The sequence below is a fragment of the Burkholderia sp. HI2761 genome, from assembly GCF_002223355.1.
GTDB lineage: Bacteria > Pseudomonadota > Gammaproteobacteria > Burkholderiales > Burkholderiaceae > Burkholderia.
The window spans coordinates 57672-173014 of the sequence record NZ_NKFN01000006.1 but is presented as its reverse complement, the minus strand read 5'-3'; the positions used below and the strand labels follow the sequence as shown (position 1 = coordinate 173014).

Genomic DNA, 115343 nt, shown 5'->3' with positions numbered 1-115343 from the left:
GACGGCTGGCGCTGGGTCGTGCTGATCGGCGCGCATGGCGCGCTGTTCGTGTGGTGGATTCGCCGCGAACTGCCGGAAAGCCCGCGCTGGCTCGCGCAGCAGGGCCGGGTCGACGAAGCCGACCGCATCATGCGCGCGCTCGAGGCGAAGGTCGAAGCCGAATACGGCCGGCCGCTGCCGCCGCCGGCACCGGCCGAACCCGTCCCGCCGCGCGGCAGCTTCCGCGACATGTGGGTGCCGCCGTATCGCAGCCGCACGATCATGATGACGATCTTCAACGTATTCCAGACGGTCGGTTTCTACGGTTTCGCGAACTGGGTGCCGACGCTGCTGATCAAGCAGGGCATCACGATCACGTCGAGCCTGATGTATTCGAGCGTGATCGCGCTCGCGGCGCCGATCGGCCCGCTGATCGGCCTCGTGATCGCCGACCGCTTCGAGCGCAAGTCGGTGATTGTCGCGATGGCAGCGGCGATCGTCGTCTGCGGGCTGCTGTTCAGTCAGACGACGGTGGGCGCGTTCCTGATCGTGCTCGGCATCGGCCTCACGCTCGCGAGCAACATCATGTCGTACAGCTTCCACGCGTACCAGGCCGAGTTGTTCCCGACGTCGATCCGCGCGCGGGCCGTCGGCTTCGTCTATTCGTGGAGCCGCTTCTCGGCGATCTTCTCGTCGTTCGTGATCGCGGCCGTGCTGAAGGGCTTCGGCACCTTCGGCGTGTTCGCGTTCATCGCGGGCGCGATGGCGATCGTGATGGCCGCGATCGGGCTCATGGGGCCGCGCACGAAGGGCATCGCGCTCGAAACCATCTCGAAGTAGTGCGCAGGTGCGCACGCGTGTCGCACGGTTCGGTGCGGCATGCGTGCGATGCGGTGGAGATCCGGTTTCCGGTCGACGAGCGCTCCAAAAAAGCTTCGTCATGCAAATCAACTGGAGGCGCACGCGAACCGGATGAAACGCGCAACCCTTCGGACGCGTACCTGAAACATTCAACAGGCAAGCCTGCCACGCAACGAAGACACAAGCGGAAACGAGTTGAAACAAAGCGTGACGAAGCGCAATTTCGCCGTGGAATCGCGGTTTTCATCGCTGCCGATTCGCGGATGGACGAGTAAAATGGAGGGCCTGACGACTCATTAGCCGCCATCGGAGCGCCCGCGTTGCATCAGCGAACGACTCCACCGCGAAGAGGCGTCGGCGTCGGGCGCACGCGATGCGCCGGACGTGTCGATGGCTTGCGCGGAAGATGCGCCGCTCGCACCAGCACCACGCGGCGGCCGGATCGGCCGATGGCTTCGAACGTATGATTCTTGCCCACCTGGCGCGGCGTTTTGCGAAGCCGCGTTGCCGTAACCGCGCAGTCGCCGCATACGTGTGGCTCGCTGCCGCGGTGTCGATTTCCGTTCTCGCCGAACGGCCTGCCTTTGCCGCGTCCGACGCGCCAGCGTCTGTCGCGCAATCGTCATCGGTTGCGTCGCCTGCCTCGGCGGCCTCTCCTGCGCATCCTGCTTCGTCTGCGCATGCGACGTCGGGCGCATCGGCCGCAGCGCCGACATCGGCCGCGTCACGAACGAATCACGCGAATCATGCGGAACCCGCGAGCGCGGCATCGGGCGCATCGGCCGCTTCCGCCGCGTCGGCCACCGCGCCGGCATCGGCCGCATCCGGCACGCCCGCCAGCGAGGCCGAGCCGCCTCCGCCCACTCCGCCGCGCCGGCATCCGCCGCTGTCGGCCGAGGAGGCGCAGAACGCGACGACGCGCGCGCTCGACATGCGCAAGCGTTTCACGCAGGAAGTCACGCGGCGCCTGAACGTGCCGGCGAGCGAGCAGCGCGCGTATGGCGAGCGACTCCAGAAAGCGCTCGCCGATGCGGATCTCGGCGATCTCGCCGGCGAATACGTCGCGATGGTCGACCGCGCGCCGAACGTGCAGGCGCTGTTCATCTACTTCCGCGCGACGCCGGCCAATGCGTGGCTGATGATCGGCGCATCCCCGGTCGGCACCGGCCTGCCGGGCCAGTACGACCATTTCCTGACGCCGCTCGGCGTGTTCCATCACTCGCCCGACACGATGGACTTCCGCGCGGAAGGGACGACGAACGAGAACGGCATTCGCGGCTATGGCCGCCGCGACATGCGCATCTACGACTTCGGCTGGGTGGACGGCGAGCGCGGCTGGGGCAAGGGCGGCGTATCGCCGATGCGCTTCCAGATGCATGCGACCGACCCCGATCGCCTCGAACCGCTGCTCGGCATCCGGCACTCGAAAGGGTGCGTGCGGATACCGGCGTCGCTGAACACGTTCTTCGACCGGCACGGCCTGCTCGACGACGATTACCAGGCGCGTGTCGAGGACGGCAAGTCGCTGTGGGTGCTGCGTCGCGATCGCGACATCACGCCGATCGCGGGCCGCTATCTGGTCGTGATCGACAGTGCCCGCAAGACCCGCCCGGCCTGGTCGCCGATGCCGGGGCGCGGTGCGTGGGCGAAGCTGCCGAAGGGCGGCGATACGGCAGACTGACGGCCGAGGCGGCGAACGCGGCAGCGGCGGGGCGTGTCGCCCGCGCTTCGCTGCTCATGAAAACGAGAATAAATCCGTTTTATCGACGCATAAGAAAAGCAAACTTTTATTATCCGATCCGGGTTCGTATAGTCGAGTCCAGTTTCGCGGAACCCCGCCGCGCCTGGACCACCACCGACCACACGACCCGCATGAAAACTCTCTACAAGCTCGCTCCGCTCGCGATGCTCGGCGCCTTCGCGACCCATGCCGGCGCGCAAAGCAGCATCACGCTGTACGGTCTCATCTCGGCCGGCGTCGGGTTCGCGACCAACCAGGGCGGCAAGAACGCCTGGCAGGCGCTGTCCGGCACGAACCAGAATCCGCGCTGGGGGTTGAAGGGCAAGGAGGATCTCGGGCAGGGGCTGTCCGCGATCTTCCAGCTCGAGAACGGCTTCAACGTGATGACGGGCACGGCCGCGCAGAACGGCCGCGAGTTCGGGCGCATGGCCTACGTCGGCCTCGCCGACCGCACCTACGGCTCGCTGACGTTCGGTCGCCAGTACGACGCGATCCACGACTACATCGGGCCCGTGATCATCGCGAGCAACGGCGTGAACATCGGCGACAACGACAACGGCTACAACGACATCCGCGTGCAGAACTCGGTGAAGTACGTGAGCCCCGTCTACTACGGCCTGAAGTTTACCGCGCTGTACGGCTTCAGCAACGCGACGGGCTTCGCGAACAACAGCGCATACAGCTTCGGGCTCGGTTACGAGCGGGGCCCGCTGCGCTGGAGCGCGGTCTACGCGCAGTACAACCATCCGTACAGCGGCACGAACCAGGACGGCGCGATCGCGAACGACTATGCGTCGCCGCTGCTGATCTTCAGCAAGAGCGCGATGTCGCCGGCGGCGTACGCAAGCCGGCAGCGGATCGCGGGCACCGGCGGGTTCTACACGATCGGCCGCGCGCAGTTCGCGGCGATGTTTACCGACGTGCGCTACGATTACCTCGACAATTCGCATCTGCACCTGCAGAACATCGGCGTGAACGTCGTCTATACGATGACGCCGCAGCTCTTTCTCGGCGCGGCATATGCGTTCACGAACGGCAAGTACGACGTGATCGACAAGCGTCCGAAATGGCACCAGGTGAACCTGCAGGCCGATTACTTCCTGTCGAAACGCACCGACGTCGCGCTGACGGTGATTGCGCAGCAGGCGGCCGGCGACGCGGACCATGCGCAGATCTTCGCGTACGCGCGTTCGACCGGCACGCGCCAGATGATGGCGACGCTCGGCGTCCGGCACGTTTTCTGAGTCCCCGACCATGACCCATCCGATCGCATCCCGCCGCAGCTTCCTGAAACTGTCGGCCGCGCTGGCCGGCACCGCGCTGCTGCCCGAAACGGGCGCATTCGCCGCCGGCGACGCCGCGCGCCGCACGGTGATCATCGATACCGATCCGGGGCAGGACGACGCCATCGCGATCCTGTTCGCGCTGGGCGCGCAGGACCGGCTCGACGTCCGCGCGCTGACCGCCGTCGCGGGCAACGTGCCGCTCGATCTGACCGAACGCAATGCGCGGATCATCCGCGACTGGGCCGGCCGCACGAAGACGCTGCCCGTTTATGCAGGTTGCCCGCGCCCGCTCGTGCGTGACCTGGTGACGGCCGCGAACGTGCACGGCAAGACAGGGCTCGAAGGCGTCGAACTGCACGAGCCGCGCGCGCCGCTTGCTGCCGGCCATGCGGTGTCGTATCTCGTCGATACGCTGAGCCGAGCGGCGCCGAACAGCGTGACGCTGTGCGCGCTCGGCCCGCTGACGAACATCGCGACCGCGCTGGTCGAGGCACCGCAGATTCGCGGCGCGCTGCGCGAAATCGTGCTGATGGGCGGTGCGTTCTTCGAACGCGGCAACATCACGCCGGCCGCCGAGTTCAACATCTACGTCGATCCGCAGGCGGCCGATGCGGTGTTCGGCAGCGGCGTGCCGATCGTCGTGCTGCCGCGCGACGTCGCCGTGAAGGCGCCGATCACGCCGGCACGCGTGGCGCCGTTCCGCGCGCTCGGCAACCGCTGCGGCGCGATCGTCGCGGACATCATGACGGCCGAACTGGCATACAACAAGAAGCGGCGCGGCGTCGACGACGGGCCGATGTACGACCCGACCGCGGTCGGCTACCTCGTCGATCCGACGATGTTCGGCGGACGCAAGGTGAACGTCGTGGTCGAGACGACCGGGCAGTGGACGCTCGGCGAGACCGTCGTCGACTGGAATGGGCGCAGCGGCCGCGCGGCGAACGCGACGTGGATCAATGAGGTCGACGCGGACCGCTTCTACGCGGCGCTCGTCGAGCGCATCGCGAAGCTGCCCTGAACGCGGGCCGTCGCGCGGCGAACGGAATCATGAATCAGATGTGCTTCGCAATCCACTCGCGGCAGGCGCGCACGTGCGGGCCGCGATCGTCGCCGGCGAGCGAGATCAGCGAGATCGCGCGGGTGACGCGCGGTTTGTCGACGCGCAGCGCGACGAGTTCGGGATCGTGCAGATGCATCGTGTAGAGGCTCGGCAGTACGGCGGTCGCGAGGCCGTTGCGCGCGAGCGCGTAGAGCGGCTCGGTGTATTCCATCCGGTACGCGACGTTCAGGCGCAGCTTTCCGGCGCCGCCGGTGCGATGCAGCGATTCGCTGACGCTGCCGCGCACGAACACCGCGAGTTCGCGATCGACGAGCTTCGCCCACGTGACGCTCTTCGCGCGGGCGAGCGGATCGTCGTGCCGCACGACGATCACGATCTCGTCCTCGAAGAGTTGCTGGTAGCGCAGCGTGCCATCGTCGCCGTCGGGTTCGCGCACGCCGATGCCGAGATCGGCGACGCCGTCGCGCACCGCTTCGACGAGCGCGCTGTTCGGCAGGTCGGTGAGCGTAAAGCGCAGCGTCGGCTGCGTGTCGCGCAGCGTGTTGAGTGCGGGCAGCAGGCGGCCCGCTACCGACGGGATGAACGCGATGCGTACGGTCTGGATGCGTTCGCCGGTGAGCCGCGTCATGTCGTCGAAGGTGCCGCGCGCCTGGTTGAGCAGGCGTTCGGCGAGCGGCAGCACGGCTTCGCCTGCGGACGTCAGTGTGAGCCGGTGCGCGGAACGCGCGAACAGGCGACCGCCGAGCAGGAACTCGATCTGGCGGATCGATGCGGTGAGCGCGGGCTGCGTGAGCGACAGCGCCTGCGCGGCCTGTGTGAAGCTGCGTGCATGGGCGAGCACGACGAAGTGCTGGACCTGCCGCAGCGTGAGCGCGGGCAGCAGCGACGAGCGGTCGGACATCGGGCAATAACGGTCGGGATGCGGTACGCGGCAGTATAAGACCGCGCTGCGCGAACCGACACAGGACAATATTCGGAATCACGGGAGAACCACCATGTCAGCGACTGACACGATGCCGGCGCGTGCGCCGGCCAACTGGCTCGAACGCCGCTTCGCGCTCGCCGCGCGCGGCACGAGCGTGCGCACCGAAACGATCGCGGGCGTCACGTCGTTTCTCGCGGCGGCATACCTGCTCGTCGTGATCCCGTCGCTGCTCGCGACGGGCGGCATGGAGCGCGGCGCGGCGACGACCGCGACGATCATCGTGTTCGTGCTGTTCACCACGCTGATGGGGCTCTACGCGAACCTGCCGTTCCTCGTCGGCCCCGGTATCGGCGGCTCGGTGATCATCGGCGTGACGCTCGCGACGACCGAGCACGTCGGCTGGCAGACGGGCCTCGGCATCGCGTGCGTGTCGGGCGTGCTGTTCTTCCTGCTGACGATATTCGGAGCGCGCGGCGTCGTGGTGCGGCTGATTCCGGTGCAGATCAAGCTCGGGCTCGGCGCGTCGATCGGGTTGTTCGTCACGATGCTCGGGCTGCGCAATGCGGGAATGGTCGTCGCGAACGCGAAGACCAACGCGTTCGCGCTCGGCGACTTCTCGCGGCCGGGCGCGCTCGTCGCGCTGATCGGCCTTGCTGTCGCGATCGTGCTGCAGGCGCGCAAGGTGCCCGGCGCGATCCTGATCGCGATTCTCGTCGCGGCCGCGGCCGGCGTGCCGCTCGGCGTCACGCACCTGCCCGCGTCGTTCATGTCGCTGCCGCACGGCATCGCGCCGATCGCGTTCAAGCTCGATATCGGCAGCGCGTTGAGTCTGGCCGCCGCGCCGTACCTGTTCGCGTTCTTCGCGGCCGAATTCTTCTCCACGCTCGGCACTGCGCTCGCGGTCGGCGCGAAGGCAAACCTGCTCGACGAACAGGGCAACCTGCCGAACATCAACCGGCCGTTCCTCGTCGATTCGCTCGCCGCGACGCTCGGCCCCGTGTTCGGCATTCCCGCACTGACCGCGCTGATCGAGTCGGCGGCTGGTGTCGAGGCCGGTGGCCGCAGCGGGCTGTCGTCGCTGGCTGCTGCCGTGCTGTTCGCCGCGATGCTGCTGTTCGTGCCGGTCGCGCTCGCGATCCCGAAGGAGGCCACCGCGCCGGCGCTGATCCTGATCGGGTTGTCGATGTTCGCAACGATCCGCCATACGCATTTCGACGACTTCACCGACGCGCTGCCCGTGATGTCGATGGTGCTGCTCACGCTGATGTCGAACAGTTTCGGTACCGGCATTGCGGGCGGGCTGCTGTGCTACGTGCTCGTCAAGCTGCTGGCCGGCCGCTGGCGCGACCTGTCGTGGGGGCTCGTCGTGCTCGCGATTCCGCTCGGCTATTACTTCTGGACCGTCGTGAAGCCGCACTGAGAGACGGCTTTCGCGACGCATCGGCACTACCCACAAGAGACTGACATGAAGGGAACACCAGGCAATGTCCCGGCCGCGCGCACGGGCATCGACATCACGCCGGCCCATCGGGCCTTCTTCCACGCGCTGCCGAAGGTCGAGCTGCATTGCCATCTGCTCGGCGCGGTGCGGCACGACACGTTCGTCGCGCTCGCGGAACGCAGCGGCGCGCCGATCGAGCGTGCGGAGATCGATGCGTTCTATGCGCGCGGCGAGAAGCCGGTCGGCGTGCTGCACGTACTGCGCGCGCTCGACAAGTATCTGCTCACGCAGCCCGACGACCTGCGGCGGATCACGTACGAGTACCTGGAAGACGCGGCCGCGCACAACGTTCGGCATGCAGAATTTTTCTGGAACCCCACGGGTACGGTGCGCATCTCGGGCATCACGTATGCGGACGCACAGGCCGCGATCGTGACGGCGATCCGCGATGCCGCGCGCGACTTCGGGATCGGCGCACGCCTGATCCCGAGCATCGATCGTGAGCAGGACCCCGACGAAGCAGTGGCGATCGTCGAATGGATGAAGGCGAATCGTGCGGACGAGGTCGCGGGGCTCGGGATCGACTATCGCGAGAACGACCGGCCGCCGGAGTTGTTCTGGAAGGCTTACCGCAATGCGCGCGCGGCCGGCTTCCGCACGACCGCGCATGCGGGCGAGTTCGGGATGCCGTGGCGCAACGTCGAGACGGCCGTCGATCTGCTGCAGGTCGATCGCGTCGATCACGGCTATACGATCGTCGACAACCCCGAGCTGTGCGCGCGCTATGCGGAACGCGGGATCGTGTTCACCGTCGTGCCGACGAATTCGTACTACCTGCGGACGCTGCCGCCGGAGCAATGGGCGGAGCTGCATCCGATGCGCAAGATGCCGGGTCTCGGGCTGAAGATCCACCCGAATACCGACGATCCCACGCTGCACAAGGTCAATCCGAGCGAGGCGTGGGAGCTGATGTTCAGCCATTTCCGCTTCACGGTCGCGGAGCTGAAGCAGTTCATGCTGAACGGGATCGACGGCGCGTGGGCCGATGACGCGACGAAGGCTGCGTGGCGTGCGGCATGGGCGCCGGAGTTCGACGCGCTGGCAGGCACGCTCGCCACGGGCTGAACGCGATCGAGTGCTTCGCCGGTCGGCGCGTCGCCCGGCCGGCGATTCTTTCGGATGGGGAAGGTGGTCGCCCTCGAAATCGGACAGCGTGCCTGCGCGCCGTCATGGTTGAACGATGAGGGCGATGGTGAGCGACGCAGGCGGCAACCGCCGGCGTCTGGCGTGCTCCTATAATGAGCGCCGACACGATCACGGCAACAATAAAAACGAGGGCGACCCTTCCGATGGGCAATCGAGCATGGCTCTATCTCCAGGCCGGTGACGGCGACGACGCGCGAATGATCCCGTTCGCGGAATCCAATAACCACTTCCCGCTGCTGTGGCGCGTGCTGCTTGCCGACGGCGGCGCAGGCGACGCGATTACCGATCAGCGCGTGTTCGGCGACGCCGGCACGTCGAATCTCGTGAGCGACGCACGCGCCGCGCATGCGCGCGTCAGCCGGCTCGCATCGTTCGTCGCCGCGTATCCGCTGCCGGGCGACGATCCGGCGCTGGCGCGCCAGTTCGATGCGGTCGTGCGTCATCTCGGCGAATCGATCGATGCGCTCGGCGACGTGCATGGCGCGCCCAGGCTATCCGCGAACCTCGACGAACTGGCATGGCTCGACGACGGCGATCCGAGCGACTACATCGACGCGGAGCGCGATGCCTGCACGCGCCTGTGGTGGCGCGTCGCGAACTGCATGGACTTCCGTGACGTGCGCGGCGTGCGCGACGTGCTCGAGATCGACATGCCCGCCGACTGGCGCGACTGGGCGTGGGGCTTCGGGTTCGGCGGCCTGTCGCACTACTACTTCTGGCGCCAGGAACCGCCGCGCCGCGCGACCTATGAAGATCTGTTCGGCGGCTGCGAACTGCATGGCGACTATCTCGGCGACGGCACGTTCAGCTTTCGCGCGCGCAACGGGCAGTGGGGCGTACGGCGCGAAACCGACGATGCATGGAGCGTGATCGTGCTGCCCGAATGGGCGAACCTGTGGGCCAGCGGCGCGCGTAACGATCGGTTGTTGTGGGCCGCGCGCGACGGAAAGGTCGGCCTGTTGCTCGCCGACGGCGAGGGGGCGCGGATCGTGCGCGAACCGGCGTTCGACGCAGTATGGGATTTCAGCGGCGACGTCGCCTGCGTGCGCGTTGGCGAGCGGTTCGGGCTTGTGCGTACGGACGGTGCATGGGTGCTGGAACCGACGCTCGATGATTTCGGCGAGTTCGCCGGCGGCGTCGCGTCCGCGAGTCTGGACGGCCGCTGGGGCTTCGTCGACACGCATGGCGCGTGGGTGATTCCGCCGCGTTTCGACGACGCGCATGAATTCGTGAGCGGCGGCGTCGCGGCGGTAGCCGAAGGCGGGCGGTGGGGGCTGATCGGGCGCGACGGGCAATGGCGCGCGCAGCCGGAGTGGGCGGCGCTCGAATGGTCGTCCGAGTGCGCCGCGTTCGTCGCGCGGCGCAATGGTCACGTCGGTCTCGTCGATGCGAAAGGCCGGGTGATCGTCGAACCGCATTACGCGGAAGTGGCCCCGCTGACCGACGGCGACCACGCGGAAATGTTCGACGAACTCGGCGCGATCCGCCATATCGTGCGGCGCGACGACAGGCGTTGCGCGATCGTCGACGGGCAGGGCCGCGTGCTCACGCCGTTCGACTTCGTCGACATGGGCGCGCTGTCGTGGTTGCCCGACGACGAAGCGGTGCCTGGCGAGCTGTTCACGCGTTACGCGATCGGCGTCCTGCCGGGCGAGCCGGTGCAGCTGGCGATCTGCGATCTCGAGACGGGTGCGACGATCGCGCAGGGGCGCTACGACGATGTCGCCGGCCTGTTCTGGGGTGCCGATCACGGCTGGCTGGCCTGCGTGCAGCACGACGGCAACGACGTGCGCGCGACGGTGCTGCGCGCGGACGGCACCGTGCTCCATCCGGCGCATTACACGAGGATCGGCGACGACACGCTGTTCGACGACGATCGCGACGACGATGCCGCGCATGCGACGTCGATGCCGTGGTTCGTCCGCCGTGTCGAGATCGCGCAGCGCTGGAGCGTGGACGAACCGGTCGCCGCATTGCGCGACGACGGCGTGCCCGTATGGCTGTACGCGGACGGGCACGCGACGACGACGCCTCGGTAGCCCGGCGCGTCGCCGGCACGCTCAGCGAAAGAACCTCAGCCAGTCGAACAGCCCCGAATGCTGCGCGCGCCGCTTCGGCGCCGGCGCGCTGCGCGGCCGGAAGTCCGGCGAGAACTGCACGTGCGGATCGATCGCCCGCGCGCGCAGCGCCGCATCGTAGAACGACCCGACGATCGGCAGCGCGCTGTGCGCGCCCGCGCCCCAGTAGTCGCTGCGCAGCGTCACGCTGCCGTCGTCGAAGCCGACCCACGCGCCGGCCACCAGTTGCGGATGCATCAGGATGAACCAGCCGTCCGTGTTGTCCTGCGTCGTGCCGGTCTTCCCCGCGACGTCGATCCGAATTCCGTAGCGCGAGCGGATGTCGGCACCGGTGCCGTAATCGACGACGCCGCGCATCGCGTCGACAAGCGTCTGCGCCGCGGCCACCGGTAATGCACGCTCGGGCGGCGCACTGCCGAACGCGGCGAGCACCTTGCCGTCGCGATCCTCGATGCGCGTGATCATCTGCGGCGCGACGTACACGCCGCGGTTCGCGATCGTGCCGTACGCGGACACCATTTCCTTCAGCGTGACGGGGCTCGTGCCGAGCGCGAGCGACGGCACCGCATCGAGCGGGCTGTCGCGCACCCCCATCGCGCGGGCGAGCTGCGCGACCTTCGCGGGGCCTTCGTGCTGCATGACCTGCGCGGTGATACGGTTGCGCGACAGCGCGAGCCCGTCGCGCAGCGTCATCGGCTCGCCGGTCGGCGGTTCCGCATCGGTTGGCCGCCACACGGCGCGGCCGTCGATCGGGATTGCGACGGGGCGATCGACGAACGTATCGCCCGGCCGCATCCCGTCCGCGAACGCGGCGCCATAGACGAACGGCTTGAATGTCGAACCCGGCTGGCGTCGCGCTTGCGCGACGTGATCGAACGGCGCGCTGCCGAAATCGGGGCTGCCGACCCAGGCGCGAATCGCGCCGTTGCGCGGATCGATCGCGACGAAGCCGGCCTGTACCTGCGTCTTGCGCTCGCACAGCGCCCGCATGAAGTCGCGATTCGCGCCGAGCTGCTTCAGCGCCACCACATCGGCGAGCCCCGTGTCGCGCGCCTGGCGATACTCGGGCGTCTGGCGCATGAAGCTGCGGAACAGATCGTTGCGCAGCCCGCAGCCGGACGGCCCGCGCCATGCGCCGTCGGCGATCGCCTGCAGCCATTCGGTCTGTCGCGTCAGCGCCTGCGTGGCCATGTCCTGCAGCCGCGCATCGAGCGTCGTGCGCACGACGAGGCCGTCCGAGTAGAGATCGTAGTTGTTGCGGTCGGCCCACGCGATCAGCCACTTGCGCAGTTGCACCGCGAAATGCGGCGCGAGGCCCGGCTGCGCCGTCTGCCGTTCGAAGTCGACGCGCAGCGGCTGGTGCTGCAGTTTCGCGAGTTGCCGCGGCGACAGCATGCCCATCTGCGCCATCCGGCCGAGTACGATGTTGCGCCGCTGGACTGCCCGCTCCGGATTCAGCACCGGGTTGTAGTAGCTGTTGCCCTTCAACATCCCGACGAGCGTCGCGCTTTCCGCGATGTCGAGCTGGTCCGCCGACTTGCCGAAGTAGGTGCGCGCAGCCATTTCGACGCCGTAGGCGTTGTACAGGAACGGCACGGTATTCAGGTAGGTTTCGAGAATCTCGTCCTTGCTGTACACCGATTCGATCTTGAACGCGGTGATCAGCTCCTTCATCTTGCGCGTGAGCGTCGGCGCGCGGCCGACTTCGTCGGGATACAGGTTGCGTGCGAGCTGCTGCGTGATCGTCGAGCCGCCCTGGCGTTCGCCCGAGAACGTATGCAGCCCGGCCGCGAGCGTGCGGCGCCAGTCGATGCCGTGATGCGCGTAGAAGCGGTGATCCTCGGTCGCGATCAGCGCGTCGACCATGTGCGGCGAGATCTGCTTGAGCGGCACCCATTCGCGGTTCACGGGCCGGAATTCGGCGATCAGCTGGCCGTCGGCCGACAGCACGCGCGCGGGGCGGTCGATGCGCGCCTTGCGGATGTCGCCGATGCTCGGCGTGAACGGAACGAACGCGAGCAGGACCAGCAGGCCCAGCACGGGAATCGCGGCGAGCGTCAGCGCCACGCCGCGCCGGGTCGGATGGCGCAGGCGATGCAGCGCGCCGGCACACAGTGCGCGGACGCGCGTGCGGCACGCGGCGGCGAGCGGCGCGACACGGGCGCGGCAACGGAGCCACGCGTTTCGGAGAAACGGCACGAAGCGATTCAAGGCGGCAGGGACGCGGAAGGAAGACGCGCGATCCTAGCAAACGGAGCCCGCGCGCCGGCCGCCGAAACGGCCGTTTGCTTGCAGGATTTACAGACGATTACGTTTGTTGCCCGCCGACAACCTTTTATCGCGTACGGGGCCGCGATCCCGCAGACGAAACGACGTCCGCGAGCCGCTGCGCGGCCGCTTCCATCTGCGCGCGGCCGAACCCGCCGAAGCCGAGCACGAGCCCGGGGCGCGCCGTGCCGGGCGCGAACATCGGCGACACCGCACGCACTGCGACGCCGGCCTGGGCGGCGCGCGCGACCACGTCGAGATCGTCGATTCCTTGCGCGAGCCACAGCACGACGTGCATTCCCTGGTCGCCCGGCTGTACCCACGCGCGCTCGCGCGGCAGCCGCGCGCCGAGCGTGTCGATCAGCAGCGCGCGCTGTTCCGCGTAGACGCCGCGCACGCGGCGGATGTGGCGATCGAGATGGCCTTCGGCGATGAACGCGGCGAGCACGTGCTGGTCGGCGGTCGGCGCGTGGCGGTCCATCAGCACGCGCGCACCGCAGAACGCGGGCACGAGATCGTCGGGGGCGATCACGTAGCCGAGCCGCAGCGACGGAAACAGGATCTTGCTGAAGGTGCCGAGATAGATCACGCGGTCGGGCGCGAGGCCCTGGAGCGACGGGAACGGATAGCCTTCGTAGCGCAATTCGCTGTCGTAGTCGTCTTCGACGACCCATGCGCGGTGCGCGCGCGCCCAGGCGAGCAGCGCATTGCGCCGCGCCATGCTCAGCGGCATGCCGAGCGGGTACTGATGCGACGGCGTGACGAACGCGGCGCGCGCACCGGGCGCGAGACGGACGCCAGCGTCGACGTCGAGGCCGTCGGCGTCGACCGGTACGCGCACCATCGCGTCGCGCCGCCCGGTGCTTTCGAGCAGCGCGGTGATGCCGCGATAGGCCGGATTCTCGACCCACGCGCGGTCGTCGTCGCCGAGCAGCACCTGGCTCGCGAGATGCAGCCCCTGCTGCGTGCCGCTCGTGATCACGACCTGGCCGGCATCGCAGCGCACCGAGCGCGACCGGCGCACGTACTCGGCGATCGCTTCGCGCAGCGGCAGCGCGCCTTGCGGATCGGCATAGCCGGACGGCGCGCCGGCGCCGCGAGCGCGCAGGCGATTGCCGAGCCGGCGCCAGATGTCGTCGGGCGCGGTGAGGCCGACCGGCACCGAGATCGCGAACGGCATGGCCGGCAGCGGACTGAATTCGCGGGCGATCCGCGCGAAGGTGGCGGCCGGCTCGGGCAGGCCGTCGTGCGCCGGGCGCCCGCGTCGGGCCGGCGGTTCGGGTTCGGTGACGGGCGCCGGCTCCGCGAGCGCGTTCGCGACCCGCGTGCCCGCGCCGCCCCGCGATTCGAGAAAGCCTTCGGCGATGAGCTGCGCGTACGCATCGACGACGGTGCCGCGCGCCACCTGCAGCGACGCGGCCAGCAGCCGCGTGGAAGGCAGCGTGTCGCCGGGCCGGACGTCACCGCGGCGCACCGCGTCGCGCAGCGCCTGCGCGAGCTGGCGGCTCAGGTCGCCGGCCGCGCGGTCGAGCGCGCCGAGCGACGGGATTTCGACGATCCGGGCCGTTCTTGCCATGATTCTGGTCTGCTGAAATTGTTTCAAACCGGCTCTACAGCATAAACCAGTTTAGGGACACAATCGACGCATGACGGGCCTGCGCCCGCGCCATTTCCCAGCCCGCACGACCGTGGAGCCGACATGTACGTCCCCGCCGATTTCAACGAACCCAATCCCGACGCGCTGCGCGAGCTGATCGTGCAGCACCCGTTCGGCAGCCTGATCACGCATGGCAAGAGCGGGCTCGACGCGAACCACATTCCGTTCGAGCTGGTGCCCGACGACGGCGGGCTCGGCGAACTGCACGCGCACGTCGCGCGGGCGAATCCGCTCTGGCAGGACGTCGCGGACGGCGACGAGGTGCTCGTGATCTTTCGTGCCGGCGACGCGTACATTTCGCCGAACTGGTATCCGAGCAAGCACGTCGCGCACCGGCAGGTGCCGACGTGGAACTACCGGGTCGTGCATGCGCACGGCCGCATCGCGGTGCGCGACGACGAGAAGTTCGTGCGCGGCGTGGTCGCCCGGCTGACGCGCACGCACGAGGCGTCGCAGCCGGTGCCGTGGAAGATGGGCGACGCGCCGCAGGACTACATCGACACGATGCTGCAATCGATCGTCGGGCTGCAGGTCAAGATCACGCGGCTCGTCGGCAAGCGCAAGCTCGGACAGAACAAGGCCGAGGCCGATATCCGCGGCGCCGGCGAAGCGTTGGTCGCGGACGGCCATCTCGCGATCGGCGAGGCGATGCTCGCGGAGGCCGACGCGAAGCGCACGTGAGCGCATGAGGACCGCGGCGCGCGGGCGAGTATCGCGCCCGCGCCGCGCAGGTCACTGCGTGCGCGTCGAACCCTTCATCCCGTCCCCCGCCTGCGCGAGCGCCGCGCGAATCGCCGCCTCCGTCTTGTCGTACCCGCCCTCGCCATAACGCGTATAGACGATCTTGCCGTTCGCATCGATCAGGTACAGCGCGGGCCAGTACTGGTTGCCGTACGCGCGCCACGTGTCGTAGCGGTTGTCCTGCGCGACCGGATACCGGATGTCGAAGCGCTTGATCGCATCGGCGACGTTCTTCGCGTCGCGTTCGAACGGATATTCCGGCGTATGCACGCCGACCACGACGAGCCCCTGGTCGCGATACTTCCGATACCAGTCGTTCACGTACGGAATCGTATGAATGCAGTTGATGCACGAGTACGTCCAGAAATCGACGAGCACGACCTTGCCGCGCAACTGGTCGAGCGTCAGCGGCGCGCTGTTGTGCCAGCGGTCGATGCCGGTGAAACCGGGCGCCGCCATGCCGGCCGGCGACGTCTGCGCGCCCGCGTCGTCGCGGGTGCCCGCGAAGGCGGCGAGCCCGGCCGTGGCGGCGAGGGCGATGACGAGGGCGGCGGTCTTGAGTCGGGGCAGCATGGCGTTCTCCTGATCGTTGGGGGCCGCGGCGCACTGGCGGCGGCTGGACGGGTTTCGACAGGCCCCATTAGGCGGCGCCGACGTATCTGCGATGTGTCCGGCCGGCCGCGCGTATGCAATGTTGTGTGTCGTCATGGTGGCGCGATACATTGGGATACAAACGCGTGCCCGCCGTGCGGTATAAAAGCGGACATCGCCCGCCCGAACCCCGACACCGATACCGACACCTACAACGACTCATGGACAAGATCGACCACGTGCTGATCGTCGACGACGATCGCGCGATCCGCGAACTGATCGCGGACTACCTGGAGAAGAACGGCATGCGCGTGTCGCTGGCCGCGAACGGCCGCGAGATGCGCAACGCGCTGGATGACGGCGCGCCCGACCTGATCGTGCTCGACCTGATGCTGCCCGGCGAGGACGGCCTGACGCTGTGCCGCGACCTGCGCGCCGGCAAGTTCCGCACGGTGCCGGTGCTGATGCTCACCGCACGCGGCGAGGAAACCGACCGCATCATCGGCCTCGAGATGGGCGCCGACGATTACCTGGCCAAGCCGTTCGCGGTGCGCGAGCTGCTCGCGCGGATCCGCTCGGTGCTGCGCCGCGCGCGCATGCTGCCGCCCGGCATGCAGGTGACGGAAACGGCCGCGATACTCGCATTCGGCGAATGGCAGCTCGACACGACCGGACGCCACCTGCTCGACGCCGAAGGCACGCTGGTCGCGCTGAGCGGCGCCGAATACCGGCTGCTGCGCGTGTTCCTCGACAACCCGCAGCGCGTGCTGACGCGCGACCAGTTGCTCAATCTCACGCAAGGGCGCCAGTCCGACCCGTTCGACCGCTCGATCGACCTGCTCGTGAGCCGGCTGCGCCAGCGCCTGCGCGACGGCGCGCGCGAACCGCGCTACATCAAGACGCTGCGCAACGAGGGCTACGTGTTCTCGTCGGCCGTGACCTCCGTCGGCGGTACGCCATGAACGCGCGCATGCCGTGGCACTGGCCGCGCTCGCTGTTCGCACGGCTCGCGCTGATCCTGTGCGTGGGCCTCGCGCTCGCGCAGACGCTGTCGTTCTGGCTGACCGTGACCGAGCGAGACCAGGCGACCACGAACCTGATGATGGGCTACATCGAGCGCGAGGTCGCGAGTTCGGTCGCGCTGCTCGACCATCTGCCGCCGGCCGAGCGGGCCGCGTGGTTGCCGCGCCTCGCGCGGCGCAGCTATGCGTTCATCCTCGGGCCCGGCCAAACCGGCACGCCGCCGGAGGCGCGGCTGTCGGCGCGCGTCGAGCGCTCGATCTCGGACGGCATCGGCGGCGATTACCCGCTGACCGCGAATTCGATCCCCGGCGACAGCGAACATCTGCAGGTGCATCTGCGGCTGACCGACGGGTCGCCGCTGACGATCGACATCCATCCGATGTCGACGGTGCCGCTGTCGGGCTGGCTGCCGGCCGTGCTCGTGGTGCAGCTCGCGGTGCTGGCCGCGTGCTGCTGGCTCGCGGTGCGGCTCGCGACGCGGCCGCTCAACCAGCTCGCGCAGGCCGCCGATGCGCTCGGCCCCGATCTGAAAGGCGAGCGGCTGAGCGAAGAGGGGCCGTCGGAAGTCGCGCGCGCCGCGCGGGCATTCAACGCGATGCAGGACCGCATCGCGCAGTACATGGCCGAGCGCATGCAGATCCTCGCGTCGATCTCGCACGACCTGCAGACGCCGATCACGCGGATGCGGCTGCGCGTCGACGTGATGGACGACGACACGCAGGGCGCCAAGCTGCGCCAGGACCTGCTGGAGATGGAGCATCTGGTGAAGGAGGGCGTCGCGTACGCGCGGACGCTGCACGGCACCGAGGAGGCCGCACGCCGCATCGATCTCGACGCGCTGCTCGACAGCATCGTGTACGACTACACGGATGCGGGGCAGGACGTCGCGCTGCACAGCGGCGCGCCGCTCGCGCTCGTCACGCGGCCGAAGGCGCTGCGCCGCATCGTCGGCAACCTGGTCGACAACGCGCTGAAGTTCGCGGGCGCGGCCGAGATCGACGTGCAGGCGGCGCCGGACGGCGGCGCGGTGATCGCGGTGCTCGACCGCGGGCCCGGCATTCCGGACGATCAGCTCGACGTGGTGTTCGAGCCGTTCCGGCGCGTGGAGACGTCGCGCAATCGCGATACGGGCGGCACGGGGCTCGGCCTCGCGATCGCGCGGCAACTGGCGCTTGCGATGGGCGGTACACTCACGCTGAACAACCGGTCCGACGGCGGCGGGCTCGAAGCAAGGCTGACGCTGAGGAGCGCGGGGTGACGCGACGCGGCGCGCGAGCGTCGCGGTTTCAGGCGCGTACCGATGTGTGCGACCTGTGCGATGTGCGCGACGTCACACGCGTTGCAGATGCGCGTCAGCAGCAGCCGGTGCTCAGCGCGACGGCCCAGTCCTCGCGGCCGCGCGAGGCCGCGATCGCGGCGGCCGTGTGCCAGTCGTATTCGACCGCATGGAATTCGACGTTCCAGCCGGCCGCCGTGCGCGACACCATCGCGTAGCGCGCATGGGGCGAGCCGGTTTCGATCCGGTGCGGATGCGGCAGGTCGTCCGCGTACGCCTGCAGCCCGACGCTGCCCGGATTGACGATCAGCCGGCCGTCGTCGAGCTTCGCGGTACGCGGCACGTGCGTGTGGCCGCACAGGATCAGCGAGGCCGCCGTGTCGCCCGCGCGCTGCGCGACTTCGGCGGGCGTGGCCGCGCGGCAGCCGTCGGGTGTGACCGTTTCGAGGAAATAGACGAGATCGCTGGCCGGCGTGCCGTGCACCATCAGCACGTCGCCGTCGAGCATCAGGCGTTCGGGCAGCGCGGCGATCCAGTCGAGCTGGTCGGCGCGCAGCGTGTCGTGCGCCCAGCGATCGGACAGCCGCATCGCGTCGCGATCGTAGGTGAGCAACTGCCGTTCGTGATTGCCCTTGACGGTCGGCAGGCCGAGCGCGATCAGGCGGTCGGCCGTCTCGGCCGGATGGAGCGCGCCCGACACGATGTCGCCGAGATTGACGATCACGTCGGCGCCGCGGCGGCGGACGTCGTCGAGCACCGCGTCGAGCGCGGCGAGGTTGCCGTGGATGTCGGACAGCGCGGCGATTTTCATGGCGGAGTGTCGATGAGGGGAACGGCGATTGTCGCCAATTCGGCGCGGGCCGTCCAATCGCGTGGCGGCGTGGCGGCGTGGCGGCGTGGCGGCGTCGGCGCGCGAGGCCGCGGGCGGCGCGTCAGTCGGTCGCGAGCCGTGCGTACATCGCGAAATCGCCCGGCGTGCCGCGCACCATCTTGTAGGCGCGCAGCAGCCCTTCGTAGCGGTAGCCGCACTTCTGCAACACGCGCGCGGAGCCTGCGTTGCTGGTCAGCACCACGGCCTGCATGCGGATGAAGCCGCCGTGCGCGAACGTCCACGCGGTGACGGCTTCGCATACCGCGCTCGCGATGCCGCGCCCCCAGTGCGACGGCGCGAGGTCGTACGCGATCTCCGCCGAGCGGTTCACGGTGGACACCGTATGCAGCCCGACCGTCCCGGCGAGCGTAGCTGATGCGGTGTCGACGATCGCGAGACGCCGGACCGAATCCGGATCGGCCGATTCGATGTTGTCGAACAGCGGCAGCAGATCCTCGGGCGAGCGCAGGTTCCAGCTCGTGTGGCGGAAGACGTCAGGATTCGACAGATACGCGTACCACGCGTCGAGGTCCGCGCGTTCGAGCTGCCGGAGCGACAGGCCGGGGAAGCCGGAGCGGGGCGGGGCGGCGATTTTCATCGAACCGGGCGCCTACGCGGCATGGCGTCGGTACAGCGCCAGCGAACCGGCTAGCGCCAGCAGCATCGCGCCGCACGTGCGTTCGAGCCACAGCGCGCCCGAGCGCTTCAGCAGCCGCACCGCGCGTGCACCGAGCAGCGCGTAGCCGAACATCACCACGCCATCGAGCAGCGCGAACGTGACCGCGAGCGCGACGTATTGCGCCGCGAGCGGCGCCTGCGGATCGAGGAACTGCGGCAGGAACGCGGAGAAGAACAGATAGCCTTTCGGGTTCGTCACCGCGGTCAGGAAGCTTTTCGCGAAGATCGACGCGTGGCGTCCGGAGGCCGTGGCGCCCTGCGCGGCCGCGACGTCGAGCGATCCCTTCGACATCAGCAGCCGGATGCCGACATAGGCGAGGTACGCGGCGCCGAGCCATTTCACGACCGAGAACCAGAACGCCGACGCCATCAGCAGCGCGCCGAGGCCGAGCGCGACCGCGACGATCAGCACGAAGTCGGACAGCATCGCGCCCGCGAAACCGTAGGCCGCGCGGCGCACGCCGTAGCGCGAGCCGTTGGTCAGCGCGAGCAGCACGGTCGGGCCGGGTGTCGCGATGCCGACGAACGCGACGGCGGCGAAGATCAGCAGGGTCGTTTCATGCATGAAGAAGCTCCCGATGGAAGGCGTGCAGCCGATTATCGTCTGCGTCGCTGCTGACTGTACAGGCGCGCCAGCCGCGCCCCCGGTCGCGTATCCGACTATCTCAATTTCAGCAAAAAACTGTTGTCATTATTCCGCTTTGGAACGGAACCGGTTCCAACTACCATACCGGCCGCAGCGGGCATGCCCGCCGCATCGTCGCGCGCGAACGTCGCCGGCCTCGCACCGCCGGCGGATGTCGGCGCCCGCGCGTTACTCGCAACAGCCAGAACAACGGGTTCACCGCCCGGAGACATGAAACCATGAACAAGCAACTGATCGCAGCCCCGCTGCTGCTCTCGCTCGCGGGTATCGCCGCCGCGCAAAGCTCCGTCACGCTGTACGGCATCGTCGATGCGGGCGTGACCTATCGCAGCAACGAACGCGTCGGCGCCGCGGGCGCGTACACCGGGCATTCGAGCGTCGGGCTCACGACGGGCAACCTGTCCGGCAGCCGGTGGGGCATCAAGGGTTCCGAGGATCTCGGCGGCGGGATGCGCGCGCTGTTCGTCCTCGAGAACGGCTTCGACATCACCAACGGCACGTCGGGTCAGGGCGGCCGCCAGTTCGGCCGGCAGGCGTTCGTCGGCGTCGGCAGCGACCGCTACGGCACGATCACGCTCGGCCGTCAGTACACGTCGCTCGACGATTTCGTGAGCCCGGTCGGCCCGTCGTCGTTCATCGGCGGCTTCGGCGCGCACCCGGGCGACATCGACGATCTCGACCAGACCGCGCGCGTCGACAGCTCGATCAAGTACACGAGCGCGAACTACGCGGGCTTCACGTTCGGCGCGCTGTACGGCTTCGGCGGCCAGCCGGGCAGCATGAAGCAGCGCAACACGTGGAGCGTCGGCGCCGCGTACGCGGCCGGCCCGCTGCGCGTCGGCGTCGGCTACGAGCGCTCGGACAACAGCAAGACGGGCGCGACCGATCCGACGGCGGGCAAGTGGCAAGGCACCGACGACGGCCTGTTCAATTCGTCGATCAACGAAGGCTATGCGAGCGCGCAGTCGCAGCAGGTGATCGCGACGGGTGCGACGTACGACTTCGGCCCGGCCGTCGTTGGCGTGAACTACAGCAACGTGCAGTACCGCAGCGGCGCGCAGTCGCTGTTCAGCGGCCACGCGACGTTCAACGTCGCCGGCGTGTTCACGCGCTGGAACGTGCAGCCGCAGACGCAGCTGTTCGCCGGCTACAGCTACACGCGCGGCAGCGACGTCGACGGCATCGACAACCGCGCGCAGTATCACAACGTCACGCTCGGCGCCGTCTACGACCTGTCGAAGCGCACCAGCGTGTACCTGCTCGGCGCATACCAGCGTGCGTCCGGCACGACGCTCGACGCGCTCGGCCGGCCGGTGGCCGCGACCGCGTCGGTGTCGGACAAGGCGAACGGCCATTCGTCCGATTCGCGGTCGCAGGCGATCGTGAGCCTCGGGCTGCGCCAGAAGTTCTGACGCAGCGGTCGTTGCGCGTGCAACGGGGCTCGCGGCCGCCGCGGGCCTCGTTGTCTGCATGCTCCTTTACTGTCGCCTCCCTTTTCGACGAGACGACATGATCCGCTCGACGGCGGCCGCGCGAGGTTCCCGCATCCGTCGAAGTCGATGTCGCGGGCGTGGTGCGCGTCGTGCGGCGAAATCGTGTTCGGCACGAACCGGCTCGGCATGCGCGTCGTGCCGAACAGCCTGACTGCGCGTGCGCATGGCGGGCAATTGCCCGCCGACCTGCAGCCGACGATGGATCTGTTCTACCGGCAACGCATGATCGACGTCGTCGATGCGCGGCCGAAGTACGTCGGTGGCTGGGACGGCCCCACACTCGACCCGGCGAGCTGAACGATCGCCGCCGCGTGCCGGTACGGCCGGCGCGCGGTTTTCCGCCTCACTCTCCTTTTCCTCCCACTTTCCCTGCCGCGCGAAATCGCAAAAAAGCCGATCACGCCGGATAATATTTTTTCTCTTTCATTTAAATTTCGATTTGTAATAATTGGAACGATTTCCGGCGAATGAAAAGGCAATGCGGTCATATCAGAAAAAATGACGCATTTGCATTCGGTGACCCGGAAGAAAATGCCGGGAAACGCGCCGAGGCGGCACGGCTGGCAGGCCGTCGTGGCGAGGGGTTCGCGGATTTTTCGATCGTTGACGAAAAAGCGCCGGACGGCAAAAGGCGCGGAGTGAATAATTCGGGGTAACGGCGAACGCGCATTGCCGGAATCACCAATATTTCATGCGCCGCGATTTACAGTGTCGACCATTGTTCGTCTGGGAGCATTATTCATGTCAATGAAACAAATCCGCGCGGCGTTGCTGGGAATGTGCATGGCGATGCTGGTGCCGGCCAGCCACGCGCAGGCGCAATACTCGACCGACTGGCTCGCGAATACGTACGGCACGCTGGCCTCGCACGTCGGCAACGGCGCGCGCTCGATGTGGGTCGCGCCCGAAGGCGTGATCTACACGGCGTCGCGCTGGGACGAGAACGCGGGCGGCGTCGCGATCTACCAGAACGGCCAGCCGCTCGGCACGATCGGCATCCACGACGAATTCCAGGGCGGCGCGATCACCGGCAATTCGACGTCGCTGTTCGTCGCGCTCGGCTACAACCGCACGTTCGGCAGCGGCTCGGTGGGCCGCTACAACCGAAGCACGAACCAGCGCGACCTGCGCATTCCGGTCAGCACGTGGACCGGCATCCAGTATGCGGACGTGATCACGGGCCTCGCGACGGGCGGCAACCTGCTGTACGTGAGCGACTTCTACGGCAACCGCGTGCGCGTCTATACGACCGACGGCGTGTGGCAGCGTGACATCGGCGTCACGGGCCCCGGCGCGCTGGCGCTCGATGCGGCCGGCAACCTGTGGGTGGCGCGCAAGAGCGCGGGCGTCGTCGCGCAATTCAGCGCGACCGGCGCGGCGATGAACACGCTGCAGATGGCGGCCGGCGCGCGGCCGGCGTCGCTGTACTTCGATGCGTCGATGGGCCAGTTGATGGTGGGCGACGAAGGGCCCGACATGAACATCAAGGTGTACGGCGGGCTGCCTGGGCTACCGGTGCAGGTCGGCACGTTCGGCGTGCAGGGCGGCTATCTCGACACGACGACGGGCATCAAGGGGCAGGTCGGCGACAAGCGCTTCACGCGCGTCGCGGCGCTCGGCAAGGATGCCGCCGGCAACCTGTACGTGCTGAACAACGCATGGGGCGGCGGCTGGGATCTCGGCCGCAACGGCAGCACCGATCTGCATTCGTACAGCCCGATCGGCACGCTGCAATGGAAGCTGCAGGCGCTGAACTTCGAGGGAATCGCCGCGCCCGACCCCGCGACCGACGGCACGTTGTTCTTCAGCGGCAACAACGTCTATACGGGCACCGCGGGCGGCACGTTCGTCGCGAACACGGTCGACCCGTTCACATATCCGAAGGACCCGCGCCTCGACATGAACGACTATCAGCGCGGCCAGCACTTCGGCCAGCTCGTGACGGTCGGCGGCAACCGGATCCTGGTCGCGTCGGGCCAGAATCCGGGCAACTTCAATTTCTATTACTTCAACACGGCGAGCGGCTATATCGCGATTCCGGCCGGCTCGCTGCCCGGCAAGCCGTTCAACACGACGCTGCAGGTGACGGCCGGTTTCGACATCGACGGCAACGGCGACGTGTGGGCCGGACTGAACGGCTCCAACGTGATCACGCGTTACCCGATGACGGGCTTCGACGCGACCGGCAAGCCGTCGTGGGGCAAGCCGGTGACGACGGCCGTGCCGAGCAGCGTGGCGCCCGTGACGCGCATCATCTACCAGGCCGACAGCGACACGATGATCCTCGCGCAGGGCCTCGCGGGCAACTGGGACTGGACCGCGATGAACGGGCACATCGAGGTCTATCGCGGCTGGAAGAACGGCAACACGAGCACGCCGAACCCGGTGATCAACCTGACGAGCGCGAACCCGAAATCGATCGCGGCGGCCGGCCACTACCTGTTCGTCGGCTACGTGCACACGGTGCCGAACATCGACATATTCGATCTGAACACCGGCGCGCTCGTCACCACGCTGACGAACTCGAACACGGCGGCGATGGATGTCGGCAACGACGTCGACTCGATGTACGGCGTCCGTGCGTACCTGCGCTCGACCGGCGAATACGTGATCACGAAGGACAACTACAACGGGTCGAGCATTGTCGTGTATCGCTGGCGCCCGTGAGCGCGCCGGCCGCACCGGCCGCGCGTCATGGCGCGCCGAGCACGCGGCCGTTTACGCTGCACCCGTACATCGAGTCGGGCAGGAACCCGTGGCCCGACAGCTTCGCGCCGACCGGCGCGCCCTTTGCGAGCCAGTACGCATACGTTTCGAGCGTGGCGAGGGCGGCGTCGCGCGGCAAGCCGCCGCCCGGCGGCGTCAGTGCGCGGTGTGTTCGCGCAGGACTTCCGACGGCCGCGCATTGCGCACGAACACGCCGGCCAGCACCGCGCCCGCGAGTGCGATCGCACCGGCCAGCACGAACGCGGACGCGAACGAGCCGCTGCGTTCGACGATGAGGCCGGTGACGGCCGGCCCGATCACGCCCGACAGGCTGCCCATGCAATGCAGGAAGCCGCTGACGCCGCCGACGCGGGCCGGATGCACGACGTCCTGCACGATCGCCCAGTAGATCGCGCCCGTCACGTACAGGAAGAACAGCGACACGGACATCAGCGCGACCGCGCCTTGCGTCGACTGCACGGCGCCGGCCACCGCCACGCACGCGCCGGCGCCGAGCAGGCAGGTCACGAGCACGATCCGGCGCGACAGCAGCAGGTTGCCGGTGAGCCGATAGAGCGCATCCGAGATCGCGCCGCCGCACGCGAGGCCGACCGTGCCGACGAGCCAGGGCACGACGGTGGCGACGCTCATTTCCTTGATGTTCAGATGATGCGCGCGCACGAGGTAGCTCGGGAACCAGCTGAGGAAGAAGAACAGCACGTAGTTGTAGCTGAAGAACGCGGCGGCGGTCGCGAGGATGCGCGGCTGGCGCACGTAGTGCGACAGCGTATGCGCGGGCGTCGTCGTGCCGGCGCCCGCGGCTTCGTGGATCGGCGCGCCCGCGCCCGCTGCATCGTTGATCGGCGTCGCCGGACGGTCGGACGTCGACATCATCCAGACGACGACCCACGCGAGCCCGATCGCGCAGACGATCCAGAATGCCGGCCGCCAGCCGAACTGCGCGGCCAGCAGGCCGACGATCGGCCCGGCGATCGCGCCGCCGAGCGGCGAGCCCGCACTGAGCAGCCCCATCGCGGTCGCGGCGCCGTCGCGCGGCAGCCAGTTGTTGACCATCTTGTTCGCGGCCGAGCACAGCGGCCCTTCGGCCATGCCGAACAGCAGCCGCACGATCAGCAGGCTCACGAAGCCGACGGTGAGCGCGGTCATCCCGCAGAACACCGACCACAGTCCCACCGACAGCACGTACACGAGCTTCGGCCCGAGCCGGTCGGATGCGAGCCCGCCGATGAAATTGAACAGCGCGTAGCCGATGAAGAACGTGCTGAACACGAGGCCCATCTGCGCGGCGTCGATGCCGAGATCGGTCTGCACGATCGGGGCGACGATCGACAGCGCGACGCGGTCGAGGTAGTTGATGCCATACACCAGGAACAGCAGGAACACCGTGAACCACGCCTGCGACTTCTGCTTCATGTCCGTCTCCTTCGTGCCGGTGGGCCGGCCGTCATGTCTTGTCGATCGATCGCCGCGTCGGCACGGACCTCGGCGAGCAGGGGTATTGCGCGGTTCGCGCGGGTTGCGGCGAACCGGGTGGGCGGTCGTTCAGCGCGCGTGCAACGGCGCGAGCAAAGCGTCGGTGCCGTGCGCGCGCAGCGTCGCCAGATGCGTGCCGACGCGCGCGATCAACGCGTCCGGCCATGCCGCCGAACCGGCGAGCACGGCGCTGCCGAGTGCGGCCCGAACCGCGCCGGTTGCATCGCCGGCCGCCGACAGCGCCGCGCCGAGCGCGGCCGCGCCCGGATCGCTGATCGTCAGCGGCCGGCCCGCTTCGTCGTGCGCGGTGGCGAGGTAGTGCAGCCAGAGCGCCAGCGCGCGCTCCAGATACGGACGTTCGATGCCGGCCGCCGCGCTTTCGCCGAGCGCCGGCAGCCAGCGCAGCGGCACCTTCTGCGTGCCGTCCATCGCGATCTGTTCGGTGCGATGCGCGAGCGTCGGATTCCGGAAGCGCTGCACGAGCGTCGCGCAATAGCCGCGCGCGTCGTAACCGGACGGCACGTCGACGGTCGCGAGCAGGTCGCGCGTCATCACGCCGTCGACGAGCGCCGCGATCGCCGGATCGGCCATCGCATCGGACACGGTCGCGCGCCCGCGCAGTTGCCCCGCATACGCAATGGCCGAATGCGAGCCGTTCAACAGCCGCAGCTTCATCGTTTCGTACGGCCGCACGTCGGCGACGACGTGCGCGCCGGCGTCTTCCCAGCGCGGGCGCGGGCCGGCGAAACGATCCTCGATCACCCATTGCGAAAACGGCTCGCAGACGATCGCGGCCGCGTCGCGCGCGCCGAGATGCGCGTGCGCCCAGTCGAGCGATTCGGACGTCGCGGCCGGCACGATCCGGTCGACCATGCTGTTCGGGAACGCGACGTCGTCGCGGATGCGCCGCGCGAGCGCGCCGTCGATGCGTTCCGCGTAGTCGATCAGCAGCGCGCGCAGCGTGTCGCCGTTCGACGTCATGTTGTCGCAGCAGACGACGGTGAGCGGCGCGTTCGCCGGCCGCAAGCGCAGGCCGGCCGCGATCACGCCGAGCGCGGTGCGCGGCGCGTCGGGCGTCGCGAGATCCTGCCGGAGGGCGGGATCGTCGGCGTCGAGCCCGCCGCCGGGGCGTCGGCAATAGCCTTTCTCGGTCACGGTCAGGCTGACGATCGACACGGCCGGATCGGCGATCAGCGCCAGCAGCGCGGGCAGCGATTCGGGCGCGAACAGCGCACCGTGCACGGCGCCGACGATGCGCGTGCGCGCACCGCCCCCGTCGCGCTCGGTCACCGTGTACAGGTGATCCTGCGCGGCGAGCTGGTCGACGGTATGGCGCCGCCGCAGTTCGACGCCCACGATGCCCCAGCGGAGATCGCCCTGTTCGAGCACCGTTTCCGTATGGAGCGCCTGATGCGCGCGATGGAACGCGCCGAGGCCGAGATGGACGATCCCCGTGCGGACCGCCTGCCGGTCATAACCGGGGCGGCGCGTGCCGGGCGGCGCGGTGCGCAGGAAGTCGGGAGCAGGTGGCATGGCGATCGGCGACGGTTTGTACCATGGTAGATGACGAGATGCGTGCAGGTTATTTCGACTTTTACGCGGAAGTTATCGGTGTAAACGCTAGATCGCCTGGATATCACGCCTTCTGTACCATGGTAGATATCGATATCAAGTCGGATCAATCGGCAACCATGAGCGAAACGGCAGCACTGGAAGAAGAGGACGTCGTCGTCACGGCGTTGCAAGGGTTCTCGCTGGACGAGAGCCGGTCGTACACCGAGCAGGTGCACGCGCTGCTGCGCCACGCGATCGTGCGCGGCGCGCTGCCGCCGCGTACCGCGCTGTCGGAGGCCGTGATCTCCACGACGATCAAGGTCAGCCGCACGCCGGTGCGCGAAGCGTTCGCGCAGCTTGCCGACGAGCGGCTCGTGCAGATCTACCGGAAGGTCGGCACGCTGGTCGCGCCGATTCCGGTGTCGATCCTCGAGGAAGGGCGGTTCGCGCGCAGCACGCTCGAATGCGCGAACCACGTCGAACTCGCGCAGAAGATCATGCCGGAGCAGCTCGCGGAGCTGTCGCGGATCATCGACGCGCAGCGCGCGGCCGTGGCCGCGCGCGATGTCGAAGCGTTCTTCGATCTCGACGAGGCGATGCACGGCCGGATGTTCGCGTTCGCGGGCCGGCCGCACGTATGGGAAATGCTGCAGCCGATGAAGCGCCAGTTCGACCGCGTGCGCTGGCTGCTGCTCGATCGCGTCGAGGATCACGCGCGCCGCGCGCTGCAGGAGCACGAACAGATCCTCGCGCACATCGCGTCGCGCAACATGGCGCTCCTCGGCGCGGCGGTCGCGACGCACGTCGACCGGATCGGCTCGCATCTGCCGGAAGTGCGCAGCCGCGCGCCCCATTACTTTGTCGACTGAACCGCCCGCTGGAGGAGCGCAGTGAAAATCGAACGCTTGCAGACCATCGTCACGTGTCCGGGCCGGAACTTCGTGACGGTGAAGATCGTGACCGACGAAGGCATCTACGGCCTCGGCGACGCGACGCTCAACGGGCGCGAACTCGCGGTACGCGCGTATCTGGAAGACCACGTGTTCCCGTGCCTCGTCGGCCGCGACCCGCGCAACATCGAGGACATCTGGCAATACCTGTATCGCGGCGCGTACTGGCGGCGCGGGCCCGTGACGATGACGGCGATCGCCGCGATCGACATGGCGCTGTGGGACATCAAGGGCAAGCTCGCCGGCATGCCCGTCTACCAGCTGCTCGGCGGCAAGAGCCGCGACGGGCTGATGGTGTACGGCCACGCGAACGGGCGCGATCACGAGGAAGCGGTCGACGCGGTGCGCGCGCATATCGAGGAAGGTTTTCGCGCGATTCGCGTGCAGTCGGGCGTGCCGGGGCTCGACAAGGTGTACGGCGTCGGCAAGACGGCCGGCGCGTACGAGCCGGCCGAGAAGGGGCGGCCGCCCGAGGAGCCGTGGGACACCGCGCTGTATCTGCGCCACACGCCGGAACTGTTCCGCAAGGTGCGCGACGCGGTCGGCGACGCGCCGCACCTGCTGCACGACGCGCATCATCGGCTGACGCCGATCGAGGCCGCGCGGCTCGGCCGCGATCTCGAACCGCATCGGCTGTTCTGGCTCGAGGATGCGACGCCCGCGGAGAACCAGGACGCGTTCCGCCTGATTCGCCAGCACACGACGACGCCGCTCGCGGTCGGCGAGGTATTCAACTCGATCTGGGATTGCAAGGATTTGATCCGCGACCAGCTGATCGACTACATCCGCGCGACGATCGTGCATGCGGGCGGGATCACGCACGTGCGGCGCATTGCCGACTACGCGGCGATGTACCAGGTGCGCACGGGCTTTCACGGCGCGACCGACCTGTCGCCCGTCTGCATGGCGGCGGCGGTGAACTTCGGGCTGTGGGCGCCGAACTTCGGCATCCAGGAACTGATGCCGCACAGCCCGCTGACCGACGAAGTGTTTCCGCACAGCTACCGCTTCGAGGACGGCTATCTCGTGATGGACGACGTGCCGGGTCTCGGCGTCGACATCGACGAGGCGCTGGCCGCGAAATATCCGTACGAGCGCGCGTACCTGCCGGTCGCCCGGCTGCGCGACGGTTCGATGTGGAACTGGTGAGCGACGAAGATTCGAAGGAGAGAACCGAAATGTTGAGCGTCGTTGTCGATCGTCCGAACAGCATGAGCGTGCGCGAGGTGCCGCTGCCCGCGCCCGCCGCCGGCGAAGTGCGCGTGAAGGTCCGCTATGCGGGCATCTGCGGATCGGACCTGCATATCTTTCACGGCAAGAACCCGTTCGTGTCGTACCCGCGCATCATCGGCCACGAATTCGTCGGGACGATCGAGTCGTTGGGCGCGGGCGTCGACGCCGCGCGGCTCGGCGAGATCGTCGCGGTCGATCCGGTGATCAGCTGCGGGCATTGCCATGCGTGCACCATCGGCCGCCGCAACGTATGCCGGCACCTGACCGTGCTCGGCGTGCATCGCGACGGCGGCTTCAGCGAGTACACGTGCGTGCCGGCCGGCAACGCGTACCGGATTCCGGACGAGATTGCCGATACGTGTGCGGCGATCGTCGAGCCGTTCGCGGTGGCCGCGAACGCGACGTCACGCACCGGCGTATTGCCGGGCGATGTCGCGTTGATCTACGGCGCTGGCACCGTCGGCCTGACGATCCTGCAGGTGCTCAAGCGCGTGTACGGCATTCGCGCGTTCATCACCGACCGGCTCGACGCGCGGCTGCAGCTCGCGCGCAAGTGCGGCGCCGCGGAGGACGAGATCATCAACACGAGCGTCGAGTCGCTGCCCGATGCATTGGAGAAGCGCGGTGTCGACGGCGGCCCGACGCTGATCTTCGATGCGGTGTGCCATCCGTCGATTCTCGAGGAGGCCGTGAAGATCGCCGCGCCGGCCGGCCGGATCGGCGTGCTCGGCTTCTCGTCGGAGCCGTCCGCGATCGTGCAGGCCGAGCTGACGAAGAAGGAGCTGACGCTCGCCGCGTCGCGGCTCAACTGCGCGATGTTCCCGCAGGTGATCGACTGGATCGGTCGCGGCCTGATCCAGCCCGAGCACATCGTCACGCACAAGGTGAGCTTTCGCGACGTCGCGCAGGCGTTCGAGATGGCCGAGCGCAATCCCGCGGAAAGCTGCAAGATCCTGCTCGACTTCGCGGGCGGTTGATGCCGGTTCGTGTCGCCGGCCGGAGCAGGCCGGGCGTCAGAACGATACCGTCGTCGTCAGCGTGACGAGCCGCGGCTCGCCGACCGCGACGATCAGGTTGTTGTTGCTCGACGGATAGTAGGTCTTGTCGAGCAGGTTCTTCACGTTGAGCTGGAAGCGGGTCGGAAACTTGCCGATCGTCGTTTCGTACGCCGCGAACGCGTCGACGGTCACGTAGCCGGGCAGCGTGAAGCTATTCGCCGTGTCGCCGGAGCGGGCGCCGACGAGCCGCGCGCCGCCGCCGAAGCGCCAGCGCCCGGGCAGGTTCGCGATGGCCGTGTCGTATACCGCGAACAGGCTGCCCGTGTGGCGCGCGACGTTGACGAGCGGCGTGTTGCTGTCGCGATCGTTCGCGTTCGTATACGCGTAGCTGCCGATCACGCTCAGGTGGCGCGTGATTTGCCCGGCGACGTCCAGTTCGATTCCGCGCGAGCGCGCGGTACCGATCGTCGACGTGATCTCGCCGACCGTGACCGCGACGTTGCGCTTGTCGATCTGGTACACGACCAGCGTGCCCGTGATCGCGGGCTTCAGGCTGAACTTGAACCCGGCCTCGAGCACGCGGCCGTATTCCGGCGCAAGCGGCGCCGCGACGTTCGACGCGACGTTCGGCTTGAACGAGCGGCTCACGTTCGCGTACGCGGTCAGCGCCGGCGTGAGCGCATACGCGAGCCCGAACTGCGGCAGCCAGACGCTGCCGCGCGAGCGGTCGGCGAACACGAACGGCCGGCCCATCCCCGATTCCTGTTGCCAGTTTTCCCAGCGCAGCCCGCCTACCGCGGTGAGGCGCTCGGTGATCTTCACCGAGTCCTGCACGATCGTCGAATACGCATGCACGACCGAGCGCGAATCGCTCTGCTTCGTACTGGGTATGCCGCCGGGCGCGAGCAGGTCGTACACGGGATCGTAGAGATTGAAGCCCGTCGTCGCCTTGCCGCGGATCGTGTCGCCGCGGAAGCTGCGCTGCCGCTCGTATTCGCCGCCGACGTAGATCGCGTGGTGCATCCCCGCGAGCGTCACGTTGCCGAGCAGGCCGAGCGTCGCGATCTGGTCGGAATCGTTGCGTCCGAGGTTCGCATCGGACGAGCGCGTCAGTGCGCCGGTCCTGCTGTTGAACGCGGTGGCGCGCGTGATGAACTGATCGTAACGGTCGCGGCCCCAGCCGTAGGTCGCGCGCACGCGCCATGCATCGGAGAAGCGGTGCTCGATGCGCGTCCGCAGCGTTTCCTGGATGCCGGTGCTTTGCGACCACGCTTCCTCGTAGCGGCGATAGCGCAGCGCATCGTCGGGGCGACCGTTCACGAGCACGGTGCCGCGGTCGAACGGCGTCGTGTAGTCGACGTACTGATAGCTGACGTCGATCGACGTGTTCGCGTCGTGCCACGACAGCGCGGGCGCGATCAGCGCATTGCGTTCGCGGCCGAAGCTGCGCCAGTAGCGGCTCGTGTCGTATTCGCCGGTCAGCCGGAATGCGAGCGTGCCGCCCGCGACTTGCCCGGGCTTGCCGAGCGGCCCCGTGAGATCGAACTGCGCGTTGCTGCCGCCGTGGTTCGTGCGCGACGCGGAGACCGAGCCGCCGAACGTGTCTTCCGGTTTGCGCGTGACGAGGTTGATCACGCCGCCCGGATCCTGCATCCCGTACAGCAGCGAAGCGGGGCCCTTCAGCACTTCGACGCGATCGATCGTCGCGAGATAGCTGTGCAGCACCGGCGTACGCACGCCGTCGACCAGCACCGAGCCGTCGTTGTTCGATCCGAAGCCGCGCTTGATGAACGCGTCGCGCGTGCCGCCGAGCGTGTTCGTCTGCGTGACGCCGCTGATGTTGCCGAGCACGTCGTCGAGCGAGCGCGCCTGCTGGTCCTGCATCACGCTGCTGCTGACCACCGCGACCGATTGCGGGATCTCCTTCAGCGCTCGCTCGTCGCCGCCCGCGATGCTCGTCGTGCGCGGCTGATAGCCGATCGTCGGATCGATGGCAGCCGACGCGTTGACGCTGATCGCCGGGAGTTCGTGTTCGGCGGTCGCCGCAGCGGCGGTTGCGGGCGCAACGGGTTCAGCGCCGGCCGCCTGTGCGCCGCTCGCGGCGCACAGGGTGAGCAGGACCGGCAGGCGTGTGCGCCACGGACGCAAGGTCCGGGCACGGCGGGGCGTTCGACGGAATGGCATGAATCGATGCAGGAAGAGGAATGCTGAGGATCATGTTGCGGGCCGCGGCGTTGCGTTGGACCAGGACGCGCATGATATCCGTAATGAGAATCGTTTGCAATTGTAATGAGGCGGCCGAGCAGCGCTCGCCGCTCGATTGCCGGGCCATCGGCAGTCTGCTACCGTAGCGGCCAAAATCAGACGCAGTGAAATTCAACGAGAGAGCCGGGGCCGCACCATGCCATCTTCCTGTCACGTCGCGTTCAGCGCGACGCCATGCACCGCGCACGACCACGCGGGCGATGAAGTGATCGCAGCCGTGTACCGCCATTCGAACGATTGAAGCGACGCGAGCGCGTTCAACCGGCATCACGCCGGGCTTCGATGACTTCAACCACCACGCTGGACGGGAGGCCACCCTTGAAGAAGATTTCCGCGCCGTTCATGACGGCCGCGCTTGCGGCCTGCGCGCTGCTGTCGGGCGTTCACGAGGCCGCCTGTGCGGCTTCGAACGCCGAACCCGCGATCGACGTGCACTACGGCGCCGTGATCGAGGCCTATACGCAGGACATGGCCGCCGCGAAGACGAAATACGACGGCAAGCGCCTCACGTTCGTCGGTGCCGTGATCCGGATGGGCGGCGACCCGGGCGGAACGTATTTCGGTGCGCTGACGGCCGACGGCGAGCAGTTCGACACGCATTTCGACGCGGCCGGCTAGGCGTGGACGACCAAGGCGCCCTGAAGCAGAAATTCCCCGGCGGCGAGATCAAGCCGTTCGTCACGTCCGCGGCGTTCCGGTTCAGCTGTGTGAACGAAGGCTATATCGACGCGCCGGTGCTGCCGGGGTTGAAACTGTCGCATTGCCGGCTCGCCGATTGACTCGATCGATGCGCGGTGTCCGGCGTTCAGAACTTCTGCTGGATGCCGGCCATCGCGCCGAACTGGTTCATCCCGGTGCCGACCGTCCCGCCGGCGGCCACCGCGTTCGCGGCCAGTTTGCTGTTGAACATGTAGCCCACCGACGTATAGACGGTCGTCCGCTTCGACAGGAAGTAGTTCGCGCGGCCGACGAGCAGCGTGCCGTTCGCGCCTTCGCTGCGTTCGCGGCGTTGCAGGTAGCGCACGCCCTGCACGTCGAGCGCGAGATAGGGTGTCGCGTAGTACGTGCCGCCCGCGAACACGATGTCGGCCTGCAGGTGTTCGGCCGCCGCGAGGTTGCGGCGGATCCACCCGGCGCCGAGTTTCGCGGGGCCGATCTTCACGTAGCCGGCGACGATGTCGCGCGTGTCGGTGTACGCCGGATTGTTCAGCGGCGCGAGCGCACCGCCGCCGCCGCGCATCACGTCGTGCGACGCGGCGAGTCCGAAATTGCTCGCGTCGTACGCGATCATCGCCGTGTATTGGCGGCACGCGACGATGTCGCCGGCCACTTGCCCGGCACAGCCCGTCGCCGACGGCCCGGCTGGCCCGGCCGCGTCGCGGCCGAAACTGTAGGTGGCGCCGAGCGTCACGCCGCGAAACGTGCCCTTGTAGCCGATCGCGTTGTCGCTGCGTGCATTCGGCAGATAGGAGTCGAAATCCGCCATCGAATGAATCGACGGGCCGATCACGTCGGCATTGGTCAGCACGATCATCGACATGTTCATCTGGCGGCCGAGCGTCAGCGCGCCGAACGGGCCGTTCACGCCCACGTTCGCTTGCCGCCCGAACAGGCGGCCGCCGTAGTTCAGCGCGCCGGTGCCGGGCTGGAAGCCGTTTTCGAGCACGAAGAATGCCTGGTAGCCGCCGCCGAGATCCTCCGTGCCGCGCAGGCCCCAGCGTGACGGCACCTCGCCGGTGAGCGTCGGCATCCCGGTGAACGACCCGCCGTGCGCGGCGTTGTTGTAGTAGGACACGCCGGTATCGATGATCCCGTACAGTGTGACGCTGCTTTGCGCGCTGGCCGGGCCGGCCAGTGCCATCCCAATCCCCATCGCCGTCGCGAGTGCGACGCCCGGTTTCCTTTTCATGACTGTCTCCAAACAGTAGAAGTACTGATCGATTTTTTATGACCCGGACGTGCCCGGCGTGACGACGGAAGCGTGGTGAGGCTGAGAGCGTTGCGCGTTACGACAGCGCCGGATCGCGTTGCCCGTGCGATGCGGCGGCACGCGAGCCGGCCACGGCGACGGCGATCGCCGCCCCCGCCATCGGCAGAAGAAACGTGAAATAGAGGTGGGACACGGACCAGCCGTCGTCCAGCAGCGCGCCGACCGTCATCGGCGACAGGATCGCGCCGAGGCGGCCGATGCCGACCGCGAGGCCGATGCCGGTCGTGCGGATCTCGGCCGGATACGGCGTCGGCGACAGTGCGTACATGCCGGCCACGCACGCATTGATCACGGCGCCGAGGAACACGGCGACCGTCATCCCGATGCCCAGCGAGCCGGTGTTCGCGCCGAACACGACCATCAGCACGCCACCGAGCAGCAGTGTCGCGCCCAGCAGATTGCGCAGCCCGAAGCGAGTCGACAGCAGGCTGAAGAGCGACGCACCCGCGATGCCGCCGAGGTTGAGCAGCACGCCGCCGGTCACGCCCTGCGACGCCGACAGCCCGGCCTGGACCAGCAGCTTCGGCGTCCAGCTCACGACGAAATAGAAGCTGCCCATCACGAGAAAGAACGCGATCCACAGCGCGATCGTGCGGCGCGCGAGCGGTGCGCGCAGCACGGCCGTCCAGTTCGACGCGGGGCCAGCGGTTTCGACGGAGGCCGTCGCGGCCGGCAGCGCGGCGATCGGCGCGCGCTTCATTCTCGCGAGGATGCGGTTGATTTTCTGCAGCGCATGCTCCGGACGCCGCGCCAGCAGGAAGTCGAGCGACTCCGGCAGCAATGCGAGCACCATCGGGATTGACAGCAACGTCAGAATGCCGCCGAATGCGAACACGCTGCGCCATCCCCACGTCGACAGCAGGTAACCGGCGACGACGCCGCCGGCCGTCGCGCCGATCGCGTAACCGGCCGACTGCATGCCGATCGCGGCGCTGCGCCATTTGTTCGACGCGTATTCGCCGCTGATCACGGTGAGGCTGGCGAGCATGCCGCCGATGCCGAGCCCGGTGTAGGCACGTGCGAGCGCGAGCTGTAACGTGCCGTGCGTGGCCGCGCAGGCGAGCATCCCGGTCGAAATGACGGCGAGGCAGAGCAGGATGATGCGGCGGCGGCCGACTCGGTCGGCCAGCGGCGCGATCAGCACCGAGCCGATCCCCATGCCGGCCAGCCCGGCGCTCAGCAGCAGGCCGATTTCCTTGCCGCTCAGTTTCCATTCGGCCGCCAGATGCGGCGCGGCAAACGCGATGGCCAGCACGTCGAAGCCGTCGAGCATGTTCAGCACGACGCACGCGGTGACGGCCATCGTCTGGAACGCGCTCATCGGGGACGCGTCGATCGTATTGCGGATATTTGCGCTCACGTCAAAGATCCTTCATAAGAATAGTAGGTCTAATTGATTGGGGGAAATCGAAGCCGGGTGCAGCGGATGAGACGAAACCGAATACGATTGCGGAGGGCGACAGTCACCCGCGGTGCGGCCGCCGCGAATGGCCGGCGCCGTTCGCGCGCCGGCATGCGATGGTCAAGCGGGCTCCGGTTGCAGCAGCAGGCGTTCGATCACGCGCCGCGCGCGATTGGGGCCTGCATCGACGTGAATGTCGATCTGGCGGCCCCCCGGAAACCGCTGTTGGTTCCGGTATTGCGCCTCGATCACGGTCTTGTCCTCGTCGAACGTCGCCGCGGATTGCTCGATGACCGTTTGCGCGACGCGTTCGATGTCGTGTCGCGGATTGGTCGCGACGGTCCAGAAGTAGTGCGTCGTCGTTTCCGACTCGGGCGTGATGCCGTGGAAGCCGCGCATATGAAAGCCGCCGCGCGCCGGATCGAGCAGGTCGCCGGTGCCCGCGTCCATCGCGCCGGTCCAGATCCGGATGTGCGACACGTGGAATTCGATTTCCTGCCAGCGATCGACGCGGCCCGCGAACGGCCACGCGGCGGTGTACGTCGGCGGAGGGACGGAATCCGGCATCCGGCGGACCAGCGTCACCGTGTCGCCGTCGCTGCTGACGTGCGTGTCCGCGCCCATGTGCAGCCGCGCGTTGCCGCCGATCGTCTTCAGATGCACGTAGCCGAGGTGGCTCAGGTCCATCAGGTTGTCGTGAATCAGCTGATACGGCGCGTCGTAGTGGTAGTGGCCGCCGCCGAACCGATATTGCGGATCCGAGTGGAACGGGTAGCGCGGCGGCGCGCAGGTGGGTTGAGCGTGCGGGTCGGCGCCCATCCAGATCCAGACGATCGCGTCCTGTTCCTGCACCCGATACGATGCCACGCAGGCCTTCGCCGGAATCCGCTCCTGCCCGGGAATCTCCACACACGTGCCGCCGCGGTCGAACAGCAGGCCGTGATAGCCGCAGCGCAGGCCGCGCGCTTCGAGCGAGCCGCACGACAACGGCAGCGACTTGTGGCAGCAGCGGTCCTCCAGCGCACCGACTTCCCCGGAGGGCAGCCGGAACAGCACGACCGGCCGGCCGAGCAGCGTGCGGGCCACGGGCTGGTCCGTCAGTTCGGACGACAGCGCCGCGACCCACCATCGGTCGAGCGGAAATTTAGGAGTATTGATTGGCGGTCGGGCATGTTGCTCCATGGGGCGTCTCCAGTATTGTGATTGGCCGCCGCGTGTCGGGCGGTCCGTCTACCGATCTACAGGTCTACAGATCGAGTACCAGCAGCTCGGTTCGCGACCGCGAGCAGCACGGCATGAACTGGTCGCCGGCCGCCTTTTCGTCGTCGGTCAGATATGCGTCGCGATGATCGGGCTCGCCTTCGAGCACGCGGGTCATGCAGGTGCCGCACACGCCTTGCTCGCACGACGTCAGCACGTCGACGCCATTCGCCGCCAGCGCCGCGATGACGGTGCAGTCGGCCGGTACGTCGATCACCTTGCCGCTGCTCGCGATCCGCACCTGGAATGCGCGATCGGCGCCGGACGACACGACCGCGCCGCCGAAGAACTCGTAATGCAGTCGCGCTTCACTCCAGCCGCGCTCGCGTGCCGCGTTCAGCACTGCATCCATGAAGCCGCGCGGGCCGCACACGTACAGGTGCGTGCCGTCGGGCGCGCCGGCGAGCACGGAAGCCAGGTCGAAACGTTGCGTGGGGTCGCCGTCGTCGACGTGGAAGCGGGCGCGATCGCGAAACCCGGCCGCATTGATCCGCTCGATGAAGGCCATGCGATCGGCCGAGCGCGCGCAGTAGTGCATGTCGAACGGCGTGCCGGACGAGAACAGCCGTTCCGCCATGCTGAGAATCGGCGTGACACCGATTCCGCCGGCGAGCAACAGATGGTGCGGCGCACCGGATGCGAGCGGGAATTGATTGCGCGGCATGCCGATCCGCACGGTGTCGCCTTGCCGGACTTCGTCGTGAATCGCGCGCGATCCGCCGCGACCTTCGGCATCGCGCAGCACCGCGATCTGATAGCGATCGCGTTGCTCCGGGTGGTTGCACAGCGAATACTGGCGCACGAGCCCGCCCGGCAGATGCACGTCGATATGGGCGCCGGCGTCGAAGCGCGGCAATGGCGAGCCGTCGTCGCTGACCAGTTCGAAGCCGCAGATGTCGCGCGCTTCCTGCCATTTGCGGGCCACCCGGACCGTCAATGTCGCGTCGTTCATGACGCCTCCTTGACGGGCGCGACCGGAATCACGGGCCGCTGCGGGCTCGCCGCGTTTTCGGCGGCGAGCAGCCGGTCGATCACCTTGCGCGACAGCACGCCGCCGGCGTCGATGTTGAGCTTGAGGAGCTTGCGCTCGGGCCACTGTTCGAGATTGCGCTGCTGTCGCTCGAGCATCTCGAGATCTTCCGCGAAGATCTTGCCCTGGCCTTCGCGGATCTCGGCGGTCAGCGCGCGATCGTCGGGCCGGAAGTTGCGCGCCATCCCCCAGAAGTACCAGATCGACGTGTCCGTCTCGGGCGTGATGAAATCGACCACGATCGACGACGCCTTCTTGTCCGCAGGCGCGTCGTAGCCGCCGTGGCCCGCATGCGCGACGCCCACTTCGATCATCACGTGGCTCGGCGGCGTGAAGCGGCAGATCTGCCAGCGGTCGACCGGCTCGTCGTCGGCGAGCCCGTTGCCGCGCAGCGCCATCCGCCAGAACGACGGCGGCATCACGTTCTCCATGAAGCGGCTCGTGACGACTTCGTCGCCGTGGCTGGTCGTCTTCGGCGCCGCTTCGTCGATTTCCTTCTGGCCGATGCTCGTCGCATGCACGTAGGTCTCGTGCGTGAGGTCCATCAGGTTGTCGATCATCAGCCGGTAGTCGCAGCGAATGTGATACAGGCCGCCGCCGTGCGCCCAGGCCGGATCCTCGGCCCACGCCAGCGCGGGCAATTTGGCGGGATCGGCTTCGGACGCGTCTCCCGGCCAGACCCACACGAAGCCGTACCGCTCGACCGCCGGGAAGCTGCGAATCGGCGGGAAACCGCCGACGCGCTGGCCCGGCATGCCGGTCGCCTTGCCGTTGCAACCCATTTCCAGCCCGTGATAGCCGCACACGAGCACGCCGTCGCGCACGAATCCCAGCGACAGCGGCGCGCCGCGGTGCGGGCAGAAATCCTCGAGCGCGGCCACCTGGCCGTCCGCCGCGCGGTAAAACACCATCGACTCGTTGCAGATCTTGCGGCCCAGCGGCTTGCCGTCGATTTCATCGGGCGTGCAGGCCACATACCAAGCGTTCTTGAGAAACACGTTCGTCGTCTCCTTCAGGGCGGTGCCGCCGTTACGCGGCAATTCGTCATTCCGTGTACTGAATGAGATTCAGTGTACTCATCGAGATTGGCGGGAGCAAGGCGAGCGGTATACTGGTTTTCCCGGGAACTGGCGCGAGACGGCGCCATGCCGTCGGCGTGCGCAACGGCGCGCGCCGCCTATGTCATCGACTCATTCATGGAAAAAACGAATCCCGCCGGCCTGCCGGCTTTTCCGCTCGATCTGTACGACGAACCCGGGCACCTGATCCGGCGCGCACACCAGATCGCGGTTGCGATGTTCTACGAGAAGCTGGGCCGGGACGTGACGCCCGTGCAGTACGCGGTGCTGCGGATGCTGTACGAGTGTCCGGGGCTCGATCAGGTGACGCTCGCGCAGCGGGTGGCGCTCGACACGTCGACCACTGCCGATCTCGCGGTCCGGCTCGAAGCGAAGGGATTGATCGTCCGCGAAGTGCTGCCGCGGCGTCAGCGGCGCCTGCTGTTGACGCCGGCCGGCGCCGAACTGCTCACGCATCTGATTCCGTCGGTGCAGGAGCTGCGCGCCGGCCTGTTCGACGGGATGGGCGACGACGATTCGCAGGAACTGATGCGCCTGTTGCGCAAGTTCGTCCATTTGAACAACGAGCAGAGCCGCGCGCCGCTGCGCGTCAGCGAGGATTCATAGCAGCGCCCACCTCTGAGCGACGGTGCGGAAGCGGCGGTGGGGCGGCCGCCGCGCTGCCCGGCGGCGTCACGCGCGTGACGCTTCGCCTTCCAGCCGTCGCACGGCTTCGGCCACTTCGTTCCTGAAGCGCACGAGCGCCGCCTGTTCCGGCGCCGGCGGCTGCACGGCGGCCCACAGCATGTCGATCAACTGCGTGGCCGTCGTTTCCGTATCGAGCTTGCGGTGCCCGAGGATCGCATCCCACAGCACGTGCTCGATCGGCCCGAACACCATCGAGCGCAGCAGGCTCAGCGGCAGATCCGCGCGAACCTGCCCGGCCGCCTGGCCGCGCGCGAGCACGTCCATCAGCGGCGCCGTGTAGCGGCGCTGCAGCGCGGTGAGCTCGTCGCTCAGCGCATGCTGCTTCGCGCGGCCTTCCGACAGCACCAGCGCGCACAATCCCGTACCGTTCACGAGCATCAGCCGCAGGTGCGTGCGAACGATGAACGCGAACTGCTGCTGCACCGACGCGTCCCGCGGCATTCCGTGTTCGAACGCGGCGATGATTTCGTCGTACCAGTCGGCGATCACGCGCGCGCACAGCTCGCGCTTGCCACGGAAATAGCTGAACACCGTCGCCTCCGACACGCCCACGCGCTGCGCGATCTCCGCGGCCGTCGCATGCTCGTAACCTTTTTCGGCGAACACTTCACGGCCGGCGCGCAGAATGTCCTGCACGCGCTGCTGGGATTTGCGCCCGGCGGGTGCGCGCGGCGTGTCGGCGCGGTCGGCTTTGGCGGTGGCGGTCATGGTGTCGGCGGAAGCGGCTGTCATGCTCGCATCATATCTGAGTATCACTCAGAAAACTATTGACGCCGAACCCGTGGAGACGCGAAACTGTGCAAAATTTCCGCTTTATGGGTCAATGAATGGACGTAGTCATTCGATTTGAGTAAAGCTCAGAAATCGGTGAGTGCGACACACTTTCTGGAGACGGAGGAGACATGATCAACCTGCCCGGCGTGCAATTCATGCTCGGTGAAGACATCGAGATGCTGCGCGACGCCGTCGCGACGTTTGCGGCGAAGGAAATCACGCCGCGCGCGGCGGAGGTCGACCGCACCGACCAGTTCCCGATGGATCTGTGGAAAAAGTTCGGCGATCTCGGCGTGCTCGGCATGACCGTCTCCGAGGAATACGGCGGCGCGAACATGGGCTACACCGCGCACATGGTCGCGATGGAAGAGATCTCGCGCGCGTCGGCGTCGATCGGCCTGTCGTACGGCGCGCACTCGAACCTGTGCGTGAACCAGATCCACCGCAACGGCACCGATGCGCAAAAGCAGAAGTATCTGCCGAAGCTCGTGTCGGGCGAACACATCGGCGCGCTCGCGATGAGCGAGCCGAACGCCGGGTCCGACGTCGTCAGCATGAAGCTGCGCGCGGACAAGCGCGGCGACCGCTACGTGCTCAACGGCACGAAGATGTGGATCACCAACGGCCCCGATTGCGACACGCTCGTCGTCTACGCGAAGACGGACGTCGAAGCGAATGCGCGCGGCATCACCGCCTTCATCGTCGAGAAGGGGATGAAGGGCTTCTCGGTCGCGCAGAAGCTCGACAAGCTCGGCATGCGCGGGTCGCACACGGGCGAGCTGGTGTTCCAGGACGTCGAAGTGCCGGAAGAGAACATCCTCGGCCAACTGAACGGCGGCGTGAAGGTACTGATGAGCGGCCTCGACTACGAGCGCGCGGTGTTATCGGGCGGCCCGACGGGCATCATGGCCGCGTGTCTCGACGCGGTGGTGCCGTATATCCACGACCGCAAGCAGTTCGGCCAGTCGATCGGCGAATTCCAGCTGATCCAGGGCAAGGTCGCCGACATGTACACCACGTTCCAGGCGTGCCGCGCGTACCTGTACGCAGTGGGCCGCCATCTCGACTCGGCGGGCAGCGACCATATCCGCCAGGTGCGCAAGGACTGCGCGGGCGTGATTCTCTACACGGCCGAGAAGGCGACGTGGATGGCCGGCGAGGCGATCCAGATCCTCGGCGGCAACGGCTACATCAACGAATACCCGGTCGGCCGCCTGTGGCGCGATGCGAAGCTGTACGAGATCGGCGCCGGCACGAGCGAGATCCGCCGGATGCTGATCGGCCGCGAGCTGTTCGCGGAAACGATGTAACGCCCACGTCACGCGAACGGAGCCTTGTCGATGCCGATCATCGAATCGAAACTGAACCCGCGTTCGGAAGACTTCCGCGCGAATGCCGCGGCGCTCGAGGCGGTCGTCGCCGACCTGCGCGCGAAGATCGAACAGCTCGCGCAGGGCGGCGGCCAGGCCGCGCGCGACAAGCACCTGTCGCGCGGCAAGCTGCTGCCGCGCGATCGCATCGCGCAACTGCTCGATCCGGGCGCGCCGTTCCTCGAGTTCTCGCAGCTCGCGGCGAACGGCATGTACAACGACGACGCGCCGGGCGCGGGCGTCATCACCGGGATCGGCCGTATCGCCGGTCGCGAATGCGTGATCGTGTGCAACGACGCGACGGTCAAGGGCGGCACCTACTATCCGATCACCGTGAAGAAGCACGTGCGCGCGCAGGAAATCGCCGCGGAAAACCGGCTGCCGTGCGTGTACCTCGTCGATTCGGGTGGCGCGAACCTGCCGAATCAGGACGACGTGTTTCCCGATCGCGATCACTTCGGCCGCATCTTCTTCAACCAGGCGACGATGTCGGCGGCGGGGATCGCGCAGATCGCCGTCGTGATGGGCTCGTGCACGGCCGGCGGCGCGTACGTGCCGGCGATGAGCGACGAGTCGATCATCGTGAAGGACCAGGGCACGATTTTCCTCGGCGGGCCGCCGCTCGTGAAGGCCGCGACCGGCGAGGAAGTGAGCGCGGAGGATCTTGGCGGCGGCGACGTGCACACGCGCCTGTCTGGCGTGGCCGACCATCTCGCGCAGAACGATGCGCATGCGCTGTCGATCGCGCGCAACATCGTCGGCCATCTCGCGCCGAAGATCGCGCCGCCGGTCGCGCTGCGCGAGCCGAAGCCGCCGCGCTACGACGCGAAGAGCCTGTACGGCGTGATTCCGGTCGATACGCGCAAGCCGTTCGACGTGCGCGAAGTGATCGCGCGCATCGTCGACGATTCGGCGTTCGACGAATTCAAGGCGCGCTTCGGCACGACGCTCGTCACCGGGTTCGCGCACATCTGGGGCCATCCGGTCGGGATCGTCGCGAACAACGGCATCCTGTTCTCCGAATCGGCCGTGAAGGGCGCGCACTTCATCGAGTTGTGCTGCCAGCGCAAGATTCCGCTCGTGTTCCTGCAGAACATCACCGGCTTCATGGTCGGGCGCAAGTACGAGAACGAAGGCATCGCGCGGCATGGCGCGAAGATGGTGACGGCCGTGTCGAATGCGAAGGTGCCGAAATTCACGGTGATCATCGGCGGCTCGTTCGGCGCGGGCAACTACGGGATGTGCGGCCGCGCGTTCGGCCCGCGCTTCCTGTGGATGTGGCCGAACGCCCGCATCTCGGTGATGGGCGGCGAGCAGGCCGCGTCGGTGCTCGCGACCGTGCGTCGCGACGGCATCGAGGCGAAGGGCGGTTCGTGGTCGGCCGAGGAGGAGGACGCGTTCAAGCAGCCGATCCGCGACCAGTACGAGCGCCAGGGCCATCCATATTACGCGAGCGCGCGACTGTGGGACGACGGCGTGATCGATCCCGCGCAGACGCGCGACGTGCTCGGGCTCGGTCTTGCCGCGTCGATGAACGCGCCGATCGACGACACGCGCTTCGGCGTGTTCCGCATGTAACGCCCGGGAGGACAGACCGATGCGATACGAAACGATCAAGGTAAGCGAAGCCGGCCGCGTGGCGACCGTCACGCTCGCGCGTCCCGACGTGCGCAATGCGTTCAACGAGACGGCGATCGCCGAGCTGACCACCGCGTTCGAATGGCTCGACGCGCACCGGGACGTGCGCGCGATCGTGCTCGCCGCGGAAGGCGCGGCATTCTGCGCGGGCGCGGACCTGAACTGGATGAAGAAGATGGCCGGTTACTCGGCCGACGAGAACCGCGCCGATGCGCGCAAGCTCGCGCGGATGCTCGAAGCGATTCATCGCTGCGGCAAGCCGGTGATCGCGCGCGTGCATGGCGACGCGTATGCGGGCGGCGTGGGCCTCGTCGCTGCGGCCGACATTGCGATCGCCGCCGACGGCGTGAAGTTCTGCCTGTCGGAAGCGCGGCTCGGGCTGATTCCCGCGACGATCGCACCGTACGTCATCCGTGCGATGGGCGAGCGCGCGGCGCGCCGCTACTTCACGACGGCCGAGGTGTTCGACAGCACGCGTGCCGCGTCGCTCGGCTTCATTCACGATGCGGTGCCGGCCGACGCGCTCGACGAAACGGTCGCGAAGCTGGCCGCGACGCTCGTCGCGAACGGCCCCGACGCAGTGAAGGCATGCAAGCGACTCGTCGCCGACGTGGCCGGCCGCGCGCTCGACGCGACGCTGATCGAGCAGACCGCCGACTGGATCGCGAAGACCCGCGCCGGCGCGGAAGCGCGGGAAGGGATCGCGTCCTTCCTCGACAAGCGCACGCCGTCGTGGCGTGAATGATCGCGTGACCCCAACCCACCGGACGACATCGAAGCCATGTTCGACAAGATTCTGATCGCCAACCGCGGCGAAATCGCCTGCCGCGTCGCCGCGACGTGCAAACGCCTCGGGATCGCGAGCGTCGCCGTCTATTCCGACGCGGATGCGAACGCGAAACACGTGGCCGCATGCGACGAGGCCGTGCACATCGGCGGCTCGGCCGCGGCAGACAGTTACCTGCGCATCGAGCGCATCATCGAAGCCGCGCGCGCCACCGGCGCGCAGGCGATTCACCCCGGCTACGGATTTCTGTCGGAGAACGAAGATTTCGCGCATGCATGCGAAGCGGCCGGCATCGTGTTCATCGGGCCGCCGGTCGACGCCATCGCGGCGATGGGGTCGAAGGCGGCCGCGAAGGCGCTGATGCACGCGGCCGCCGTGCCGCTCGTGCCCGGCTATCACGGCGACGATCAGGATGCGGCCAACCTGCATCGCGAAGCCGATGCGATCGGCTATCCGGTGCTGCTGAAGGCGAGCGCGGGCGGTGGCGGCAAGGGGATGCGCGTGGTCGAGCGCTCCGACGATTTCCGGGCGGCGCTCGCGTCGTGCCAGCGCGAAGCCGCGAGCAGCTTCGGCAACGATCGCGTGCTGATCGAGAAATACCTGACGCGTCCGCGCCACGTCGAGGTGCAGGTGTTCGGCGACACGCACGGCAATACCGTGTACCTGTTCGACCGCGACTGCTCGGTGCAGCGCCGTCACCAGAAGGTGCTCGAGGAAGCGCCGGCGCCGGGGCTGCACGACGACGTGCGCCAGGCGATGGGCGAAGCGGCCGTCGCGGCCGCGCGCGCGGTCGGCTATGTCGGCGCGGGCACCGTCGAATTCATCATGACGGGCGAAGCGTTCTACTTCATGGAGATGAACACGCGCCTGCAGGTCGAGCATCCGGTCACCGAGATGATCACGGGGCTCGATCTCGTCGAATGGCAACTGCGCGTCGCGGCGGGCGAGCCGCTGCCGCTGAAGCAGGAGGCGTTGCGCGTACAGGGCCATGCGCTCGAGGCACGCCTTTACGCGGAGAATCCCGCGCGCGGCTTCCTGCCGTCGACGGGCACGCTGAAGCACCTGCGGCTGCCTGCCGGCGTCGAGTTCGACATCGGTGCTTCGGTGCGCATCGACAGCGGCGTGCGCGAAGGCGATGCGATCACGCCGTTCTACGATCCGATGATCGCGAAGCTGATCGTGCACGGCGCGGATCGCGCGGAAGCGCTGGGCCTGATGCTGCGTGCGCTGCGCGCGTGCGAAGTGGTCGGCCTGCATACGAACGCCGCGTTCCTGCAGCGGATCGTCGCGTGCGAGCCGTTCGCGACGGCCGATCTCGATACGGGCCTGATCGAGCGCAATCACGATGCGCTGTTCGCGCCGCAACAGCCGCCGCGCGCCACGCTCGCGCTTGCATGCGCGGCGCTGCTTGCGCGCGAACGCGGTGCGGTACAGCACGCATCGCCATGGGAGGCGCTGCCGGACTGGCGACTGAACGGTGGCTATCGCCGCACGCTCGAATGGCACGCGGCCGATCGCGAAGCGGACGTGACGGTCGCATACGAGGACGACGGCGCCGGCACGCGCATCGCGATCGGCGACGCGGCCGCGCAACCGTTCGCGTGGACGCGCGGCGCCACGCCGCTCGATTTCGAGGTGACGCTCGGCGGCGTGCGCGGCAGCGGCCGCGTATATGCGGACGGCGACACGTTCCATGTGTTCACGCAGGGTGCGGCCGAGACGTTCGAATGGCGCAACATGCTCGCGCATGCCGGCGATGCGGAGCAGGGCGGCGGCCGCTTGACCGCGCCGATGCCCGGCAAGGTGATCGCGGTGCTGGTCGAGCCGGGCCAGAAGGTCGAAGCCGGCACGCCGCTGATCGTGATGGAAGCGATGAAGATGGAACACACGATCGGCGCGCCGCGCGCGGGCATCGTCGCGGAAGTACTGTACGGCGTCGGCGACCAGGTCGTGGACGGTGCGCAGTTGCTGACGATGGCGGAAGGCTGAGCGAGCCTGGCTATCGTACGCGGGCCGGTTGCTGTGGCGACCGGCTCGCAAGAAAGCGCTTCGTCGTTCGCCGTCGTCGCGACGGCGCAGCTTCGGTATCGAGGACGCACGAAGCAGTACGCTTGAATCACGCAAATCTTTCGAACGACTTACGACTTTCGCCGTTTCCGCCACATCCCCGCGTGCCGCGCGCTGCGTGCACCTCGATCTTCCCGCCGCTCGACACCGTCGTGTAACAAGTCGAACATAGCATCTCGGCTTCGATATGACCGGCGCGGCGTTCGCGTCCGCGTCACGTCGTCATCCTCACGGAGAACCGTTATGCGAACGTCGGCCCTACGGCCTTTCGCGGCCGCCGGTCTGATCGCGCTGACCGCCCTGCTCGGCGCCTGCAACGACGACCTGACCGCACCCGCCGCGCCCGTCGCGCAGCAGAAGGCCGCGTGCGGCGGCGCCGTGGTCGCCACCGCGCAGATGCGCTGCCCGCCGGGGTTCACCGCGCCTGCTTCGTCGCCCGCTTCCTGATATCGGCCGTTTCCACCAGAAAACCCATCAAGAGCAACCAGCATGGCCATCCATTCGCGACGCGATTTTCTGAAGTTCTCGGCCGGCCTCGCCGGCGCGACCGCCGCCACCGCACTGCTTCCGGAATCGATCCGCAAGGCGCTGGCGATCGAGCCGAACACCGTGACGGGCACGATCCAGGATGTGCAGCACATCGTCGTGTTCATGCAGGAGAACCGCTCGTTCGATCACTACCTCGGTCATCTGAGCGGCGTGCGCGGCTACAACGACCGTTTCCCGGTCACGCTGCCGAACGGCAAGCCGGTGTGGTTCCAGCCGCGCCAGGAGGACAAGTCGAGCGTGATCGCACCGTTCCGCTACGACACGACCAATCCGGGCGTCAACGCGCAATGTGTCGGCGGCCTGCCGCACACGTGGGCGACGACGCACGGCGCGATCGACAACGGCCGCGCGGACCAATGGGCCGTGCAGAAGTCGAACATGACGATGGGCTATCACGTTCGCGACGACATCCCGTTCCACTACGCGCTCGCGGATGCGTTCACGGTGTGCGACAACTACTTCTGCTCGATCCCGGGCAACACGCACCCGAACCGCATGTACCTGATGACGGGCATGGTCGATCCGCTCGGCACGGGCGGCGGCCCGTTGCTCGACAACACCGACTACATCGACAACCAGTTCGACAAGGTGCAGCTGCCGCCCTTCAACTGGACGACCTACCCGGAACGGCTCGAAAAAGCCGGCATCTCGTGGCAGATCTATCAGCAGGGCACCGGGTTCGACAACTTCACCGGCAACTACGGCACCAACATGCTGGCGTGCTTCAACAACTTCGTGAATGCGCCGGCCGGTTCGTCGCTGCAGACGCGCGGGATGAGCACGCGTCCGATCACGCAGTTGAAGGCCGACGTGCAGGCGAATGCGCTGCCGCAGGTGTCGTGGCTGCTGCCGCCCGCCGCGTATTCCGAGCATCCGAAGTTCACGCCGCTGTATGGCGCGTACTACCTGTCGACGATCCTCGATGCGCTGACGTCCAATCCGGACGTGTGGAGCAAGACGGTCCTGCTGATCATGTACGACGAGAACGACGGCTTCTTCGACCATGTCGTGCCGCCGTCGGCGCCGACGCTGCCGGGCTCGGGCATGAGCACCGTCGACGTGTCGCTCGAGCGGCACAACGTCGTGACCTCGACGCAAGCCGGCACGTATACGGCCGACAACCTGCCGTACGGCCTCGGCCCGCGCGTGCCGATGTTCGTCGTGTCGCCGTGGTCGAAGGGCGGCTTCGTGTGCTCGCAGGTGTTCGATCACACGTCGGTGCTGCAATTCATCGAGAAGCGCTTCGGCGTGACGGAGACCAACATCTCGCCGTGGCGCCGCGCGATCTGCGGCGACCTGACGTCGGCGCTCGACTTCTCGAAATCGGATACGACGCTGCCGAGCCTGCCGAGCACGCAGGCGTATGTCGCGCAGGCCGACCTGCAATGCTCGCGCGCGTCGTCGCAGACCGCGCCGGCCAGTACCGCGCAGCAGGTCGTGACCGCGCAGGAACCGGGCACGCGGCCGGCGCGCGCGCTGCCGTACGAATTGCACGTCACCGGCCAGTTGCAGGCGCAAGGCTACGCGCTGACGTTCGCGAATACCGGTACGCAGGGCGCGCACTTCTGGGTCTATACGGGAGACCCCACCGCGATGCCACGCCGCTATACGGTCGAAGCGGGCAAGCAGCTGACCGATACGTGGGCGCTCGATGCGAACGGCAACTACCTGGTGAGCGTGTGGGGGCCGAACGGCTATTTCCGGCGCTTCGCGGGGTCGGCGGCTGCGGATGCCGCTGCCAAGCCCGAAATCACGCCGTGCTACGACACCGCGAATGGCGATGTGTACGTGACGATCGCCAATGCAGGCACCGGCCCGCTGACGATCACCGCGACCGATGTCGCATACGGCGGCGCGGCGCGCACGCTGACGGTTCCGGCCGGCCAGCGGATCGAAGCGCACTGGGACCTGTCGTGCAGCAGCCACTGGTACGACCTGCAGTTCGCGGTGGCGGGCAATGCCGGCTGGACGCGCCGCATCGCGGGGCACGTCGAGACCGGCAAGCCGAGCCTGACCGATCCCGCGGCCGTCGCGCCGACGATCGCGGCGATCTGACGACGGCCATCGATGCGACGACGCGCCGGCCGGTCGAATCCGGCCGGCGCGTCGTGTTTGCCAATCGATGACGATGCGGCGCCGTCAGGGCAACAGCCCGTCGTCGTGCGCCATCATCAGCGCACGCATCGCCGACCACATGCCGTAGTAATGCACGATGTAGCTGTCCGCACGGCGAAACAGCCAGGGCGTGTTGAGGCCGACGAGATCGGCCACGCCTTCGGGTTGCAACTGTCCGTCGCGCTCCATCGCGCGAATGAAATGCAACTGGTCGCCATCGCTCGCATAGACGCTCGAGCGGTCGTGCAGCGCGGCGATCGTCGTCATCAGGTCGCGCAGCATCGCGTCATTGCGTTCGGTGCGGCGGAACGCCATCACGCCCGAATTGAACGCCCACTGGCCGAGGTCCTGCGCGAGCAGGCAGTCGCGCCCTTCGAGCAGCGGTTCCAGCGGTTGCTGCCGGTTCGCGATCAGCACGTCGGCATCGAGCCACACGACCCATTCGTGGTGCTGCAGGTAGGCGTGCAGCACCCACGGCTTGAACCAGTTGCCCGTCGCGTTCAGCCCGATCTCGGCGGGAATGTCGCGATGCACGTAGAGCGTGTAGCCGTGCGCGTCGCAGTAGCGCCGGAAATTCCGTTCGGCGATGCGCGCATAGCTGCCGATGTTCGGCGTGTACAGCATCATCAACGCGATCGGGCGGCCGGGGTTGTACGTGCTGCGCTCGGCGGCTTCGTCAGGCGCCGCGGCGTCGTGATCGAACGCGAACATCGGTCGCCCGGCGGCGCGGCAGCGATTGACGTGCGCGACGAGCGTGTCGCGAAAGCGCGGCGTCGCGCCTTTCCGTTCGGGATCGTGCGGCGTGTCGTCGATGCTGATCGCGAACGTCGGTTCGCGGCTCCACATCGGATCGAGGTCGGGGCCGCACGGCATGACCGCGTACAGCCCGTCGATCGGCGTCATGTAGCGATGCGTATCGAGATCCGCGAACAGCGCGGCTTCCGACGTCAGCCTCGGTTCGCTGCCGAGCTTGCAGCGCTGCACGAGCCGCATCGCGATCGCGCGCACGTCCGGTGTATTGCGCCAGATCTGCACGTCGACTTGCGGCAGCGGCGATGCGAATGCGTCGACGAACAGCATGTCGCGTCCGGCCATCAGGCGATCGAGCGCGACGGGTTCGATGATCGCCGCGTCTTCGCTGAGCAGCAGCACGAGTTCGTCGGGTTGCGCGCCGCGCAGCACGTGAAGCAGCGACTCGTAGCGATGCAGCGGCCGCAGCGGCAGCGCTTGCGGCATGCCGGATGCATCGACGATCTCGTGACGATAGCCATGCGCCTGCGCGTACCGGCGGTGGTTATCGAGGCTTGCGGGCGCGTGCTGGCTGAAATGACTGAGGACGATCATCGCGCGCTCCGAACGCTGGGAAGCGCGCACACGATCCGCGCGGCGTTCTTCGGCTCGGCACTCCATCCGGATACGCTTGCCTGCGAGCGCCGCCGCGGTGCGTCATGGATGGGCTGGAAGCCTTGCGCGGCATCGTGTTCCATTCTGTATGCCCTGGTTTTGATCGTGGTGCGGCGAGGCGGCGTGCTGCTTGCTCGAGTGCTCCGGGACAACCGGGCTGCCTGCCGCCGGCCGGCACGAGTATCGCATAACGATCGGGCGGATCGGCACGGCCGAAGTGGGCGCTGACCATCCCTGACAGTGTGCGGCGGGCTGTCTTCGCTAAAATGCCGGGTTGCCGCCGCTTGACGCGGGCGGCGCTCCGCGCGCTACACTGCGCCATGCCATTTCCGTTCAACTTTCCATCCCGCCGACGATGACGTCTCCTGTCCTGACCGGCCTGCGCATCGGTATCACGATCGGATTGCGTGCCCCCGACGAAAGCCTGTGGATCAACGGCATCAAGCAGAACGCGCTGTTCCTCGCGAAGCTGCTGATGGCGTCGCCGCACGGCTACCGCGTGACGCTGGTCAACACGACCGACGTGCCGCTCACCGACGCGCTGCCGTGGGATCGCAACGTCTATGCCACGCGCGCGTTCGCGGACATGAAGGACGCGCTCGACGTGGTGATCGAACTGGGCGGGCAGATCGACGGCGAGCAGACGGCCTACCTGAAAGCACGCGGCGTGAAGCTGGTCAGCTATTGCTGCGGCGTCGAGTACATCAACGCGATGGAGTCGATGCTGTTCGGCCGTCGGCTGTGGGATTCGCTGTTCATCAACCGCGGCTACGACGAGGTATGGGCGATTCCGCAGATCGCGCCGTCGTCGCTGCCATTCCTGCAGTCGCTGCGCCGCTGCCCGGGGCGCGTCGTGCCGTTCGTGTGGGATCCGATGTTCCTGACCGAACGCGCGCAGTCGCTGCCCGAGCGCGGCGAATACCGGCCGCGCAGCGAGCCCGGCAAGCGGCTCACGGTGATGGAGCCGAACCACAACGTCGTGAAGTTCTGCGTGTATCCGATGCTGATCATCGACGAAGCGTATCGCCGCGATCCCGACGCGATCTGCTTCGCGCACGTGACGAACGCCGATCGCCTCGCGCACGACAGCCCCGAGTTCGTGATGCTGATGAACTACCTGGAGATCGTGCGCGCGGGCAAGGCGAGCTTCGTCGGGCGCTTCGATACGCCGCTGTTCCTGGCCGACCTGACCGATATCGTCGTGTCGCACCAATGGTCGAACCCGCTGAACTATTTCTATTTCGACGTGTGCTGGCAGGGTTATCCGCTCGTGCACAACGCGAGTCTCGCGCCCGATCTCGGCTACTACTATCCGGACAACGACGTGCAGCAGGGCGCCGATGCGCTGCTTCGCGCGCTGCATACGCACGACGACGACTGGCAAGCGTATACGCGGCGCCAGCGCGAGATCCTCGGACGTTACACGTCGGCGAATCCGGCGCTCGTCGCCGAATACGACGCGCTGCTCGCGAACCTGATCGGCGCGCCGGCCGCCTGAGACCGAGTTTCCGCGGCGCACGGTCGTTGCGCCGCCCCCGCCGTCGGGTTTGTCCCGCCCTAATGTCTGACGAAATAATGCCGTTAAAAAAAGAAACCGCCGAACCGGATGGGTTCGACGGTTTTCGAAGGCACGAAATTGACGGCTCCGAGGGAAGTCCGTCGAAAACAAATTTATAGGTTAACAAGTCGGAAAGATTGTTAAATATGTTTCAATCGATAATCTTCATATAATTTAAGTTGGTATTATTGATTCAACGTGGATTGATTCCGTTTCGAAATTTAATAATATCGTTTGAAACGTGAAAATTGAATGCTGCGGTGATCGAATGACGCGCGGCGGCAGGTTGTGCGTGGGAAGCGGCATGTGCGGAGATCGAAGTTTCGACCGACATATCGGGCATGGGCGGCACTTTGCGGCACGCTATTTATCTGAGCAATTGGCGTTGTCCCGATTCGCGCGTCGAGCAAATCCGGGAAAATACAATCCGGATAAAACCGGTTAGATAAAAAAGATAAACGAGCCGAATTTTGGATTCTGGTAATTCTCGTTGTGTAACCTGTCGCACTGTCGGTATCGTGCACGCATGGTGTATTTCGAGTAACCGTATATCGTAAAAATATCGAATTTGACGGCGCCGAAGCGAACAGTACGCTCCCCGGAAAAAATCGACATACAGGATGGGCCGGGTGGGCGGCGGAGCGCGTCGAGGTTGGCTCGTTCCGCCTATGTGTTGAGGTCGAGCCGTGATCGGCGGCTCGCCGTTAGCCGGAGCGCCGGATGAATGCGGTCGAAGCTCGCCAGGAGGCGAATCGGAAAGCGAATCGCGACGAAATCGATCTCGTGTTCGGAGCACCCGACGATCATCCCGACCTTGCGTCGGTACGCAGTTTCGTCGAAAGCCGGCTCGGATTCGCGCACGAGCCCGTGTGCCGCGCCGACCTGTCGGGCGGCGTGCTGTACGAGGAATGCCTCGCGCGGCTGCGGTGGGGCGAGCGCGATGCGCTGCCGCCGCTCGCCTTCCTGCCGCGCCTCGAAGCGCTCGGGCTGATGCGCTGGTTCGACCGGCTGGTGGTCGGCCGGACGATCGATGCGCTGCGCGCCGATCCGGGCGCCGTGTACGGCTGCAACGTCGCGGCGGCGAGTGCGGTCGTGGACGACGCGTGGCTCGCGATTTTCAGGCGGCTCGAGCGCGAGCCGTCGGTGGCGGCGCGGCTGGTGGTCGAGATCACGGAGACGGGGCCGCTGAACCCGGTCGCCGGCCGGTCGTTCGTGTACCGCTTCCGGCGGGCCGGGTGCCGGATCGCGATCGACGATTTCGGCGTCGGTTTCAGTGCATTGAACAATCTGGTGGTCGGCAATCCCGACATCGTGAAGCTCGACCGCTCGATCCTGTCGCTGATCAAACGCAACGCGATCGGGCGCTACCAGTTCCGCCGGCTGATCGCGTTTGCGCATGAAAGTGCGCGGCACGTCGTCGTCGAAGGCGTGGAAAGCGAGACCGACCGACAGATCATCATGGATGCCGGCGTCACCTGGGCGCAGGGCATCCGGTTTTCATGGCGATCGCCGGCCGCCGCTTGATCGCGGGAACGGGCAGGGCGGCGCGCGGGGTGCGCGTCGGGAGCGGGACGCATCGCAAAGGGGCGTGGGCATGGCGGGAACGAAAGCCGGAGGCGAAACGGGCACGCAGGCGGCCGATGCGCGCGACCTGGTCGCGATCGCCGAACTGATCGACATGCTGGGGCAACTCGGCGCCGAATCGAGCGATGCGCCGATCGATCTTGCGTCCTACCTGGACGGCCTCGCGATCGTTGCGCGCCGCATTCAGCGGATGAGCCCGCTCGACGCGGGCGACCGCGAGCTGGCGGCCCGGCACTATTACGCGGGCGTCATCGCCGGCGCCTGCGGCGACGAATCGGCGATCGCGCGCGGCGTATCCGACAGCCTCGTCAGGCAATCGGGCGGTGCAGACCGGTCGGCAGCCCGTTGTTTCGCGGTGCTCGCGCGCATGGGGCGGCGGCATGGCCGCGCGTTCGCCGCGCAATGCGGCGATCGGGTACTGGCGTAACGCAACCGGCGCGCGTGCGGGCCGTGTGCCGCGGCCCGGATCAGCGCGGGGGCCCGCCACGTGCCGTGTCGGTCATGACCAACGGGTGGCGGATCGAATCGAGCACGACGAAATGGCGGAACGCACGGGCGCGTGCGAAGAACATCAGCCGAGCGGGCGGCCGGCGAACAGGTGCTGGATCTGCGTGGAATAGGCGCGGACGTTGTGCTCGGCGAGCGTGTCGACCTGATGCAGGCAGCGGCGGGCGGCGGCCGCGTAGTCGTCCAGCCGTGCGTCGTGCGTCTGCGCGGCGGTCGCGATCGCGGCCGCCGCATCGAAGATCTCGAAGTCCGGATAGTAGTAGCCGACGTCGCGCAGGAACGGCGAGTTGTGCACGAGCGGGTAGTTGCCGTACAGCGCGTCGTACAGCAGGTAGTTCAGGCCGTTTTCCCAGTGGTGCGACACGACGATGTCGGTGTGATGCGCGGCCCATGCGACGAACGGCGCGCGCACGTCGGCGGTGGCCTTGCCGTCGCGCACCATTTCGAGCCCGAGCGCGAGATGCTTGAAGGCGACGTTTTCCTTCTTGTCGAACGTGTTGGTCATGTACACGTGCTCGACCAGCTCAGGATGTTCGACGTAGCACGCATTCGCGGCGAGCATCGGTACGATCGCGCTCTTCACGACGTTCAGGTTCGGCTCGAAGAACGCGATGCGCTTGGCCGGGCCGTGATTGCGATAGCCGAAGCGTGCCTTCAGTTCAGGATCGGCGTCGAGGCTGCGTTCGATGAAATACGGCGACCAGATATGCGGCAGCTCGATCACCGGCGCGTGGTACACGGCCCGGAAATATGCGGCGCACGTATGCATGTGCTGCGGATTGGTCCAGATCTCGTCGAACTGCACGCGGTGCGGGTTCGGACGCCAGTCGTTCTTCTCGAAGTTGATCGTCTCGACCGCGATCACGTAGTCGTTGCCGAAGCGGTACGACACGCACTTGCCGCCGCGCTGGCGCACGACGTCCGTGTGCGACGGGTCGACGAACGCATTCATCTCGATCAGCAGGTCGGTCTGGTGAACGACGGCCGACAGCGGCCGCAGCGCGTCGCCGAACGCGTCCATCATCAGCGCCTGCGGATACTCGGTGACGCCGTCGTCGTGCGCGAGCCAGACCTCGCCGATCAACGGCGATTGCTTCAGCAGCATGTACAGGTACACGCAGTGCTGGTTCGCGCCGTTGTACCAGATCGACTGCGTCGCGTCGCGCTGCACGTTCATCGTTATCGCGACATTGAGTTTCATCGGATCGGCTCCGTGAGCGGGCGCGGGCGCCGCTTATTGCGTGAAGTTTTGCGACCGGCGCGGCACATAGCCCGTCAGGTGCCAGCGGCCGTCGTCATCGAGGCGAAAGCTCAGCTTTTCGTAAACGGTCGCACCGCTCGCGAGCGTCGTCGTGTAGTCGACGTTCGCGTACAGGCCGTCGGGCATCGACGATGCGTTGCTGTAGTGGATCCGCGTGATCTGCGCCCAGCCGCGATGGCTGACCGTGCCGACCGACTGGCGTGCCTGCTGCATCTGCGCCGCGAACTGGTCCTGCTTGATGCGCGTCTTCACGAACGGTGCGGCGTCGGTCCATACCGCGCCGTACTGGCCGGCGTCGAGCTGCTTGAACACCGCATCGGAGTCGCGGAGCAGCGTGTCGGCCGATTCGCCGGCGGATTGCGCGTGCGCGCCGATCGCGATCGATGCGGCGGCGCAGCCGATCAGCCATTTTGCGCGAGTGAGGGGCGTGCGTGCGTTCATCGTCTGGGTCCGGAAAGGGCGGCGCGTCACGCGTCGCGATAGAGGGCGGCGATCGCGTCCGTATAGGCCGCGACGTTCTCGGGATTGTAGATGCTGACCGAGTCGAGCAGGTGCTTCGATTGCTCGCGGTATGCGTCGAGATTCGCGTCGTGTTCGGCGAACGCCTGCAACAGCGCGCGGCCGCCCGCCTGGCAGTCGAAGTCCGGATAGAAATACCCGGCCTTGCCGAGGAACGGCGAGTTGTGGATCAGCGGATAGTCGCCGTACAGCAGCTCGTAGTACAGGTAGTTCTGCGCGTTTTCCCACGTGTGCGACACCACCGCATCGCCGTACGCGGCCATGAACTCGTACACCGCATAGCGGCTTTCGAACGTCGTGATGCCGTGCTCGACGATGTCGAGACTCTTCGCGAAGTGGATGAACGTCGTGTGATCCTTCAGGTGAATCGTGTTGCACACGCGCACGAATTCGAGGAATGCCGGGTTCGCGCGGTAAGCCTCCTCCGTGATCAGCATCGGAATGACGCTGGTCTTCACCATGCAGATGTTCGGCTCGAACATCGTCACGCGCCAGCGCGGCTTGCCGGGCTGATAGCCGAACGTCAGACCGGCGCCGAGCGTCGCGCGCGCCTTGTCGAACAGCATCGGGTGCCAGATGTGCGGGACGATCGTGACAGGCGCGCGCAGGCCCGTCTGGTAGTAGTGCAGGCACGAGCGCTCGAACTCGGGGATCGTCCACACCGCGTCGTACGGCGCGCCCGAGAACAGGAAGCCCGACGGCTTGTCGAACATCGCGCGTTCGATATCGATCACGTAGTCGTTGCCGACCCGCATCGTGACCACCTTGCCGCCGCGCTCGCGGAACGCACGCAGGTAGTCCGCGCCGAACTGCGCGCTCATTTCGATCAGCACGTCGCAGCGCTCGAGCGCTTCGTCCATCGACAGCAGCGGCACGTTCCACTCGCCGAGCATCATCTGAGGATCGGCGACGTGTTCGCCGCCGTTCACCATCACGGCTTCGGCGACGAGCGGCGACTGGCGCAGCAACAGAATGAGCAGCAGGCAGTTCTGAAAAATGCCGTTTTCCCACAGCGACTGGCCGGCGCCGCGCACGAACAGCGACACGCCGACGACGAGACGCTTGCCCTCGCCGGGCGCTTGACGGGCCTTGGAGTCCGACATGCGTAGTCTCCGGTTCAGGCGACCAGACGCGAGACGAACGCGTCGAGGTTCGCGGGGTTGTCGATCGAGACCGACTGCAGCAGCCGGGCCGCCTTCGCGCGGTAGTCGTCGAGGCGTTCGTCGTGATGCAGCCACGCTTCGAGCAGCGCGCGGCCGCCGGCGGCCGAGTCGAAGTCCGGGTAGTAATAACCGGCATCGCCGAGCAGCGTCGAGTTGTGGATCAGCGGATAGTCGCCATACAGCACGTCGTAATACAGATAGTTCTGCCCGTTTTCCCAGTGATGCGACACGACCGCATCCGCGTGACGCGCCATGAAGCCCGGCAGGTCGATGCGCGGTTCGAACGTCGCCTTGTGCTGGCGAACGAGATCGAGGCTGTTGGCGAAGTGCACGAAGGTCGGATGTTCCTTCATGTGCATCGAGTTGACGACGAACATGTGCTGCACCGCGTCGGGCCGCGCGCGATAGAACTCGTCGCACGCGAGCATCGGGTAATGGCAGGACTTCGCGACCGAGATGTTCGGCTCGAGCATCGCGAGCTTCCACGGCCGTTGGCCGGGCCGATAGCCGAACGTCGCGCCTTCGTCGGCGAGCGCGGCCACGCGGCGCTCGAGGAAGTACGGCGACCAGATATGCGGCATCAGATGGACGGGCGCGCGCAGGATCGTCTGCAGCATCGGCGCGGCGGTCTTGTCGTATTGCGGCAGCAGCCACGCTTCGTCGAACGGTGCGCCGTTGAACACGTGCCCCGACGGTTTCCCGAAGATCGGCGTTTCGCACAGGCCGGCATACATGTGCCCGCAGAAGAACGCGGCGATCTTCTTGCCGAGCGCCTTCATGTGCCTGAGCCATTCGACCGGCAACTGCGCGCCCATTTCGATCACGACGTCGAGTTCGTGCGTGACGTCGGCGGGTTTCACGAGCGGGATGTCGAGGCCGTCGAGTTCGAGGCCGGCCGGCAGCGCGTTGGCGTCGCCACCGTTCAGGAAATAGACGGGGCCGACGCGATCCGAGCGCTTGAGCATCATCGCGAGGAACGCGATGTTCTGGTGAATGCCGTTCTCCCAGATCGCCTGGCCGTCGCGCGCAAACAGCGAGATGCCGACCGCCGGCCGTTGCTTGCGGGTGCCGCTCGCGGCGGCTTCATTGATGTCCGTCACCGGTTGTTTCCTCTGCGGCGTCGTGCGTCCGGGCATCGCGTCGAGCGTCTGGCCGGCAGCGGCGCCGTGGATCGTCATGGTTGGATTCGCGCCGGTGCGCCGCTGTGCGCGAATCGGGCGACGGGATTCGCGCGGGCGGCAGCCGGATTCCGGCGTGTCGCCGGGCACGCCCGGCACGGCGCGCGTCGGGCAGGCTGCCCCGGCAACTGTTTGCCGGCGATTGTGGCATGGAAACCGCCGGTTTTGGCAGAGCGTGACGAACTTTGACATAGCCGCCGGCCAACGGGAGCGGGCGCCGGCGAAGCGGCGCCCGATCGGCCGCCGGCATGCCGGCGCGGCGCGGCGGCCCGCCGGATCGCGCGGCCGCAGGGGCGGCCGCGGGCGGCTCAGTGCTGCAGCCGGATTTCGACGCGGCGGTTGCTGGCGCGACCTTCCGGCGTTGCATTCGACGCGACCGGATCGGCCTTGCCGCGGCCCGAGACCGTCATCGAGTCGGTCTTCAGCCCGTGCGCCTTCAGATAGGCGGCGACCGATTCGGCGCGGCGCTTCGACAGCGCGAGATTGTAGTCGTCGCTGCCCACCGAATCGGTGAAGCCGGTGACCGACACTTGCGAGTACGTGCGGTCCGCGCGCTCGCTCAGCAGCCGGTCCAGCGATTCGCGCGCGGTCGGTGCGAGCGTCGCGTGGTCGGTGGCGAACAGCGCGTCGCCCGACAGGTTCACGCGTTCGACCACGGCGGCGGCCGGTTCGGCGGCCGAGGCCGCTTCGGCCGGCGCGGCGCCGCACTGGAAGACCAGCGTGGCCGGATCGGATTTGTCGCGCAGCGCGCGGGCCGAATCCACGGCGCGCACGGGCTCGTCGCCGCAGACCTTGCGGGCAGCCCTCATGCAGGTCTGCGGGCCCGACAGCAGGCCGTGGCAGTCCACCTGGAACGTGCGCACGCCGTCGCGCGGTTGCAGTTCGGAGGCGCTGAAGGTCGGGCCGGATGCGGTCGAGCACGCGGCGAGGGCCGTTGCGGAAAGCGCGAGCGCAAGAGCGAGTTTGTTCACGGTGACGTCCTTAAAGCTTGGGTTGACCGAGGCCCGCCACGCGGCGCGCAGCGGGCTCGTCCTGCCGTCGGAGCCGCGGGCCGTCCGGCGGCGAGCCGAACGGCCGGGCGGCGCGACGCGTTACTTCCACTGATACAGCATGCCGGCGCCGATCACCTTCTGACCGCCGCTGAAACCGCCGTTGATCGACGCCTTCAGGTTCTCCGTGATGCGCGCCTGCATGTTGACCGCCATCGCCTTCTGACCGAGGAAGGTCGACGTGCCCACGCCCATCCCGAAGTTGGCGTCGCGATCGAGCTGCGGGATCGACGCCATCGCGCCGACGGCCGCGATACCCTGCTTCGCCATCTGGTCGGTCTGCTGCAGTTGCGAACCCAACGAGTTGATCTGCGCCTGCTGGCCCGACAGTGCCGTCGACAGCGTCGTCTGCACCTGCGTCAACTGGTTCACGTTCACCGCGTCGGTGCCTTGCGTACCCGGCGCGACGTTCGTGATCTGGCGCTGCTGCGTGTCGCTGCCGACCGACACCACGTTCGAGCGACCGCCGTCGTTCGAAGCCGCACCGATCGCCACCGAGTTCGAGCCGGCGGTGACGACCGGGGCGTCGGTGCCCTTGCCGTTCATGTCGGCCGCGATGCCGTTGTTGTTGGCCGCACGCGTCGTGTTGTTGTTGAGCGTCGTCGACAGCTGGTTCAACTGGTTGTTGATGTTCGTCACGCCGGTCGACAGCGACGCCACATTGCTGTTCGTCGTGCTCAGGCCGGTGGACAGCGAACCGATGCCCGTCGAGGTCGACGTCGACAGCGAGGTGACGTTGCTGTTCGTCGTGCTGAGGCCCGTCGACAGCGAATTGATCGCGGTCGAGGTCGACGTGGACAGCGACGCCACGTTGCTGTTGGTCGTGCTCAGGCCGGTCGACAGCGAATTGATGCCGGTGGACAGCGATGCGACGTTCGATGCGGTGGACGTCGACAGCGTGTTGATCGCGTTGTTCGTCGCGTTCAGCTGGCTGCCGTTGATCGCGTCCGTGCTCGTGGCCGAGATCCGGCCCGCGGCGACGTTCGTGATCTGGCGTTCCTGGCCCGGTGCGCCGACGCTCATCACGCCGACCGGCGCGCTGCCCGCGAACGGGTACGTGACGCCGCCGATCGTGGCGCTCGAGGTGCCCACCGCCGCGGCCGTGATCGAGTTCGCGCCGAGTGCGATCGAGTTGGCCACGTTCGCTTGCGCGTTCGTGCCGAAGGCGAGCGCGTCGGCGGCCGTGGCCTTGGCGGCCGAGCCGTACGCCTGTGCGCCGGTGGCGCTGGCCGTGGCCTGGCTGCCCAGCGCGATCGTGTTGTCCGCGGTGGCCTGGTTCGAGCTGCCGAGGGCGAGCGCGCTTGCGCCGGTTGCCGTGTTCTGGTTGCCGAGGGACACCGTGCCGTCGCCGCTCGCCGTGTTGTTCGCACCCATCGCCACTGCGCCGGTACCCGTCGCAACGTTCGGATCGCCGATCGCGACTGCGCCGTCGCCGGACGCGGTGTTGCCGGAGCCGATCGACACCGCCTTGCCGCCCGTGGCCGACGCGTTCTGACCGATCGCGACCGCGCCTGCCGTCTGCGCGTTCGAGCCGTCGCCGACCGCCACGCTGCTCGCGCCTGCCGCGCTGGCGTTCACGCCGGCGGCGAGGGCGTTGGTGCCGGTGGCGCCGTCGTTGGCGTAGTTGGCTTGCTGCACGCCGTTGTCGTTGACGCTGTAGTAGTGCGTCTTCGCGGCGTTGATCGCGGTCGAGGTGGACGTGGACAGCGACGACACCGAGCTGTTCGTGCTGCTCAGGCCGGTGGACAGCGAGCCGATGCCGGTCGAGGTCGACGTGGACAGCGACAGGATCGTGCTGTCCGTGCTGCTCAGGCCGGTGGACAGCGAGTTGATGCCGGTCGAGGTCGAGGTCGACAGGGAGGTGATGGAACTGTTGGCCGACGAGAGGCCGGTCGACGTGGAGGTCGACAGTGACGACACCGAGCTGTTGGTCGAGCTCAGGCCGGTGGACAGCGACGTGATCGAGCTATTCGCCGACGAGAGGCCCGTCGAAGTCGACGTCGACAACGACGTGATCGAGCTGTTGGCCGTGGACAGACCTGTCGAAGTCGAAGTCGACAGCGACGTGATGGAGCTGTTAGCCGACGACAGACCCGTCGAAGTCGAGGTGGACAACGACGTGATCGAGCTGTTGGCCGACGACAGACCCGTCGAAGTCGAGGTCGACAGCGACGTGATCGAGCTGTTGGCCGTGGACAGACCTGTCGAAGTCGAGGTGGACAACGACGTGATCGAGCTGTTGGCCGTGGACAGACCTGTCGAAGTCGAGGTCGACAGCGAAGTGATTGAGCTGTTAGCCGAGGAAAGACCCGTCGAAGTCGAAGTCGACAGCGAAGTAATCGAGCTATTGGCCGTGGACAGACCGGTCGAAGTCGACGTCGACAGCGACGTGATGGAGCTGTTAGCCGACGACAGACCCGTCGAAGTCGAGGTCGACAGCGACGTGATCGAGCTGTTGGCCGTGGACAGACCCGTCGAGGTCGAAGTCGACAGCGACGTGATGGAGCTGTTGGCCGTAGACAGACCCGTCGACGTGGAGGTCGAAAGCGACGTGACGGAGCTGTTTGCCGAGCTCAGACCGGTAGACAGCGAGCCGATGCCGGTCGAGGTCGACGTGGACAGCGAGGTGATCGAGCTGTTTGCCGACGAGAGGCCAGTCGAAGTCGAGGTCGACAACGAAGTGATCGAGCTGTTGGCCGTGGACAGACCCGTCGAAGTCGAAGTCGAAAGCGACGTGACGGAGCTGTTTGCGGAGCTCAGGCCGGTGGACAGCGAGCCGATGCCGGTCGAGGTCGACGTGGACAGCGACGTGATCGAGCTATTCGCCGACGAGAGGCCAGTCGAAGTCGAGGTCGACAACGAGGTGATCGAGCTGTTGGCCGTGGACAGACCCGTCGACGTGGAGGTCGACAGTGACGACACCGAGCTGTTGGTCGAGCTCAGTCCGGTGGACAGCGAGTTAATGCCGGTCGAGGTCGACGTGGACAGCGAAGTGATCGAGCTATTCGCCGACGAGAGGCCAGTCGAAGTCGACGTCGACAACGACGTGATCGAGCTGTTAGCCGTGGACAGACCCGTCGAAGTCGAGGTCGACAGCGATGTAATCGAGCTGTTAGCCGACGACAAGCCGGTTGAGGTGGAGGTCGACAGCGACGTTACCGAGCTATCGGTCGAGCTGAGGCCGGTCGACAGCGAATTGATACCCGTCGAGGTCGAAGTCGACAGCGAAGTGATCGAGCTGTTAGCCGACGACAGGCCCGTCGAAGTCGAGGTGGACAGCGACGTGATGGAGCTGTTGGCCGACGAAAGACCCGTCGAGGTCGAAGTCGACAACGAGGTGATCGAGCTGTTGGCCGTGGACAGACCCGTCGAAGTCGAGGTCGACAGCGATGTAATCGAGCTGTTAGCCGACGACAAGCCGGTTGAGGTGGAGGTCGACAGCGACGTTACCGAGCTATCGGTCGAGCTGAGGCCGGTCGACAGCGAATTGATACCCGTCGAGGTCGAAGTCGACAGCGAAGTGATCGAGCTGTTAGCCGACGACAGGCCCGTCGAAGTCGAGGTGGACAGCGACGTGATGGAGCTGTTGGTCGACGAAAGACCCGTCGAGGTCGAAGTCGACAACGAGGTGATCGAGCTGTTGGCCGTGGACAGACCCGTCGAAGTCGACGTGGACAGCGAGGTGATCGAGCTGTTGGCCGACGACAAACCGGTCGAAGTCGAAGTCGACAGCGACGAAATGGCGCTGGTCGCAGTACCGACTTGTTGAGCGACCGAATACAGCTGGCTGCCGTTGATCGCGTCGGTACTGGTCGAGGTCACTTGACCTGCGGCGACGTTGGTGACTTGTCGTTCCTTGCCGATATCACCCACGCTGGCGACGCCGACCGGATTGGCACCAGCGAATCCGCTGAACGTCACGCCGCCGACGGTCGCGCTGCTCGTAGGGGTTGCCGCGGCGGTCTTCGAGTTGGCGCCGAGCGCGACGGAGTTGTCCGTGCTGACGGTAGCGCCGAGGCCGATGGCGACGGAGTTGATCGTGCTGGCGACAGCGCCGGAGCCAATGGCGACAGCATCGGCGCCCGTTGCGGTGCTGTCGGGGCCAGTCGAATTCGCGTGGAAGTACTTGATGCCCTGGCTGTTGATGTTGTTGATCGCCGAGCCCACGTTGTTGGCGGTCGACGTCGTGCCGTTCGCGTTGTACGTGGTGTACGACGGGGCCGAGACCTTGCCCGTCGTCGGGTCGTACGTCGAACCGCCGCCAAGTGCCGAGGCGGTGCTGCTACCGAGGTTGTCCGTCTTCGTCGAGACCGTGCTCAGGCCCGTGGACAACGAATTGATGCCGGTCGAAGTCGACGTGGACAGCGACGTAATCGAGCTGTTTGCCGACGAGAGACCCGTCGACGTGGAAGTCGAAAGCGATGTAACCGAGCTGTTTGCCGAGCTGAGGCCGGTGGACAGCGAATTGATGCCGGTCGAAGTCGACGTGGACAGCGACGTAATCGAGCTGTTTGCCGACGAGAGACCCGTCGACGTGGAAGTTGAAAGCGACGTGACGGAGCTGTTAGCCGAGCTCAGGCCGGTGGACAACGAGTTGATGCCGGTCGAGGTCGACGTGGACAGCGACGAGATCGAGCTGTTGGCCGACGAGAGACCCGTCGACGTGGAAGTCGAAAGCGACGTAACCGAGCTGTTTGTCGAGCTGAGGCCGGTGGACAGCGAGTTGATGCCGGTCGAGGTCGACGTGGACAGGGACGTGATCGAGCTGTTGGCCGAAGAGAGACCCGTCGACGTGGAAGTCGAAAGCGATGTGACGGAGCTGTTAGCCGAGCTCAGGCCCGTGGACAACGAATTGATGCCGGTCGAAGTCGATGTGGACAGCGACGTGATCGAGCTATTGGCCGACGAAAGGCCCGTCGACGTGGAGGTCGAAAGCGACGTGACGGAACTGTTAGCCGAGCTCAGGCCGGTGGACAGCGAGTTGATGCCGGTCGAGGTCGACGTGGACAGCGACGTGACCGAGCTATTGGCCGACGAAAGACCCGTCGACGTGGAGGTCGAAAGCGACGTGACGGAACTATTTGCCGAGCTGAGGCCGGTGGACAGTGAATTGATGCCGGTCGAAGTCGACGTGGACAGCGACGTAAGCGAGCTATTGGCAGACGAAAGACCCGTCGACGTGGAGGTCGAAAGCGACGTGACGGAACTATTTGCCGAGCTGAGACCAGTGGACAACGAGTTGATGCCAGTCGAGGTCGACGTGGACAGCGACGTGATCGAGCTGTTAGCCGACGAGAGACCCGTCGACGTGGAAGTCGAAAGCGACGTAACCGAGCTGTTAGCCGAGCTGAGACCGGTGGACAACGAATTGATGCCAGTCGAAGTCGAAGTCGACAGCGACGTGATCGAGCTGTTAGCCGACGAGAGACCCGTCGACGTGGAAGTCGAAAGCGACGTAACCGAGCTGTTAGCCGAGCTGAGACCGGTGGACAACGAATTGATGCCGGTCGAGGTCGACGTGGACAGCGACGAAATCGAGCTATTAGCCGACGAAAGACCCGTCGACGTGGCAGTCGACAAGCTGACGATGTTCGACGTCGTGGTGCTGGCCACTGCGTAAAGCTGGCTACCGTTGATTGCGTCCGTGCTGGTTGCACTGATCAAGCCGGCCGCCACATTTTGGATGCGACGCTCGGAACCCGCGGCGCCCACGCTCACAACACCAGCGGCCGAATTCGCGCCGGCATAGGTACCGAATGTCTGACTTCCGATCGTCGTGCTGCTGACCGCACCGGTGCCGCCCGTCGCCGTATTCGCGGTACCGGTCGTGGCCGCACCAGAGCCGAGCGCGACCGAGCCCGTCACGTTCGCGTTGGCGCCAGCCCCGAATGCCAGTGCGTTCGTCGCACCGGATACCGCGGTATCGCCGATCGCGATGCCCCCGGCCGCCGTAGTCGTACTGCTATTGCCCAGTGCAACCGAGCCCTGGCCGATCGCACTGTTGCTGTTGCCGATAGCCACGGCACCGTTCGCGGCTGTCGTCCCCGCCGCATTGCCTGCAGCGACGTTATTTGCACCCATCGTCACGGCACCCGTGCCGTTCGCAATGTTCGGGTCGCCGATCGCCACCGCGCCGTTACCGCTCACGGTCTGTTGGCTGCCGATCGCAACGGCACCGGTCCCGGACTTGACGGTCGAACGGTAACCAATCGCCGTTGAACCCAAACCGGCCGTCGACGAAACGCTCGAGGTGTCGCCGATTGCAACCGACGAATTCGCCCCTGCCGTTGAAGTACTTCCCAGTGCCACGGCGGCGGAACCCGCGGCGGTCGACTGATTGCCGGCAGCCAGCGCAGCGAAATTCGACGCGACGGTTCCGATACCGAGCGCCGTTGCGTTCGTTCCGGTTGCATTGGCGCCGAGGCCAAATGCCGATGCTTGTCCGGCCGACGCGACAGATGACGCACCAACGGCAGTTGCATTAGCGGCCGTCGCGGCCGCCCTGTTGCCGAGCGCGACCCCGTTCCCACCCGACGCAACGGCCGTCACACCGATGGCGGTATCCTGCTGACCGCTTGCCGTGGCCTGGTTGCCGATAGCCGTCGCATCCGTGTTCGACGCAACCGCACCAAAACCGGACGCGTAACTTGTGGATCCGGTGGCGCTTGCGTTGAAGCCAAGTGCCGTGCCGTCGAGTCCGGATGCCTTGGCGCCCCCACCCAGTGCAACTGCATTGCCACCCGTCGCAGAGGCTGCAGCCCCAATTGCAACGTTATTCGTGATCGAAGTGCTCCCCGCGACACCCGCAACCGCGCCGTCACCTTGCGCGATGCCGTACGCGCCATTGGCGGTCGCACCGCGGCCGAGTGCGATACCCGACGTGGCGGTCGATGCGACGGACGATTGACCGCCGATCGCGATGCCGTCCGACGCGGCGGACTGCGCGCCCTTCGTTGCGTTGCTGCCGATGGCGACTGCGCCCGCGCCCGATGCGATGGTCGAGTTTGCTTGCGACAGCGGCGTCGTTCCGTTGCCGCCCGCGCCGCCGATCGCGACGGAGTTCAGCGCATTTGCAGTCGAGCCGAAGCCGAGTGCGGTCGCTCCGGCACCGCTGGCCGTAGTTTCGAGGCCGGCCGCGACGCCCCAGAGGCCGGCCGACGACTGCATGCCGGTGGCGACGGCGCCGTTGCCGGTCGCCTGCGCGAACGAGCCATATACCGTGACGCCCGTCCAGCCGTTGCCGTTGGAGTTACAGCCGGCGACGACCGAGTACGTTCCGGAGCCGTCGCCGGCCTGGTTTTGCGTGCCGCCCGGGTTGACGCGGCCGACCGCGCCGCTGCTTCCCGTCAAGCAGGTTTGCTGTGTGTTGAGCGTATTGGCTTCGGCCAACCCGGGCAGGCTGATCGCCAGAGCCGCTACGGCGGCGACCACCACGGCCGATTTGTTCGGCTTGCCCCGTGCCGAATCGTGTTCCGATGCCGCGACCCAGGCGCCAAGCGCTTCGTTCCAGATCGAGCGGTATGTGCGGTTCATGTCCTGCTACCTCCAAATGTGCACGCCACACACCGGTCTCTTTTGTTAGAGGATTACTCCGTGCGCTCGCGCGAATCTCAAAATTGATGGGCGGAGTTTATTGGAGGTGGATTTTAGAGATTGACAAACAGTGATAAATGAAGCGTTTTTAAAGTTAAAGAATGGTTAATGCATCGCGTTTTGATGCATTGAGTGCGAATGAATTTGAAAGATTCTGGAATGTGCAATGTATGGTCGGAAACTTCCCCCTGAGTCTGAAAAATATTCATATAAATCAATGACTTGAGAGGTGATTGTGCGGCAGGTCACACACTTTGTCATCCAAAAAGTAAGACAAATGAAATAGCAAACGTTTGCGTGGCATGAAAGCCTTTCATGTTTGTAATGCAAGCTGGCATGCTGAGAGATAATGTCTGATGTCTTTAATTAACTTGTTAATATTTTTGTTTTGGCTGCGCTTGTATTTGTATTTATTAATTATCTGATAATTAAATTTATCTGATATTGAGTACATTGGATTGTGCTGATTTGCGCATATCGGTCGGCGCAAGGCGCCCGTGTGGCGGGCGTTCCGGGCTGCCCGGCCCCTGAAAGTTGTAAAAAAATGCTACAGAGGGCGAGAATGAAACAATCCGCGTCAATTTATCGGATTTGTCCTATTGACGATGGTGTGGATATCGGCGTTAAGGCGGAATCGCTGCGCATGCCGGAAGCCGAGCTGACGCGCTTGCGGCGGGTATTTCGCGTGATGTCGACAGGGCGTCAAAGACCGCGGGTCGGCGCCGCAACAGGGCCTGAAATGTTAGATCCATGGCGCGGCGATTTGACGCTCACGCGGTCTGCGCGTCGGCGTGTCGAGGAAAAATAGGGGGGGATTGAATGTGTCGGATACGCGACATTCGGTCCAGGAACATGGACGAAACCGGCGCTTGCCGCATGACCGGCGGCGAGCGCCCGACTTTACTTCTTCAGAAACCGCAGCGCGAACCGCGCCATCCGCGGCACGAACATCGGACGGAGCAGGCGCTTGTCGTAACCGGCCATCCGCCGGTCGTTCTCCACGAGACACAGCTCGATCAGCTCGCGCGGGTTCAGTGCATCGCCGATATCGGCGGTGCCCGTGGCCGGAAAATTCGCGTCACGCGCGGCGCCATCGGCATCGATGCCGCGCGCGATGTTCATGCGGTCGCGGATCAGTTGCACCCACACGGCCGCCACGCGTGCGAAGAACCACGGCCGGCGCCACCACGGCATCGTGCGCCAGTACCATGCGTACCAGTTCACGAAGAACAGGATGTGGCGGCCTTCTTCCTGGATCACCGGCTCGAAGGTCTCGACCAGTTCGGGCGGGAAATAGCCGGAGCGCTGCGCGGAGCGGAACAGGCCGAACGCGAAAAAGCTGTCGATGCATTCGCTGAAGCCCGTCATCATCCACGACCATTCGGGATCGGTCGGCGCGGGGTAGGCCGGCTCGGGCGCGAGCCGGATGCCGTATGCCTCGACGAGCTTCGACAGCACGACCTTGTGGCGGGCTTCCTCGCCGCCGTCCATCTCGAGCGCGCGGCGCAGCAGCGGATCGTCGACCGTCGCGGCGTAAGTCGCCACGCGGATCGACGCGCGGCCTTCGGTTTGCACCGCGATGTCCCAGATCGGCAGCGACGTGAGCCGCCTGAGTTCGGCCGGCTGGAGCGGCGGCCAGTCGATCACGGCCGGCTTGTACGGGTTGTGTGTGTCGAGCAGCATCCGACAGAACATCTGCTTGTGCGCATCGGAACCGATTCGGACCGGACCTTGCCTCTCGAAGGTCCAGTTGCGCATCGCGTGATCTGCGGCTGCATGTTCTTCCTGCAGCGTGTCGGTCATGACTATTGTTATGCGATTACGGATCGAAAGATTTTTGCACAGCTTCCGTAATCGCGTATTTTCGACGGGCCATGTGCACGCCGCCCGCGCGTGTCACGCGTTCGTGTCGACCCAGAGGCGGCCCCAGCGCGACGCGTAGGCGAGGGCGTGCTCTTCCTCGAAGAAGAAATCGATCGCGTCGAATGACACGGAGCGCGGCGACGGCCCGCCGCTCGCGCGTTCGATCGTCAGGTTGGCGGCGAACAGCCCGTTCGGCAACCGGGCGGCAGCGGGAGCGACTTCGTAGCCCTTGTAGCGGATCGTACGGTTCATGGCGTGCGCGGAAAAAGTGCGGACTTTCAGCGTACGAAAACCGGCCGGCCGCGTGAACCAATCTTTCGGCCAATGCAAATTACGCGGCGGGCTGAATCGTTATCGGGGTGGTGCGCGGGAACGGTGCTTGGGCAGGAGCGACGAGGCGTCCGGCACATCGCGACGCGTGGGAAGACGCGCCGCGCAACCCCGGCGACGCTCGTCGACCGAAGGCGCGCGGCGGAATGCGGAGGTTACTGGTTGGCGACTTTCAGCACGGGTGCGAGCGCGTCGACCGATGCCGCATGCGAGGCCGCACGATGCGACGCGAACGCGAGCGCGAATTCGGCGGCTTGCGCGCCGACCGTCTCGAGTTGCGCGACGACCTTCGGATCCGAGCAGCTGTCGGCGCTTTCGAAGCGCGTTTCCAGCGTGTTGACGGTTGCGCCGAACGGCGTCGGCCAGCCGCGCAGCGCATGGACGATCGAGCGCAGCGACGTCAGTACGGTGCCGGCCGCCTGCCAGCCGTACGCGGTGACGATCAAGCCGACCGCGCGGCCGTCGAGATACGGGCGGTCGTCCGCACGCAGCTCCTCGAGCGTGTCGAGCGCGTTCTTCACGAGACCGGACACGCCGCCGTGATAGCCGGGCGTGGCGATGATGATCGCGTCGGCCTGGCGCACGGCGTCGATCAGCTCGCGCTGCGCGTCGGTCAGCGTTTTGTGTTCGGGTGCGTAGTGCGGCAGCGTATGCAGGAACGGGCCGTCGAACAGGCGCGTGCGCGCGCCGGCGGCTTGCGCGCCGCGCAGTGCGAACGACAGCGCGCGTTCGGTGGACGACGCGGCTCGGGTGGTCCCGCCGATGCCGACGACGAACGGGCGGCGGTGTTGATCGAATGCAGTCAAGGGGCGCTCCTCGGAATGGCTGGCCCGGCTAAGCACAGGCTTAAAACCAGATGGTAACGACCCCGTCGCCACTCTGAAAACGACTTTTCGTTCTATCGATATGCCGCGCCGCCACGGCAATCGTGTGCGCAGCCCCGCAGATCGATAGCAGAAATGCTTGGTTGGGACGGTGCGCCACGGTCGATAAGATGGGCTCGTCTCCTCCATGATGTCTCTACTGACATGGGTTGGCCCCGCCGCGCGGATGCTGGCGGGGCTTTTTTTCGTCCTCGGCCGGAAAATGGGGGGCGATACGCGATGGCGCGGCCCGTTACTCGAACACCGGCCGGAAGAAGCTGCGCTCGTAGCTGACGATGCACCGCGTTTCCTCCGCGTAGCGGAACGCGGCCTGACAGGCCGGATCGTCCTTCGGGCGTTCGCGGTAGCGCTCGTATTCGGCGAGGCTCGGGAACGAGAACATCGCGAGCGCGATGTTGCTCGCGCCTTCGGACGGCAGGAAGTAGCCGTGATGCGTGCCGCCGAACTGCTCGACGAGCGGAATCCACATCTTGCCGTAGGTTTCGAATTCGACGAGTTTGTACGGATCGACGACGTAGCGAAGGAAGCAGGTGATCATGGGCGCTCGCGGTGGGGTAACGGAGCGGCGAGTCTGGGGCGCGGGGCGGCACGTGTCAACGGCGTGCGCGCCGGGTAGGCGCATCACCACGCGGCTTCGTTGCACGCGGCATCGGAAAGCACGGTATTCGTTCCCTTCGCCTGCCGCGTTACCCCGGGATTACCCGTCGCGGCTGCGCGTCTCGCCGCCGCCTTTCGCGAGGCGCCATGCGATCGCGCCGAGCACGCCGACCGCAACCACCAGCGCGCCCCAAAGCACGTAGCGGCGCCCGCTATCCAAATTGGCAGTTGCCGTCGGCGAGACCGCCGATACCGGCAGCGCCGCGCCGACGCGGGCGGGCCGCACTTCGGGCGCCATGCCGACCAGCAGTGCGTCGCGGCTCACGGCCGACGATACGAGCGACGCGTCGCCGACGCCGAGCGTAAACGGCGGCGTGCCGCGCGCGACGAAGGTCAGCGCGGCCGGATGCCAGCCGAGCGCGACGGCCGGCTGGCCGCCGCCGAGCCCGCCGTTGCGCATGTCGACGACGATTCGCCACGCGCGATCCGTATTCGCGATGAACTCGAGCGGCGGATTGCGCTGCTCGCCGCCCTTGCCCTGCAGTCGGAACAGCACGGCGGCCGCGACGTCGCGCCACGGCGCCTGCGCATCGGCGCGGCTTTGCAGCGTCGCGCGCGCGACGGTGTTCGGCTGCGGCAGGTCGATGCGCACGCGGTCGACCGGATACGCGCCGTCGGTGTCGAACAGATACTCGCCCGGCGCGGCGCCGGCACGTATCCGCACGGCGTCGCGCCACTGGCGCGGCACCGACGCCGTGTCGGTGCCGCGTGCGTCGCGCGAATGCGTCTCGACGTCGATCGACGCGATCGCCGGCGCGTCGTCGAGCCAGTCCAGCCGAAGGTAGCGCGGCGCCGCGCCGTCGAGCGCAATGCGCTCCTGCACCAGCATGTCGTTGCCGCGGCCCACTTTCAGCAACTGCGTGCTGCCGAGCGGCCGCCAGCTGCGCAGATCGTCGCTCGCCTCGACGGACACGCGTCCCTGGTAGCTGTCGTCGTCCACGTGTACGAGCAGCGCGTCGATGCTGCCGTCGGCATGCGACAGGTCGATGAGGTCCGCGCGGCGCCGGGTGCGCGAAGGCGTCGCGACGGCCGCGCGCAGCGCGCCGTCGGGGCCGACCGTCACGCCGAGCGACGCGTTGCCGTTCTCGGCGCGCGCGAGCGGCAGCGGGAACCAGTGCACCGGCGTGCGGGACGGCGGCACGGCGGGTGCGGCCGCGGCGGGCGTGTCGAGCGAGTACGGCACCGGCTCGCCCGCGCCGTTGAAGACGCGCACGTCGCCGAGATCGTCGCGCCGGCTCGCCGCATACACGGGCTGCGGCACGGTGAGCTGGTAATACGCGGCACTGCCGTCGAGATCGAGCGCGAAGCGCTGCGTGATGCGTCCGGCGTTCGGTGCGCCGTCGGCTGCCGCGAACGACGCGAGCAGGCTCAGCCCGAGCAGGGCGGCGAGTCGTTTCATGGCTGGCCGTCCTGTTGGGCGGCGGCCTTCGGCGGCAGCGGCGAGAAATAGCCGATCAACAGCAGCAGTACACCGATGCCGATGAACGACACGATGCGCTCGATGCCGGTGACGTGCGACAGGTCGAACAGGAACAGCTTGACGACCGTGAGCGCGAGCAGCGCGGCGCCGACGAACCACAGCGGTCGCAGCCCGCGGCGCGTGGCCCAGATCGTGATTGCGAGCGCGCAGACCGTCCAGTACACGGACACCGACGCCTGCACGAGCGTCGATTCGGCCATCGCGCCGAACTCGTACGGCACGCCGGCCCAGTGATGCAGCGTGCGCAGCAGGATCGCGTTCAGCCACAGGAATACGGTCGCGCCGGCCGCGCCCAGCAGTTCGACGCGATACTTGTCGAATGACCAGCCGAGCTTGCGCGCGCGCACGAACCACGACGCGGCGAGCGCATAGACGACCGCGAGCACGAGATCGAGCGGATTGAACAGCGGCACGCGCGCCCAGCTTCCGCCGTCCTGCGTGAAGTTCGCGTAGAAGGTCCACGCCCACATCACGACGATCAGCGGCAGCGACGCGAACGCGCAGAGGCGGGCGATGCCGTCGCGGCGCGTCAGCCACATCCCGGCGAACGCGAACAGGCTCCAGCCGACCATGAACACCTGCTGAATACCGAACGACGACAGCACGGTGTCGATGTCGTAGCCCAGGTGGAAGCGGTGATGCAGCGTGCGCAGCATCAGCGCGTTGAACCACAGGAACACGGTCGCGATCGCCGTATAGTCGACGGCGCGCGGATGCCATGTGATGCCGAGCGTTTTGAGGCGACGCAGCCACGCGGCGAAGGCGACGAAGACGAGACCCTGCGCGACGTCGAGCGGATTGAGCAGCGGCAACCAGAAGAGCGGCGCTGCGTCGCCGTCGCTCACCGTGCTGGCGATGCTCCATAGCCACAGCAGCGCGGCGAGCGGCGCGGCTCCCCATACCTGATAGGCGCGCGGGAACGCCGCGACGGGCCAGCGCAGCCGCGAGCCGGGGCCCGACACGAGCAGGAGCAGCGCGCCGAATCCGTACGCCCATGCGCTCCAGCTCCATGCGCCTTCCGGGACGAACGCGCGCAGGCGCCAGAAACCTTCGAGCGACAGCAGCCCGCACAGGGTCCAGAACGTCAGCGTATGCAGCGGCGCGAGCATGCGCGCTGCAACGGAGGGCGCCGCGCCGCTCGCGTCGGCGGCGTCGGTCGTGCCGCGCGACTGGCGCCACAGCAGCGCAAGTGCCGCGCCGATGGCCACGGGCCACGCGAACGCGCCCATGCCCGACAGCGGCGCTTCGTGCGCATCGAACGCGCGCAGCGCGAGCAGCGCCAGCACCGGCGTGAGCGCTAGCGCGGGCCATTCGGCGAGTGGCCACGCGAGCCGGCGGCGCGCGACGTGCGCGAGCCATGCGGTGCCGGCCGCGAACAGCGCGGTCGTATCGACGACGAAGCGGTCGGCGTGCAGGTCGACGTGACGGCTCGCATGGATGAGGATCTCGTGCAGCCCGCCGCTGACCCACCACAGCAGCCCCCACGCGGCGGCCGCGACACCGATCTCGGGCATCCAGGCGTGCCATGCGCGCGCTTCGCCGCGCCCGTGCAGCCACCAGCCGGTGAACAGGCCGGCGAGCGCGATCAGCAGCATCGCGATATACGGGCTGTTGAGCACCGGCAGCGCAGCCGTGTCGGCCGGGCCGAGCAGGCTCGTGAAGAACGCGCTGGCCGCGGCGACCTGCATCAGCAGCCCGAAGCCGAACGGCAGCAGGCGCTTCTGGCGCACGCCGAGCCACACGACGGCTGCGCCTTCGATGGCCCACGCGGCGCTGGTCGTCGGCCCCGAGAACGCGAGCGGCACCGCGAGCGTCGCGAAGATGACCGCGAGCGCGAGCATCGATTCGAACAGCAGCCCGAGGCGGTCGCGGCGCCGCGCGAGCCATGCGGCGACCGCGACGTAGAACGCCGACAGCGCGACCGCGCTCCACGCGAGCCCGAACGGCAGGTCTTTCACGAGCGACGCCTGCAGCGCGGTCGCGACGATCGGTGTGCCGAACACGAGCGTGCCGTCCACGTAGTGTCGCAGCGCGAGTTCGCGTTTCACCGCATACAGCAGCGCGATGCCGACATACATCAGGAAGAACAGGACGAGGAACGGCTCGGTGCTCGCGAACAGGACGGGGCGATAGGCCGTCACGCCCCACGCGGAGCCGATCGTGAACGTGAACACGAAACCGAGCAGATTCAGCGGGCGCCAGGCCTTGAACCACGCGATCGCGAAGATGCCCGCGTTCAGTAGTGCGTAGTAGCTGAACAGCGCGACGTGGTTGCCCTGGCCGGTCGACAGCAGGATCGGTGCGAGGAAGCCGCCCGCGCTGCCCATGAACGCGAGCGGCAGCGCGTTCTGCCGCACCGCGAGGAACGCGCTCAGCGCGCAGACCGCGACCATCAGCGGGAACGCGGCGCCGACGGGCAGCAACGCATAAAGCTTGGTCGCGGCGAAGATCGTCAGGTACAGGATGCCGACGCCGCCGCCTTGCAGCACGAGGCCGTATGCGGCGCGGCGCGCGCGCACGCGCCAGCCGATCGCGAGCAGCGCGGCCGCGGCGAGCGCCGTGCCCGCGAGACGGAATTCGATCGGCAGCATGTCGTTGTCGGCCGCGTACTTGAGCAGGAACGCGACGCCGAAGAACAGCACGATGATCCCGACGCGCACGACCGTATTGCCGCCGAGCAGCCAGTCGCGCGCGGCGCCGAAGGCGCGTTCGGCGATGCCGGGTTCGCGCGGCGCGAGCGGTTCGGGCGGGGTGGTGGGGGCGATGACGGTGGTGTCGGCGTGAGCGGACGCAGGCGCGGCGCGTGCCGCGGTTGCCGGTGCTAGCGGTGTAGTGGGCGCCGGGGTCGAAGGGGGTGCCGGCGGGCCCGCGCGTGCGGCGACCGGTTGTTGCGCGGGTGGTGTCGGGAAGTGTGTCGGCAGCGGCGCGGAGGCGGCGTCGTCCGAAGTCGTTGGCGCGCTGCCGCCGGATGTCGCCGCGCCGGCCTTCGCGCCCGCCAGTTGAGCGCGCAGCGCGTGGAGTTCGCGCGTGAGCGTGTCGACGGTTGCTTCGAGGCGCGCGACGCGATCGGCGAGCGGTAACGGGGCAGGAGGCGGCGCGGAGACGGCAAATGCGTCGGGCACGGCGCGCTGGTTCTGCAGCTTGCGTTGCCGCAGCGCGTGCCCGACGCAGAACCCGACGGCGGCCCCGAGCAGCGAGCCGCTCCCGGCCGAGAAATCCCCGATCAAGGCGGCGATGCCGCCCACGACGAAACCGATTACGGCGAATGCCCAGTTCAACGCCTTGCTCCCTCTCACTATCGTTATCGTCCTTCGATCGGGATCGCACCGGATCGAGGCTGTTTCAGCACGGCCGGCAGGCGAACCGGCATGTGCGCGCCGTGCGGTTGGGCCCTCGTGCGAAAGGCCCGCGGCAACGTCGCGATCGGCGTGTTTGCGGGGAATGTATCACAGCGCGTCTGCTCCGATTTTCGGGTTTGGCGCAGTATCGCGGGGTGCGCCTTTCGGTGTCGTCATACGGCTTTTTGTACGGTCATGCTTTTTACTGGCGAATGCGGTGTGCGCTTTCGTCTGAGCAGATCCGCGCCGGAACGGACGTCAACTTGTCGGAAAGCGACGCGTGCCCGATGCGGCCTGGCGCAAAATCCCATGTGTCGTTTGCCGCGCTGCTGCGCACAAGTCCGGCGGGCGATGCCCGTCGTTGCAGGCCGTGCGCGTATTGCGCCGCCGCAATCGGCGGCGCGGCCCGCCGGACGGGGCTGGCGGCCGTGTCGTATTTGCGCAAGCGTTTGTCGTAATTCGTCGGCAGGTCGGGGTTTTTTCTGGCAACTATGTAGGCACGCTATGACAAGCGCGAGTCCCCGCTACACGAGGAGAAGGTTTCGATGGATGCCCCCAAGGTTGTGGTCGAAGGTCTGTGCAAGGTGTTTGGAAGTAATCCGCAGCAGGCGCTCGACATGCTCGCCGCCGGCGCGACGAAGGACGATGTGCTCAAGCGCACCGGTCAGGTCGTCGGCGTGCACAACGTCTCCTTCGATGTGCAGGAAGGCGAAATTTTCGTGCTGATGGGCCTGTCCGGTTCCGGCAAGTCCACGCTGATCCGCCTCGTGAACCGGCTGGTCGATCCGAGCGCCGGAAAGGTGCTGGTCGACGGGCTCGACGTCGCGTCGGCGCGCCGCTCGGCGCTGACCGCGCTGCGCCGCAAGGACATGAGCATGGTGTTCCAGTCGTTCGCGCTGATGCCGCATCGCACCGTGGTGTCGAATGCCGCATTCGGGCTGGAAGTCGGGGGCATGGGCAAGAAGGAGCGAGAGCGCCGGGCGATGGAAGTGCTCGAGCAGGTCGGCCTCGCACCGTTTTCGCACAAGCTGCCGTCCGAGCTGTCGGGCGGCATGCAGCAGCGCGTCGGCCTTGCCCGCGCGCTGGCCGTGAACCCGTCGCTGATGATCATGGACGAGGCGTTCTCCGCGCTCGATCCGCTCAAGCGTCGCGAAATGCAGGACGTGCTGCTGCAACTGCAGAAGGACCAGCGCCGCACGATCATGTTCGTGTCGCACGATCTGGAGGAAGCGCTGCGCATCGGCAACCGCATCGCGATCATGGAAGGCGGCCGCCTCGTGCAGGTCGGCACGCCGCAGGACATCATCGCGAACCCGGCCGACGATTACGTGCGTGCGTTCTTCGACGGCATCGATACCAGCCGCTACCTCACCGCCGGCGACCTGATGCAGACGGGCGCCGTGCCGACCATGTCGAAGTGCGATGCCGCGAACGTCGCCGCGTCGCTGAACGGCAGCGCCGAATACGCGTTCGTGCTCGACGCGCAACGCAAGATCCGCGGCTTCGTCACGCGCGATGCGATCGGTCAGGACACGCCGTCCGTGCGGCCGGTCGAAAGCATCCGGCGCGATGCGTCGCTCGAACACGTCGTCGCGCGCGTGGTCGCGAGCCCGAATGCACTGCCCGTCGTCGACGACGACGGCTGCTACTGCGGCTCGGTCGATCGTGCGCTCATCCTGAAGGCCATCACGCGTTCGCGAGGCTCCCATGTCTGAAATGATTCCGCTCGGTACCTGGGTCGACCAGGGCGTTCACTACCTGCTCGACCACGACGCGAAGACGTTCGACACGATCGGTCAAGCGATCGAGGGGCTCGCGGCATTCGTCGAGCATGGCCTGCAAGCGATCCCGATGTGGATGATGATGGCGATCTTCATCGGCGTCGGGCTGTGGCGGGTGGGCTGGCGCTTCGCGCTGTTCACCACCGCGTCGCTGCTGCTGATCTTCGCGACCGGCTTCTGGGACCAGACGGTCATCACGCTCGGCCTCACGCTGTCGTCGACGATCATCAGCCTCGTGCTCGGCATCCCGCTCGGCATCTGGGCCGCGAAGAGCAAATGGGTCGCCGCGATCGTGCGCCCGATCCTCGACCTGATGCAGACGATGCCCGCCTTCGTCTACCTGATTCCGGCCGCGATGCTGTTCGGTCTCGGCCGCGTGCCGGGGATCCTGTCGACGGTGATCTTCGCGATGCCGCCCGCGGTGCGTCTCACGAGCCTCGGCATCCGCCACGTGAACCGCGAGATCGTCGAAGCCGGCCAGGCGTTCGGCTGCACGCCGTGGCAACTGCTGTACAAGGTGCAGTTCCCGAACGCGCTGCCGTCGATCATGCAGGGCGTGAACCAGACGATCATGATGGCGCTGTCGATGGTGATCATCGCGTCGATGGTCGGCGCGGGCGGCCTCGGCAACGACGTGCTCGCGAGTATCCAGCGCCTCGACATCGGCCTCGGTTTCGAAAGCGGTCTGTCGGTCGTGCTGCTCGCGATCATTCTCGACCGCATCACCGAGAGCTTCGGCCGCGCGCCGGGCACCGTGAAGGCGCCGCTGTTCTCGGGCCTCAAGCAGCTCTTTCGCGTGAAGGCCGAGCCCGCGCAGGCCTGATCTTCGGCGGCCAGGAATACCCTGGCCGCGACCCTGAATCGAGATAACGGCTCCCGCGGCTTGCGCCGCGGGGCTGGCTCCCTGCAACCTCCTCGCCAGGAGACCGATGTGACGTCCGCCGTCGCTGTCGCGCCCGCCGCCTGCGTTTCACCGGTTTCGTCCCTCGCCCATTTCGGCTTCCTGACGCTGCCGAACTTCTCGATGATCGCGTTCTCGAGCGCGGTCGAAGTGCTTCGGATGGCGAACTATGTCGGGCGGGCGGAGCACTACCAGTGGTCGATCTACTCGCTCGACGGCGCGCCCGCGCATGCCAGCAACGGCATCGCGGTGCGGCCCACGCAGGCGCTCGACTACGAGAACCTGCCCGACGTGATGATCGTGTGCGGCGGCATCCGCATCCGCGACACGGTCGACGAGGGCGCGCGCGATACGCTCGCGGCGCTCGCCGCACGCGGGCTGCCGCTCGGCGGCATCTGCACGGGCGCCTACGCGCTGATGGCGAGCGGGTTGCTCGACGGCTATCGTTGCACCGTGCACTGGGAGAACCTGTCCGCCCTGCATGCCGAATTTCCGCAGGTCGGTTTCGCCGACGAATTGTTCGTCGTCGATCGCGACCGGCTGACCTGCACCGGCGGCACCGCGCCGCTCGACCTGATGCTGAACCTCGTCGGCATGCGGTTCGGCCAGCAACTGGCCGCGCAGGTATCCGAGCAGTTCATTCTGGAGCGCATCCGCAGTTCGACCGATACGCAGCCGATTCCGGTCGATGCGCGGGTCGGTTTCTCGCGTGCGGAGCTGATCGAGGTCGTGCGGCTGATGGAGGCGAACATCGAGGAGCCGCTGTCGCTCGAGGAGCTCGCGCGGCTCGTGCGACTGTCGCAGCGGCATCTGCAGCGCATGTTCAAGGTGTACCTGAACGTATCGCCGACTCACTATTACCTGACGTTGCGCCTGAAACGCGCCCGCGATCTGCTGCGTACGACCGACGCATCGATCGCACGCGTGACGACGGTCTGCGGCTTTCACTCGCCGTGTCATTTCAGCAAGGCATACCGCGCGCAGTTCGGCCATGCGCCGAGCTACGAGCGCCGGTTGCCGGGGCGCTGAACGGGCCGAACAATCGGTACGCGACGTCGCCGGGATCGCGGCGCGCGGCTTCAATAAACGATCCCGCATTCAAGCAAACGACATCACTTTGAGGAGAAGAAAGATGAAGCGCCTATTGATCGCAGCGGTGTGCGGGATCGGGATAACCGCGCCGATGTCGGCCGTTTATGCGGCCGATCCGCCCGTTTGCAAGAACGTGCGCTTCGCCGATGTCGGCTGGTCCGACATCGCGGCGACCACGGGCCTCGCGTCGACGATGCTGCAGGGGCTCGGCTACAACCCGACGAAGACGATCGCCTCGGTGCCGATCACGTTCGCGGGGATCAAGAGCAAGCAGATCGACGTGTTCCTCGGCTACTGGTCGCCGACGATGGACCCGATCATTCAGCCGTTCACGAAGGCCGGCACGATCAAGGTGCTCGCGACGCCCAACCTGACCGGCGCGAAATACACGCTTGCGGTGCCCGACTACGTGTACCAGGGCGGCCTGAAGTCGTTCGCGGACATCCAGAAATACGCCGACAAGCTCAACGGCAAGATCTACGGGATCGAGCCGGGCAACGACGGCAACGCGCTGATCAAGAAGATGATCGACGGCAACCAGTTCGGTCTCGGCAAGTTCAAGCTGGTCGAATCGAGCGAGGCCGGGATGCTGGTCGAGGTGAACCGCGCGGCGCGCGACAAGCAGTGGATCGTGTTCCTCGGTTGGGAACCGCATCCGATGAACGTGCAGATGAAGATCGACTACCTGACCGGCGGCGACGACGTGTTCGGGCCGAACTACGGCGAAGCGAAGGTGCTGACGGCGACGCCGCCCGACTACGCGCAGCGTTGCCCGAACGTCGCGAAGTTCGTGTCGAACCTGCAGTTCACGACGTCGATCGAGAACCACGTGATGATGCCGATCATGAACAAGCAGGATCCGAACAAGGCCGCCGCCGATTGGCTGAAGGCGAATCCGCAATCGCTCGACAAGTGGCTGGCCGGCGTGACGACGATCGACGGCAAGCCGGGCCTGCCGGCGGTGAAGGCATACCTCGGCGTGCATTGAGCGTGACGCGTCGCGCTTTGCGGCCGGGGCCCGAAGCCTGACGTGAACGTCGAGCCGGCGCAAGCAGGGAGACCTGCTTGCGCCGGCTTTTTGCTGTGTGCATCGCCCTCGCGCCGACGGGCGGCGGGCGATGCGCTAGACTGCTCGATCCCCGATCGAGGAGCCGGCAATGACCCGCAACCCGCTTGATGCATCCGGCCGGCTACGCGTAGCCGGCACGCGGCCGAACGGCGCGACCGCTTCGGTCGACGCAGGCGGCAACCGGACGGTCCGGTACTTCGGCCATTCATTCGCATGAAGCGCATCGGGCAAGTCGTGCTCGCCGCCGATCTCGCGGGCACGGCGGTGTTCGCGATCGAAGGCGCCAATGCGGCGATCGGCGCCGGACTCGATCTGTTCGGAGTGATGGTGCTGTCGCTCGTCGTCGCGCTCGGCGGCGGCGTGATTCGCGACCTGTTGATCGGCGCCCGCCCGCCGAGCGCCGTGAGCGACTGGCGTTATCCGGCGCTCGCGTTCGCCGCCGGGTTGTTCGCGTTCGTGTTTCATGCACGGGTCGCGTCGTTCTCGCCGGCGCTGCTGACGACGCTCGATGCGGCTGGCCTCGCGCTGTTCGCAGTGGCGGGCGCGGTGAAGGCGCTCGAATTCCGCGTCCACCCGTTCATTGCGACGCTGATGGGCGCCGTGACCGGCTGCGGGGGCGGCGTCGTGCGCGATCTGCTGCTCGCGCGGATACCGGTCGTGCTGGTCACGGATATCTATGCGAGCGCGGCGCTGCTCGGCGCGGTCGTCGTCGTGTTGTGCCGGCGACTCGGTTGCCCTCCCGTCGTCGCGGCCGTGCTCGGCGGCGTCGCGTGCTTTGCGCTGCGGATGGCGGCGGTGCGCTTCGGCTGGCAGTTGCCGAAAATCGCCGCGGGGGCGTAAGCGCCCGACTCACGACCCCTTCGTCGCCGCCGGCACGTCGAACACGCGATCGAACGCCCACTGGAACACGAACGCGTAGCAGAAGAAGAACGCGAACAGTCCGATATCGACGATGAACGCGTCGAACCACGAGATGTCGAGCCACCATGACACGACCGGCACGAGGATGAAGATCAGCCCGCCTTCGAATCCGGTGGCGTGCAGAATCCGCCGCCCGAGCGTACGCGCCGGTTGTCGGCGCGATGCTTCCCAGCGCTCGAACAGCGCGTTGAAGATCATGTTCCACAGCATCGCGATCGCCGACATCGTCGCCGACAGCGCGCCCGAATAGACGAGATCCTGCTTGAAGAGCGCCGCGATCACGGGCGAAATGCAGGAAATGGCGATCGCTTCGTAGAGCACCGCCTGCGTGATCCTGCGCGGTAGGCCTTGCACGGGGTTCCTCCGGTTCGACTGCAACCGTCGCGGCGCCACGCCGCGACGTCCCGCAAGACTAGCCGCGTTGCGCGCCCGCTTCAATTCACCTAATCTCATCCCGATTGAATCCAATTCAACCCGGCCGCATCCGGCCCGCGAGGCTTCGTGTTCTCGAAACTCCCCCTGACCGCATTGCGTGTATTCGAATCATCGGCACGGCTCGGCACGTTCAAGGCCGCCGCGGACGAGCTCGCCGTGACGCCGGCTGCCGTGTCGCACCAGATCAAGTCGCTGGAGAGCCGTGTCGGCGTGTTGCTGTTCGAGCGCGGCGCGGGCGGCGTGCGGCTGACCGAAGAAGGCGAGCAGCTGTTTCGCGCGAGTCACGATGCGTTGCTGGCATTGAGCCGCGGGCTCGACGCCGTGCGTCCGGATGCGGCCGACGCGCGCCCGCTCGTGCTGACCACCACGCCGGCCTTTGCGGCGATGTGGCTGATTCCCCGTCTCGGTGCGTTTCGCCGCGTCGATCCGCACCTGCACATCAAGGTCGAAACGGGGAACGCGCTCGTCGATCTCGAACGCGATGCAAGGATCGATCTCGCGATTCGCGCGACGTCGCGCAAGTTTCCGGCGCTGCACGAGATTGCGTTGATCGACGAGTATTTCGGCGCGTATGCGGCCGCCGGCTTCGACGCGCATCGCACCGACGCGCCGCTCGACCTGATCGAGACCGTGTGGGATACACCGCTGCCCGTGTCGGTCGACTGGGCGTCGTGGTGTCGTGCGGCGGGCCGGCAAGCGTGGCTCGAACGCGCGGTGTTTCGCCATTACGACGACGAGCATTACGCATTGCAGGCCGTGCTGCACGGCCAGGGGATCGCGCTGCTCAGTTCGGTGCTGGCCGCCGAGCATGTCGAGCGCGGTGCGTTGATGCCGATCGAGCCCGCGGTGCGGCTCGACGGCGCGCGCTTCGTCGCGCTGTGCCGGCCGGGGCGGGAGCGCGAGCCGCAGGTCAGGCGGTTTCTCGACTGGCTCGAAGCGGAAATCGCGCGGACGCGCGATGCGGTGGCGCGGATGGCGCCCGACGATTCTCGCGCCGCTACCCGAACCTGACGCAATACACCGGCGGCAAATGCGCCGATACCTGTCGCCAGTTGTTGCCGCCATCGACTGACGTCCATAACCCGCCCGTCGTCGACGCCATCGCGAGGCGCGTGCCGGAATCGTCGACCGCGAGCCCATGCCGGTACACGAGGTCGTACGCGGGCGCGGGCGGCAACCCGTTCGACAGGCTCTCGAAACTGCGGCCGCCGTCGCGCGTGCGCGTGACGACGAACCGGCCGTTCACCGGAATCCGGCACGCGTCCTTCACGGCCGGCACGAACCACGCGGTATCCGGTTCGTGCGGATGCACGGCCACCGCGAAACCGAAGCTCGACGGCTGCGCTTCGATGCGGCGCCAGTGTTCGCCGCCGTCGGTCGAGCGGAAGATCGCGCAGTGATGCTGCGTCCACAGCACGTCCGGATCGGCCGCGCACTGCACGACGCGGTGCGGATCCTGCATGTTCGGCTCGCCGCGCCGCTCGGGCGGCATGTAGTCGGCTTCCATGCCTTGCGCGGTCACGCGCCACGTCGCGCCGCGGTCGAATGTCTGCCAGACGCCGCCGCACGAGATGCCGACGGCGACGTGTCGGCTGTCGCGCGGATCGACCATCACCGAATGGATGCCCGGCGCGTCGTACCCGCCGCCGCCCCATTCGGCGCGTTCGGGGCGATCCCACAGCGCGCGGTTGAGTACCCACGATTCGCCGCGGTCGTCGGAGCGGAACAGGCCGCCGGGAATCGTGCCGGCCCACAGTACGCCGGGTTCGTCCGCGCCGCCGGCTTCGAGCGACCAGATTTGCTGAAGGGTCCACGGCGGCTGCGGCGACCCGGGCGGTTCGTCGTCGGTGTCGCTGCCGCCCGTGTGCGTGTCGGCACGGGCGGGCGACGCGTCGGCGTCGGCGGGCTGGGGCGGATAAACCGGGGCCGCACATTCCTCCCAGTCGGCGGCGCCTGCGCGCAGCCGATGCAGCTTCACGCCGAAATGGCCGAGATTGAGCGCGGCATACAGCGTGCCGTCGCGCGGGTCGGCGAGCACCATGCTGACGGGCTCGCCGATGAAATGCGGTTCGCCGAGCGTCCAGCCGTCCTTACCGTCGGGTTGCAGGACGAACAGGCCCTTGCGGGTGGCGACGAGCAGTCGATCGTTCATTGTGCGATGTCTCCGGATGGTCCGCCTTGGGGCGACGGCGCTTGGTATGGGGGGATGCGCCTGTGCATCGGTCCCTTTATCCGCCTGTCAGCGCCTGCACGACATATACGCGGCTGGCGTCGCCGAGCGCATCGGACAGGCGCTGCCGGTCGCGGATCGGCTGGCCGTCGATGAACACCGACAGGTGCTTTCGCAGCGCGCCCTGATCGTCGACGATGTAACCGCGCAGCCGCGGTTGCTCGCTGAAAATGGTGTCGAATGCTTCGCCGACCGTGTGCGCGTCGATGTCGCGCTCGGGCGTTTCGACATGCCGCTGGATCGATGCGGCGAAGAAGAGGTGCGCCATGGCGGTAGCTGGCAGGAGCCGCACGAAGGGATGGCTTGTAGTTTAGGCGATCCAGCGGGTGCCGAAAGGCGGAACGGAGCGCCGTGCGCGGCGCGGCGGCTAGACCGGAATCGAGCGCCCCCTGATCCGGATCCCGAGCCGCACGACGCCGATCACCGCGTTCGACAGCCACATGAGCCAGCGCGGCATCCCGCGCCGGCGGATATCGAGCAGCAGCACGATCCGAACGGCGTCGCTGTCGTTCCATACCTCGTGCGTGAACGTGTCGTCCCACAGCAGGAAGCGGCCTTCGTCGAGCCGGTATTCGTGGCCGTCGACCTTCAGCACGGCGGCCGGCGTGCCGTCCGCGCGCTTCGGCATCGACAGCACGAGATAACCGCGCAGGATGCCGCGAAACGGCCCGCGATGCGGCGGGATGTGCTTGCCGGGCGCGAGGAACGACAGCGACGCGGACAGCACGTCCGGCGACGCCGCGACGAGCGACGCGACGGTCGGGCAGCGCGACAGGTTGCGCGCGAACGGCTGGCCGTACGCCTGCATGATGAACATGCGCCAGTCGCGCGCGTCGTTGGCCGAGATGTCGTACTGCTCGCGCATGATTTCGTGAAAGCGCGGGATGCGCGGCATGTCGCGTGCTACGTCGAGCGCCTCCGCGCGGATCGCGGGCCACGCGCGCACGAAACGCTCGGCATCCGGGAATGCGGCCGTGTCGAGCACCGCGCCGCTGTCGATATGGCGGTCGTACAGCGTGCGCAGCAGGGCGGCTGCGTGGTCGTAAGCGGCGGACATGGTCGATCGATGGGCGGTCCGGATGAAGTGGTGGTCAGTCTGCCCGAAGCGCGACGGGCGCTGCGTTACGTCAGGTTACGCCGGCTGACGAACGAATGACAGGCCGGGAATAAACCCGCCCCCTCCGTCGTCATACGGGTGTAGCACGTCGTCTCGTTGACTTCTGAAGGAGTGGAACATGAACAAGCACTGGCTGGTGGCCGCCACGGTGGCGGCGATGTCTTTCGCGGGTGTCGCGACGCAAGCGTCCGCACAGGCGCTCACGCGCGCGCAGGTCCGGCAGGAACTGATCGACGCTGAAAACGACGGGCTGCGCTTCGTGACCGATACGTCGTATCCGGACGTGAGCCCGCTGTTCCAGCACGAGGCCGAGCGGATGCCGCAGCGCCAGGCCAGCACGGCGGTCGGCAGCGATCCGGCCATGTCGTCCGAAGCGGGCAAGCCGGCGGCGATGTCGCCGCGTCGAGGCGCCGCCGCATGCGTCGGCCCCGCAAGCTTCTGCGCCATCTATTTCGGAAGCTGATCCACCTGCCTGCATCCGCAGGTCACGCCTATACCGTGGTTGATCGATACGTCACATTGAAGGAGTTCATGATGAAAACATATATCGCACTACTGATGATAACCGGAGCGATCGCCGGTCAGGCGGCATTCGCGCAATCGGCCGCGCCGCTGACGCGCGCGCAAGTTCGCGAGGAGTTGATGCGTCTGGAAGCGGCCGGATACGACCCGGCGAAGGGCGACGAAGGCGAGTATCCGGCGGATATCCAGGCGGCGGAAGCGAAGCTTGCCGAGCAGGATCGCTCGCGCATGGCGGCGTCGGCCGCGCACGCACCGGATGCCGGCATGCCGGCGCAAACCAGCAACTAGGTGCCGACATGGTCGTGTGTCACGGCTGGCCGCCGTGTTCGCGGGACGGCAAATCGCATGCGCTTCGCGCCGCACCACGTGCCCGAAGGGCGCCGGCCGCGATGCCGGTCGTTGCACGCCGCTTCGCGCGGCGTCGCGATCAACTGGTCAACCGGTTCCGATGAGCGGCCCGATCGATCACCACGGCATCATGCGCTGCACGACCTGGTCGCGCAGCACGAAGCGGTGCATCAGCGCGGCTGCCACGTGCACGCAGATGCCGGCGAACAGTACCCACGCGAGAATGCCGTGCACGTCGCCCATCGCGTGACCGAATCCGGAGCCGGCTGCCGACAGCGCCGGCAACGGAACGATGCCGACGAGCGTCACGGCCCACGCGCGTGACGACGCGTTGATCCAGCCGAGCAGCGGCACCGCGATCAGCAACAGGTAGAGCGCGCCGTGCGTGATGCCGGACAGCGCGCGCATCGCGGGCGACAGATCGCTGGCGGGCGGGCGATGCGTCGCACGCCACAGCACGCGGCACGCCATCGCCGCGAGCAGCGCCGTGCCGACGATCAGGTGCGCGGCGATCAGGCCGACCGGCTGCGTGTCGCGATGCACGTCGGGCATCGTCCAGCCGATCGCATATTGCGCGACGACCAGCGCCACGATCAGCCAGTGAAGAGAACGGGCAACGGCGTCATAACGGGCGGGTGCGGACATGAAGACTCCTGACGGGCCACGGGGATGGCATGGTGCGGGCGGATTCTACGGCCGAATCCTTAACGAAACGTTAAGCGCGCGGCTCCGCTCGCCCCGCATCCGTCGACGGCAGCGTGATCGCCACGCCGAGGCCGTGGCCGCCGATGCCGGATTCGAACCGGACGGTGCCGCCGAAGTATTGCGCGATGCGGATCACGATCGACAGTCCGAGCCCGCTGCCGGGCGACGGCGTGCCGCTGCCGCGATAGAACCGGTCGCCGAGCCGTTCGCGCTCGCCGGGCGCGACGCCCGGCCCGTCGTCGCGCACGACGATGCATTGCCGCGAGCCGTCGTCGCGTACGCCGAGCTCGATGCGTCCGCCGGGGCGACCGTACTTGATCGCATTGTCGACGAGATTGTCGAGCAGGATGCCGATCAGGATCGGATCGGCGTCGATCGTCCGCGCGGACAGGTCGCCGCGTACGATGTCGATGGCCTTGTCCGCGGCTTTCGACAGATGGCGGTCGATAGCGGCATCGACGAGTTCGCGCACGACGAGCACACGCGCCGGAATGCGTTCGTACTCGTCGAGCCGCGCGAGCAGCAGCAGTTGTTCGGCGAGCCGCGCACTGCGGTCGACGCCCTGCACGACGCGCTGCATCGCCAGATGCTTGTGCGCGGGATCGTCGGTCGCGATGGCCACCTGGGCCTGCACCTTGATCGCGGCGAGCGGCGTCTTCAGTTCGTGCGCGGCGTCGGACGTGAACGCGCGCTCCCGGACGATCGATTGCCGCAGCCTCGCGAGCAGGCGATCGATCGAGTCGACGAGCGTGCGTACTTCATCCGGCACGGTCGCGATGCCGAGCGGTTCGAGCGATCGTGCATCGCGCGCGCCGATCAGCGTCGACAGCGTCTTCAGCGGTGCGAGACTGCGTCCGATCATTACCCACAGCAGCAGCGCCAGCACCGGCAGCGCGATGACCAGCGGCTGGACGATGCCGCGCGCGATACCGGTCGCCAGATCGCTGTGCGTATTCGACATCTCCATCACGCGCACCCGGCGCCCCGACTCGGGCGCGCGCAGCGTGTGCGTGCGCCATTGCACGTCGCGGATGACGATCGTTTCCGGTACGTCGGTCGAGCCGCGCGGGTCGGGCAAACCGGTAGCGTCGGCCGGGAGGCTCGACGCGACGACGTTGCCTTGCGCGTCGCGCACCTCGAACAGCACGTCGCGCGGCAGGCGATCGCCGTCGGCATCGGGGCCGGATTTCGCATCGCCGCGGGCCAGTTCGACGCGGGCGTCCGGTGGGAAGCGCGCGAGACGGTCGAGGTCGGCCGCCGACAGATCGACGAGCAGCGACGCATATTCGACGAGGCGCGCGTCTTCCCATTCGCCGATCTCGCGCGTCGCGTGCCGGAAGCTGCCGAACACGGCGACGAGCCAGACGACGGTCACGCAGCCGATCGCCATCAGCGACACGCGGCGTCGTATCGAGCCGGCGATCACGGAAGCTCGACCACGTAGCCGATACCGCGGACGGTACGGATCAGTTCCGCGCCGAGCTTCTTGCGCAGGTTCGACACATGGACCTCGATCGCATTGCTTTCGATGCCCTCCTGCCAGCCGTACAGGCCGTCCTCGAGACGTGCGCGCGACTGCGGCATGCCCGGGTGCGTGACGAGCTGAACGAGGATCGCCCACTCGCGCGACGTGAGCGCGATGCGCGCCGCATTGCGCGTCACGGTATGCGTGGTGAGGTCGATCGTGATGTCGCGCCATACGATCTCGTCGCCGGCACGGCCCTGCGAGCGCCGCACGAGTGCGCGGCAGCGGGCGAGCACTTCGGACAGTTCGAACGGTTTCGCGAGATAGTCGTCCGCGCCGTCGTCGAGGCCGCGGACACGGTCCGCCACGGTGCCGCGTGCGGTCAGCACCAGCACGGGGACCGTATCGCTGGCGTCGCGCAGCGCGCGCAGCAGTTCCGTGCCCGATTTGCCGGGCAGCCCGAGATCGAGCACGACGAGTGCGAAGCGCGTCGTCGCGAGCGCGGTCGCGGCCGCATGTCCGTCGCGCAACCAGTCGACGTGATAGCCGGCCTGGCTCAGGCTGATCTCGAGGCCGCTGCCGATCAGGTCGTCGTCTTCAACAAGGAGGAGTCGCATGGTCGATTCGGGGTGCGGGCGTCTGCGATTGTACGAGCGTGACCGTGCGCACCGTGAAACGGATTGTAATTGCGCTGCCGCAAATGTCGGACGATTCTGAAGAACGCTTAAGGTTTGGCGCCGGCAATCCCGCTACCATCGGCCACGACGTTTCCCGGGTGGTGTCCCGCTTCCCCCGATCCCGAACCGCTCCGGCGTGTCCGGCGCGAGCCGCCCGCGCCCGAGCGTCAATCCGCGACCCGTTCGTCCGATGTCCGTTCGATGCGCGTCGCCCGTACGGGAGGTTCAATCCTGATGGCATCCTCGACGATCGGGCAATGGCGCGCCCACCTGCTGATCGCCGCACTGGCCGGCATGTTCATTCAATGCTTCGTGCTGGTTTCGTTGCTTGCATGGCGCGTACCCGAAGCATTTTTTACCACGATGACGTTCCGCATCTGGACCGTCGTTGCGCTCGCCACCGCAATCCTGACGGCCCGTAAGCTTGCCGACGCGGCGTTCAAGGCCGCGATGGCGTGCGATTACGTGCGTGTGACCGGAATCGATCGCCGCACGGTAGTCGTGTCATCCGATTGCGCGTACCGTCGGCTGGTCGTCCTTCATATCCGGCTCAACGGGAACCGGTACGGCGGCGTGCACGGGTGAGCCCGCGTGTGCGCCGCCGTTCCTTGCAATTGCGGTCGTACGGGTCATCACCGGGGGAAAGCATGGTTTTTCTGCATGTGCTGCACGCGCTGGCCGGCGCAATGTCGGTCGTCTGCGGGCTCGGCGTGGCGCTGGGCATCGCGTACACGCTCACGGCTGGCGTGCTGGTCGGCCGGTTCTTTTCCCGGGCGATGGCGCAGCCACGCACGTATCCGGGCGTCACCGTCGCGCAGCCGCTGCACGGCGACGAATGGGATCTCGTACAGCATCTTGAAAGCTACTTCGTGCAGGATTATCCGGGCCCGGTGCAGCACCTGTTCGGCGTGCACGATGCGGGCGACGCGGCGCTCGCGGCCGTCGAGACGCTGCGCGCGCGATATCCGGACGCGAACGTCAAGGTCGTCGCCGATGCGCGGCTGTACGGGCCGAACCGCAAGATCGCCAATCTCGTGAACATGCTCGAACACGCGGAGTATTCGGTGCTCTGTCTCGCCGACAGCGACGTGCTGGTCGAGCGCGATTATCTGCGCGCCGTGGTCGGTGCGCTACAGCAGCCGGATGTCGGCATCGTGACGAGCGTGTATCGCGGCGTCGCATCGCCGGGATTCTGGCCCGGCGTCGCCGCGGCGATGACGAACTACCATTTTCTGCCGGGCGTGATCACCGGGCTCTTCATCGGGCGCGCGCGGCCCTGCTTCGGCCAGACGATCGCCATCACGCGCGCGACGCTCGAACGCATCGGCGGGCTGGTGCGTTTCGCGCATCACCTGGCGGAAGATCACGCACTGGGCGAAGCGGTGCGGCAAGCGGGCGCGCAGGTCGTCATTCCGTCGCTCGTCGTCGGGCATGCGTGTGTCGAAGAGACGTTCGCGCGGTTGTACGCACACGAATTGCGCTGGAGCTGCACGATCCGCGCGGCGGACCGGCCCGGTCATCTCGGCTCGGTACTGATGCATCCGGTGCCGCTGGCGCTGCTGGCGGTGCTGTTCTCCGGCGGCACGGCCGCGGCGTGCGCGCTCGCGGTCGCGGCGCTGGCGTCGCGCGCATGGTTGATGCTGAGAACGAGCCGCGCGACCGGCGCGAGCCTGCGCGGCGCATTCTGGCTGCCGCTCGTCGATCTCCTGCAGTTCGCGGTTTTCGTATCGAGCTTCTTCTCGTCGCATGTCGTATGGCGCGGCACGCGCTTTCGCGTCGACCGGCAAGGCCTGCTGTCGCCGGCGGGGGAGTCATGACGACGGAGCCGAACCGCGACGCGGCGGCGGGCCCGGTCGCCATGCGCGGCGACGCACGGCTTCGCCATGTGGGGCGCGCGGTCGCGCTCGGCGGGCTGGCGCTCGCGGTGTGGCTGGTCTGGCGCGAGCATCCGCAAGACATCCTGCATCGCCTGCGGAGCGCCGGGGCCGGGCTGCTGGTCGCCGCGCTCGCGCACATCCTGCCGATGCTCGCGAACGCGTGGGACTGGCGGATGCTGATCCGCGGCCCGCGTCGGCCTTCGTTGCTGGCGATGCTGAAACTCGTGTGGATCCGCGAATCGATCAACGGGTTGCTGCCGGTCGCGCGCATCGGCGGCGAGATCGTGTCGTTCGGGTTGCTGCGGCAGGCGGGCGTGCGTCCGGCGACCGCCGTGGCCAGCCTCGTCGCCGACATGCAGCTCACGCTGATCAGCCAGTTGTTCTTCGCGCTGGTCGCGATCGGCTATGTGCTCGAACGCGTGTCGTCCGATGCCGCGCGGGTGGCGGCCGATCTCGCGATCGGCATGGCCGCGCTGGTGCCGGTGCTGCTGCTGTTCGCGCTGGTGCAGCATGCGCGGCCGTTCGAACGCGCGATGCGTGTGCTCAACCGCGTCACGAGCGGCAAGGTGGTGGCGCTGGTCGGCGAATCGGCACGCACCGACCAGTCGATCCGGATGATCTGGAGAAAGACGGGCGTCGTCGTGCGCTATCTGGGGATCTGGCAGACGCTGCAGTTCGCGGGCTATGCGCTGGAAATCTGGCTGGCGCTGTACTTCCTCGGCGCCGAGCCGAGCTTCGCACAGGCACTGGCGATCGAGGCGCTGATCCAGCTCGTGAGCAGCATCGCGTTCCTGATGCCGGGCGGCCTGGGGGTGCAGGAGGGCGGGTTCGTGCTGATCGGCGGGCTGCTCGGGTTCGACCCGCCGACCTGTCTCGCGCTGGCCGGCGCGCGCCGCGTGCGCGACCTGCTGTTCTATCTGCCGGGGCTGCTCGCATGGCAGTGGGCGGCGGGTTCGGCGAACCGGCCGGGTGGAGCGAAACGTGCGCCGTTGCCGGCCCGGGAATCCGCCGGGCCGCGCTGACGCGGCCCGACGCGACGCGGCGGGATTCAGTGCCGCTCGTCGGCGATATGGCAGCGGATCACGTCCGCGAACGACGTGTCGCCCGTCAGCCCGAGCGCTTCCGCGCGCGACGTATCCCAGCGGCCCGGCCAGCTGCCGACGATCTTCTCGACGCGCTCGTCGGGCGCATGGCGGATCAGCTTGACGACTTCGTCGCCCGCGACTTCGCGCAGCGCCGCGATCATCTCGTCGACCGACACCGACAGCCCCGGCAGGTTGATCACGCGCTTGTTGCCGAGCTTCGCACCGTCGATCTCGCAACCGGCGACGAGCGCGTCGATCGCGCCGCGTGGCGACAGCAGCCACAGCCGCGTCGAGCCGGGCACCGGGCACACGCTTTCCTCGCCGTTCAGCGGCTCGCGGATGATGCCGCTCGCGAACGACGACGCGGCCGCGTTCGGGCGGCCGGGCCGCACGCTGATGGTGGGCAGCCGCAGCACGCGGCCGTCGACGAAGCCGCGCCGCGCGTAGTCGCACAGCAGCAGTTCGGCGATCGCCTTCTCGGCGCCGTACGACGATTGCGGGTTCAGCGCGGTGTCGTCCTGCACCACGTCGGGCAGCGCGCCGCCGTACACCGCGACGGAGCTCGTGAACACGACGCGCGGCTGGTGGCCGCGCGCACGGCACACTTCAAGCAGCGTGCGCGATGCGTCGAGGTTGATCCGCATGCCGAGATCGAAATCGGCTTCGGCCTGCCCGCTGACGATCGCCGCGAGGTGGAAGATCGCGCCCGTGCGCGTGTCGATCGCGCTTTCGAGCACCGCGCGATCGGCGATGTCGCCGACGATCGACGTCACGCGTGCATCGCCGAAATCGCTGCCCTGGACGACGTCGAGCAGCACCAGTTCGTCGATCTTCTCCGTCCGGCCGTCGGGGCCGGTCAGTTCGCCGCGCTCGAGCAGCTTGCGTGCGAGACGCTGGCCGAGAAATCCGGCGCCGCCGGTGATCAGTACTTTCATGTTCTTTGCCTCTTGGAAATTCGGATTACAGGTACGGCTCGAGCCAGCCGAGGCCTTCGGACGTGCCGGCCTTCGGCCGATATTCGCAGCCGATCCAGCCGTCGTAGCCGAGCGCGTCGATCAGCGCGAACAGGTACGGGTAGTTGAGTTCGCCGACATCCGGCTCGTGGCGTTCCGGCACGCCCGCGATCTGGATATGGCCGATGCCCGCGAAATCGCGCTCGAGTTTCATCGCGAGATCGCCTTCGACGATCTGGCAGTGGTAGCAGTCGAACTGCACCTTCAGGTTCGGCGCGCCGACTTCCGCGCGGATCGCCTGCGCGTCGTCCTGGCGACTCAGGAAATAGCCGGGCATGTCGCGCTGGTTGATCGGCTCGATCAGGATCGTGATGCCGTGCGCGGCGCCCGCCTGCGCCGCATGCCGCAGGTTCGACAGATAGGTGTCGCGATGGCGCGCGCGATCGGCGCTGGGCGGCACCATGCCGGCCATCACGTGCAGCTTCTCGTTGCCGATCACGCGTGCATAGTCGAGCGCCTGATCGATGCCGCGGCGGAACTCGTCCTCGCGGCCGGGCAGCGATGCGATGCCGCGTTCGCCCGCGGCCCAGTCGCCCGGCGGCGCGTTGAACAGCGCCTGTTCGAGGCCATGCGCGTCGAGACGCGCGCGGATCTCCTCGGCGGCGAAGTCGTACGGGAACAGGTACTCGACGGCCTTGAAGCCGTCGTGAGCGGCAGCGGCGAAGCGTTCGAGAAACGCGTGCTCGGTGTACATCATCGAGAGGTTGGCGGCGAAGCGTGGCATGGCAGCAGGTCCTGTGAATGAATGGGGCGGGGCGCCGTGCGCTCCCGCGTCGAATGATGAATCGGCCGGCGGCGGATCAGCGGTTCACGAGTTTCGCGGGCGTGAGCCACACGGCGATCGCGCCGATTACGAGCATCGCGGCCAGCACGTACATGCCCGACGACGTGCTGTGCGTGACGTCCTTCAGGTAGCCGATCACGTACGGGCTCGCGAAACCGGCGAGGTTGCCGACCGAGTTGATGATCGCGATCCCGGCCGCGGCCGCGGAGCCCGTGAGGAACGCGGTCGGCAGCGACCAGAACAACGGGGCGCAGGTCAGCACGCCGCCCGCCGCGAGCGACAGGAACACGATCGACACGGCCGTATTGTGCGAGTACGACGCGGCGACCGCAAACCCGAGCGCGCCCATCAGCGCAGGCACGATCAGGTGCCAGCGGCGTTCGCGGCGCTTGTCCGCGCTATGGCCGAACAGGTTCATCACGACGATCGCGACGACGAACGGAATCGCCGACAGCAGGCCGATCTGCAGCGTATCGGTGATGCCGGTCGATTTCACGAGCGTCGGCATCCAGAACGTGAGCCCGTACTGGCCGGTGACGAACGCGAAGTAGATCAGCGACATCCACCACATGCGCGGGTCCGAGAACACGGCCTTCAGCGAATGACCGTGCTTCTGCTGTTCCTGCGGCTGCGCGGCGATTTCGTCTTCGAGCAGTTGCTTCTCGCGCTCGTCGAGCCACTTCGCGCCGCGGATGCTGTTGTCGAGATACAGGATCGTCGCGATGCCGACGAGCACGGCCGGCACGGCCTCGATCATGAACATCCATTGCCAGCCGTGGAAACCCGATCCGCCGTGGAAGCGCTCCATGATCCAGCCCGACAGCGGGTTGCCGAAGATGCCCGACACCGGAATCGCGGACATGAACACCGCGATGATCTTCGCGCGGCGATGGGACGGGAACCAGTACGTGAGGTACAGGATCACGCCCGGATAGAAGCCGGCTTCCGCGAGGCCGAGCAGGAAGCGCAGCACGTAGAACTGCGTCGGCGTCTTCACGAACGCGAACAGCGCGGACAGCAGGCCCCACGTGATCATGATCCGCGCGATCCAGATGCGCGCGCCGAGGCGGTGCATCAGCATGTTGCTCGGCAGTTCGAACAGGAAGTAGCCGAGGAAGAAAATCCCCGCGCCGAGCCCGAACACGGTTTCGCTGAACGCGAGATCCTGCGACATCTGCAGCTTGGCGAAGCCGACGTTCACGCGGTCGAGATACGCGACCACGTAGCAGAGCATCAGGAACGGCACGATGCGCCAGAACACTTTCTTGTAGGTGCGGTCGAGTTCGCCCGAGTGGGCGGCCGCGGCGGGCGAGCGGCTTGCGGCCGCGTCGAGAGCAGTCATCGTCGTGTCTCCAAGGACGTCGTGTGCCGGCGGCGCGTAGGCCGCCGGATCGTATGTGTGTGCTGACGGAAGGGCCCGCGCACACGGCGAGCATGTGAATCGGTACGGGGTGCGCGCCGCGTTACCAGCGCGCGCCGAAGGTCTGGCGCAGTTCGTCGAGTGCCGCGTCGGACAGCGGCTCGGGCTTCGGCTGCGTCATCAGCCACAGCCGCGCCGTTTCCTCGAGCTCCTCGAGCGCATACGACGCGTGCGATACCGACGGCCCCCACATCACGGGGCCGAGGCGATCGAGCAGCACGCCGCGCACCTGGTCGGCGAGCGCCGCGACTTCGGCCGCGACGGCCGGGTCGCCGGGGCGGCGGTAACGAATCAGCGGAATGTGGCCGACCTTCATCACGTAGTACGGCGTGATCGGCGGCAGCACGTCGGTGTCGCGCCATACGCCCGCGAGCGTCAATGCGACGAGATGCGTCGAGTGCGTGTGGACGACGCCGTTCGCTTCGGCGTTGCGCGCGTAGATGCCGCGATGCAGCGCGAGCGTCTTCGACGGCTTGCCGCCCGAGACGGGCTGGCCGTCGGTGCCGACTTTCGCGATGTCGTTCGGATCGAGCCGGCCGAGGCATGCGTCGGTCGGCGTGATCAGCCAGCCGTCCGCGAGACGCGCGCTGATGTTGCCGGCGCTGCCGACCGCATGGCCGCGCGCATACAGGCTCGCGCCGACCACGCAGATCTCTTCGCGCAGTTTCGCTTCGTGGCTCATCGTGCGGCTCCGTCCAGCGCGCGCAGCGCCTTGTCGAAAAAGTCCGTCGCGCCGAAGTTGCCGGATTTCAGCGCGAGGCCGAGCGGCTGGGCGTCGGCGGTGGCCGTGGCCGGCACGCCCGGATCGATCTGCGCACCGATCTGCAGCGACTTCACGTCGAGCGCCTGCACGACCGCGCCGGACGTCTCGCCGCCGGCGACGACGAACTTGCGCACGCCGAGTTCGCGCAGCCCGCGCGCGATCGCCGCGAGCGTGCTTTCGACGAGATGGCCGGCCGCGTCGACGCCGAGTGCCTGCTGCACGGCCTTCACTTCGTCGGGCGTGGCCGTTGCATAGATCAGCACGGGTTGGGGCAGGTGCGAACGCGCGAAGGCAAGCGCTTCATCGACGACGGGCTCGCCGCGCGACGCCGCGAGCGGATCGATGCGGAAGCTCGGCCGTGTCGCACGCCATGCGGCGACCTGCGCGTTGGTGGCCTTCGACGCGCTGCCGGCGAGCACGGCCGACAAGCCGTCGATGCGCGGCAGCGATGCCGCGTTGTCGCGCTCGGGCAGTTGCTCCGCGCGGCGGAAATTCGCGGGCAGGCCGAGCGCGATGCCCGAGCCGCCGGTGACGAGCGGCAGGCCCGCGCACGCTTCGCCGAGGACGTAGAGGTCGCGGTCCGACAGCGCATCGGCGATCGCGAAACGCGCACCTTCCGCGCGCAACTGGTCGATCCGCGCGCGCACGGCGGCCGCGCCGAGCGCGATCGTGTCGTAGCGGATCAGGCCGACCGGCGACTTCGTCTGCTGCTGGAGCACGCGCACGAGGTTCGCATCCTTCATCGGCGTGAGCGGATGATTCTCCATCCCCGATTCGTTCAGCAGCACGTCGCCGACGAACAGGTGGCCGCGATAGATCGTGCGGCCGTTCTCGGGGAACGCCGGGCACGCGATCGTGAAGTCGCCGCCGGCAGCATCGAGCAGCGCGTCGGCCACCGGCCCGATGTTGCCTGAGTCGGTCGAGTCGAACGTCGAGCAGTACTTGAAGAAGAACTGTCGGCATCCTTGCGCGCGCAACCATTCATACGCGGCGAGCGATTGCGCGACGGCGTCGGCGGCGGGGATCGTGCGCGACTTCAGCGCGACGACGATCGCGTCGGCGTCGACGATCGTGTCGGCAGCCGCGCCATCGGCGGGCACGCCGATCGTCTGCACGGTGCGCATGCCGCTCTTGACGAGCATGTTCGCGAGATCGGTCGCGCCGGTGAAATCGTCGGCGATGCAGCCGAGCAGGGGACGGGAAGCGGAAGCGGTCATGGCGGGAACGTCGTTCGAATCAGCGGGCGGGCGGCAGCGTGATGCCGGGGAAAGTCTTGATCACGGCGGAATCGTCCTCGCCGCCGTGGCCGGCGCTCGACGCGCTCATGAACATCTGATGCGCGGTGGCCGACAGCGGCAGCGGGAATTTGCTGCGGCGCGCGGTATCGAGCACGAGGCCGAGATCCTTCACGAAGATGTCGACGGCCGACAGCGGCGTGTAGTCGCCGTTCAGGATGTGCGGCACGCGGTTCTCGAACATCCACGAATTGCCGGCGCTGTGCGTGATCACGTCGTACAGCGCGTCGGCATCGACGCCTTCGCGCAGGCCGAGGGCCATCGCCTCGGCCGCCGCCGCGATATGCACGCCGGCCAGCAACTGGTTGATGATCTTCACTTTCGAGCCGATGCCGTGTGCGTCGCCGAGGCGGTACACCTTGCCGGCGATCGCGGCGAGCACGTCCTCGCAGCCCGCATAGGCGGCGGCCGGCCCGGACGTCATCATCGTCATCTCGCCGGAGGCCGCGCGCGCGGCGCCGCCCGACACGGGCGCGTCGAGCATCTGCAGGCCGGCCGCTTCGATGCGTGCGCCGAGCGCGACCGCGAATTCGGGCGCGACGGTCGCGCTCGCGATCACGACGCCGCCCGGCTTCATCGCCGCGACCGCACCGTGTTCGCCGAACAGCACCGTTTCCGTTTGCGCGGCATTGACGACGAGCGTGACGACGACGTCGCACCGCGCGCCGAGTTCGGCCGGCGTCGCGCACGCGATGCCGCCTTCGGCGGCGAACGCCTGCAGCACGGTGTCGCGCACGTCGCATGCATGGACGCGCAGGCCGGCGCGCAGCAGCGAGCGTGCGACGCCGAGGCCCATCGCGCCGAGGCCGATGACTCCAACATTTCGTGACATGGTCAACCTTGATTGATTCGGGAGAGGTTCCGGACAACGGCGGCGCCCGGCTCGGCAGGCGCCGCCGGCTTCAGCAGATGCCGGCTTCCGCGAGGCGGCGGGCGGCGTTGTACATGTGCGTGCGCGCCGCGTTGCGGGCGGCCATCGGATCGCGCGCGCGGATCGCGTCGGCGATCGCCGCGTGTTCCTCGCGCACCTGCCGCGAGAAATCGTCGCGCGTCGCTTCGTTGCCCCGCGTGACCTTCACGCCGGCTTCGAGATACTGGTTCAGGAACTGCAGCGTCTTCAGGAAATACGGGTTGCCGGTGACGGCCGCGATCGTGCGGTGGAACGCGACGTCTTCCGCGACGCCGTCGCGCCCTTCGGCCGCCGCTTCGTCGATCTTGCGCAGCGCGTCGTCGATGTCGGCCATGTCGTCGGCGGTGTGGTGCAGCGCGGCTTCGGCCGCGACTTCAGCCTCGATCGCGCGGCGTACCGCGAGCAGGTGCGGCAGCGAACTCGCCTCGACGGCTTCCGCGTAGTCGATCCGCAGCGGCCGGATCGCGCCGTGCTGGTTCACGAACACGCCGCTGCCCTGGCGCGGCTCGACCACGCCTTCGTTCTTCAGCCGCGAGATCGCCTCGCGGATCACGGTGCGGCTCACGCCGAATTCCTGCGCGAGCACGGCCTCGGTCGGCAGCTTGCCGGTGGCCGAGAAACTGCCCACTTCGATCTGCTTGAGCAGTTGCTGCGCGACATGGTCGCTCATCGCGCGGGCCGGAATTTTCTCGAACATGATGCTCTGGTTTGTAAGGTGATGTGGTCATCATACAAATTTGAGCGCGCATCAGCATCCGGGATAACCCTCGTTTCACGGCGAGGAACGTCGGCTAAATTGACTGGAACCGGTTCCAAAAGCGTCAAAACGGAGGCGAACGTGTGCGGTTCCGCAATGGGTCGGGAAAGGGGCGGGCGCCCGCAGGCCGTCAGTCGGCGACGTCCTCGACGGCGTCGGCCGACGCATCGGGCGTCGCGGCGACTTCGGCCACGTCGCCGCCGCGCTCGCGATACGTCGCCGGCGGCACGCCGAACTGCTTGCGGAATTCGCGCCCGAGGTGCGACGCATCGGCGAATCCGCAACTCGACGCGATATCGGCGACCGTGCGGTCCGAACTCGTCAGCAGCCAGGCGGCCGTGCGCAGCCGCACCTGTTTCGCGAATGCCTGCGGGCTCTTGCCGGTCTCGGCCTTGAAGAGCCGTTCGAGCTGCCGCGTCGACAAGTCGAGCTTGCACGCGAGTTCATCGAGCGGCAGCGTACGCCCCACGTGCTGTTCCATCAGAAGAATCGCGCGCTTGACCTTCGGATGCGTCGCCGGTTCGAGGCCCGGCGGATGCGGCTGCGGCGCGTTGCCTTTCTGCATCTCGCCGACGAGCAGGATGCGCAGCGCCTTCTGCACGGTGGCGTGATCGAAATGGCGCAGCAGGATCGCGGCGGCGACGTCGATCGACGCGCGGCCGCCCGAACACGTGATCCGGCGGCGGTCGATCACGAACAGCCGGTCGGCGATCAGCAGATCGGGATCGGCGGACGGAAAGCGCTCGATGAAATCCCAGTAATGGAACCAGCTCACGCAGGTGCGGTAGCCGTCGAGCACGCCGGCGCGCATCAGCGTGAACACGCCGGTGCAGATGCCGACGACCGTCGCGCCGCTCGCCGCCGCGCGGCGGATGACGTCGAGCGTTTCAGGGCCGGCCTGCGGCCCCGAATGCAGCAGCCCGCCCACCACCACCACATAGTCGAACGGCTCGGCCGCGTCGAACGTCTCCCACGGCGTGATCTGGATCCCGCAACTCGCGCGCACCGGCGCGAGCGTCTCGCCGATCACGCTCCATGCGCAGCGCACGGGCTTGCTGTAGTCGCCGTCGTCGGCCGACAGCCGCAGCATGTCGACGAAGCCCGAGAAGGCCGTCAGCGTGAAGTTCGGCAGCAGCACGATGCCGAAGCGGATGCGCCGCGGCGCGGGTTCTGCGAGGGGGGAAGCGGGTACGTCGGGGGTCATCGCGGCCAATCTCGTCACGCCGGGCAGGCGGTCTCACTCGTTTCACTCTGTTTGCGGGCTACGGCTGCCGGGGCGGCACGGATGCAGCCAGCGTCGCCGATCGGCCGCGGCCGGACTTGTGGTTTTTCGTCGCGAACCATCGCCAAAACGCACTTTCCGGGCAGCCGGCGCGGCGCTTGGCGGCGCTATCCCACGCCGATGCCGTTTTTGTTCTATCGGCCGATTTTACGCCCTGATGTACTGAGGCCCAACGACATTTCACGCATGCAACCCAAAGGAAGCCAGATGAACGTCAGCGCGTTCGACCTGTTCAAGATCGGCATCGGCCCGTCCAGTTCCCATACGGTCGGCCCGATGATCGCCGCGTGCCGCTTCGCGTCGCACGTCGAGGACGCGAACCTGCTCGGCTTCGTGCGCCGCGTGAGGGTCGAGCTGTACGGCTCGCTCGGCGCGACCGGCAAGGGTCACGGCACCGACAAGGCCGTGCTGCTCGGCCTCGAGGGCCACCTGCCCGACACGATCGATCCCGACCTGATCGAGCCGCGGCTCGCCGCGATCCGCGCGGAGAAGACGCTGACGCTGCTCGGCAAGCAGACGGTGCGCTTCGACGAAAAGGAACACATCGGCTTCTATCGCAAGCTGATGAGCGGCACGGGCATCGTGCATCCGAACGGGATGCGCTTCCAGGCATTCGACGAACACGGCCAGCTGCTCGTCGAGAAAGAGTATTACTCGGTCGGCGGCGGCTTCGTCGTGAACCGCGACGGCGATCGCGTGAACGGCGTGCGCGCGGCGGTCGAGGTGCCGTATCCGTTCCGCACCGGCGACGACCTGATGCGCCAGTGCCGCGAACATGGGCTGTCGATCGCCGAGCTGATGCTGCGCAACGAATCCGCGCTGCGGCCGGCCGACGAAGTGCGCGCCGGGCTGCTCGCGATCTGGCGCACGATGGCCGCGTGCGTCGAGCGCGGCTGCAAGGTCGAGGGCGAGCTGCCGGGCCCGATGCGCGTGAAGCGCCGCGCGGCCGAAATGAACGGCCACCTGCGCGCGCGTTCGGAAGAGTCGCTGCGCGACCCGCTGTCGATGCTCGACTGGGTCAACCTGTATGCGATGGCCGTGAACGAAGAGAACGCGGCCGGCGGCCGGGTGGTCACCGCGCCGACCAACGGCGCGGCCGGCGTGATTCCCGCGGTGCTGCACTACTACGTGAAGTTCGTGCCGGGCTCGAACGAAGCCGGCATCGTCGAATTCCTGCTGACGGCCGCGGCGATCGGGATCATCTACAAGGAAACCGCGTCGATTTCCGGCGCGGAAGTCGGTTGCCAGGGCGAAGTGGGCGTCGCGTGCTCGATGGCCGCCGCCGCGCTCGCCGCCGTGATGGGCGGCACGCCCGACCAGGTCGAGAACGCGGCCGAGATCGGCATGGAGCACAACCTCGGGATGACCTGCGATCCCGTGGGCGGGCTCGTGCAGATCCCGTGCATCGAGCGCAACGCGATGGGCGCGATCAAGGCGCTGAACGCGTCGCGCATGGCGCTCAAGGGCAACGGCCAGCACTACGTATCGCTCGATTCCGTGATCAAGACGATGCGCGAAACCGGCGCCGACATGAAGACGAAATACAAGGAAACGTCGCGCGGCGGCCTCGCCGTGAACGTCATCGAATGCTAACGAAGGATCCAAACATGAGCCGCTACTCGATATTCAGCCTGTTCCGCAACGGCCTCTCGTATCACGAGAACTGGGAGAAGCAGTGGAAGAGCCCGGAGCCGAAGAAGGAATACGACGTCGTGATCGTCGGCGGCGGCGGCCACGGCCTCGCGACCGCGTACTACCTCGCGAAGGAGCACGGGATCACGAACGTCGCGATCCTGGAGAAGGGCTGGATCGGCGGCGGCAACACCGCGCGCAACACGACGATCGTGCGCTCGAACTACCTGTGGGACGAATCGGCCGCGCTGTACGAGAAGGCGATGAAGCTGTGGGAAGGGCTGTCGCAGGATCTGAACTACAACGTGATGTTCAGCCAGCGCGGCGTGATGAACCTCGCGCACACGCTGCAGGACGTGCGCGACACTGAGCGCCGCGTGAACGCGAACCGGCTGAACGGCGTCGACGCCGAATTCCTGACGCCCGCGCAGATCAAGGAAATCGAGCCGACGATCAACCTGAACAGCCGCTACCCGGTGCTCGGCGCGTCGATCCAGCGCCGCGCGGGCGTCGCGCGTCACGATGCGGTGGCCTGGGGCTTCGCACGCGGCGCGGACCGCGCCGGCGTCGACATCATCCAGAACTGCCAGGTAACGGGCATTCGCCGCGAGGGCGGCGCGGTGGTCGGCGTCGACACGGTGAAGGGTTTCATCAAGGCGAAGAAGGTCGCGGTGGTGGCCGCGGGCAACACGACGACGCTCGCCGACATGGCCGGCGTGCGTCTGCCGATCGAAAGCCACCCGCTGCAGGCGCTGGTGTCCGAGCCGATCAAGCCGGTGGTGAACTCGGTGATCATGTCGAACGCGGTGCACGCGTACATCAGCCAGTCCGACAAGGGCGATCTCGTGATCGGCGCCGGTATCGACCAGTACACGGGCTTCGGCCAGCGCGGCAGCTTCCACATCATCGAAAGCACGCTGCAGGCGATCGTCGAGATGTTCCCGGTGTTCTCGCGCGTGCGGATGAACCGCCAGTGGGGCGGCATCGTCGACGTGTCGCCGGACGCGTGCCCGATCATTACCAAGACCGACGTGAAGGGCCTCTATTTCAACTGCGGCTGGGGCACCGGCGGCTTCAAGGCGACGCCCGGCTCGGGCTGGGTGTTCGCGCACACGATCGCCCGCGACGAACCGCATCCGCTGAACGCGCCGTTCGCGCTCGACCGCTTCTATACGGGCCACCTGATCGACGAGCACGGCGCTGCCGCCGTCGCGCACTGACCACCATTGGAGAAAGAAACATGTTGCTGATCGAATGTCCGTGGTGCGGGCCGCGCGCCGAATCCGAGTTCTCGTGCGGCGGTGAAGCCGACATCGTGCGCCCGGTGGCGAACGAGAACATGACCGACCGCGAATGGGGCGAATACGTGTTCATGCGCGAGAACAAGCGCGGGCTGCACAAGGAGCAATGGCTGCACACGCAGGGCTGCCGCCGCTGGTTCAAGGTCACGCGCGACACGGTGACCTACGATATCAAGGGCTACGAAAAGTTCGGCGGGGCTGCCATCAGCGGCGCGGCTGCCGGCAACGCACACGAAGAGGGTACGAGCAAATGAGCCAGAAAGACCGCCTCGGCACCGGTGGCCGGATCAATCGCGCGATTCCGTTGACGTTCACGTTCAACGGCCGCACGTACCAGGGCTTCCAGGGCGACACGCTCGCGTCCGCGCTGCTCGCGAACGGCGTGCATTTCGTCGCGCGCAGCTTCAAGTACCACCGTCCGCGCGGGATCGTGACGGCGGATGTGGCGGAACCGAATGCCGTCGTGCAGCTCGAGTCCGGCCCGTATACCGTGCCGAATGCACGTGCGACCGAGATCGAGCTGTACCAGGGACTCGTCGCGACGAGCGTGAATGCCGAGCCCACGCTCGAGAACGACAAGTACGCGATCAACCAGAAGTTCTCGCGCTTCATGCCGGCCGGGTTCTACTACAAGACGTTCATGTGGCCGCGCAACATGTGGCCGAAGTACGAAGAGAAGATTCGCGAAGCAGCCGGCCTCGGCAAGGCGCCGGAGGTGCTCGACGCCGATCGCTACGACAAGTGCTACGCGCACTGCGACGTGCTCGTGGTCGGCGGTGGCCCGTCGGGCCTCGCCGCCGCGCATGCGGCCGCCACGGCCGGCGCGCGCGTGATCCTCGTCGACGACCAGCGCGAACTCGGCGGCAGCCTGCTGTCGTGCCGCGCGGAGATCGACGCGAAGCCCGCGCTGCAATGGGTCGAGAAGATCGAGGCGGAGCTGCGCAAGCTGCCCGACGTGACGATCCTGTCGCGCAGCACCGCGTTCGGGTATCAGGACCACAACCTCGTGACGGTCACGCAGCGCCTGACCGATCACCTGCCGGTGTCGATGCGCAAGGGCACGCGCGAGCTGCTGTGGAAGGTCCGCGCGAAGCGCGTGATTCTCGCGACCGGCGCGCACGAGCGGCCGATCGTATTCGGCAACAACGACCTGCCGGGCGTGATGCTGGCGGGTGCGGTGTCCACCTACGTGCATCGCTTCGGCGTGCTGCCGGGCCGTAACGCGGTCGTGTTCACGAACAACGACCGTGCATACCAGACCGCGCTCGACCTGAAGGCGTGCGGGGCGAAGGTCACGGTCGTCGATTCGCGCGCGTCGTCGAACGGCGCGCTGCCGGCCGCGGCCAAGCGGCAGGGCGTGACGGTGATGAGCGGCGCGGTCGTGACGGTTGCTTCGGGCAAGTGGCGCGTATCGTCGGTCGACGTCGCGTCCTACTCGAACGGCCAGACCGGCGGCAAGCTGCAGACGCTGCCGTGCGACCTCGTCGCGATGTCGGGCGGCTTCAGCCCGGTGCTGCACCTGTTCGCGCAATCGGGCGGCAAGGCGTGCTGGAACGACGAAAAGGCGTGCTTCCTGCCGGGCAAGCCCGTGCAGGCGGAGGCGAGCATCGGTGCGGCGGCCGGCGAATTCGGGCTGGCCCGTGCGCTGCGGCTCGCGGTCGATGCGGGCGTGGAAGCGGCGAAGGCCGCGGGCTTCACGGCCGCGCAGCGTCCGGCCGCACCGCAGGTCGCCGAAGCCGTCGAAGGCGCGCTGCAGCCGTTGTGGCTCGTCGGCAGCCGCGAGGCGGCCGCGCGCGGACCGAAGCAGTTCGTCGACTTCCAGAACGACGTGGCGGCCGCCGACATCCTGCTCGCCGCGCGCGAGGGCTTCGAGTCGGTCGAGCACGTGAAGCGCTATACGGCGATGGGCTTCGGCACCGACCAGGGCAAGCTCGGCAACATCAACGGGATGGCGATCCTCGCGGGCGCGCTCGGCAAGACGATTCCGGAAACGGGCACGACGACGTTCCGCCCGAACTACACGCCCGTGTCGTTCGGCACGTTCGCGGGCCGCGAGACGGGCGATTTCCTCGACCCGATCCGCAAGACGGCCGTGCACGAATGGCACGTCGAGCACGGCGCGATGTTCGAGGACGTCGGCAACTGGAAGCGGCCGTGGTATTTCCCGAAGAACGGCGAGGATCTCCATGCGGCCGTGAAGCGCGAATGCCTGGCGGTGCGTAACGGCGTCGGCATTCTCGACGCGTCGACGCTCGGCAAGATCGACATCCAGGGTCCGGACGCGGTGAAGCTGCTGAACTGGATGTACACGAACCCGTGGAACAAGCTCGAAATCGGCAAATGCCGCTACGGGTTGATGCTCGACGAAAACGGGATGGTGTTCGACGACGGCGTGACCGTGCGCCTCGCCGACCAGCATTTCATGATGACGACCACCACCGGCGGCGCGGCGCGCGTGCTGACGTGGCTCGAGCGCTGGCTGCAGACCGAATGGCCGGACCTGAAGGTGCGGCTCGCGTCCGTCACCGATCACTGGGCGACGTTCGCGGTGGTCGGCCCGAAGAGCCGCAAGGTCGTGCAGAAGGTGTGCCAGGACATCGACTTCGGCAATGAAGCGTTCCCGTTCATGAGCTACCGCAACGGCACCGTCGCCGGCGCGAAGGCGCGTGTGATGCGGATCAGCTTCTCGGGCGAGCTGGCCTACGAAGTGAACGTGCCGGCGAATGCGGGCCGTGCGGTGTGGGAAGCGCTGATGGCGGCCGGTGCCGAGTTCGACATCACGCCGTACGGCACCGAGACGATGCACGTGCTGCGCGCGGAGAAGGGCTACATCATCGTCGGCCAGGATACCGACGGCTCGATCACGCCGTACGACCTCGGGATGGGCGGGCTCGTCGCGAAGTCGAAGGACTTCCTCGGCAAGCGCTCGCTGACGCGCTCGGATACCGCGAAGGAAGGCCGCAAGCAGTTCGTCGGCCTCTTGACCGAAGACGAACAGTTCGTGCTGCCGGAAGGCGCGCAGATCATCGCGAAGGACACGCAGGTGTCGGCGGTCGATCCGACGCCGATGATCGGCCACGTGACGTCGAGCTACTACAGCCCGATCCTGAAGCGCTCGATCGCGCTCGCGGTGGTGAAGGGCGGCCTGAACAAGATGGGCGAGAGCGTCGTGATTCCGCTGGCCAACGGCAAGCGCATCACCGCGAAGATCTCGAGCCCGGTTTTCTACGATACCGAAGGGGTGCGTCAGCATGTGGAATGAAACGAGAAACCAGACGCAGGTGGCGGGTGCGGGCGGCGTGACGCTTGAATCGCCGTTCGTCGGCGCCGCCGACGTGCTGAAGGCGCACCAGGCGCGCGCATCGAAGAAGTTCGCGCTGCGCGAGCGGCCGTTCCTCGATCTCGTCAACGTGCGCGGCGAGTTGAGCGACCCGGCATTCGTGGCCGCGTTCGAGCGTGTGGTCGGCTGCCGCCCGCCCGCGGAGCCGAACACGGTGGCGCGCGGCGCCGAGTACGACGTGCTGTGGCTCGGCCCCGACGAATGGCTCGTGCGGTCGAACGGGCCGGTTCAGGCCGGCGTGCTCGAAGCGAAGCTGGCGGAGGCCGTGCAGGGCTCGTATGCGGCGGCCGTCGACGTCGGTAGCGGCTACACGGTCGTCGAGGTCGTCGGCGAACGCGTGCGCGACGTGATCGCGCGCGGCTGCCCGCTCGATCTGCATCCGCGCGTGTTCAAGCCGGGCCAGTGCGCGCAGTCGCACTACTTCAAGTCGCCGATCACGCTGATCCCGACCGGCGACGAGTCGTTCGAGATCGTCCTGCGTCGCAGCTTCGCCGACTATTTCGTGCGCATCATGCTCGACGCCGCGGCGCCGCTCGCATCATGAAGCCGTTCGACGAACCGTTCGTGGCGATCGACGCGCCGCGCCTGCGCGGGCGCGGCTGGAGCGTGTTCGTCGACGAACTGAAGGTGCCCGCGCGGATCGGCATCCACGCGCACGAGCATGAAGCGCCGCAGCCGATCGTGATCGATGCTCGGCTCGGGTATCGCTGCGAGCCGAGCGAGCAGGGCGAGTGGATCGATTACGACGGCTATTGCGCGCGCGTCGCGTCGTTCCTGTCGCACAAGCCGCATACGCGGCTGCTGGAGACGCTCGTCGCCGATCTCGCGGTGCTGTCGTTCCGCGAATGGCCGGCGCTGGAATCGCTGACGCTGTCGATGTACAAGCCGAAGATCCGGCCCGGCACGAAACGCGTCGGCGTGTCGCTCGACTGGACGCGCGGCGATTACCTGCGGTGGACGGGGGCGGCGGGGCAGCTTTGATCAGAGGGGGCCGGATCAAGGCACGAGGGAGGTGATCCGGCAAACCCGGCGGGCGCGGCGGCACGGATGTGCCGTCGCACGCGTTTATAGTTCCTGAAATATGAGAATAATGAGGTGCTGCCGGTCTTTGGTGTTTTTATTCCTGAAATATAAGAACAATTGGCGATCTGGCTGGCGAGCTCCTATAATTCCGATATTCTCGTAACTATGTCGTCGATCGACCTTCGACGGCGCTTTGTTCCTGAAATTCCGGAATTATGGCCCGCACCTTACCGCAACCCGTCGCGACACCCGACCCACTCGCACCGACTCTCGCCGCCTTGGGGGCGCTCGTGCGCAACCGGCGCGCGCAGAACCAGATGCGGATCGACGATGCGGCCGACATGCTCGGCGTCTCCAAGGACGTACTGTCGCGCCTCGAAAACGGGCGCGCGGTGAGTCTCGACAAGCTGTTCAAGGTGCTGGACGGCTTCGGCCTGAATTTGCTCGTCGTGCCGAAACGCGACGTTCAGGTGGCGCGCAATGCCGTGCGCGATCACGCGACGGTACGTGCCGCTTCGCCAGGCTCGTCCGGTTCGCCCGAGGGCGCGTGATGATCCATCGCCTGCGGATTTCGGCTGACGGCTCGCCGGTCGGGGAACTGACTTACGATGCCCGCCGCGACGACTACGGTTTTTCCTGCGATCCGGCGTGGCTCGCGCGGACAGACGCGTTTGCGTTGTCGCCGTGCATTCCGCTCGATGGCGGCACGCCGCCGGCGGGCGCGCTCCAGCGCTTCGTGGGCAATCTGCTCCCCGAGGGCCGCGCACTCGATGTGGCCGCATCGATGTATCAGATATCGAAGGACAACGTCTTCGGCCTGATCCGGATGCTCGGCAAGGAGCCCGTCGGTGCGTTGAGCTTCGTTCCGGACGACGACGAGGCCGGGCGGGCGGCGGAATCTCTCGAACCCGTGCGCCGACCGGTCTCCGCGGAGGAACTGGTCGACCGTATCCGCAAGCGCGATGCGATCCCGTTTTCCGTCTGGGACGATCGGGTGCGCCTGTCGATCGCCGGTCATCAGGACAAGCTGCAGGTGCTCGTCGAAGGTGAGCAGTTCGCGCTCGTGGACGGGGCGCTGAGCAGCTCGCATATTCTGAAGCCCGAGTCGCGCAGTCCGAACGCGCCGTTCATGGTCGCCAACGAGCATTTCTGCATGACGCTGGCGGCCCGCATGGGTTTGCCGGTCGCGCCTGTCGAGATTCGACGTATCCCGGAGCCCATTCTGCTGATCGAACGATTCGACCGGCTCGTGACGACCGACCCGGACGATCCGCGGCGCGTGAGCGCTGTGCGGCGGCTTCATGTCATCGATGGATGCCAGGCCCTCGACTTGCCGGCGACGCTCAAATACGAACGCAATCTCGGCAACAACGCGGACGTGCGCAATATCCGTGAAGGCGTGAGCTTCGAGAAGCTGTTTTCGCTGACGTCGTCTCTGGAGACACCCGCTGCCGCGCGCTCGGCCATGCTGCGCTGGGCGTTGCTGCAATTGTTGATCGGCAACAGCGACGCGCATGGCAAGAACATTTCGTTTTTCGTCAGCAGCGGCGGGCTCGAGCCGGCGCCGTTTTACGATCTGGTGTGCGTGAACGTGTACGGCGACGCTTATGTGCAGGACATGGCGATGGCGTACGGAGACGTGTTCCGCACCGAGGAGCTGACCGCTTTCGCGCTCGCCGATTTCGCGCATCGCGTGCGGATTCGGCCGGCGCTCGTTGCGCGTGAGATGGCGCGGATGGCGACGCTGGCTGCGGAACTGGCTCCCAGGCTGGCGGAGTCGGGCGTCTATGTGGGCGACGAGCGTGCGTGGGTACATCGCATCGCCGAGTACGTGCGAGCGCAGGCCGAACGCGTCATGCGTATTGCGCCCATGGTGCCCAAGGTCGACGTCGCGCTGCTCTGAGCGCGAGTGCCCATTGCTTACTTCGCGTTGCGGTTCGCGGCGGGCGCAGAGCCGGACGGATCGCTGACCGGCATCATGTGCGCGTTCGTATCGGTGGTGGCTTTCGCGCCGTCCTCGGGTTCGAGCACGAACCGGAACGATTCGACCCGCTGCATGACCTTCGCCGCATACGCACTGGATCCGCCGCTGTAGCTCTTCAGCCCGGCCTGCACGTTGCCGCCGGCCGCTTTCACGTAGCCCGACAGAATGCGCGAGCCGGCTTCGACGTTCGCATTCGGCTCGGTGAGATCCTTCACGTTGCGCAGCATGCCGCGGTGCGCGGCGGGCACGACCTGCATCAACCCGGTCGCGCCGTGCTGGCCGCGCGCCTTTTCCTGGAAGCGCGATTCGATCGAAATGATCGCGTAAACGAGGGCCGGAGGCAGCGAATATTTCGTCGCGGTCACGCTCACGATATCGGCGAGCTTCGCCGCCCGTTCCTTCGCGACGCCGAATTTCTTCGTCAGGTAGGACGTGATGCGGCGGTTTGCTTCGTTCGGCTGAACGTTGTCGCTCGCGAGCGGCGCGGAGGCGGCAGTCGGCGCCGATGCCAGCGCGTCGGACGCGGATGCAGGCACCGCGGGTGCTTGCTGCGCCCATGCCTGTTGCGCGATGCCGAACGAGAGCACGATCAGCCAGAGAAACCGTCGTCGCATGGTGGAATGCGGGGAAATGGGAGGCGCATAGTATATCGGCCAATCGTCGCCGATGGTCGAGCGCCGGCTCGAATGAAAGCGCGATGTAGGCTTGTGTCGATTCGGGCGGGGCCGACCAGCTGATCGTTGCACGCACACGCATCGGAGTCCGGATAGATGCGGCGCTTTCGTCCTGTCGTGCGACTCCTCCCACGGTACGCGGGCGTGTCGTTGCCTCGCGTGTTCCGTTGGCCGCCATCCCGGCTTTGTTCGCGAATCGGCCGAACGGATCGCTAGTTGATGATCTCGCCGATGCCGGTTTCGATTCGGCTTCTGAGTTGCTGGATGAACGCCGGATCGTAGGATTCCCAGCTATCGAGTTCGCCGACGATCTTCAAAGGCAGTGTGCTTCGATACGATCGCGTCGGATTGCCGGGGAATTTCTTGTCCGTGACGTTCGGGTCGTTTTCGAATTCCCCGGTGGGCTCGACGATGTAAACGCGCGGCCGGCCGTCGCCTTTGGCCATTTCCGCAGCCAGACCGGCGCCTTTCGGTAGGGCCGTGAAATAAACGTGGTTCATCACCACGTCGTTCCGATAATTCGATCTGAAGCCCGCTGTCAGCAAATCACCGATCCGCAAATTCGCTTTCGTGCCATGAAAAAACGGGCCGGCGTCCAGGACAGACATGGTGGCTCCTTCGAAAAATTCCGTGACGGATGCTAGGCGCGCCGCGCGCTCGCCACCCGCGCAATCGCGCCGATGGCGTCGCTGACGAGCACCGCGAGCAAGCCGACGATCACGCCGCCTTGCAGCACGAACGCGGTGTTCGATGTCTGCAGGCCCGCGATGATCACGTCGCCGAGCCCGCGCGCGGCGACCGTCGAGCCGATCGTCGCGGTGCCGAGATTGATCACGACCGCGAGGCGGATGCCGTTGACGATCACCGGGAACGCGAGCGGCAGCTCGACGGACACCAGTTGCTGCCAGCCGCTCATTCCCATCCCGCGCGCGGCGTCGACGACGTCGCGCGGGACGTCCTCGAGCCCCGCGATCGTGCTTTCGAAAATCGGCAGGAGCCCGTACAGCACGAGCGCGATCAGCACGGGTTTCAAGCCGAAGCCGACTGCCGGCACGGCGAGCGCGAGCACGGCGACCGGCGGGAAGGTCTGGCCGATATCGACGACGCTGCGCGCGAGCGGCAGGAAATCCGCGCCGAACCGCCGCGTGACCGCGATGCCGGCCGCGACCGCGACGATCGTGCCGATCAGGCTCGACAGCGCGACCGTGCCGAGATGCGCGAGCGTGAGATCGAGCAGGCTCGCGCGATCGTAGATCACCGGCGCGCCGTTGTCCGCGAACGGCGCGAACAGACCCTGCAGCCACGCGGGGCGCAACAGCAACACGAGCAGCAGCGCGAGCGCGGCCGCGCGGGCGACGTACGCGGGAAGCGAAGACCGCTTGGGCCGCATGCTGCCGAGCGTCGTCATGCGGGCTGCCTCGCGTGCGAGCGAATCGCGTCGAGCGTGATGCGGCGGGGGCCGTGTGCGTTGCCGTTGGCTGCATCGTCGACGGGCAGCGCATCGACACCGCGCCACAACAATTCGGACACCGCATCGCGCAGCGTGCGCGTCGCCGCGATCGGCTCGCCGTCGGCGTGGCCGGCTTCGGCCACTGCGTCGATCGGCGTCAGCGCGAGCAGGCGCAGCGGACGGTCGACGCCCGCGACGAGCTGCTCGACGACACCCGCTGCCGGCCTGCCGAGAATCTCGGCAGGCGGCGCGACCTGCAGCAGCCGGCCGTCGTCCATCACAGCGATCGTGTCGCCGAGCTTCAGCGCTTCCTCGATGTCGTGCGTGACGATCACGACCGTGATGCCGAGGCGGCGCTGCAGCGCGAACAGGTCGTCCTGCGCCTTGTTGCGGATGATCGGATCGAGCGCGCCGAACGGTTCGTCCATCAGCAGCATCGCGGGCTCGGCCGCAAGCGCGCGCGCCACGCCGACGCGCTGCTGCTGGCCGCCCGACAGTTCGTGCGGCAGCTTGCCCGCGAATTCGGCCGGCGCGAGATGGAACAGGTCGAGCAGTTCGTTCACGCGCGCGTCGATACGGGCGGCCGGCCAGTCGAGCAGGCGCGGCACGGTCGCGATGTTGCGCGCGACGCTCCAGTGCGGAAACAGCCCGTGCCCCTGGATCGCGTAGCCGATGCCACGGCGCAGCTGCTCGGGCGCAACGGTCGCCGTATCGACGCCGTCGATGCGGATCGTGCCGCTGGTCGGCGCGATCAGCCGGTTGATCATGCGCAGGAGCGTCGACTTGCCGCTGCCCGATGCGCCGACGAGCGCGGTGATCGTGCCGCGCTGCATCGTCAGCGATACGTCGTCGACGGCGACCACGTCGCCGAAGCGTTTGCCGACCCGTTCGATCTCGATCATCCTGCACGCCCCTTCGCGAGCGACGTCGCGGCTTCGAACACGACGGCGGCCGCCAGTGCGAGCGCGATCGTCGGGATCGCGCCGAGCAGCACGAGATCGGCGGCCGATTGCCCGATCCCCTGGAAGATGAACGTGCCGAATCCGCCGCCGCCGATCAGCGCGGCAACCGCGGTCAGGCCGATGTTCTGTACGAGCACGATGCGCACGCCGCTCAGGATCACCGGCAGCGCGAGCACGAGATCGACGCGCAGCAGCCGCTGGGTGCGTGTCATGCCCATCGCGCGCGCCGCTTCGGTTACGTGCGGCGGCACCTGTCCGAGCCCGACCACGACGCTCGATGCGATCGGCAGCAGCGAGTAAAGGAACAGCGCGAGCACGGCCGGCGCGACGCCGATGCCGCGGATGCCGAGTTCGGCCGCGAGCGGCACGTGCGCGGCGAGCAGGCCGAGCGGCGCCATCATCAGCCCGTACATCGCGATGCTGGGGATCGTCTGCACGATATTGAGCACGGGCATCGCGACGGTGCGCACCGTCGCGACGCGCGCGCATGCGATGCCGAGCGGCACGCCCGCGACGAGCGCGGCGGCGACCGAGCCGCCCGCGAGCGACACGTGACGGATCGCTTCGCGCCAGAAATCGTCGCTGCGCACCGCGTATTCGCGCATCACGGAGAGGCCGTCCCACCAGCCGCTCGCGAGCGGCACGGAAACCGCCGCGATCGCGACGGCGAGCGCGAGGAGGCGCCGCCACGGGCCGAACGCGAGGCGCGCGAGCGCGTCGGCGATGAGCACCGCCCACGCGAACAGCAGCAGCCAGACGCCGGCGTCGGGCGACACGCGGGCCAGCATGTCGTCGGGCGCGACGACATGCGTCGCGGCCGCGCCGACCGCATACGCGAGCGTCGCGAGCCCCACGCACCCGGCCGCGAGCCGCCACGCGGGACGGCTCGCCGTCATCGCCCACAGCGCGCCGACGGTCCATAGCGCGGCGAGCGCCGCGCCCTGCATCGCCGGCAGCGCGGCGAACACCGATAGCCCGGTGCCGGCCGCGATCCGGTTCGGCCGCAGCACCGCGAACGACAGACCGAACACGGCGACGATCGTCAGTACGCCGATCAGGATGCCGACCTTGTCGAGCGTGACGCGCCGCGCGGACGCTGCCGCGCCCTCCGTCATTTCACGAAACCCTTCGATTTCAGGTAGCTTTTCGCGACGCCGCCAGCCGGCTCGCCGTTGAGCTGGATGCGGGCGTTCAGCGATTGCAGCGTCTTCAGGTCGAGGCTCGCGAACACGGGCTTCAAATACTCGGCGATTTGCGGATGCGCTTTCAGCACGGCTTCGCGGATCACCGGCGCCGGCGCGTAGACGGGCTGCACGTGCTTGTCGTCGTCGAGCACCGCGAGGCCGCTCGAGGCGATGCCGCCGTCGGTGCCGTAGACCATCGCGGCGTTCACGCCGTCGGTCTGGTTCGCGGCGGCCTTGATCGTCGCGGCCGTGTCGCCGCCGGACAGCACGACGAGCTGCTCGGGCTTCAGCTTGAAGCCGTACGCTTTCTCGAACGACGGCAGCGCGGACGCGCTGTTCACGAATTCGGCCGACGCCGCGAGCTTCACCTTGCCGCCGCCGGCCACCCACTTGCCGAAGTCGGAGAAGGTCTTCAGGTGCTGCGACTGCGCGACGGGCGCGAGCAGCGCGACGCCCCACGTGTTGTTCGCGGGCGCCGGTGCGAGCCACACGAGATGGTTCGCCGCGTAGTCGAGCTTCTTCGCGGTGTCGTAGCCCTGGCTCGCGTTCTTCCACACCGGATCGTCGGCCTTGTTGAAGAAGAACGCGGCGTTGCCCGTGTATTCGGGGTAGATGTCGATCTCGCCGCTCGTGAGCGCCTTGCGCACGATCGGCGTCGTGCCGAGCGCGATCTTTTCGGTGACGGGAATGCCGTGGGCCTTCAGCACCTGCGAAATGAGGTTGCCGAGCAGGTTGCCTTCGGTGTCGATCTTCGACGACACCACGACGGGCGTGTCGGCGTGCGCGCCGGGCGCCGCGAAGGCGGCGGCGAACGCGAGGCCCAGGATCCGGGCGGGCAGGGCGAGCTTCATCGGGGCCAATCTCCAGGACGGGGGCGTACGCCGAAAGTTACTTGACTGAGCCGGCTTTGGCAAACCGCGTGCGGCGGCGTGTCCACAGCCGGTGTGGGGATAACCCGCACCCGTCATGCGGGCTTGTTACACTGAAATTCGTTCTCCGCCTGCGGACATTTGCTGACATGAAGCCCGAGCTGCTGGTCCTCATCGCGCTGCGCGGCGACGCGCATCGCGAGATCGCCGCGTCGTTCGACGTGCGTTACGCCCCGACGCCCGACGAGCGCGAACGCGCGATCGCCGAACATGGCAGCACGATTCGAGCGGTGCTGACCAACGGCAGCACGGGGTTGACCGCCGCCGAGATCGACCGG

At 67.3% G+C, this 115343-nt stretch carries 100 protein-coding genes and 2 pseudogenes (2 of these 102 cut by a window edge); 49 read left to right on the top strand and 53 right to left on the bottom strand.

From position 1 onward, the window contains the following. The 5 genes from CFB46_RS17380 to CFB46_RS17365 all read left to right on the top strand — a co-directional run. Positions 1–819: the 3' portion of an MFS transporter gene (locus CFB46_RS17380; protein WP_089500622.1), read on the top strand. 600 nt of this gene lie to the left of the window's left edge; only the last 819 of its 1419 coding nucleotides appear in the window; the start codon falls outside the window, past its left edge; it ends in the stop codon at positions 817–819. Positions 820–836: 17 nt separating this feature from the next. After that, entirely contained in the window at positions 837–1115 is a 279-nt protein-coding gene (locus CFB46_RS35325) for a hypothetical protein (RefSeq protein WP_179235079.1), read from the top strand. Positions 1116–1213: 98 nt separating this feature from the next. Then, complete coding sequence (locus CFB46_RS17375; RefSeq protein WP_089500621.1) at positions 1214–2521, top strand: hypothetical protein; 1308 nt, start codon at positions 1214–1216, stop codon at positions 2519–2521. A gap of 191 nt (positions 2522–2712) precedes the next feature. Beyond that, on the top strand, positions 2713–3825 hold the full coding sequence (locus tag CFB46_RS17370; RefSeq protein WP_089500620.1) for a porin: 1113 nt from the start codon (positions 2713–2715) through the stop codon (positions 3823–3825). 10 nt (positions 3826–3835) lie between these two features. Then, a complete protein-coding gene (locus CFB46_RS17365; RefSeq protein ID WP_027781464.1) occupies positions 3836–4885 on the top strand; it encodes a nucleoside hydrolase in 1050 nt (349 codons plus the stop codon). 34 nt (positions 4886–4919) lie between these two features. Here the strand turns inward: CFB46_RS17365 and CFB46_RS17360 are convergent, their stop codons facing one another. Then, the gene (locus CFB46_RS17360) at positions 4920–5828 is read right to left on the bottom strand and encodes a LysR family transcriptional regulator (RefSeq protein WP_027781463.1); all 909 of its coding nucleotides are present in this window, start codon (positions 5826–5828) and stop codon (positions 4920–4922) included. 94 nt (positions 5829–5922) lie between these two features. Between CFB46_RS17360 and CFB46_RS17355 the strand changes: the two genes are divergently transcribed. From CFB46_RS17355 to CFB46_RS17345, 3 genes are all read left to right on the top strand, one after another. Further along, positions 5923–7272, top strand: coding sequence for an NCS2 family permease (locus CFB46_RS17355; protein WP_027781462.1), 1350 nt, complete (start codon positions 5923–5925; stop codon positions 7270–7272). 45 nt (positions 7273–7317) lie between these two features. Beyond that, positions 7318–8418, top strand: a complete 1101-nt coding sequence (gene add / locus CFB46_RS17350; protein ID WP_089500619.1) for an adenosine deaminase — start codon at positions 7318–7320, stop codon at positions 8416–8418. A gap of 224 nt (positions 8419–8642) precedes the next feature. After that, positions 8643–10538, top strand: a complete 1896-nt coding sequence (locus tag CFB46_RS17345; protein WP_089500618.1) for a WG repeat-containing protein — start codon at positions 8643–8645, stop codon at positions 10536–10538. Between the two features lie 21 nt (positions 10539–10559). On the opposite strand, the gene CFB46_RS17340 is transcribed toward CFB46_RS17345, so the two are convergent. Beyond that, positions 10560–12788, bottom strand: coding sequence for a penicillin-binding protein 1A (locus tag CFB46_RS17340; protein ID WP_089500617.1), 2229 nt, complete (start codon positions 12786–12788; stop codon positions 10560–10562). Positions 12789–12912: 124 nt separating this feature from the next. Next, positions 12913–14421: a MocR-like pyridoxine biosynthesis transcription factor PdxR gene (gene pdxR, locus CFB46_RS17335; RefSeq protein WP_089500616.1), complete on the bottom strand. Its 1509-nt coding sequence runs from the start codon at positions 14419–14421 to the stop codon at positions 12913–12915. A 123-nt stretch (positions 14422–14544) separates the two neighbouring features. Here pdxR and CFB46_RS17330 point away from each other — a divergent pair, with 123 nt between their 5' ends. Beyond that, positions 14545–15183: an FMN-binding negative transcriptional regulator gene (locus CFB46_RS17330; protein ID WP_089500615.1), complete on the top strand. Its 639-nt coding sequence runs from the start codon at positions 14545–14547 to the stop codon at positions 15181–15183. A gap of 51 nt (positions 15184–15234) precedes the next feature. Here the strand turns inward: CFB46_RS17330 and CFB46_RS17325 are convergent, their stop codons facing one another. After that, complete coding sequence (locus CFB46_RS17325) at positions 15235–15816, bottom strand: thioredoxin family protein (RefSeq protein WP_089500614.1); 582 nt, start codon at positions 15814–15816, stop codon at positions 15235–15237. A 239-nt stretch (positions 15817–16055) separates the two neighbouring features. On the opposite strand from CFB46_RS17325, the gene CFB46_RS17320 reads away from it, so the two are divergent. Both CFB46_RS17320 and CFB46_RS17315 read left to right on the top strand, forming a co-directional pair. Further along, positions 16056–16796 (top strand): response regulator, encoded by a 741-nt coding sequence (locus tag CFB46_RS17320; RefSeq protein WP_027781456.1) that lies wholly within the window; start codon positions 16056–16058, stop codon positions 16794–16796. Continuing rightward, positions 16793–18115 (top strand): ATP-binding protein, encoded by a 1323-nt coding sequence (locus tag CFB46_RS17315; RefSeq protein WP_089500613.1) that lies wholly within the window; start codon positions 16793–16795, stop codon positions 18113–18115. The genes CFB46_RS17320 and CFB46_RS17315 overlap by 4 nt, the downstream gene beginning before the upstream one ends. A 94-nt stretch (positions 18116–18209) precedes the next feature. On the opposite strand, the gene CFB46_RS17310 is transcribed toward CFB46_RS17315, so the two are convergent. The 3 genes from CFB46_RS17310 to CFB46_RS17300 form a co-directional block, all read right to left on the bottom strand. After that, positions 18210–18944, bottom strand: a complete 735-nt coding sequence (locus CFB46_RS17310) for a metallophosphoesterase family protein (protein WP_089500612.1) — start codon at positions 18942–18944, stop codon at positions 18210–18212. A 121-nt stretch (positions 18945–19065) separates the two neighbouring features. Beyond that, positions 19066–19602 (bottom strand): GNAT family N-acetyltransferase, encoded by a 537-nt coding sequence (locus CFB46_RS17305; RefSeq protein ID WP_089500611.1) that lies wholly within the window; start codon positions 19600–19602, stop codon positions 19066–19068. Positions 19603–19614: 12 nt separating this feature from the next. Next, entirely contained in the window at positions 19615–20247 is a 633-nt protein-coding gene (locus CFB46_RS17300; protein ID WP_089500610.1) for a LysE family translocator, read from the bottom strand. Between the two features lie 299 nt (positions 20248–20546). On the opposite strand from CFB46_RS17300, the gene CFB46_RS17290 reads away from it, so the two are divergent. The 4 genes from CFB46_RS17290 to CFB46_RS17280 all read left to right on the top strand — a co-directional run bounded on the left by CFB46_RS17290 (position 20547) and on the right by CFB46_RS17280 (position 24488). After that, complete coding sequence (locus tag CFB46_RS17290) at positions 20547–21740, top strand: porin (protein ID WP_089500609.1); 1194 nt, start codon at positions 20547–20549, stop codon at positions 21738–21740. Positions 21741–21809: 69 nt separating this feature from the next. Then, the gene (locus CFB46_RS17285; RefSeq protein WP_373558194.1) at positions 21810–22118 is read left to right on the top strand and encodes an aldehyde-activating protein; all 309 of its coding nucleotides are present in this window, start codon (positions 21810–21812) and stop codon (positions 22116–22118) included. 170 nt (positions 22119–22288) lie between these two features. Then, on the top strand, positions 22289–22477 hold the full coding sequence (locus tag CFB46_RS35935; protein ID WP_175888617.1) for a hypothetical protein: 189 nt from the start codon (positions 22289–22291) through the stop codon (positions 22475–22477). A gap of 85 nt (positions 22478–22562) precedes the next feature. After that, on the top strand, positions 22563–24488 hold the full coding sequence (locus tag CFB46_RS17280) for an SMP-30/gluconolaconase/LRE-like region family protein (protein WP_089500608.1): 1926 nt from the start codon (positions 22563–22565) through the stop codon (positions 24486–24488). 25 nt (positions 24489–24513) lie between these two features. Here CFB46_RS17280 and CFB46_RS35930 read toward each other — a convergent pair whose 3' ends face one another. From CFB46_RS35930 to CFB46_RS17270, 3 genes are all read right to left on the bottom strand, one after another. Beyond that, a complete protein-coding gene (locus CFB46_RS35930) occupies positions 24514–24666 on the bottom strand; it encodes a hypothetical protein (RefSeq protein WP_179235078.1) in 153 nt (50 codons plus the stop codon). A gap of 17 nt (positions 24667–24683) precedes the next feature. Further along, positions 24684–25961, bottom strand: a complete 1278-nt coding sequence (locus CFB46_RS17275; protein WP_089500607.1) for an MFS transporter — start codon at positions 25959–25961, stop codon at positions 24684–24686. A 129-nt stretch (positions 25962–26090) separates the two neighbouring features. Further along, positions 26091–27554 (bottom strand): mannitol dehydrogenase family protein, encoded by a 1464-nt coding sequence (locus tag CFB46_RS17270; RefSeq protein WP_089500606.1) that lies wholly within the window; start codon positions 27552–27554, stop codon positions 26091–26093. Positions 27555–27712: 158 nt separating this feature from the next. On the opposite strand from CFB46_RS17270, the gene CFB46_RS17265 reads away from it, so the two are divergent. The 3 genes from CFB46_RS17265 to CFB46_RS17255 are packed head-to-tail and all read left to right on the top strand — an operon-like array spanning position 27713 to position 30735. Further along, on the top strand, positions 27713–28444 hold the full coding sequence (locus tag CFB46_RS17265; protein WP_089500605.1) for a GntR family transcriptional regulator: 732 nt from the start codon (positions 27713–27715) through the stop codon (positions 28442–28444). Positions 28445–28465: 21 nt separating this feature from the next. Beyond that, complete coding sequence (gene manD, locus CFB46_RS17260) at positions 28466–29674, top strand: D-mannonate dehydratase ManD (protein WP_089500604.1); 1209 nt, start codon at positions 28466–28468, stop codon at positions 29672–29674. A 29-nt stretch (positions 29675–29703) separates the two neighbouring features. Next, positions 29704–30735 carry a Zn-dependent oxidoreductase gene (locus CFB46_RS17255; RefSeq protein ID WP_089500649.1) on the top strand — a complete coding sequence of 344 codons (1032 nt, stop codon included), beginning with the start codon at positions 29704–29706 and terminating at the stop codon, positions 30733–30735. 36 nt (positions 30736–30771) lie between these two features. On the opposite strand, the gene CFB46_RS17250 is transcribed toward CFB46_RS17255, so the two are convergent. Then, positions 30772–32940: a TonB-dependent siderophore receptor gene (locus CFB46_RS17250; RefSeq protein WP_089500603.1), complete on the bottom strand. Its 2169-nt coding sequence runs from the start codon at positions 32938–32940 to the stop codon at positions 30772–30774. Continuing rightward, positions 32828–33313, bottom strand: coding sequence for a hypothetical protein (locus CFB46_RS35925; protein WP_179235076.1), 486 nt, complete (start codon positions 33311–33313; stop codon positions 32828–32830). The genes CFB46_RS17250 and CFB46_RS35925 overlap by 113 nt, the downstream gene beginning before the upstream one ends. 26 nt (positions 33314–33339) lie before the next feature. Here CFB46_RS35925 and CFB46_RS17245 point away from each other — a divergent pair. Then, positions 33340–33800: pseudogene (locus tag CFB46_RS17245) on the top strand (hypothetical protein). A gap of 26 nt (positions 33801–33826) precedes the next feature. Here CFB46_RS17245 and CFB46_RS17240 read toward each other — a convergent pair. The 5 genes from CFB46_RS17240 to CFB46_RS17220 form a co-directional block, all read right to left on the bottom strand. After that, positions 33827–34930: a porin gene (locus tag CFB46_RS17240; protein WP_089500602.1), complete on the bottom strand. Its 1104-nt coding sequence runs from the start codon at positions 34928–34930 to the stop codon at positions 33827–33829. A 97-nt stretch (positions 34931–35027) separates the two neighbouring features. Next, positions 35028–36371 carry an MFS transporter gene (locus CFB46_RS17235; protein WP_089500601.1) on the bottom strand — a complete coding sequence of 448 codons (1344 nt, stop codon included), beginning with the start codon at positions 36369–36371 and terminating at the stop codon, positions 35028–35030. Between the two features lie 162 nt (positions 36372–36533). After that, positions 36534–37595, bottom strand: coding sequence for an aromatic ring-hydroxylating dioxygenase subunit alpha (locus tag CFB46_RS17230; protein WP_089500600.1), 1062 nt, complete (start codon positions 37593–37595; stop codon positions 36534–36536). A gap of 64 nt (positions 37596–37659) precedes the next feature. After that, entirely contained in the window at positions 37660–38625 is a 966-nt protein-coding gene (locus CFB46_RS17225) for a PDR/VanB family oxidoreductase (RefSeq protein WP_089500599.1), read from the bottom strand. After that, positions 38622–39701: an aromatic ring-hydroxylating dioxygenase subunit alpha gene (locus tag CFB46_RS17220; protein WP_089500648.1), complete on the bottom strand. Its 1080-nt coding sequence runs from the start codon at positions 39699–39701 to the stop codon at positions 38622–38624. Before CFB46_RS17220 ends, CFB46_RS17225 begins: the two co-directional genes overlap by 4 nt. Before the next feature lie 198 nt (positions 39702–39899). Between CFB46_RS17220 and CFB46_RS17215 the strand changes: the two genes are divergently transcribed. Continuing rightward, positions 39900–40388, top strand: coding sequence for a MarR family winged helix-turn-helix transcriptional regulator (locus tag CFB46_RS17215; RefSeq protein WP_027781437.1), 489 nt, complete (start codon positions 39900–39902; stop codon positions 40386–40388). Between the two features lie 66 nt (positions 40389–40454). On the opposite strand, the gene CFB46_RS17210 is transcribed toward CFB46_RS17215, so the two are convergent. Then, positions 40455–41201: a TetR/AcrR family transcriptional regulator gene (locus CFB46_RS17210; protein ID WP_027781436.1), complete on the bottom strand. Its 747-nt coding sequence runs from the start codon at positions 41199–41201 to the stop codon at positions 40455–40457. Between the two features lie 170 nt (positions 41202–41371). Here CFB46_RS17210 and CFB46_RS17205 point away from each other — a divergent pair, with 170 nt between their 5' ends. From CFB46_RS17205 to CFB46_RS17175, 6 genes are all read left to right on the top strand, one after another. After that, positions 41372–42553 (top strand): isovaleryl-CoA dehydrogenase, encoded by a 1182-nt coding sequence (locus tag CFB46_RS17205; RefSeq protein ID WP_089500598.1) that lies wholly within the window; start codon positions 41372–41374, stop codon positions 42551–42553. A gap of 30 nt (positions 42554–42583) precedes the next feature. Next, on the top strand, positions 42584–44191 hold the full coding sequence (locus tag CFB46_RS17200) for a carboxyl transferase domain-containing protein (protein WP_089500597.1): 1608 nt from the start codon (positions 42584–42586) through the stop codon (positions 44189–44191). Between the two features lie 19 nt (positions 44192–44210). After that, complete coding sequence (locus CFB46_RS17195) at positions 44211–44996, top strand: enoyl-CoA hydratase/isomerase family protein (RefSeq protein ID WP_089500596.1); 786 nt, start codon at positions 44211–44213, stop codon at positions 44994–44996. A gap of 36 nt (positions 44997–45032) precedes the next feature. After that, a complete protein-coding gene (locus CFB46_RS17190) occupies positions 45033–47027 on the top strand; it encodes an acetyl/propionyl/methylcrotonyl-CoA carboxylase subunit alpha (RefSeq protein WP_089500595.1) in 1995 nt (664 codons plus the stop codon). A 321-nt stretch (positions 47028–47348) separates the two neighbouring features. Beyond that, positions 47349–47552, top strand: a complete 204-nt coding sequence (locus CFB46_RS17180) for a hypothetical protein (protein ID WP_089500594.1) — start codon at positions 47349–47351, stop codon at positions 47550–47552. Positions 47553–47594: 42 nt separating this feature from the next. After that, positions 47595–49709, top strand: a complete 2115-nt coding sequence (locus tag CFB46_RS17175) for a phosphocholine-specific phospholipase C (protein ID WP_089500593.1) — start codon at positions 47595–47597, stop codon at positions 49707–49709. 84 nt (positions 49710–49793) lie between these two features. Here the strand turns inward: CFB46_RS17175 and CFB46_RS17170 are convergent, their stop codons facing one another. Beyond that, complete coding sequence (locus tag CFB46_RS17170) at positions 49794–51113, bottom strand: galactosyl transferase GMA12/MNN10 domain protein (protein ID WP_089500592.1); 1320 nt, start codon at positions 51111–51113, stop codon at positions 49794–49796. Between the two features lie 415 nt (positions 51114–51528). On the opposite strand from CFB46_RS17170, the gene CFB46_RS17165 reads away from it, so the two are divergent. The 3 genes from CFB46_RS17165 (at position 51529) to CFB46_RS17150 (ending at position 54742) form a co-directional block, all read left to right on the top strand. Beyond that, positions 51529–52671: a DUF2827 domain-containing protein gene (locus CFB46_RS17165; RefSeq protein WP_089500591.1), complete on the top strand. Its 1143-nt coding sequence runs from the start codon at positions 51529–51531 to the stop codon at positions 52669–52671. A 780-nt stretch (positions 52672–53451) separates the two neighbouring features. Continuing rightward, positions 53452–54255 carry an EAL domain-containing protein gene (locus CFB46_RS17155; protein ID WP_089500590.1) on the top strand — a complete coding sequence of 268 codons (804 nt, stop codon included), beginning with the start codon at positions 53452–53454 and terminating at the stop codon, positions 54253–54255. A 70-nt stretch (positions 54256–54325) separates the two neighbouring features. Then, positions 54326–54742 carry a hypothetical protein gene (locus CFB46_RS17150; RefSeq protein WP_089500589.1) on the top strand — a complete coding sequence of 139 codons (417 nt, stop codon included), beginning with the start codon at positions 54326–54328 and terminating at the stop codon, positions 54740–54742. A gap of 144 nt (positions 54743–54886) precedes the next feature. On the opposite strand, the gene CFB46_RS17145 is transcribed toward CFB46_RS17150, so the two are convergent. From CFB46_RS17145 to CFB46_RS35920, 13 genes are all read right to left on the bottom strand, one after another. Beyond that, the gene (locus CFB46_RS17145) at positions 54887–56023 is read right to left on the bottom strand and encodes a DUF2827 family protein (protein ID WP_089500588.1); all 1137 of its coding nucleotides are present in this window, start codon (positions 56021–56023) and stop codon (positions 54887–54889) included. Positions 56024–56056: 33 nt separating this feature from the next. Continuing rightward, positions 56057–56524, bottom strand: coding sequence for a DUF4019 domain-containing protein (locus tag CFB46_RS17140; protein WP_089500587.1), 468 nt, complete (start codon positions 56522–56524; stop codon positions 56057–56059). Positions 56525–56550: 26 nt separating this feature from the next. Then, positions 56551–57705, bottom strand: a complete 1155-nt coding sequence (locus CFB46_RS17135; RefSeq protein ID WP_089500586.1) for a DUF2827 domain-containing protein — start codon at positions 57703–57705, stop codon at positions 56551–56553. 14 nt (positions 57706–57719) lie between these two features. Continuing rightward, the gene (locus CFB46_RS17130; protein ID WP_089500646.1) at positions 57720–58865 is read right to left on the bottom strand and encodes a DUF2827 domain-containing protein; all 1146 of its coding nucleotides are present in this window, start codon (positions 58863–58865) and stop codon (positions 57720–57722) included. Between the two features lie 386 nt (positions 58866–59251). Next, positions 59252–59914, bottom strand: coding sequence for an OmpA family protein (locus CFB46_RS17125; protein WP_089500585.1), 663 nt, complete (start codon positions 59912–59914; stop codon positions 59252–59254). Between the two features lie 120 nt (positions 59915–60034). Continuing rightward, positions 60035–67525 (bottom strand): ESPR-type extended signal peptide-containing protein, encoded by a 7491-nt coding sequence (locus CFB46_RS35315; RefSeq protein WP_143751628.1) that lies wholly within the window; start codon positions 67523–67525, stop codon positions 60035–60037. Positions 67526–68485: 960 nt separating this feature from the next. Next, positions 68486–69388 carry an aminomethyltransferase gene (locus tag CFB46_RS17075; protein WP_089500584.1) on the bottom strand — a complete coding sequence of 301 codons (903 nt, stop codon included), beginning with the start codon at positions 69386–69388 and terminating at the stop codon, positions 68486–68488. Positions 69389–69481: 93 nt separating this feature from the next. Further along, positions 69482–69700, bottom strand: a complete 219-nt coding sequence (locus CFB46_RS17070; RefSeq protein WP_006480563.1) for a hypothetical protein — start codon at positions 69698–69700, stop codon at positions 69482–69484. A 233-nt stretch (positions 69701–69933) separates the two neighbouring features. After that, positions 69934–70584, bottom strand: a complete 651-nt coding sequence (locus CFB46_RS17065; protein WP_059502143.1) for an NADPH-dependent FMN reductase — start codon at positions 70582–70584, stop codon at positions 69934–69936. Positions 70585–70894: 310 nt separating this feature from the next. Further along, a complete protein-coding gene (locus CFB46_RS17060; protein WP_089500583.1) occupies positions 70895–71200 on the bottom strand; it encodes an NIPSNAP family protein in 306 nt (101 codons plus the stop codon). Positions 71201–71359: 159 nt separating this feature from the next. Then, on the bottom strand, positions 71360–72718 hold the full coding sequence (locus CFB46_RS17055; RefSeq protein WP_089500582.1) for a DUF3999 domain-containing protein: 1359 nt from the start codon (positions 72716–72718) through the stop codon (positions 71360–71362). Continuing rightward, complete coding sequence (locus CFB46_RS17050) at positions 72715–76077, bottom strand: DUF2339 domain-containing protein (RefSeq protein ID WP_089500581.1); 3363 nt, start codon at positions 76075–76077, stop codon at positions 72715–72717. Before CFB46_RS17050 ends, CFB46_RS17055 begins: the two co-directional genes overlap by 4 nt. Positions 76078–76339: 262 nt before the next feature. Next, a complete protein-coding gene (locus CFB46_RS35920; RefSeq protein ID WP_155257273.1) occupies positions 76340–76582 on the bottom strand; it encodes a hypothetical protein in 243 nt (80 codons plus the stop codon). Between CFB46_RS35920 and CFB46_RS17040 the strand changes: the two are divergent. The 5 genes and pseudogenes from CFB46_RS17040 to CFB46_RS17020 all read left to right on the top strand — a co-directional run. Next, positions 76561–77852: pseudogene (locus tag CFB46_RS17040) on the top strand (quaternary amine ABC transporter ATP-binding protein); the annotation flags it as partial. The gene CFB46_RS35920 and the pseudogene CFB46_RS17040 overlap by 22 nt on opposite strands. Continuing rightward, positions 77845–78741, top strand: a complete 897-nt coding sequence (gene choW, locus CFB46_RS17035; protein ID WP_027781413.1) for a choline ABC transporter permease subunit — start codon at positions 77845–77847, stop codon at positions 78739–78741. The pseudogene CFB46_RS17040 and the gene choW, both read left to right, overlap by 8 nt. A 108-nt stretch (positions 78742–78849) precedes the next feature. After that, positions 78850–79848, top strand: coding sequence for a GlxA family transcriptional regulator (locus tag CFB46_RS17030; protein WP_027781412.1), 999 nt, complete (start codon positions 78850–78852; stop codon positions 79846–79848). A 103-nt stretch (positions 79849–79951) separates the two neighbouring features. Continuing rightward, positions 79952–80899, top strand: a complete 948-nt coding sequence (locus CFB46_RS17025) for a choline ABC transporter substrate-binding protein (RefSeq protein ID WP_027781411.1) — start codon at positions 79952–79954, stop codon at positions 80897–80899. A gap of 294 nt (positions 80900–81193) precedes the next feature. Further along, entirely contained in the window at positions 81194–81820 is a 627-nt protein-coding gene (locus CFB46_RS17020) for a trimeric intracellular cation channel family protein (protein ID WP_027781410.1), read from the top strand. 9 nt (positions 81821–81829) lie between these two features. On the opposite strand, the gene CFB46_RS17015 is transcribed toward CFB46_RS17020, so the two are convergent. Continuing rightward, positions 81830–82255 carry a PACE efflux transporter gene (locus CFB46_RS17015; protein WP_089500580.1) on the bottom strand — a complete coding sequence of 142 codons (426 nt, stop codon included), beginning with the start codon at positions 82253–82255 and terminating at the stop codon, positions 81830–81832. Between the two features lie 147 nt (positions 82256–82402). On the opposite strand from CFB46_RS17015, the gene CFB46_RS17010 reads away from it, so the two are divergent. Continuing rightward, positions 82403–83347, top strand: coding sequence for a LysR substrate-binding domain-containing protein (locus CFB46_RS17010; protein ID WP_089500579.1), 945 nt, complete (start codon positions 82403–82405; stop codon positions 83345–83347). Here CFB46_RS17010 and CFB46_RS17005 read toward each other — a convergent pair. From CFB46_RS17005 to CFB46_RS16995, 3 genes are all read right to left on the bottom strand, one after another. Further along, complete coding sequence (locus tag CFB46_RS17005; protein ID WP_089500578.1) at positions 83334–84488, bottom strand: WD40/YVTN/BNR-like repeat-containing protein; 1155 nt, start codon at positions 84486–84488, stop codon at positions 83334–83336. The two genes, CFB46_RS17010 and CFB46_RS17005, sit on opposite strands and share 14 nt — an antisense overlap. A gap of 76 nt (positions 84489–84564) precedes the next feature. Further along, positions 84565–84834, bottom strand: a complete 270-nt coding sequence (locus CFB46_RS17000) for a MoaD/ThiS family protein (RefSeq protein WP_089500577.1) — start codon at positions 84832–84834, stop codon at positions 84565–84567. A gap of 99 nt (positions 84835–84933) precedes the next feature. Then, positions 84934–85623 carry an aspartyl/asparaginyl beta-hydroxylase domain-containing protein gene (locus CFB46_RS16995; RefSeq protein WP_089500576.1) on the bottom strand — a complete coding sequence of 230 codons (690 nt, stop codon included), beginning with the start codon at positions 85621–85623 and terminating at the stop codon, positions 84934–84936. Positions 85624–85801: 178 nt separating this feature from the next. Here CFB46_RS16995 and CFB46_RS16990 point away from each other — a divergent pair, with 178 nt between their 5' ends. Then, the gene (locus tag CFB46_RS16990) at positions 85802–86146 is read left to right on the top strand and encodes a DUF4148 domain-containing protein (RefSeq protein ID WP_089500575.1); all 345 of its coding nucleotides are present in this window, start codon (positions 85802–85804) and stop codon (positions 86144–86146) included. 71 nt (positions 86147–86217) lie between these two features. Continuing rightward, complete coding sequence (locus CFB46_RS16985) at positions 86218–86493, top strand: DUF4148 domain-containing protein (RefSeq protein ID WP_089500642.1); 276 nt, start codon at positions 86218–86220, stop codon at positions 86491–86493. Between the two features lie 177 nt (positions 86494–86670). On the opposite strand, the gene CFB46_RS16980 is transcribed toward CFB46_RS16985, so the two are convergent. From CFB46_RS16980 to CFB46_RS16970, 3 genes are all read right to left on the bottom strand, one after another. Next, positions 86671–87198, bottom strand: coding sequence for a cytochrome b (locus CFB46_RS16980; protein ID WP_089500574.1), 528 nt, complete (start codon positions 87196–87198; stop codon positions 86671–86673). Between the two features lie 70 nt (positions 87199–87268). Then, positions 87269–88684 (bottom strand): ATP-binding protein, encoded by a 1416-nt coding sequence (locus CFB46_RS16975; protein ID WP_089500573.1) that lies wholly within the window; start codon positions 88682–88684, stop codon positions 87269–87271. Continuing rightward, on the bottom strand, positions 88681–89340 hold the full coding sequence (locus CFB46_RS16970; RefSeq protein WP_089500572.1) for a response regulator: 660 nt from the start codon (positions 89338–89340) through the stop codon (positions 88681–88683). Before CFB46_RS16970 ends, CFB46_RS16975 begins: the two co-directional genes overlap by 4 nt. Before the next feature lie 261 nt (positions 89341–89601). Between CFB46_RS16970 and CFB46_RS16965 the strand changes: the two genes are divergently transcribed. The 3 genes from CFB46_RS16965 (at position 89602) to CFB46_RS16955 (ending at position 92299) form a co-directional block, all read left to right on the top strand. Then, positions 89602–89985 carry a hypothetical protein gene (locus tag CFB46_RS16965; protein ID WP_143751626.1) on the top strand — a complete coding sequence of 128 codons (384 nt, stop codon included), beginning with the start codon at positions 89602–89604 and terminating at the stop codon, positions 89983–89985. A gap of 62 nt (positions 89986–90047) precedes the next feature. After that, complete coding sequence (gene hpnI, locus CFB46_RS16960; RefSeq protein ID WP_089500570.1) at positions 90048–91217, top strand: bacteriohopanetetrol glucosamine biosynthesis glycosyltransferase HpnI; 1170 nt, start codon at positions 90048–90050, stop codon at positions 91215–91217. Continuing rightward, entirely contained in the window at positions 91214–92299 is a 1086-nt protein-coding gene (locus tag CFB46_RS16955; protein ID WP_089500569.1) for a lysylphosphatidylglycerol synthase domain-containing protein, read from the top strand. Before hpnI ends, CFB46_RS16955 begins: the two co-directional genes overlap by 4 nt. A 26-nt stretch (positions 92300–92325) precedes the next feature. Here CFB46_RS16955 and denD read toward each other — a convergent pair whose 3' ends face one another. The 8 genes from denD to CFB46_RS16915 all read right to left on the bottom strand — a co-directional run bounded on the left by denD (position 92326) and on the right by CFB46_RS16915 (position 100508). After that, positions 92326–93297, bottom strand: coding sequence for a D-erythronate dehydrogenase (denD, locus tag CFB46_RS16950; RefSeq protein ID WP_089500568.1), 972 nt, complete (start codon positions 93295–93297; stop codon positions 92326–92328). A gap of 25 nt (positions 93298–93322) precedes the next feature. Next, positions 93323–94099: a 2-oxo-tetronate isomerase gene (gene otnI, locus CFB46_RS16945; protein ID WP_089500567.1), complete on the bottom strand. Its 777-nt coding sequence runs from the start codon at positions 94097–94099 to the stop codon at positions 93323–93325. Between the two features lie 76 nt (positions 94100–94175). After that, positions 94176–95501, bottom strand: coding sequence for an MFS transporter (locus CFB46_RS16940; RefSeq protein WP_089500566.1), 1326 nt, complete (start codon positions 95499–95501; stop codon positions 94176–94178). A 121-nt stretch (positions 95502–95622) separates the two neighbouring features. Then, positions 95623–96261, bottom strand: a complete 639-nt coding sequence (gene otnC, locus CFB46_RS16935) for a 3-oxo-tetronate 4-phosphate decarboxylase (protein ID WP_089500565.1) — start codon at positions 96259–96261, stop codon at positions 95623–95625. Further along, positions 96258–97559, bottom strand: coding sequence for a 3-oxo-tetronate kinase (gene otnK, locus CFB46_RS16930; protein ID WP_089500564.1), 1302 nt, complete (start codon positions 97557–97559; stop codon positions 96258–96260). Before otnK ends, otnC begins: the two co-directional genes overlap by 4 nt. A 19-nt stretch (positions 97560–97578) precedes the next feature. Continuing rightward, positions 97579–98469, bottom strand: coding sequence for an L-threonate dehydrogenase (gene ltnD, locus CFB46_RS16925; protein ID WP_059575397.1), 891 nt, complete (start codon positions 98467–98469; stop codon positions 97579–97581). 70 nt (positions 98470–98539) lie between these two features. Further along, positions 98540–99244, bottom strand: a complete 705-nt coding sequence (locus tag CFB46_RS16920; RefSeq protein ID WP_027781390.1) for a FadR/GntR family transcriptional regulator — start codon at positions 99242–99244, stop codon at positions 98540–98542. Positions 99245–99434: 190 nt separating this feature from the next. Then, a complete protein-coding gene (locus CFB46_RS16915) occupies positions 99435–100508 on the bottom strand; it encodes a GlxA family transcriptional regulator (protein ID WP_089500563.1) in 1074 nt (357 codons plus the stop codon). Between the two features lie 285 nt (positions 100509–100793). On the opposite strand from CFB46_RS16915, the gene CFB46_RS16910 reads away from it, so the two are divergent. From CFB46_RS16910 to CFB46_RS16875, 8 genes are all read left to right on the top strand, one after another. After that, the gene (locus CFB46_RS16910; RefSeq protein ID WP_027781388.1) at positions 100794–102179 is read left to right on the top strand and encodes an L-serine ammonia-lyase; all 1386 of its coding nucleotides are present in this window, start codon (positions 100794–100796) and stop codon (positions 102177–102179) included. Positions 102180–102193: 14 nt separating this feature from the next. Further along, positions 102194–103438: a sarcosine oxidase subunit beta family protein gene (locus CFB46_RS16905; protein ID WP_006480591.1), complete on the top strand. Its 1245-nt coding sequence runs from the start codon at positions 102194–102196 to the stop codon at positions 103436–103438. Between the two features lie 20 nt (positions 103439–103458). After that, positions 103459–103773 (top strand): sarcosine oxidase subunit delta, encoded by a 315-nt coding sequence (locus CFB46_RS16900; RefSeq protein ID WP_089500562.1) that lies wholly within the window; start codon positions 103459–103461, stop codon positions 103771–103773. After that, complete coding sequence (locus CFB46_RS16895; RefSeq protein ID WP_089500561.1) at positions 103770–106781, top strand: sarcosine oxidase subunit alpha family protein; 3012 nt, start codon at positions 103770–103772, stop codon at positions 106779–106781. Before CFB46_RS16900 ends, CFB46_RS16895 begins: the two co-directional genes overlap by 4 nt. Then, the gene (locus CFB46_RS16890; RefSeq protein WP_027781385.1) at positions 106771–107403 is read left to right on the top strand and encodes a sarcosine oxidase subunit gamma; all 633 of its coding nucleotides are present in this window, start codon (positions 106771–106773) and stop codon (positions 107401–107403) included. Before CFB46_RS16895 ends, CFB46_RS16890 begins: the two co-directional genes overlap by 11 nt. Then, on the top strand, positions 107400–107840 hold the full coding sequence (locus CFB46_RS16885; RefSeq protein ID WP_006749884.1) for a dihydroneopterin aldolase: 441 nt from the start codon (positions 107400–107402) through the stop codon (positions 107838–107840). Before CFB46_RS16890 ends, CFB46_RS16885 begins: the two co-directional genes overlap by 4 nt. A 257-nt stretch (positions 107841–108097) precedes the next feature. Further along, a complete protein-coding gene (locus CFB46_RS16880) occupies positions 108098–108433 on the top strand; it encodes a helix-turn-helix domain-containing protein (RefSeq protein ID WP_089500560.1) in 336 nt (111 codons plus the stop codon). Then, entirely contained in the window at positions 108433–109785 is a 1353-nt protein-coding gene (locus CFB46_RS16875) for a HipA domain-containing protein (RefSeq protein WP_089500559.1), read from the top strand. Before CFB46_RS16880 ends, CFB46_RS16875 begins: the two co-directional genes overlap by 1 nt. 17 nt (positions 109786–109802) lie before the next feature. Here CFB46_RS16875 and CFB46_RS16870 read toward each other — a convergent pair whose 3' ends face one another. From CFB46_RS16870 to osmF, 6 genes are all read right to left on the bottom strand, one after another. Further along, positions 109803–110480: a lytic transglycosylase domain-containing protein gene (locus CFB46_RS16870; RefSeq protein WP_089500558.1), complete on the bottom strand. Its 678-nt coding sequence runs from the start codon at positions 110478–110480 to the stop codon at positions 109803–109805. 272 nt (positions 110481–110752) lie between these two features. Then, a complete protein-coding gene (gene arr / locus CFB46_RS16865) occupies positions 110753–111148 on the bottom strand; it encodes an NAD(+)--rifampin ADP-ribosyltransferase (RefSeq protein ID WP_089500557.1) in 396 nt (131 codons plus the stop codon). A 32-nt stretch (positions 111149–111180) separates the two neighbouring features. Then, the gene (locus CFB46_RS16860; protein WP_089500556.1) at positions 111181–111948 is read right to left on the bottom strand and encodes an ABC transporter permease; all 768 of its coding nucleotides are present in this window, start codon (positions 111946–111948) and stop codon (positions 111181–111183) included. Beyond that, positions 111945–112892: an ABC transporter ATP-binding protein gene (locus tag CFB46_RS16855; RefSeq protein ID WP_089500555.1), complete on the bottom strand. Its 948-nt coding sequence runs from the start codon at positions 112890–112892 to the stop codon at positions 111945–111947. The genes CFB46_RS16860 and CFB46_RS16855 overlap by 4 nt, the downstream gene beginning before the upstream one ends. Then, complete coding sequence (locus CFB46_RS16850; protein ID WP_089500554.1) at positions 112889–114067, bottom strand: ABC transporter permease; 1179 nt, start codon at positions 114065–114067, stop codon at positions 112889–112891. Before CFB46_RS16850 ends, CFB46_RS16855 begins: the two co-directional genes overlap by 4 nt. Next, a complete protein-coding gene (osmF, locus tag CFB46_RS16845) occupies positions 114064–114987 on the bottom strand; it encodes a glycine betaine ABC transporter substrate-binding protein OsmF (protein ID WP_089500553.1) in 924 nt (307 codons plus the stop codon). The genes CFB46_RS16850 and osmF overlap by 4 nt, the downstream gene beginning before the upstream one ends. A gap of 167 nt (positions 114988–115154) precedes the next feature. Here osmF and CFB46_RS16840 point away from each other — a divergent pair, with 167 nt between their 5' ends. After that, on the top strand, positions 115155–115343 hold the start of the coding sequence (locus CFB46_RS16840) for a 2-hydroxyacid dehydrogenase (RefSeq protein WP_089500552.1). The gene runs 741 nt beyond the window's last position; 189 of the gene's 930 nt are visible here — the first part of the coding sequence; its start codon is at positions 115155–115157; its stop codon lies off the right edge, out of view.

Excerpts from the sequence above, each read along its gene's own strand:
- CFB46_RS17375 (WP_089500621.1), top strand. The coding sequence starts at position 1,214 with ATGCGCCGGACGTGTCGATGGCTTGCGCGGAAGATGCGCCGCTCGCAC.
- CFB46_RS17370 (WP_089500620.1), top strand. The coding sequence starts at position 2,713 with ATGAAAACTCTCTACAAGCTCGCTCCGCTCGCGATGCTCGGCGCCTTC.
- CFB46_RS17365 (WP_027781464.1), top strand. The coding sequence starts at position 3,836 with ATGACCCATCCGATCGCATCCCGCCGCAGCTTCCTGAAACTGTCGGCC.
- CFB46_RS17360 (WP_027781463.1), bottom strand. The coding sequence starts at position 5,828 with ATGTCCGACCGCTCGTCGCTGCTGCCCGCGCTCACGCTGCGGCAGGTC.
- CFB46_RS17355 (WP_027781462.1), top strand. The coding sequence starts at position 5,923 with ATGTCAGCGACTGACACGATGCCGGCGCGTGCGCCGGCCAACTGGCTC.
- add (WP_089500619.1), top strand. The coding sequence starts at position 7,318 with ATGAAGGGAACACCAGGCAATGTCCCGGCCGCGCGCACGGGCATCGAC.
- CFB46_RS17345 (WP_089500618.1), top strand. The coding sequence starts at position 8,643 with ATGGGCAATCGAGCATGGCTCTATCTCCAGGCCGGTGACGGCGACGAC.
- pdxR (WP_089500616.1), bottom strand. The coding sequence starts at position 14,421 with ATGGCAAGAACGGCCCGGATCGTCGAAATCCCGTCGCTCGGCGCGCTC.
- CFB46_RS17330 (WP_089500615.1), top strand. The coding sequence starts at position 14,545 with ATGTACGTCCCCGCCGATTTCAACGAACCCAATCCCGACGCGCTGCGC.
- CFB46_RS17325 (WP_089500614.1), bottom strand. The coding sequence starts at position 15,816 with ATGCTGCCCCGACTCAAGACCGCCGCCCTCGTCATCGCCCTCGCCGCC.
- CFB46_RS17320 (WP_027781456.1), top strand. The coding sequence starts at position 16,056 with ATGGACAAGATCGACCACGTGCTGATCGTCGACGACGATCGCGCGATC.
- CFB46_RS17315 (WP_089500613.1), top strand. The coding sequence starts at position 16,793 with ATGAACGCGCGCATGCCGTGGCACTGGCCGCGCTCGCTGTTCGCACGG.
- CFB46_RS17310 (WP_089500612.1), bottom strand. The coding sequence starts at position 18,944 with ATGAAAATCGCCGCGCTGTCCGACATCCACGGCAACCTCGCCGCGCTC.
- CFB46_RS17305 (WP_089500611.1), bottom strand. The coding sequence starts at position 19,602 with ATGAAAATCGCCGCCCCGCCCCGCTCCGGCTTCCCCGGCCTGTCGCTC.
- CFB46_RS17300 (WP_089500610.1), bottom strand. The coding sequence starts at position 20,247 with ATGCATGAAACGACCCTGCTGATCTTCGCCGCCGTCGCGTTCGTCGGC.
- CFB46_RS17290 (WP_089500609.1), top strand. The coding sequence starts at position 20,547 with ATGAACAAGCAACTGATCGCAGCCCCGCTGCTGCTCTCGCTCGCGGGT.
- CFB46_RS35935 (WP_175888617.1), top strand. The coding sequence starts at position 22,289 with ATGAAAAGGCAATGCGGTCATATCAGAAAAAATGACGCATTTGCATTC.
- CFB46_RS17280 (WP_089500608.1), top strand. The coding sequence starts at position 22,563 with ATGTCAATGAAACAAATCCGCGCGGCGTTGCTGGGAATGTGCATGGCG.
- CFB46_RS17275 (WP_089500607.1), bottom strand. The coding sequence starts at position 25,961 with ATGAAGCAGAAGTCGCAGGCGTGGTTCACGGTGTTCCTGCTGTTCCTG.
- CFB46_RS17270 (WP_089500606.1), bottom strand. The coding sequence starts at position 27,554 with ATGCCACCTGCTCCCGACTTCCTGCGCACCGCGCCGCCCGGCACGCGC.
- CFB46_RS17265 (WP_089500605.1), top strand. The coding sequence starts at position 27,713 with ATGAGCGAAACGGCAGCACTGGAAGAAGAGGACGTCGTCGTCACGGCG.
- CFB46_RS17255 (WP_089500649.1), top strand. The coding sequence starts at position 29,704 with ATGTTGAGCGTCGTTGTCGATCGTCCGAACAGCATGAGCGTGCGCGAG.
- CFB46_RS17250 (WP_089500603.1), bottom strand. The coding sequence starts at position 32,940 with ATGCCATTCCGTCGAACGCCCCGCCGTGCCCGGACCTTGCGTCCGTGG.
- CFB46_RS17240 (WP_089500602.1), bottom strand. The coding sequence starts at position 34,930 with ATGAAAAGGAAACCGGGCGTCGCACTCGCGACGGCGATGGGGATTGGG.
- CFB46_RS17230 (WP_089500600.1), bottom strand. The coding sequence starts at position 37,595 with ATGGAGCAACATGCCCGACCGCCAATCAATACTCCTAAATTTCCGCTC.
- CFB46_RS17225 (WP_089500599.1), bottom strand. The coding sequence starts at position 38,625 with ATGAACGACGCGACATTGACGGTCCGGGTGGCCCGCAAATGGCAGGAA.
- CFB46_RS17215 (WP_027781437.1), top strand. The coding sequence starts at position 39,900 with ATGGAAAAAACGAATCCCGCCGGCCTGCCGGCTTTTCCGCTCGATCTG.
- CFB46_RS17210 (WP_027781436.1), bottom strand. The coding sequence starts at position 41,201 with ATGACAGCCGCTTCCGCCGACACCATGACCGCCACCGCCAAAGCCGAC.
- CFB46_RS17205 (WP_089500598.1), top strand. The coding sequence starts at position 41,372 with ATGATCAACCTGCCCGGCGTGCAATTCATGCTCGGTGAAGACATCGAG.
- CFB46_RS17200 (WP_089500597.1), top strand. The coding sequence starts at position 42,584 with ATGCCGATCATCGAATCGAAACTGAACCCGCGTTCGGAAGACTTCCGC.
- CFB46_RS17195 (WP_089500596.1), top strand. The coding sequence starts at position 44,211 with ATGCGATACGAAACGATCAAGGTAAGCGAAGCCGGCCGCGTGGCGACC.
- CFB46_RS17190 (WP_089500595.1), top strand. The coding sequence starts at position 45,033 with ATGTTCGACAAGATTCTGATCGCCAACCGCGGCGAAATCGCCTGCCGC.
- CFB46_RS17180 (WP_089500594.1), top strand. The coding sequence starts at position 47,349 with ATGCGAACGTCGGCCCTACGGCCTTTCGCGGCCGCCGGTCTGATCGCG.
- CFB46_RS17175 (WP_089500593.1), top strand. The coding sequence starts at position 47,595 with ATGGCCATCCATTCGCGACGCGATTTTCTGAAGTTCTCGGCCGGCCTC.
- CFB46_RS17170 (WP_089500592.1), bottom strand. The coding sequence starts at position 51,113 with ATGATCGTCCTCAGTCATTTCAGCCAGCACGCGCCCGCAAGCCTCGAT.
- CFB46_RS17165 (WP_089500591.1), top strand. The coding sequence starts at position 51,529 with ATGACGTCTCCTGTCCTGACCGGCCTGCGCATCGGTATCACGATCGGA.
- CFB46_RS17155 (WP_089500590.1), top strand. The coding sequence starts at position 53,452 with ATGAATGCGGTCGAAGCTCGCCAGGAGGCGAATCGGAAAGCGAATCGC.
- CFB46_RS17150 (WP_089500589.1), top strand. The coding sequence starts at position 54,326 with ATGGCGGGAACGAAAGCCGGAGGCGAAACGGGCACGCAGGCGGCCGAT.
- CFB46_RS17145 (WP_089500588.1), bottom strand. The coding sequence starts at position 56,023 with ATGAAACTCAATGTCGCGATAACGATGAACGTGCAGCGCGACGCGACG.
- CFB46_RS17140 (WP_089500587.1), bottom strand. The coding sequence starts at position 56,524 with ATGAACGCACGCACGCCCCTCACTCGCGCAAAATGGCTGATCGGCTGC.
- CFB46_RS17135 (WP_089500586.1), bottom strand. The coding sequence starts at position 57,705 with ATGTCGGACTCCAAGGCCCGTCAAGCGCCCGGCGAGGGCAAGCGTCTC.
- CFB46_RS35315 (WP_143751628.1), bottom strand. The coding sequence starts at position 67,525 with ATGAACCGCACATACCGCTCGATCTGGAACGAAGCGCTTGGCGCCTGG.
- CFB46_RS17075 (WP_089500584.1), bottom strand. The coding sequence starts at position 69,388 with ATGACCGACACGCTGCAGGAAGAACATGCAGCCGCAGATCACGCGATG.
- CFB46_RS17070 (WP_006480563.1), bottom strand. The coding sequence starts at position 69,700 with ATGAACCGTACGATCCGCTACAAGGGCTACGAAGTCGCTCCCGCTGCC.
- CFB46_RS17060 (WP_089500583.1), bottom strand. The coding sequence starts at position 71,200 with ATGATCACCTGCTTCCTTCGCTACGTCGTCGATCCGTACAAACTCGTC.
- CFB46_RS17055 (WP_089500582.1), bottom strand. The coding sequence starts at position 72,718 with ATGAAACGACTCGCCGCCCTGCTCGGGCTGAGCCTGCTCGCGTCGTTC.
- choW (WP_027781413.1), top strand. The coding sequence starts at position 77,845 with ATGTCTGAAATGATTCCGCTCGGTACCTGGGTCGACCAGGGCGTTCAC.
- CFB46_RS17025 (WP_027781411.1), top strand. The coding sequence starts at position 79,952 with ATGAAGCGCCTATTGATCGCAGCGGTGTGCGGGATCGGGATAACCGCG.
- CFB46_RS17020 (WP_027781410.1), top strand. The coding sequence starts at position 81,194 with ATGAAGCGCATCGGGCAAGTCGTGCTCGCCGCCGATCTCGCGGGCACG.
- CFB46_RS17005 (WP_089500578.1), bottom strand. The coding sequence starts at position 84,488 with ATGAACGATCGACTGCTCGTCGCCACCCGCAAGGGCCTGTTCGTCCTG.
- CFB46_RS17000 (WP_089500577.1), bottom strand. The coding sequence starts at position 84,834 with ATGGCGCACCTCTTCTTCGCCGCATCGATCCAGCGGCATGTCGAAACG.
- CFB46_RS16995 (WP_089500576.1), bottom strand. The coding sequence starts at position 85,623 with ATGTCCGCCGCTTACGACCACGCAGCCGCCCTGCTGCGCACGCTGTAC.
- CFB46_RS16990 (WP_089500575.1), top strand. The coding sequence starts at position 85,802 with ATGAACAAGCACTGGCTGGTGGCCGCCACGGTGGCGGCGATGTCTTTC.
- CFB46_RS16985 (WP_089500642.1), top strand. The coding sequence starts at position 86,218 with ATGAAAACATATATCGCACTACTGATGATAACCGGAGCGATCGCCGGT.
- CFB46_RS16980 (WP_089500574.1), bottom strand. The coding sequence starts at position 87,198 with ATGTCCGCACCCGCCCGTTATGACGCCGTTGCCCGTTCTCTTCACTGG.
- CFB46_RS16970 (WP_089500572.1), bottom strand. The coding sequence starts at position 89,340 with ATGCGACTCCTCCTTGTTGAAGACGACGACCTGATCGGCAGCGGCCTC.
- CFB46_RS16965 (WP_143751626.1), top strand. The coding sequence starts at position 89,602 with ATGCGCGTCGCCCGTACGGGAGGTTCAATCCTGATGGCATCCTCGACG.
- hpnI (WP_089500570.1), top strand. The coding sequence starts at position 90,048 with ATGGTTTTTCTGCATGTGCTGCACGCGCTGGCCGGCGCAATGTCGGTC.
- CFB46_RS16955 (WP_089500569.1), top strand. The coding sequence starts at position 91,214 with ATGACGACGGAGCCGAACCGCGACGCGGCGGCGGGCCCGGTCGCCATG.
- denD (WP_089500568.1), bottom strand. The coding sequence starts at position 93,297 with ATGAAAGTACTGATCACCGGCGGCGCCGGATTTCTCGGCCAGCGTCTC.
- otnI (WP_089500567.1), bottom strand. The coding sequence starts at position 94,099 with ATGCCACGCTTCGCCGCCAACCTCTCGATGATGTACACCGAGCACGCG.
- CFB46_RS16940 (WP_089500566.1), bottom strand. The coding sequence starts at position 95,501 with ATGACTGCTCTCGACGCGGCCGCAAGCCGCTCGCCCGCCGCGGCCGCC.
- otnC (WP_089500565.1), bottom strand. The coding sequence starts at position 96,261 with ATGAGCCACGAAGCGAAACTGCGCGAAGAGATCTGCGTGGTCGGCGCG.
- otnK (WP_089500564.1), bottom strand. The coding sequence starts at position 97,559 with ATGACCGCTTCCGCTTCCCGTCCCCTGCTCGGCTGCATCGCCGACGAT.
- ltnD (WP_059575397.1), bottom strand. The coding sequence starts at position 98,469 with ATGTCACGAAATGTTGGAGTCATCGGCCTCGGCGCGATGGGCCTCGGC.
- CFB46_RS16920 (WP_027781390.1), bottom strand. The coding sequence starts at position 99,244 with ATGTTCGAGAAAATTCCGGCCCGCGCGATGAGCGACCATGTCGCGCAG.
- CFB46_RS16915 (WP_089500563.1), bottom strand. The coding sequence starts at position 100,508 with ATGACCCCCGACGTACCCGCTTCCCCCCTCGCAGAACCCGCGCCGCGG.
- CFB46_RS16910 (WP_027781388.1), top strand. The coding sequence starts at position 100,794 with ATGAACGTCAGCGCGTTCGACCTGTTCAAGATCGGCATCGGCCCGTCC.
- CFB46_RS16905 (WP_006480591.1), top strand. The coding sequence starts at position 102,194 with ATGAGCCGCTACTCGATATTCAGCCTGTTCCGCAACGGCCTCTCGTAT.
- CFB46_RS16900 (WP_089500562.1), top strand. The coding sequence starts at position 103,459 with ATGTTGCTGATCGAATGTCCGTGGTGCGGGCCGCGCGCCGAATCCGAG.
- CFB46_RS16895 (WP_089500561.1), top strand. The coding sequence starts at position 103,770 with ATGAGCCAGAAAGACCGCCTCGGCACCGGTGGCCGGATCAATCGCGCG.
- CFB46_RS16890 (WP_027781385.1), top strand. The coding sequence starts at position 106,771 with ATGTGGAATGAAACGAGAAACCAGACGCAGGTGGCGGGTGCGGGCGGC.
- CFB46_RS16885 (WP_006749884.1), top strand. The coding sequence starts at position 107,400 with ATGAAGCCGTTCGACGAACCGTTCGTGGCGATCGACGCGCCGCGCCTG.
- CFB46_RS16880 (WP_089500560.1), top strand. The coding sequence starts at position 108,098 with ATGGCCCGCACCTTACCGCAACCCGTCGCGACACCCGACCCACTCGCA.
- CFB46_RS16875 (WP_089500559.1), top strand. The coding sequence starts at position 108,433 with ATGATCCATCGCCTGCGGATTTCGGCTGACGGCTCGCCGGTCGGGGAA.
- CFB46_RS16870 (WP_089500558.1), bottom strand. The coding sequence starts at position 110,480 with ATGCGACGACGGTTTCTCTGGCTGATCGTGCTCTCGTTCGGCATCGCG.
- arr (WP_089500557.1), bottom strand. The coding sequence starts at position 111,148 with ATGTCTGTCCTGGACGCCGGCCCGTTTTTTCATGGCACGAAAGCGAAT.
- CFB46_RS16860 (WP_089500556.1), bottom strand. The coding sequence starts at position 111,948 with ATGACGACGCTCGGCAGCATGCGGCCCAAGCGGTCTTCGCTTCCCGCG.
- CFB46_RS16855 (WP_089500555.1), bottom strand. The coding sequence starts at position 112,892 with ATGATCGAGATCGAACGGGTCGGCAAACGCTTCGGCGACGTGGTCGCC.
- CFB46_RS16850 (WP_089500554.1), bottom strand. The coding sequence starts at position 114,067 with ATGACGGAGGGCGCGGCAGCGTCCGCGCGGCGCGTCACGCTCGACAAG.
- osmF (WP_089500553.1), bottom strand. The coding sequence starts at position 114,987 with ATGAAGCTCGCCCTGCCCGCCCGGATCCTGGGCCTCGCGTTCGCCGCC.